Raw genomic sequence first — 98,197 nt, forward strand, 5'->3', positions numbered from 1 at the left:
CGCGCGGCCATCGGGTCCGATGACCGTCGTGTGGAGCGACTGGTACAGATTGAACTTCGGGGTGGCGATGTAGTCCTTGAAGCGACCCGGGATCGGCGTCCACCGCGCGTGCACCGCCCCGAGCACGGCATAGCAATCGCGTATGGAGTTCACCAGAACGCGGATTCCGACGAGGTCGTAGATGTCGTCGAACTCCCGACCGCGCACGATCATCTTCTGATAGATCGAGTAGAGCTCTTTGGGGCGCCCTGTGACCTCGCCGCGAATCTTCGACTCGCGAAGATCCCCCTCGATGGAGCCGATCACCCTGCCGACGAGCTCGTCGCGCTGCGGGTTCCGCTGCTCCACGAGGTTCTGAATCTCGGCGTAAAGCTTCGGCTTGAGCACCGCGAACGACAGATCCTCGAGCTCCGTCTTCATGGACTGGATACCGAGGCGGTGCGCGAGCGGCGCGTAGATCTCGATCGTCTCCTGCGCTTTGCGCTTCGCGGAGTCGCCCGATACGAAGCCCCACGTGCGCGCGTTGTGCAGACGGTCGGCGAGCTTGATCACCAGCACGCGAATATCCTTCGACATCGCGACGACCATCTTCCGCACGGTCTCGGCCTGCGCGGAATCGCCGTATTTCACCTTGTCGAGCTTGGTGACTCCGTCGACGAGCATGGCGATCTCATCGCCGAACTCCTGCGTCAGCTGTTCGAGGGTGTACTCCGTGTCTTCGACCGTGTCGTGCAGCAGGGCGGCCGCGATCACGTTCGGAGCGATTCCGAGATCGGCCAGGATCTGCGCCACCGCGATGGGGTGAGTGATGTAGGGCTCTCCACTGCGGCGCTTCTGCCCGCGGTGAGCCCGCTCCGCCACGGCATACGCACGCTCGATGACGGTCAGATCGGCACGCGGGTGATTGCCGCGCACGGTGCGGATCAGCTGATCGACTGCGCCCGGAGCGCTTCCGCGGGAGAAGATACGCGGCACCAGGCGCCGAAGCGCAGTCGTTCCGCCGGTCGTCGTCGTATCTTGACTTGCCACGGATCACCTCCTCGAATGATTGAACGCTACACCCGGCGCGAGGCCCGGAGCAAAGCGAGTGGCATCGGCCCGGGAGACGAAGCGGGCCGGGGCTCGTCGGAGCGAGCGCACTGCGCTTCTCCCGACGTCCCCGGCCCGTTCATCCGCTCCTTCGATTCCTATCGTGCCGAAGCGGGGTCCGTCTCGCCGATGATCTCGGCCTCATCCGCATCGGACGAGGCGCCGTCGCGTTCACGGGTTCGCAAGACCTTGGCATCGCGCTTCCGAATGCCGGGCTCCCCCTCACGCAGGTGCGCGTAGGCGGGCGACGCGATGAAGATCGTGGAGTACGCTCCGACGAAGATGCCGATGAACAGCGCCAGCGAGATGTCACGCAGGGTTCCCGCTCCGAGCACGAAGGCCCCGATGAAGAGAATCGATGCCACCGGCAGCAGTGCGACGACGGAGGTGTTGATCGATCGCACCAGAGTCTGATTCACGCCCAGGTTCACCGACTCGGCGAACGTGCGCCGGTCGTTCAGCTCGCCCGGCGCCGTGTTCTCGCGGATCTTGTCGAAGACCACCACCGTGTCGTAGAGGGAGTATCCGAGAATCGTGAGGAACCCGATCATCGCCGCGGGGGTGATCTCGAAGCCCGAGATGCCGTAGATGCCGGCGGTGATCACGAGGTCGTGCAGCAGTGCGATGATCGCCGCCAACGACATCTTCCAGGTTCTGAAGTAGATGGCCATGACCAGAGCGGCGAACAGGATGAACACGATCAGCGCGATGATCGCCTGGCGCGTGATGTCCTGCCCCCACGCCGGGCCGATGTACGAGGTCGTCACCTCCTCGACCGGAACCCCGTAGCTGTCGCCGATCGCCTGGGCGACCTCCCGGTTCTCCGAATCGGAGAGCGCCTCGGTCTGGACCCGGATATCGGTCGGACCGACCTGGGACACGCGCGGAACGCTCGCCGGAAGCACCTCTTGCACGGCGGCTTCGGCAATCGCAGGATCGCGATCCTGACCCTCGGAGAGGTGCACCTGGAACTGGCTGCCCCCCGTGAACTCGATGCCGAAGGTGAACCCTCCGCGCAGCAGCGGGCCGGCGATCGAGATCACGATCAGCACGATCGAGATGAGATACCACGTCTTGCGACGACCGATGAAGTCGATCGACTTCTCACCGGTGTAGAGCGCGTTGCCGAACTCGGCGAATGAGCGAGCCATGGTCAGCTCTCCTTTCCGGCTGAAGCATCGGCCATGAGAGCCTTGCGTTCGGCGATGGTCTGGCGGCGTGCGGCCTCTTTCTGACTCCGCGCGTTCTTCTTCCCGCCCCGGGAGGCGACGACCGGCTCACGGAACTGCATACGGCCGCGGTACACCGCGCCCAGCTTCTGCGGGTCCAGACCCGAGAACGGATGTCCGCCCTGGTAGAAGCGGGTGCGTGCGAGCAGCGTCATGATCGGGTGCGTGAAGAAGGCGATCACGAGGACGTCGACGAGGGTCGTGAGGCCGAGCGTGAACGCGAAGCCCTTCACGTTGCCGACGGCGAGGATGAACAGGATCACCGCCGCGAGGAAGTTCACGCCGTCCGACGCCAGGACGGTGCGGAACGCCCGCTTCCAGCCGTGCTCCACCGCGCTTTCGATGGAGAAGCCGTCGCGAAGCGCATCGCGGATGCGCTCGAAGTAGACGATGAAGGAGTCCGCGGTGAAGCCGACCGCGACGATGATGCCTGCGACGCCCGCCAGCGAGAGACGATATCCCTGGCGCCAGGAAAAGAACGTCAACAGCAGGTACGTCAGCACACCGGCGATCACGAGCGAGGCGATGGTGAGCGAACCGAGCGCGCGGTATTGGAAGGCGGAGTACACGACGACCAGGAGCAGGCCGATGAGTCCCGCGAGCAGGCCCGCCGAGAGCTGGCTGGTACCGAGTGTCGCCGAGATGTCCTCCTGGCTCTGCACCGAGAAATCGATCGGCAGCGCGCCGAACTTCAGCTGGTCGGCCAGAGCCGCCGCCGATTCCTGCGTGAACTGCCCGCTGATCGAGGGCCGTCCGTCGAGGATCTGCGCCTGCATCGTCGGCGCCGACAGCACCCGACCGTCGAGCACGAAGGCGAACTGGTTCTGCGGTTCGGCAGCGCCGAAGAGGCGCGTGCTGATCTTCCCGAAGGTGTCCGTTCCCTCCTGGTTCATGGTGATCTGCACGACCCACTCGCCGGTCGACGCGCCGGTGGACGTCGTGCCGACCTGCGCGACCGCGTCGGTGATCACGGATCCGTCGAGTTCGACCGGCCCCAGAATGTACTTGGCCGCACCCGTGTCGTCGCAGGTGATGAGCGGTCGATCCGCCCGGGCGTTGCCCGCGTCGAGCGCCGCGTCGGAGTCGCAGGTGAATGCGTCGAACTTCTCCTGCAGCGCGGGAGTGATCCACGCCAGATCACCGGCGCTCTCCGGGATCGTCTCCGGGTCGAGGCTCTCGTCGTACGCTTCGGCCTCCGCTCCTTCAGCGGCTTCGCCCTCTTCCCCTGCCGCTTGGTCGGCAGCGGCATCCTCCGTCGTCGCATCCTCGGGAGTCGCTCCTTCAGCGGCGGCGTCATCCGAGGCCGTACCCGCCTCCGCGCCGTCCTCCGCCGTCGCCTGATCGACGTTCGCACCGATGCCGTAGGTCAGTACGGGCCGGAAGTCGAGATTCGCAGAAGCCTCGATGCGCTGCATCGTCGCCTCATCGGCCTTGCCCGGAATCGACACGGAGATGTGCTGATTGCCCTGAGTCGTGATCTCGGCCTCGGAGACGCCTGCGGCGTCGACGCGCTGACGAATGATCGACACGGCCTGCTGCAGCTGATCACCGGCGACCGCTTCGCCGCCGGTCTGCTCGGCCGCGAGCAGTACCTGGGTGCCGCCCTGCAGGTCGAGGGCGAGTTTCGGGGTCCACGTCGCGTTGCTGTTGAACACGCCGTAGGTGATCAGACCTGCGAGGCCGACGATGAAGACCAGAAGGAGAACGAGGGACCGTCGGGCCCTCCGAACGGCGGGTGATGACGCCAAGACTGACTGCTTTCTCTAAACGTGGACAGGGGTGGCCGCGGCCGTGCCGCGGCCACCGGCTCAGGCCTTCGGCGCCGAACTGTTCCCCTGCTCATCGACGTCGGAATCGTTCTCGCCGGTGCGACGCGGGTCGGCCTCGGGCGCAGCCGGCGCATCGTCGGCCGCTGCTCCGGCGGGCGCCGCATCGGTGGCGCCGAAACGCTGCCCGAAGGCGGGATCGTCATCGGGAGCGAGCTCCGAGCTCTCCTCCTTTGGCGCGGCGTCGACCGGTGCGACGACCTGCGCGACCGCATTGCGGTGCACGACGAAGGAGGAGGTCCCGCTGCGCAGGGTCACCTTGTTCTCCTCGTCGTCGACGGCGTCGATGGTGCCGAAGATGCCCGACTGGAGCATGACCTCCGCGCCCGGACGAAGGTTGTTCTGCAGCTCGGCCTGCGCGGCCTGCCGCTTCTTCCCGTTCCGGAACATGAAGAAGATCAACAGCGCGATCAGCGCGAACATCACAAGAGTGATCGGATCCAGAGGCACAACGGTCCTTTCGGCAGACGAACACATGCCCCTCCTGAGGCACAGATTGCATCAGTTTAACGGGTTGCCGCTGGGAACGCTCCCCTACTCTTCGCCGGATGCACCCGGCGGAACCGCACCCACGTGCTCCCAACCCAATCGCGTCGCGACGCGACCGCGCGGAGTGCGGGAGAGCAGGCCGGTCCGCACGAGGAACGGTTCGACCACCGCTTCGATCGTCTCCGCTTCCTCGCCCACAGAGACCGCGAGCGTCGAGAGCCCGACGGGCCCACCGTTGAACCGCTCGACCACAGCGCGCAGCACCTCGCGGTCGAGCCGGTCCAGCCCATGATCGTCGACATCGTAGAGGGCGAGCGCGGCCTGCACGGTGGAGGCGTCGCCGGGCAGGTCGTGCACGAGGCCGTAATCGCGCACCCGCCGCAGTAGACGGTTCGCGATACGCGGGGTGCCGCGCGAGCGTCGCGCGATCTCGTCCACGCCGCTCTCCGAGAGCACGAACTCGATGAGCCGGGACGCGCGGCTCACCACCTTCGAGAGCTCGTCGTCCGAGTAGAACTCGAGGTGGGCGGTGAAGCCGAAGCGGTCGCGCAGCGGATTGGGCAGCAGACCGGCGCGCGTCGTCGCACCCACGAGCGTGAAGGGCGAGAGCTCGAGCGGCACCGAGGTGGCGCCGGCGCCCTTGCCCACCATGATGTCGACCTTGAAGTCCTCCATCGCGAGGTACAGCATCTCTTCGGCGCTGCGGGCCATGCGGTGGATCTCGTCGATGAAGAGCACCTCGCCCGGTGTGAGCGCCGAAAGAACGGCCGCGAGATCGCCGGCGTGCTGAATCGCCGGCCCCGAGGTCTGATGCAGCGGTTTGTCGAGCTCCGCGGCGACGATCATCGACAGCGTCGTCTTCCCGAGCCCCGGCGGCCCGGCGAGCAAGATGTGATCGGGCGTGTGGCGGCGCATCGTCGCCGCGTCCAGCAGCAGCCCGAGTTGCCGACGCACCTTCGACTGGCCGACGAACTCGGCGAGACTGCCAGGTCTGAGCGCACCCTCGTAGCCCCGTTCAGACGCGGTCGCCTGCGCCGAGAGCTCTCCGCTCATCGGGCGCCTCGCGATCCTCGTGCTCCGCGGCCCGCCTGCAACAGGGCGAGGGCAGCGCGCAGCAAGCCCGCGCTGTCATCGGGAGCACCGGCATCACGAGCGTCTTGCACGGCCTGGCCCGCCTCGGCGTCGGCCCAGCCCAGACCGACGAGTCCCTCGAGCACGCCCTCAGCGATCGCATCGGACGGGGCTTGAACAACCGCGGCCGTCGCATCCGACTCGAGCGCGAGGTGCGCGAGTTTGCCGGCGAGCGACAGCGTGATGAGCTTGGCCGTCTTCGGGCCGATCCCCGACACTTTGCGGAACGGCTTCTCGTCGTCGAGCGCCACCGCCGCCGCGATCTCGGAGGGCGTGAGCGCCGACAGCACGCCCAGGGCGCTGCGCGGCCCCACGCCGGAGACGGCGATCAGATGCCCGAAGACGTCCAACTCCGCCTCCGACGAGAACCCGAAGAGCGTCAGTGAGTCCTCGCGCACCACGAGGGACGTGTGCAGCCGCAGCTCATCCCCCGCATTCGCCGGTGAGACGCGCCCGCTCGGCACCTCGACGCGCATCCCGAGGCCGCCGACCTCGACGACGACCCATCCGGCACCCGCAGCGAGCACGGGCCCGCGAATCGAAGCAATCACAGGTTCACCCTAGAAGACCTCGCAGCGATTCGGCGTATCGCCACACCGCGTGCTCGAACATATCTACGAACGCGAACTCCTCCATGCGAGCGGGGTCACTCTCCGTGCGTGTCGCGAGTGGGACACGCACGAGAAGTGACCCCGCTCGGGTGAGAGACGAACGCGTCGCGGTCCGCGGCTTGCGACACGCGACGCCGCCTCAGGCGTTCGCAGGCTCCACGACGGCTTCGCGGTTGCGGTTGCGGACCGCGCGGTTGACGGAGCTCACGATCGCCTCGAGCGTGGCCCGGCTCGTGTCGGCGTCGATGCCCACGCCCCAGAGGCGCTGCCCGTCGACCTCGAGATCGACGTAGGCGGCCGCCACCGCGTCGCCACCGGAGCTCATCGCGTGCTCGACGTAGTCGAACAGCGTGACCGAGTGGCCGGTCGCGTTGAGCGCGTTGAGGAATGCATCGACGGGGCCGTTGCCGCGGCCCGTGAGCCGCTGATCCTCCGATCCGACGCGGTAGTCCACGACCAGTTCGGTGATGCCGTCCCCCGCGCTCGTCGCCGCGGTGCGGAGGAGCTTGTACCGCCCCCAGGTCTCGGCGTCGTCGGCCTGCGCGGGCAGGTACTCGTCCTGGAAGATGCGCCAGATCTCATCGCTGGACATCTCACCGCCCTCGGAGTCCGTCACGCCCTGCACCACGGAGCTGAACTCGATCTGCAAGCGGCGCGGCAGGTCGAGGTGGTGGTCAGTCTTGAGCAGGTAGGCGACGCCTCCCTTGCCCGACTGCGAGTTCACACGGATCACGGCCTCATAGGAGCGGCCCAGGTCCTTCGGGTCGACGGGCAGGTACGGTACGGCCCACTCGATCTCGTCGACGCTGGTGCCCGCCGCTTCGGCGTCCTGCGCCATCCGCTCGAAGCCCTTCTTGATCGCGTCCTGGTGCGACCCCGAGAACGCCGTGTAGACGAGGTCCCCGGCCCACGGGCTGCGCTCGGGCACCCGCAGCTGGTTGCAGTACTCGGCGGTGCGGCGCACCTCGTCGAGACGAGAGAAGTCGATCTGCGGGTCGATGCCCTGCGTGAACAGGTTGATGCCGAGTGCGACGAGATCGACGTTGCCGGTGCGCTCCCCGTTCCCGAAGAGGCAGCCCTCGATGCGGTCGGCGCCCGCCTGGTATCCGAGTTCGGCGGCAGCCACGGCCGTACCGCGGTCGTTGTGCGGGTGCAGTGAGAGGATCACGTTCTCGCGGTGGTCGAGATGGCGGCTCATCCACTCGATCGAATCGGCGTACACGTTGGGCGTCGCCATCTCGACCGTGGCGGGAAGATTGATGATCACCTTGCGGTCGGCGGTCGGCTCGAGCACCTCCAGCACGTCATTGCACACCTCGACGGCGTACTCGAGCTCGGTTCCCGTGTACGACTCGGGCGAGTACTCGTAGTAGATCTCGGTGTCGGGGCAGATGTGCTCGCTCGCCCTGCAGAGCTTGGCCCCCTCGATGGCGATCTGCTTGATGCCCGCACGATCCGACCGGAATACGACGTCTCGCTGCAGGATGCTCGTGGAGTTGTAGAGGTGCACGATGGCGCGCTTGGCGCCGATGAGCGACTCGTAGGTGCGGGTGATCAGGTGCTCGCGCGCCTGGGTCAGCACTTGGATGGTGACGTCGTCGGGGATGGCGCCGTCTTCGATGAGATGCCTCACGAAGTCGAAGTCGGTCTGGCTCGCCGATGGGAACCCGACCTCGATCTCCTTGTACCCCATCTTGACGAGCAGATCGAACATGATCCGCTTGCGTTCGGGGCTCATCGGATCGATGAGCGCCTGATTGCCGTCGCGCAGGTCGACCGCGCACCAGCGCGGCGCCTCGGTGATTCGCTTCGTCGGCCAGGTGCGATCGGGGAGATCGACATCGATGATCTCGTGGAACGGGCGGTACCGATGCGTCGGCATCCCGGAGGGCTGCTGCAGGTTCTGCATGAACTCGTCTTTCTCGTCGTGGTCTTGCTCAGCCAAACACGAACACCGCGACGAGGGAGGCCAGAGACTGATCAGTTCGAAGTCGAGGACTCGTCGCGGCAGCTAAGGAGAAGCGAGCCGAACAGCATGCCGATCACTCTAGCAGCTGACGCCGTGCCCGCGCGGATTCCGGGCGTGGTGCGCCCACGTGGCATAGCCTGATTGCCATGACCACAGGCATGCGCATACTTCGCGGCGGCGCCGTCGCTCTCGCGGTCGTCGCCGCGGCGGCGGCTTGGGCCCTCCCCCAGTCGCCCGCTCCCGCGGAAGCCGACGTCTCCGATTTCTCCTATCGGAGCTGGGATGTCGCGTACGAGATCGACACCGACGCGGAGGGGCGAGCCGTCGCTCAGGTGACGGAGACGCTCGTGGCGGAGTTTCCCGACTTCGATCAGAATCGCGGCATCGTCCGCGGTCTGCCGGAGGAGTACGAGGGCAGCTCGACCGATCCGGCGAACTTCTCGGTGACCGACGCCTCGGGCGCGGCCGTGCCGTTCGAGATCGAAGAGGAGGACGGCTTCGTGGCGGTGCTCACCGGCGACGATCGATTCGTCCGGGGCGTGCAGACGTACGTGATCTCCTACACGCTCCAGGACGTGGTGCTCGCTCGAGAAGACGGTGCGGCCGACGAGTTCTACTGGGACCTCGTGGACTTCGAGCACGAGCAGCCGATCGATCGCTTCGACGCGACGATCTCGTTCGGCCCGGGCCTGGCGGATCGCGTCACCGGCGACGCTCGATGCTACGCGGGCAGTGCGGGTTCGACCGACGCGTGCGATATGAGTGCGGCGGCGGGCGGAACCGGCTTCGCCATCAGCGGCGTCGCGCTCGGCCCGCAGGAGGGCGTTACCGCCGCCATCGGCCTCGAAGCGGACTCCGTCGTGCAGCCCGACAGCCGCCTCCCGAACTTCGCGCTCGACACGCTTCCCCTCATCATCGGGGGCGGCGCGCTGGGCACTGCGGGTGTCGCCGCCGGTTCGGCGTTCCGGCTCCGAAGCCGCAGGAAGGCGGGGCGCGGCACGATCGTCGCCCAGTACGACGTCCCCGATACGCTGCCCCCGCTGCTGGCGGGACCGGTCGCCGGCGCCGCCGGGAAGACGAGTGCGGCCCAGATCGTGCACCTCGCCGTGCGCGGGGCGATCCGCATCGAAGACGGCGAGCCGGAGCAGGGGATGTTCGGACCGAAGGTCGCGCAGCCGGTGCTGCGCCTCGTCGATCCGACCCGCACCGCAGACCCTCTCGACGACCAGGCCCTGCACGCGCTCTTCCCGAAGGCGACCCCGGGAGACGCGTTCGCTCTGCCCAAGAGCGACGAGGGCTTCGGACAGCGGATGCAGAAGCTCGAGGCGGCCGGAGTCGCAGCCGAGAAGGAGCGCGGCTACGTCGAGAAGGTGCACAGCAGGAACGCTCGTCTCTGGGGATGGATCTCCATCGGTCTCGTGGCGGTGCTCGGCGGCTTCACCGTCGCCTCGCTGGCGACGCGCGAGAACGCGCTCCCCGCGATCTTCATCATCATGGGCGTGGTGGCGTTGATCGCAGCGTTCGCCTCCGTCGTCAAGCAGCGCGTGTACACGCCCCTCGGAGCCGAGACGCGCGAGTACCTGCTCGGAGTGCGCGAGTTCATCACGGTCGCCGAAGCCGATCGGCTGCGCATGCTGCAGTCGCACAGCGGAGCGGAGCGTCGCTCGGAGGCCGGTGTCGACATCGTGCATCTGTACGAACGGCTGCTGCCCTACGCGATGATCTTCGGGCTCGAGAAGGAGTGGACCCGCGTGCTGCAGGTGACGTTCGAGCAGCACAACGGATACGTCCCGCTCTGGTACGCGGGGCTCGGAACGGCGGGCGCGTCGTCGTTCACGGACACGATCTCGCAGTTCACCGACTCCCTCAGCTCATCCGTGAGCTACACATCGAGCAGCTCGGGCGGGTCGACCGGCGGAGGCTTCGCCGGAGGCGGCGGAGGCGGCGGGTTCTCAGGCGGAAGGTGAGCTTACGCGGACGGAGGCGCGCACCGAGCTCAGTTGAAGCCGAGCTTGCCCAGCGCCTTCGGATCGCGCTGCCACTCCTTGAGCACCTTGACCCGCAGCGACAGGTAGACGCGTCGCCCGAGGAGCGCCTCGATCTCCCGTCGGGCCCGCTCCCCCACGTCGCGCAGGCGTGAGCCGCGGTGACCGATGATGATGCCCTTCTGGCTGTCTCGCTCGACGTACAGGTTCGCGTAGATCTCGAGCAGGCCGTCCTCCCGCTCCTCACGATCCTCGACCGTGGCCGCCAACGAATGCGGCAGCTCGTCGCGAACCCCGTCGAGCGCTGCTTCGCGAATGAGCTCGGCGATCCGGTCGTCCTCGCCCTCGTCGGTCGTCTGCTCGGATTCGTAGAGCGGTGGGGAGATCGGCATGAGCCCGAGCAGCACATCGGCGAGCACGTCGAGCTGCTCGCGGGTGACGGACGAGATGGGAACCACCGCGTCCCACTCCCGCAGCTCGCCGAGTCGCGTAAGCTGATCGATGATCTCGCTCTTCGACGCCTCGTCGACCTTCGTGAGCACCGCCACCTTCTTGGCGCGCGGGAAGTCGTTCAGCCGCTCGTTGATGAAGCGGTCGCCAGGCCCGAGCTTCTCGTTCGCAGGAATGCAGAAGCCGATTACGTCGACATCTCCGAGGGTCGCCTCCACGAGCGCATTGAGACGTTCTCCGAGCAGCGTGCGCGGACGGTGCAGCCCCGGAGTGTCGACGATGATCAGCTGGCCGTTCTCCCGGTGCGAGATTCCGCGGATCGCGCGACGCGTGGTCTGCGGCTTCGGGCTCGTGATGGCGATCTTCTCGCCGACGAGCGCGTTCGTCAGCGTCGACTTGCCCACGTTCGGTCGCCCGACGAACGAGACGAATCCCGCTCGATAGTCGCCCTTCGTCGATTCCTCAGCGCCCGTGCCGGGCTCGTGACGATCCTCCTGGCTCATGCGCCGTCCTCTCCTTCGTTCTCTCCGATCCAACGCGCCTCGACCGTGAGCAGACGCTGTCGGCGGCGCTCGGTGTCGATCGCGGTCAATTCGATGCCCGCGACGACGACCGTGTCGCCGGCCTCGGGAAGCCTGCCGAGCGTCTTCGCGACGAGGCCGGCCACGGTGTCGACATCCTCGTCCTCGAGCTCGAGGCCGAAGAGTTCGCCGAGCTCGGGCACCGACAGACGCGCCCCGACGATGAACGATCCGTCTTCCTGCATCGTCATCTCGGGCACGTCGCGGTCGTGCTCGTCGGAGATGTCGCCGAGCAGCTCCTCGATCAGATCTTCGAGCGTGACGAGGCCCGAGATGCCCCCGTATTCATCGACCGCCAGTGCGAGATGATTGGATTCCCGCTGCATCTGCCGGAGGAGATCGTCGGCGCGCTGCACTTCGGGTACGAAGATCGCGGGTTTCGTGATCCGGGTGACCGGGGCCTGTTCGGACTCCTCGGGACGTCGCAGGGCGAAACCGCTCGCGTCGCGCAGGTAGGCGATGCCGACCACGTCATCGACATCGCCGTCCACGACGGGTACGCGGGAGTGCCGAGAGGCTAGGAGCTGCTCGAGCGCCTCCCGCACGCTCTGATCGGCGTCCACAGTGATCATATCGATGCGCGGAACCATGATCTCGCGCACGAGCGTGTCGCCGAACTCGACGAGCGAGTGGATGTAATCGCGATCATCGCTCTCGAGCACGGCTTGCTCGGCGGCCTGGTCGACCATCGAGAGCAGCTGCTGCTCGTCCCGGATGCGGCGGCCGGCGCTGCGCCCCGGAGTCACGCGGTCTCCGAACCGCATGAGGCCCGAGGCCAGCGGCCCGAGCAGCAGCCGCAATCCCCGCAGCAGCGGGGCGGCGAAACGGATGACGGCGTCGGCGTGATGCGAACCCACCGTTCGCGGGCTCGAGCCGACCAGCACGAAGGTGACCGCCGTCATCACGAGCGTCGCGAGCACCAGCTCGAGCCAGAGCATCTCGAGCGAGTACGCGAGCACCAGGGTGATGAGCACCGCGGAGAGCGTCTCAGCGAAGACGCGTGCGAATGCCAGCGCGTTCGCGTGTCGCCCCTCGTCCTCGGCAATGGCTCGGATCGCCCGGCCCGAGCGCGGGGACTCGTCGGCCAGCGCCATCAGTTCGGCCCGCGACCGTACGCCGAGGGCTGCGTCGGCCGCTGCGAGCAGCCCGCCCAGAGCGAGCAGAACCGCAGCCGCGGCGAGGAACAGCAGTGCCAGGGGCAGGCTCATCGAGAGCGCTCGCGCATGGCGAAGGAGAGCAGCAGGTCGCGCTGGAGGCCGAACATCTCGGCCTCCTCCTCGGGGGTGGCGTGATCGTAGCCGAGCACGTGCAGCATCCCGTGCGTCAGCAGGACGGAGATCTCCTGCTGGAGGTCGTGGCCCGCAGCCTCCGCCTGCACCTCCGCGACCTGCGGGCAGATCACGATGTCGCCGAGCAACCCTGCAGGGGTCTGCGCGTCGACGCGGCCCGGGCGCAGCTCGTCCATCGGAAAGCTCAGCACATCGGTCGGGCCCGGCTCGTCCATCCACTGCACGTGGAGCCGCTCGATGGAGGTCTCGTCCACGAACATCACACCCACTTCGGTGTCGGGGTGGACGTAGAGGGACTCCAGCACGAACGCCGCGAGACGCTGCACGCGGCCCACCTCGATCTCGATGCCCGACTCGTTGTTGATCTCGACGCTCACGAGGCGTCTCCCTTCTGCCGCTCCGCGGACTGGTCGAAGGCGCTGTATGCGTCGACGATCCGGCTCACCAGATTGTGGCGCACGATATCGTCCGACCCGAGTTCCGCGAAGTGGATGTCCTCGACGTCGCGCAGGATGCGGTTGACGACGCGCAAGCCGCTGGTCGCGATCGGCAGATCGACCTGGGTGATGTCTCCCGTCACCACCATCCTGGAGCCGTAGCCCAGTCGCGTCAGAAACATCTTCATCTGCTCGGGCGTCGTGTTCTGCGCCTCGTCGAGCACCACGAACGACTCGTTCAGCGTGCGTCCGCGCATGTAGGCGAGCGGCGCGACCTCGATCGTGCCGCTCGCGAGCAGCTTCGGCACGACGTCGGCGTCCATCATCGATCCGATCGCATCGAAGAGCGGTCGAAGATACGGATCGATCTTGTCCTCGAGCGTCCCCGGCAGATATCCGAGCCGTTCGCCGGCTTCGACGGCCGGCCGGGTGAGGATGATCTTCGCCACTTCGCGTCGCTGCAGGGCCTGCACGGCCTTCGCCATCGCGAGGTAGGTCTTCCCGGTACCCGCCGGCCCGACGCCGAACACGATCGTGTGCGTGTCGATGGCATCCACGTACGCGCGCTGGCCACGGGTCTGGGCGCGGACCGCGTGACCGCGCACCGTCACGATCGGCTCGCTCAGCATCTGCGCCGCCGTGGGCCCCTGTCCGTCGTGCACCATTCGCGTCACCTCCTGGACGTCGCGTCGCGATACGGCGCCGCTGCGCCTCGCGAGTTCGAGGATCTCATTGACCACTTCTTCCGCGGCGCGCACGCTTCCCGCGGGTCCGCGCAGCGTGAGCACCTGATCGCGCGCATGGAACGAGACCTCGGGGTGCTGCGCTTCGAGATCGGCGAGCAGCTGATCGCGGTGCCCGAGGAACGACGCGAGATCGACTCCCGCCAGCAGGATCGTGCGCTGCAGCGGAGGATCATTCTCCGGGAGTTCAGGAGGCACCGAGCGATCGCTCCTCGAGGTTGCCGGCGAGCAGGTGCGCATGCACGTGGAAGACGGTCTGGCCTGCCGTCGCTCCGCTGTTGAAGATGAGGCGGAATTCGCCGTTGGCGTGCTCCTCGGCAAGGCTCTGCGCGACGGAGACCATCTCGGCGAGCGTGTCGGGCTCAGCGGCGGCGAGCTCGGCGACGTTCTCGTACGCCGTCGACTTCGGGATCACGAGGATGTGGACCGGCGCCTGAGGGCTGATATCGGGGAACGCGAGCACCCGCTCGGTCTCCGCGAGGATCTCGACGGGAATCTCACCGGACACGATCTTCGCGAACACGGTCTCTGCTGCCATGGTTCCAGTGTAGACGCTGGCGGGTGAGCCGTTCAGCGCGCACCGATGTCCGCGCACCAGGCGTACTCGGTCTGCGGCCGGCCCCGCGCACCGTATCGAGCGCGCCGCTCCACTCGACGGGCGTCGGCGAGATGCTCCAGATACCGTCGACCGACTTCGCGCGACAGTCCGAGGCGCAGGCCGATCTCGTGCGCGGTACTCGGCCCGCGCTCGCGGACGGCTGCGGAGACGTGCTCCAGGGTCGTCGCCGAGAGCCCTTTCGGCAGTGCGGCGATCGGAGCCGCGCGCAACGAGGCGAGCATCTGGTCGACCTCGTGCTGCGTAGCGGCTCCGGCTGCTGCGAGAGACCGGTAGTGGTACTCCATGAATGCTTGGATGCGGTCCCTGAAGGACGCGAACGTGTACGGCTTGATCACATACTGCACAGCGCCGAGCGCCACCATCTCGCGCACGACCTCGACATCTCGCACTCCGCTGACTGCGATGACCTCGGTGCGCACCCCTCGCGCGCGCACGTGCCGCAGCACGTCGATACCGGTTCCGTCCGGCATCGTGACGTCGAGCAGCACGAGGTCCGCGCTGTGCGACGAACGTGTGAGTGCGGCGACGGCGGCGCGCGCCCCGGTGCACTCGGCCACCACCTGGAACCCGCCCACACGGTCCAGGTGCGCGCGATGCAATTCGAGTGCGAGTGCATCGTCGTCGACGATCACGACTCGGATCGGGTCGCGCGTGCCCCGCGCAACCCCGCTCACGGGAGCTCCGAGGTGGCCGGCGCAACCGGCACTGCGCGCTCCACGACCGACGACGCGGATGGAAGGGCGCTCTCGGAACCGTGCAGCGGGAGCCGCACCGAGAAGGTCGTCGGCGCTTCGCGAACCGCGATCGATCCGCCGCACTCGCGCACGATGCGCTCGACGAGCGCCAGGCCGACGCCCCGCCCCTCCGCTTCGCGCCCCGGAGGTACCCGCTTCGTCGAGACGCCCCAGTCGAACATGCTGCTCCGGTCCTCGACGCCGAAACCGTCGCCCGAGTCCGACACGTCGATGAGCACCTCTCCCTGCGCCCCAGCTCTCATCCGGAGCTCGACCGTGCGGGACCGCGAGTTGCTCGCCGCCGCTGCGTCGATCGCGTTGTCCAGGAGATTGCCGACGACGGAGACCAGTTCCATCGTGCCCAGCGGCAGATCCGGGAGCTCCGGAGCGATGTCGGCTGCGAGGGTGACGCCGCGTTCGGCGGCCTGCGCCGTCTTGCCGACGATCACTGCGCTCACTGCGTGGTCGAGCGCATCGGGAGCAGCCACGAGGTCGGCGAGCTCCTGGCTTCGGTGAGCCGTTGCAGCGAGCATGTCGATCGCCTCATCCCGCCTTCCGAGTTCGAGGAGCGCGATCGCGGCGTGCAGACGGTTGCCGTGCTCGTGGGTCTGCGCCCGCAGAGACTCGCTGAGCGTTCGCAGCGAGTCGTGGGAGATCAGGGCCTCGCGCACGGCCTCCGCTGAGAGGTCGCCCGTGATCCGCCGGGTGATGCGTCGGCCGGCGAGCGCAGCGAGCCCTCCGACGGCCGCGAACGCACCGCTCACGGCGAATACGAGCGGCATCTCGCGCAGGATCTCCTGGGCGATCGAGCTGACGGTGATTCCGACGGACACCCATCCGATCGTGGCGCCTGAGCGGTCGACGACGGGAGCGATCGTGCGAATGGAGGGACCGAGCGTGCCCGTCCATCGCTCCGTGAAGGACGCCGCTTCGACGGGGATCGTGCCGCGGTAGCGCTTTCCGATCTCCGCGGGGTCCGGGTGGGTGAACCGCGTTCCCGACGCGTCCATCACGGTGATGTAACTCACGCCGATATCGCGCCTGAGGTGGGAGACGTGCTCTTGCAACGCATCGACGCGCGACGATCCGATCGGATCCGCGAGTGCTTCCGCGGTTTCCGGTGCCGCGGCGACGGCGACGGCGAGGGCTCGCGTCGTGCGCTCGGTGTGCCGGTACTCGGCGCGCCGGCTGTCCCACATCAGCAGTGCGGTGACGATCACGCTCACCGCCAGCACCCCGCACATGAGAACGACGAACACGCGCGAGGTCGCACTGCGTGATCGGCCGTGACTCATGGGTCACATTCTCGCATGCCGAACGCCATTGCGCTGGCCCTTCAGTTCGAGCTCCGAGTCCGATAAGTCCGAAAAGCGCCTGGAGCGCGCGTGCGCCCTAGCGTGATCAGCGCACCGCGGTTCCGCTTCGAGACGCCCGCGGATCGATTCACATGGACGACGACGTTCTCAGGAGGAGCATCATGGTCGCGACAACACCCGTTGGATCCGGATCGTCAGTGCGAGAACCGCGCCGGAGAGCCTGGGACAAGCACACGTGGCTCTACGTCGCGGTCATCGCCGCGGTCGTGCTCGGCGCGATCATGGGGCTCGTACTGCCGGACTTCGCCGTCGGGCTCGAGCCGCTCGGCAAGGCGTTCGTGGCGCTCATCAAGATGATGATCGCCCCCATCATCTTCTGCACCATCGTGATCGGGGTCGGCTCGATCGCGAAGGCCGCGACCGTCGGCAAGATCGGTGGACTCGCCCTGGCGTACTTCATGATCATGTCGACGTTCGCCCTCGCGATCGGCCTGGTGGTGGGCAATCTGCTCCACCCCGGAACCGGGCTCGACATGCAGGGAGCGGAGTACGCGGTCGAGGGTGCGAGCAGCAGCACGCAGGAGTTCGTGCTCGGGATCATCCCGACGACGTTCTTCTCCGCGTTCACCGGCGAGAGCGTGCTCCAAGTGCTCTTCATCGCGCTGCTCACCGGATTCGCGCTGCAGGGTCTCGGCGATCGCGCAGCTCCCGTCATGGATGCGGTCAGGCACCTGCAGACGCTCGTCTTCCGGGTGCTCAGCATGATCCTCTGGCTCGCCCCGATCGGAGCATTCGGAGCGATCGCTGCGGTCGTCGGCAAGACGGGGGTCTCCGCCATCTGGAGTCTCGGGGTGCTCATGATCGGGTTCTACATCACGTGCATCGTCTTCATCGTCGGAGTTCTGGGGACGCTGCTCTACGCGGTCACCCGTGTGAACATCTTCGCGCTGATGAAGTACCTCGGGCGCGAGTACCTGCTGATCGTCGGCACCTCGTCCTCCGAATCGGCTCTGCCGCGGCTGATCGCCAAGATGGAGCACATCGGCGTTTCCAAGCCCGTGGTCGGCATCACCGTGCCCACGGGGTACTCGTTCAACCTCGACGGCACTGCGATCTACCTCACCATGGCATCGCTCTTCATCGCCGCAGGCATGGGCGACCCGATGAGCATCGGCGAGCAGATCGGGCTGCTCGTCTTCATGATCATCGCATCGAAGGGCGCCGCCGGCGTGACCGGCGCCGGGCTGGCGACGCTCGCGGGCGGATTGCAGGCCTACCGCCCCGAGCTGGTCGACGGAGTGGGCGTGATCGTCGGCATCGATCGCTTCATGTCGGAGGGCCGGGCGCTCACGAACTTCACCGGCAACGCCGTCGCAACGCTCCTGCTCGGTTCATGGACGAAGCAGATCGATGCCGATCGCGTGCGTCGAGTACTCGGCGGCGACGAACCCTTCGATGAATCGGCACTCAGCGGCGACGGACACGGAGGCACCACGAGGGCGAGCTCACCAGCGGGCGAAGGCGGCGTTGAGCACGGCGATCGCCGCGGGGCCCGCGGATGACGTACGGAGCACGGTGTCGCCGAGCAGCAGCACCGATGCTCCGGCAGCCTCCAGCGAGTCGATCTCCGCGTCGGTGAACCCGCCCTCGGGGCCGACGACGAGCAGCAGCTCAGCCGGCCGAGGATCTGCCGCCGCAGCCGATCGAGCCCACGTCGACACTCGCGTCGTGCTCCGCGGGTGCAGCAGGATGACCGCGCGATCACTGCGCGACGCGGTCTCCCGCAGCTCGCTGAGCGCCACGGGTTCACGCACCTCGGGAATGCTCGCCCGCATCGATTGCTTCGACGCCTCCCGAGCGATGCGCCGCCACTTGGCGAGCCCCTTCGCAGCCTTCTCGTGCGCCCCGGGACCGTCCCAGCGGGAGACGGAGCGCTCGGCCTGCCAGGGCACGATCGCATCGACGCCGAACTCGGTGGCCTGCTCGACGGCGCGCTCGTCGCGGTCCCCCTTCGCGAGCGCCTGCACGAGCACCAGGCGGGGCCCCGAGGGCGCGGCTCGCGGAGGGACGCGGTCGATGCGCACGGCGAAGCGATCCTTCGCGACCGCCTCGACCTCGCCCTCGCCGAGCGCGCCTGCTCCGTTCCCGATCAGCGTGCGCTCGCCCGCCCGCATGCGGCTGACGCGCACCGCATGGCGCCCCTCGTCACCACCGATTTCGATGAGCGACCCCGGAACGAGGTCGCTCTCGTCGAGATCCTCCCGGTAGTAGAGGTTCGCCACGTTCAGCCCTGGCGGAAGAAGCGGTCGCGAATCTTGCCGAAGAAGCCCTGATGGAACTCGCCGAGATGCGGGGCGTCATCCTTTCGCAGAGACGCGAGCTGCCGCACGAGATCCTTTTCGCGGTTGGAGAGCTTCGTCGGCGTCGATACCTGCACGGCGATCTTCAGGTCGCCGCGGGTCGTGCTCCGCAGTCCCTGAATGCCGCGGCCACGGATCGTCAGCATGTCGCCGGACTGCACGCCCGCCTCGACCGCGACCTCGACCTCGCCGTCGAGCCCGGCGAGCTTCGCCTGCGCGCCGAGGATCGCATCGGTCATCGAGAGCTGCATGGTGCAGAGCAGGTCGTTGCCGTCGCGGCTGAAGATGTCGTGGTGCATGACGCGGAATTCGATGAACAGGTCGCCGTTCGGCCCGCCGCCCGGGCCGACCTCTCCGCCCCCGCGCATCTGCAGTCGCGTTCCGGTGTCGATGCCCGAGGGCACCTCGATCGGGAAGGTACGGCGCTCGCGCACGCGACCCTTGCCGGCGCACTCCACGCACGGGTGCTCGATGATGGTGCCGTATCCCTGGCAGCTGCCGCACGGGTGCATCGTGACGACGTTGCCGAAGAGCGACCGCACCTGGCGCTGCACCTGCCCCTGACCGCCGCAGACGTCGCACGTGACGGGGTGGGTTCCCGGCTGCGTGCAGCTGCCCTGGCAGACCTCGCAGAGCACGGCCGTGTTCACCGAGATGTCGCGCTGCGTGCCGAAGATCACGTCCTCCAGCGACACATCGACGCGGATCATCGCGTCGTCGCCGCGCTCGGAGCGCGATCGCGGACCGCGCTGGCCCGCCCCGCCGAACCCGCCTCCGCCGAAGAACGTCTCGAAGATGTCGCCGAAACCGGCGGCCCCGCCCTGCGAACCGCCCATGTCGTAGCGCTGGCGCTGCTCCGGATCGCTGAGCACGTCGTACGCATGCGTGACGTTCTTGAACTGCTCGGCCGCCTCCTCGCTGGGATTCACGTCCGGATGCAGCTGGCGGGCGAGACGCCGGTAGGCCTTCTTGATCTCTTCGGCGCTCGCTTCGCGGGTAACACCGAGAGTCTCGTAATGATCGGCCACGCTGTATTGCTCCTCAAGGTCGGGGTGAAGTTGGCTGGTCGGGAGGGGCGGTCGCTACCGCTCCTCCCCCAGGAACCGGTTCAGGTAGCGCGCGATCGCGCGCACGGTGGCGATGTTGCCGGCGTAGTCCATACGCAGCGGCCCCAGGACGCCGAGTTTGGAGATCGCGACGCCGTCCTCGTACTTCGACGCGATGATCGACGTCTCCGAGAGCCCGTACGCCTCGTTCTCCCGGCCGATCGAGGCGGAGACCTCCCGATCGTCGTGCACCAGCTCGCCGAACAGACGGAGCAGGGTGACCTGCTCCTCGATGGCTTCGAGCACGACGGGCAGCGAGCCCGCGAACTCCCCGCCGGGGCGCGAGAGATTCGCCGCGCCGGCGACCGCGATCCGGTCGTTGCGATTGGCCTGGAGCTGGCTCAGCACCACCGCGAGTACGCGCCTCACGAGGTCGGTCTCGTCGGGCTGCGACCACATCGGGAGGTCCTCCTCCAGCCGGGCCACCGCGCTCGCGGCCGTTTCGACGTCACTGCCGATGGCCGCGTCGGCGATGCGCTGACGCAGGCCGTGCACCCATGCCTCGGTGACGCGAGAGGCCGGCAGCAGAGCCACCTGCTGCTCGACCACGCCGCTTCCGAGAATCAGCACGCTGAGCACCCGATCCTCGCCGATGGCCACAAGATCGATGTGACGCACGACGGTGCGCCGCAATGACGGGTACTGCGCCACGGCGACCTGATTGGTGAGCTGGGAGAGCATGCGCACCGTGCGCGCCATGACGTCATCGAGGTCGGAGGACTCGCCCAGGAAGCGCTCGATGGCGGATCGCTGCGCCGAGCTCAGCGGTCGGATGCGCGCGAGCGTGTCGACGTAGAGGCGGTACCCCTTGTCGGTCGGCACCCGACCCGATGAGGTGTGCGGCTGGGCGATGAGCTCGTCTTCCTCGAGCAGGGCCATGTCGTTGCGGATCGTCGCCGCCGAGACGCCGAAGCTGTGCCGCTCGACGATCGCCTTCGAACCCACGGGTTCGTTCGACGAGACGTAGTCGCCGACGATCGCGTGCAGCACCGCGAGGCTGCGCTCGGAAACCATCGTCCCTCCTGACCCTGGCACTCACTTGCTCCGAGTGCCAAGTCTAGCGCAGGTCGAGCGCTCCGCGGCCGGTCCCGCTCGCAGCGAACAGGCGGGGTCGGGCGGCTCTCCGCACCTCACCGCGGTCGCACGCTCTCTCACGCACCGAGCAGGCGATGCACCACGGTATCGGCGAGCAGTCGGCCCCGCAGCGTCGGCACGACGCGACCGGCGATCGCAGCGCGCCCATCGAGCAGGCCGTCGGCGATCAGCTGCGGGATCGCGCGGCGCTCATCCGCGGTCAGCACATCCGCGGGCAACCCGTCGGCGATCCTCGTCTCCAGCAGAATGCGCTCTTCGCGACGCGACTCGTCGGTCAGCGTCTCGCGCGAGTGCGCGGGAGACGCACCCTGCGCCATGCGCTGCGCGTAGGCGCCCGGATGCTTCACGTTCCACCACCGCACCCCGCCCACGTGGCTGTGAGCTCCCGGCCCCGCAGCCCACCAGTCCTCGCCCGTCCAGTACGCCAGGTTGTGCCGCGAGCGGGTTTCGGGCGTGCGCGACCAGTTGCTGATCTCGTACCAGGAGAAGCCCGCCTCTGCGAAGCGCGCGTCCGCGAGTTCGTACATCTCCGCGTGCAGGTCCTCATCGGGTGCGCTGACCTCTCCGCGACGGATCTGCGCGGCGAGCTTCGTGCCCCGCTCGACGATCAGCGCGTACGCCGAGAGGTGATCGGGCTCGCACGCGAGCGCTGCGTCGATCGAGCGCCCCCAGTCGTCGAGGCTCTCCCCGGGCGTTCCGTAGATGAGATCGACACTGACCTGCAGACCCGCGTCGCGCGCCCATCGAGTGACGAGCGGCACGCGCTCGGGGGTGTGCGTGCGATCGAGCGTCGCCAGCACGTGCGGCACCGCGGACTGCATGCCGAAACTCACACGCGTGAAGCCCGCCTCCGCGAGTGCCTGCAGGTACGCGGCGTCGACGGAGTCGGGGTTCGCCTCGGTGGTCACTTCGGCGCCGTCTGCGAGGCCCCACTCCGCTCGAATGCGGCCGAGCATTGCGGCGAGATCCGAGGCGGGCAGCAGTGTCGGGGTGCCCCCTCCGAAGAAGACCGTCGAGACCTCGCGTTCGGGAAGCCCGGCGCTTCGGAGCACACGACCGCCGAGGGCCAGCTCCTGCGCGACCTGGTCCGCGTAATCGGCGCGCGTGGTGCCGCCCAACTCGCTGGCCGTGTAGGTGTTGAAATCGCAGTAGCCGCATCGCACCCGGCAGTACGGAACGTGCACGTACACGCCGAACTTGCGCTCGTCCGCATCGATCGCCGCCTCGGGCGGGAGGGCGCCGTCCTCGGGTGCCGGGTCGCCCTCAGGCAGCGCGCTCGGCACGATGCTTCCGTTCCACTCGAGTTCGGCCGAATCCCAGCCGCTGCAACGTCACGAGCGCTTGCTCGGCCTGCGCTGGTGCGTCGATGCGGCGGCCTCCGGCTCGGGCTGAGTGTCCTGCGCGGCACCCGGTTCCGGCTCGGGAACCGCTTCGGGCGCGGGAACGACCTCGGGCTCGGGCGCGGAAACGACCTCGGGCTCGGGCGCGGAAACGACCTCGGGCTCGGGCTGAGGCTCCTGCGCTGGATCGGGATCCGGCTCCGAAACCGGCGCCTGCTCGGCGACCGGCTCCTGCTCGGCGACCGGCGCCTGCTCAACGGGAAGCGCCTCGTCCGTATTCGCGGGCCCGAGATCGGGAGCGGGCTGCGCACCGGGTGCGAGAGCGGCGATCCCGCGCTTCACCGCATCGAGCGCGGCCCGCACGTCCGCGCGACCGCGCAGCCCGAGCAGCCCGTTCTTCGGCGCCGCGACGAAACCGCGCGCAACAGCCCAGACCGTGTCGTCGGGGCGGAACTCGATGACGAAGAGCTGCTCCCCGATAGCGCCCGCTTCATCGCCCGTGCCCCACGCGAAACCGACGCGACGCTCCTCGTCGACGGTGTACACCACGAGCACGCTGCGGGGATCCTGCCCCTCGGCGTGGAGCACCGCCGTGGTACCCGCGACGATGTACGGCTCGCCGTCGGGCCCGAACTGCTCCTCGACCTCGCCCGCGGCCTCCGGCATTCCATCACTGGTGAAGCTCGGACCGACGTACTCCGAGCCGGTGCCGCGCACGATGCCGGTGACGCGCACGCCGGAACCGCGCTGCGCGCCCCAGGTCATCAGCAGGCTCGAGGCGATCAGGAATCGCTCCTGCCCGCTGCCGAGGCGCAACTCCTCCTCGTACGGGGTCATCCCCTCCGGCGGGTACTTCACGATGTCGGGATCCTTTGAGGCGCCGACCGCGGCGTACGCGACCGGCATCTCGACGTGGCTGCTGCGACGGGGAGGCTGATCCTGGCTCACCGCTTGCCCCCCTCTTTGCCCTCCACGTCACCCGAGAGCGCAGCGATGAAGGCCTCCTGGGGCACTTCGACGCGCCCGACCATCTTCATGCGCTTCTTGCCCTCCTTCTGCTTCTCGAGCAGCTTGCGCTTTCGGCTGATGTCGCCGCCGTAGCACTTCGCGAGCACGTCCTTGCGGATCGCCCGAATGTTCTCACGGGCGATCACCCGCGCGCCGATGGCCGCCTGGATCGGCACCTCGAACTGCTGGCGCGGAATGAGCTTGCGCAGGCGCTCCGCCATCATCGTGCCGTACGAGTAGGCGTTGTCGCGATGCACGATCGCGCTGAATGCGTCGACCGTCTCGCCCTGCAGCAGGATGTCGACCTTGACGAGGTCCGCCTCCTGGTCGCCCATCGGCTCGTAATCGAGGCTCGCGTATCCCTGGGTGCGGCTCTTCAGATGGTCGAAGAAGTCGAAGACGATCTCGCCGAGGGGGATGCTGTAGCGCAGTTCCACTCGCTCGCCGAGGTACTCCATGCCGAGGAGCCGGCCGCGGCGGCTCTGGCAGAGCTCCATGATGGCCCCGACGTAGTCCTTCGGCGCCAGAATTGCCGTCTTGACGACCGGCTCGCGAACCGTCGAGATCTTCCCGTCGGGGTACTCCGACGGGTTGGTGACGGTGATCTCGCGCCCGTCGTCCGTGGTCACCTGGTAGATCACGCTCGGGGCGGTGGCGATGAGGTCGAGGTCGAACTCGCGGCGCAGGCGCTCGGAGATGATCTCGAGGTGCAGCAGGCCGAGGAACCCGCACCGGAACCCGAAGCCCAGTGCGACCGACGTCTCGGGCTCGTACTGGAGCGCAGCGTCTTCGAGCTTCAGCTTGTCGAGCGCCTCGCGCAGCACCGGGTAGTCGCTCCCGTCGAGCGGGTACAGGCCCGAGAAGACCATCGGCTTCGGGTCGGTGTACCCGGGCAGCGCCTCGGTCGCGGGGGTGCGCTTCGACGTGACCGTGTCGCCGACCTTGGAGAGACGCACGTCTTTCACGCCGGTGATGAGGTAGCCCACCTCGCCCACGGCGAGGCCCTGCGTCGGCTTCGGCTCCGGCGCCGAGACGCCGACCTCGAGGGCCTCGTGGTCGGAACCGGTCGACATCATCTGGATCTTCTCGCGCGGCGAGAGCTTCCCGTCGACCATGCGCACGTAGGTCACCACGCCGCGGTAGGGGTCGTAGACCGAGTCGAAGATCATGGCGCGCGGCGGAGCGTCGGCGATGCCGACGGGCGCGGGGATGCGCTCGACCACGCGATCCAGCAGCTCCTCGACGCCCGCTCCGGTCTTGCCCGACACCTTGAGGATGTCTTCGGGTGCGCCGCCGATGAGATCCGCGATCTCGCGGGAGACGCGCTCCGGGTCAGCCGCGGGAAGATCGATCTTGTTGAGTACGGGAATGATCTCGAGATCGTTCTCCATGGCGAGGTACAGATTCGCGAGCGTCTGCGCCTCGATGCCCTGCGCCGCGTCCACGAGCAGGATCGCTCCCTCGCACGCCGCGAGCGAGCGCGAGACCTCGTAGCTGAAATCCACGTGCCCCGGGGTGTCGATCATGTTGAGCGCGAAGTCGCCCGCATCGGTCGCCCAGTGCATGCGCACCGCCTGCGACTTGATGGTGATGCCCCGCTCGCGCTCGATGTCCATCCGATCGAGGTACTGCGCTCGCATCTCGCGATCGGGAACGGTGCCCGTCACCTGAAGCATGCGGTCGGCGAGCGTCGACTTGCCGTGGTCGATGTGCGCGATGATGCAGAAGTTTCGGATCTTCGCGGGGTCGGTCGACGCCGGTACAGGAGGGTTCAGGCTGCGTGGAGACATTGTCCGCAATTATCGCACGCGCGAGCCCCGGTTCGAGCAGCGCATCGGAACGGTTCTCCTCCGCGTCGCTGCCGCGCTGCTGAGAGAATGAGAAGATGCCACGCGTCGTCGCTCTGTATCGCTACCCGGTCAAAGGATTCACCCCTGAACGCTGCGATCGGGTCACCGTGCAGCGGGACGGCCGCATCGTCGGCGATCGCGTCCTCGCGTTCCGCTTCGCTCAGGCGGCGCTGCCCGAACAGCGCGACGGCTTGGACTACTGGCCGAAGGCGCAGGGCCTCGCACTGCAGGACTTCCCGGCGCTCGCCTCGCTCCGGCTGACGTACGATTCGACCGAGCAACGGGTCACGGTCCGCCGCGACGACACGATCATGGTCTCGGCCGGACTCGACGACGCCGGTCGACAGCGCCTCGTCGACGTCGTCACCGAATTCCTGCTCGGCACGCGCGAGGCGAAGCGGCTCCAGCGCACGGGCAGACTCCCCCTCGAACTCGTCGGCGATGGCGTGCACGCGCGATTCCAGGATCGCGAACAGGGGTACGTGTCGCTGCACGGCCGCGCGAGCGTACTCGCGCTCAGCTCGGTCATCGACCGGCCCGCAGATGGCACCGGATCCGCAGGAGCCGCAGAACCCCAAGTCGATTCCGGATCGGGCCCGGCCGCCGACGTGGCACTCGACGACCGCCGCTTCCGCTCGAACATCGTCATCGAGGGCATCGCAGCCTGGGAGGAACTCGGCTGGCACGGCCGCGTGCGCATCGGCGGGCTCGAGTTCCGCGTCGCCGAGCCGATCGTGCGCTGCCTGGCAACGCACGCGAACCCCGACACGGGCGACCGCGATGCTCGGGTGCTCATCACGCTCACCCAGCGCATCGGGCAGGAGGAGCCGACGCTCGGCACGCTCCTGCTCCCGGCCGCTCTTCCGGCTCCGGTTCGCGCCGGAACCGAGCACGGAAGTGCACCGTGGGGCGATATCGAAGTCGGCGACCCCGTCGAACTGCTCGGCTCGGCGACGTGAGCAGTTCCCCCGCATCATGCCGGGGCGCCAGCGCGCTCAGCGCACTGGGATCCGCGGGCCGACTCTGCTAGACTCGGTTCTTGGCTTGCGTGTGGTTTTCACCACACCACCCGTAAGGTGCCCTCTCTCACCGTGCGGAACACACCGTCAATCCGGATTTAAAGGACACATCTCAACGTGGCAAATATCAAGTCGCAGATCAAGCGCATCAAGACCAACCGCAAGGCGACCGAACGCAACAAGGCGTACAAGAGCGAGCTCCGCACCGTCGTGCGCGCAGCACGCGAGGCGATCGTCGCCGGCGACAAATCGGTCGCAGAGGCGAAGCTGAAGACCGCCGGCCGCAAGCTGGACAAGGCCGCTTCGAAGGGCGTCATCCACAAGAACCAGGCTGCAAACCGCAAGTCAAAGCTCGCCGCTCAGGTGGCGGCGCTCTAACTCGCGCTCGCGATCGATTCAGGCCCCGCTTCGGCGGGGCCTGTTTCGTTTCCGACTGTTATACGCGCCCGCGCTTCGCGACGAACAAGAGGTACTTCTCGAGCGCGTACTCGGGGTCCCGGCTGCCGCCCTTGAGCTTCCACTCGGTCTCCGCCGCGAGGTCGATCGCGTGCGCGAGATCCTCCTCGCGCCATCCCCGCACCTCGCGCAGCGCGCGGTCGACCTGCCACGGCGCCATGCCGAGCTCCTTCGCGAGCTGCCCTCCGGATCCCCCGGCGCCGTAGACGCGGGCCATCGCCCGCACCTTCATGTTGAGCGCCGCGAGCATCGGGATCGGATCCGTGCCGGTCGCGAACGCCTGCCGCAGCAGCACGAGCGCGTCGGCGGCGCGTCCGGCCGTCGCGGCGTCGGCGACGCGGAAGGCGTTCGTCTCCACCCGCCCCTCGGTCGCGCGCGTCACCTGATCCTCGGAGATGCGAGTACCGGCATCGGAGACGAGTTGACCGATCGCCCCCGCGAGCTCGCCGATGCCGCCCGAGTACGCCGCTGCGAGCTGGCGGGCGGCGCCGGGGGTCGCCTGCGCGCCCAGGCGACGGAACTCGGCCTGCACGAACGCGAGGCGATCCTGGTCCTTCTTCACCTCCGCGCAGACGATCTCAATTCCCTCTCCCGCGCCTCCGCGCACGAGATCGAGCAGCGCCTTGCCGCGCTGACCGCCCGCGTGCCGCAGCACCAGTGTCGTGCCGTCGGCAGGCTCGGCGACGTAGCGCTTCGTGTCCTCGAGGAACGCGTCGGAGCACTTCTCGACGCCCTCGACGCGGATCAACCGCGGTTCGGCGAACAGTGACGGGCTCGCGATCGTGAAGAGTTCGCCGGCGGTGTATGAGGCGGCGTCGACGTCGTGCACTTCGAGATCGGCGTGCGCGTCGACCAGCGCGGCGCGGATCGCCTGACCCGCCCGGTCCGCGAGGAAGCCCTCGGGGCCGGAGACCAGCACGACGGCAGCCGGGCGCGCCTCGCTCCAGTCGATCTGGGGAATCCGGATCTTCGCGGACGCCCCTCGGGGAGCTGCCTTACGTGCCTGTGCCACTGGACCAGACTACCGTCCACGCTGCGAGCGTTCGACGGGGTGCTCGACGCGCCTCGCTCAGCCCACATCTCGAGCGCGCCCGGCACCCCGCTGATCGCGACCGATCCCATCCGGTCAGTGCGCAGCACCGTCGTGCCCAGTTCCGCGAGCGTCTCGGTCACCGACCGCGCCGGGTGGCCGTACGAGTTGTCGGCCCCGACCGAGATGAGGGCCACGTCGGCCGCAGCCTCCTCGAAGAGTTTCGGGTCGTGATCGGAGGATCCGTGGTGCGCAACCTTGAGCACGTCGACGGCGAGGTTCGCGCCCGTGCGCCGGAGCGCGCGCTGCTCGTCCTCGCCCGTGTCGGCGAGCATGAGCACCGACGTCTCGCCGGCCTGCACGCGCAGAACCAGGCTCGCGCTGTTGGTGTCGGGAGGCGTCGCCCCCGGTTCCGGTGCGAGCACGTTCCAGGCCAGGCCGCCGAGGGCGCCGGTCATTCCCCGTGCGCCGATCTGCGTTCGGACACCTGCGGTCTCCAGTTGAGCGAGCACCGGGCGACGATCGCCGTCTTCACGATTGTCGGGCGCCACGAGCGCGCGATCCACCCGGTCGACGACGACGCTCAGGGCGCCCACGTGGTCGCGATCATCGTGAGTGAGCACGAGGATCGCGATGCGATGCACTCCGAATCGGTCCAGGCACGAGACGAGCCGCTCGGGGTCGTCGCCGGTATCCACCAGCATGACGGTTTCGGGGGCGCGCGCATCCCGCAGCAGGAGGGCGTCGCCCTGGCCGATGTCGCACGCGACGACGTTCCAGTCGCTCGGCGTCGTGAGACGCGTCGTCGCGGGCACGACGAGTGTCGGCCCCAGAAAGACACCGAGCGATCCGCAGAGCAGCGCCGCTACCCACGTCGAGACCCGGTGGCGACGCGGACGCGGACGCTCCCAGGGCACTCTTCCGCTCAGCACGGGGGATGCGTCGTCGCGCCCTGCCGCACCCGGATGAGGTTCGCCCGTTCCCCTCACCCGGCGCGGGCGCCGCCGCCCGCCTCCTCTCTCGCCGAAGCGCCGATCGAGCAGCCACCACGCGACGAGCGCGGAGGCTTCGACCGCTGCGAGCAGCACTGCGCCTCCCCAGCCTCCGGGCCAAGCCCAGCGAGCGCCGGGGAGTGCTGACGTCACCTCGGCGGTGGCGGCGATCCATCGCGCAGGCAGGCTCGCGAACCGCACCAGCATCGGGGCGGCGGCGGGCAGCATCTGAGCCGCGATCATCGCCAGCAGCCCGAGCCCCGTGCCCCACGGCGCGGCAGGAGCGGCGAGAACATTGGCGATGAGTCCGGCGGCCGGGAACCCGGACTGCACGAGCAGCAGCAGCGGCCCGCAGGCGAACTGCGCCGCGATGGCGACCGCGACCGGCAGCCTCACCCAGGTCGGGCTCGGGACGACGCGGCCCAGGAGGGTCATGACGTCAGGAACCCAGAGCAGGATGCCCGCCGTAGCGGCGACGGAGAGGGCGAAGCCGGGTTGCAGCGCCTGCCACGGGTCGCTGATGAGGAGCGCGAAGACCGCGACGCCGAGGCCGGGAAGTGCGACCGAGCGCTTTCCGCCGAACGACGACAGGAGCACGACCGCCGCCATGACGGCTGCGCGCTGGAGGCTCGGGTCGGGACCCACCACGACGACGAAGCTCGCGAGAGCGATGCCCGCGAGCCCCAACCTAGTGCGACGGGGCATGCGGAGCCAGGCCGCGATCGTCGTGATCGCAGCGACGACCAGGGCGCAGTTCGCTCCGGAGACGGCCACGAGATGTGTGAGCGAGCTCTCCCGCATCCGCTGCTCGAGCTGCTCGGGCACGAGCGACGTATCGCCCACCGCGAAGCCCGGAACGAGTTCCGCACCCGATACCTCCGCGGCTGCATCGCGCAGATTCGCGCGCATATCCGCCGCAAGCGCTGTCGCTGCGGCCGGGAGAGCAGTCGGCCACCCCTGCGCAGCACGACCTTCTCCGGCACCGAGGGACGAGACCCTGACCCCGTATCGCGCTGATGAACCATTCTCGAGGGCGACCAGCGCTCCATCGAGACGCACCGAGGTGCCTGGCCCCCATGACGCCGGCTGCGCTGCGCCTTCGCCACGCTCGCCGCTGCGATCGAGTGCGTCCTCCTCGTCGAACCAGAGCACGACCGGGATGCTTCCGCTCGCCGAGCTCGCTGCAGCGGGCACCCACGCCGACGTTCGGCCGCTGGGGTCGGTCGAGCTCTTGGGAAAGCCCCGCACCTCGATCTCGAGGGGTACCGTGCGCCCGCTCGCCGCGATGTTCGCGAACTCCGGATCCGCTCGAACGTGTTCGAGTGCATCGATCCTGGCGCCGAGCATGACGAGCATCGCGCATCCGATCGCGGCGAACTGCAGCAGGTGCACTCCCCGGCGCGTGCCACTGACCGCGATCGCCACGATCCCGATGACGAGAGTCGCAAGGCCGAGCCAGCGACCGGAGCCGGGGTTCACGATCGCGCCCGCGACCAGGGCCCACGCCACCAGCGCGGGGGCGAGCAGTCGCCAGGTTCCCGGAGGTGATCTCGAGATCGCCGTCATAGCGTGACGAGGTCTCGGAGGCCGTCGAGCGTCTTCGCGCCGATGCCGGGCACCTCGAGCAGCTGATCCACCGACGCGAACCCGCCGTTCGCGTCGCGCCAGTCGACGATCCGCTGCGCGAGAGCCGGCCCGATGCGCGGCAGCGTATCGAGGTCGTCGACCGTCGCCGAGTTCAACGCCACCGCTCCCGCCGCCGACGACCCGCCTCCACCGCTGCCGCCCAACCCGCCCGAACCGGCTGCGCTGCTTCCGCCGCCTGCGCCGCCGGCGTTCGCTGCGCCGCCGGTGTTCGCTGCGCCGCCTGCGAGCGATGGATCAGCCCTCCACGCTTCGGCAAGCGCAGCGTCGGGCACGATCACCTGCTCTCCATCCGTCACGGAGCGGGCGAGGTTCACGACGTCCAGAACCGCCGCATCCGTCGCCCCGCCCGCGGCTTCGATGGCGTCGGCGACCCGTGACCCGGGCGGCAGCTCCACGACCCCGGCGTCGTCGACCTCGCCGACCACATGGACCATCACCGACGACGACGGCGGCGCACCCTCACTGTCGGCTCGCGCGTTATCGTCGCGCTCGGTGGCACCGCCCGCGCCGTCTCCCGCCGGCGTCTCGGTCGCACTGCCCTTCGTCGTCTGCGCTGCGGCAGCGCTCGCGGCTGCTTCCATATCGACACCGTGGCCGCGCGCCATCGTGATGCCGATCGCAATCGCGACGGCCGCGACGAACACCAGAGCTCCGACGACTGCCGGCACCGCGACACCGCGACGCAGGCGCTCCCCGATTCGTCTGCTCGGCTCCCACCTCAGCGCCGGGATTTCGCTCGCACCGGACGCGTCTTCAACCTGCCAGTGCCCCTCCGAGAGCACGGCCTCACTGCTGAACAGCGGCCGCGTCTCCGCAGACGCTCCGTCGTCCGATGGAGGGGTCTTGGTGTGTTCGGCGGTGCCGCCCGGAGCTTCGTGCTGACGCATGCGCCCACGCTAGAGCGCTGGCGCGGACGTGCTTCCGATCTCCCGCACGCAGTGGAGAAGTGGGATCCCGAGGCACGCTGCAGCGCCGTGTGAGCGACGCTCCCACCTCACCGTTCTCACCTCACCGTGCGGTTCCACCCGCTCGCATAAGAGGCGCGCGGGGGCACGGCGCGCAGAGGCGCGGCGCGCGGAGGCGCGGCGGCGTGCGATGCAGGAGGGTGTTACGCGGCGGGCTTCGTGGCGATGCTGACGATCTTCGGCACGCGCACGATGACGTTGACGATCTGCCGGTCCCCGATCGACCGTTGCACCGCGGCCGAGGCCCGGGCAGCCGCCTCGGCGTCCGCCTCCGACACCGACGCCGGCAGCGTCAGGCGATCCCGCACCTTGCCGTCTACCTGCACGACCATGGTGACCTCGTCCTCGACGAGCAGCGACTCGTCGGCGGCGGGCCACTCGACGAGCGCGACACTCGGTTCGTAGCCGAGCTTCGCCCACATGTCTTCAGCGGCGTACGGTGCGAACAGCGAGAGGATCACGGTGATCGCCTCTGCCGACTCGCGCACTGCCGGGTCTGCGACACCGGCGCCCGAGTCGATCGCCTTGCGGGTGACGTTCACCTGCTCCATGAGGCGCGCGACGACCACGTTGAACTTGTACGCCTCGATGAGGCCGGGAGCATCCGCGAGCAGGCGGTGGGTCGCCCGTCGCAGGCCGGCGTCTCCCCCCGCGAACGATACGCCGCGGGCGGCGCCCGAGGCCTGCACGTCGTCGGCGATCCGCCACGCGCGCGCCAGGAACTTCGCCGATCCCTGCACCGACACGTCGGCCCAGTCGATGTCGTCCTCGGGCGGGCCTGCGAACGCCAGGGTCACGCGCAGCGCATCGGCGCCATGCGCCTTGAGCTCGCTCGCGAACTCGACGAGGTTGCCCTTCGACTTCGACATCTTCGCGCCGTCCTGCAGCACCATGCCCTGGTTGAGCAGCGCGGTGAAGGGCTCATCGAACTCGAGGTATCCGAGGTCGTGCAGCACCTTTGTGATGAAGCGCGAGTAGAGCAGGTGCAGAATCGCGTGCTCGACGCCGCCCGCGTACTGATCGATCGGGCCCCACGCGTTGACGGCGGCCGGGTCGAACGCCTGCGTCGGGTCGTTCGACGACAGGAAGCGAAGGTAGTACCACGAGCTGTCGACGAAGGTGTCCATCGTGTCGGGGTCGCGGGTCCAGGTCGTGCCGGCCTCGGGATCGACCACCGTCGACCACTCGGTCGCGGCGCCGAGCGGCGAGGCGCCCTTCGGCTTGAGGTCGAGGCCCTCGGAGGCCGGCAGTTCGACGGGCAGGGCGTCGATCTCGACGGGGCGCATCTCCCCGTCCTCGCCATGCAGGATCGGGATCGGCGTGCCCCAGTAGCGCTGTCGCGAGATCAGCCAGTCGCGCAGTCGGTACGTGGTCGAGGCGCGACCGGTTCCCCGCTGCTCGAGCACCTCGATCGCGCGGGCGATCGCCTCGGTCTTCGGCAGCCCGTCGAGCTCACCGGAGTTGACGAGCACACCCTCGCCCGCCGTCGCGACGCCGCTCTCGGCGGGGTCGGGCAGACGTGCACCCTCGGTGTCGCGCACATCGACGACGACGCGCACCGGCAGCTCGAACTTCAGCGCGAAGTCGAGGTCGCGCTGATCGTGCGCGGGCACCGCCATGATCGCGCCGTGCCCGTAGTCGGCCAGCACGTAGTCCGAGGCCCACACCGGGATGCGCTCGCCGTTGACCGGGTTCACCGCGAAGTGGTCGAGGAACACGCCGGTCTTCTCGCGATCGGCGCTCTGGCGCTCGATCTCGGTCTGCTTCTGCGTCGCGGCCAGGTACTCCTGGAAGTCGGTGCGCACCTCCTCGGATGCGCCGGCTGCGAGCTCCGCCGCCAGATCGGAGTCGGGCGCGACGACCATGAAGGTCGCGCCGTGCAGCGTGTCGGGGCGCGTCGTGAAGACCGGCACCTTCTCCTCGCGGCCCTCGATCTCGAATTCGACCTCGGCGCCGCGCGAGCGCCCGATCCAGTTGCGCTGCATGTTGAGCACCTTGGCGGGCCACTGCCCCTCGAGCGCATCGAGGTCGTCGAGCAGGCGATCCGCGTAATCGGTGATGCGGAAGTACCACTGCGTGAGCTTCTTCTTGACGACCATGGCGCCCGAGCGCTCGGAGGTGCCGTCGGCGAGCACCTGCTCGTTCGCGAGCACCGTCTGATCCACCGGATCCCAGTTCACCCAGCTCGCCTTGCGGTATGCGAGGCCCTTCTCGTACATCTTGAGGAAGAGCCACTGGTTCCACTTGTAGTACTCGGGGTCGCTCGTGTGGAGCACGCGGCTCCAATCGAAGGAGGGCGCGTAGATGCGGAACGACGCCTTCTGCTGCGCGATGTTCGCGTAGGTCCACTCGCGAGGATCGACTCCGCGCTTGATCGCCGCGTTCTCGGCGGGCAACCCGAAGGAGTCCCAGCCGATCGGGTGCAGCACGTCGTAGCCCCGTCCGCGCCAGTAGCGCGCGAGCACGTCGCCGAAGCAGAACGCCTCGGCGTGCCCCATGTGCAGGTCTCCCGAGGGGTAGGGGAACATGTCGAGCACGTACTTCTTGGGGCGGTCGGCCGGTTGGGCGGAGGCGCCTTCCGTATCGACCTCGAACGGCTTCAGCTCATCCCAGACGGGAAGCCAGCGGTCCTGGATCGCCTGGAAGTCGTAGCCCTCGGCGTCGCGCCCCTGCTGCTCGGTCACACATACCTCGTTCTCGGTTCGAATCGCCCGCGTTCGCGAGCGCACACTTCCGACCAGGATACCGCTTCGGGCGTCGCCTCAGCGCAGCGCGGCGAGCAGCGCCGCCGCCTTCACGTGCTTCTCCGCAACTTCTCTCGATGCCAGGGAATCGACGGTGACGCCCCCGCCCGCGCCCACGAGCGCCGTTGGCCGCTCGCCGCGCCGCAGCTCGATCGTGCGGATGGTCATCGCGAGCTCGGCGTCGCCGCCGTGATCCACCCAGCCGAAGCAGCCGGAGTAGAACCCACGCGGCCCTGCCTCCAACCGCTGCAGCAGCTGCACGGCGCGTCGCTTCGGCGCACCGGTCATCGACCCCCCGGGGAACGTCGCAGCGATGACATCCCAGACATCCGCCCCATTCGCCAGTTCGCCCGACACCGTGCTGACGAGCTGGTGCACGTGCGCGTGGGTCTCGACGTCGAGGAACCGGTCCACCCGCACCGAACCCGGCGCGCAGACGCGGCTGAGGTCGTTGCGCATCAGGTCGACGATCATGAGGTTCTCCGCCCGTTCCTTCGGATCGGCGACGAGTTGCGCGGCGAGCGCGCGATCTGCGGGTTCCGAGCCGCCGCGTCGCCGAGTGCCCTTGATCGGGTGCGTCTCGACCCGGGGCCCGCGGATCGAGAGGAAACGCTCCGGGCTCGCGCTCACGAGTGCGTGCGTACCCGCGTCGATGATGCCGCCCCGCATCGGAGCGCCGGCTTCGCGCAAGCGCCGATAGACCTCGATGGCGTCGAAGGAGCCACGCGTCTCGGCTGTGTCGGTGAGGCACAGCACGTATGCCTCGCCCTCTCGAATCGCGTCGCGGCACTGCTCGACCGCTTCGGCGTAGTCCGAGTCGTCGCGGCGCCAGCGGGGTGCGCGGCGAGTCGCGCGAGAGGGAGCATCCGCGTCGGTCGCACCCGCGTCGTCTTTACCGGCCGTCGTCGCATCGGAGCGAGAGAGGAGGTGTGCTCCGTGCTCGGCGAGCCACGCGTCGACGGCCGCACTGCTCGGCCCGCGCAGTTCCACGTCTCCCGTCTCGTGGTCGACCGCCACGATCACGTCGCAGCGCAGCGCGACACCGGCGGGTGCCGCACCAGCGTCATGCGGGTTGGTGGCCAGTCCGAGGAGGGAGGCTCCGAACTCGTACGTGAGCGCGACGACCCACCCGCCGCGGAACCCGAGTCGTCGCCCGGATGCCGCCTCAGCTGCCGATGACGCACCGGTCCCAGAGGCTCCGCGCTGCATGCGCTCCATGAACCCTTGCTCGCCGCCGGCGGCCGCGACACGCACCTCGCTCGCGATGCCGAGCGTCGACACCCGCTCCTCCCCCGCCGCTGCACCGGCGCCATCGAACCAGAACCACGGGCGCCCCGTGTCGGCGACTCGTCGCGCGATCTCCGCTGCATCCGCACGCACTGAGAGGGCGCGGGTCACCATCCGGGGCGTCGGGTCGGGCATCGTCTCAGAGTACCGCCGGTGATACGCTCGCGGCATGCACGAGGCAGGAGCGGGACCGGCGAGGCCCGGGCTCGGGAGCCGCCGCGCGACCCGCACGCTCCTTGCGGCCGACTCCTTCCGCGTGCGCGCGACGCGTGGAGGAGCTGCGGTGAGGGGCTTCGCTCGTCACCTCGAACGGTTCACCGGCGCCGCGCAGGCGGCCTGGATCGAGACGAGCAAGGCCGCCGAGGCGGACGTCGCGGGGCGCATTGCGGCCTTCGTGGAGTCCGCATGCGACCGGATCGCGGCAGCCGGCGAGGGGTTCCCGCGCCTCGAGCTCTGGTCCGCAGCGGCCGACGGCGACCCCGCAGCCCCGCAGCTCGCCCTGGCGCTGCGCCCCTTGCCACCGCTGCGCCAATCGCTCGCGCTTCGATCGGCCCCGCCCGGAGCTCGGCCACTGGCGCATCGCAAGGGGCCGAACATCGACGCCTACCGGGCGCTGAGCGGCCGACTCGACTCGGAACCGCTCCTGATCGACGCCAATGGTCACGTGCTCGAGGGCGCGACGACCAGCGTGATCTGGTGGGACGATGCGACACAGCGAGGCGCGATATCAGCGCTCACCGAGCGGGTTCCGTCGGTCACGGAGGCGCTCATAGCCGAAGCGGCGCGCCTGGAGCCGCAGACGATACGGCCCGAAGATCTCGCGACCCGCGAGGTCTGGGCCGTGAATGCGCTGCACGGCATCCGGCTCGTCACGCACATCGACGGCGCTCCATGCGCACCGCACGACGCACAACGGCTCGCGCGATTTCGACGGATGCTCGATCGTCGCTGGGAGCCGGTCACAGCTCCACGAGCGTCGCGCTGATCCCCGCGGGCAGGTCCGTGTGGGTGATGAGGATCACCGCCCGGTCTTCCGGCACGGCGCCGAGCAGGTCGACGACAAGCCGATCCGCGAGTTCCCGGTCGACTCCCGCGGTCGGCTCGTCGAGGACCACGACCGGGAAGTCGGCGAGGATGGCCCGGGCGAGCGCGATGCGCTGAGCCTGCCCGCCCGAGATCCAGGATCCGTCCGCTCCGAGTCGCGCGTCGAGCCCGCCGCGCTCGAGCGCCCAGTCGGCGAGGCCGACGCGATCCAGCACCGCCCAGAGATCGTCGTCGCTCGCGGTACCGCGCTGCTCGCTGTCGCGCGCGAACTTGAGGTTCTGGCGCAGGTCGGAGTCGAACAGATAGGGGCGCTGCTCGCAGAGCCCCACGATCTCGCGCACCTCGTCCGCACGCATTGAACGCGCGTCGACGCCGCGCAGCCGGTATTCGCCGCGCGATTCGAGGAAGCGCACGAGGGCGAGTGCGAGTGTGCTCTTGCCGGCTCCGCTCGCTCCCCGCACGACGAGCGTCTCACCGGCCCTGACCACGAGATCGACGCCGCTGATCGCGTCCTGCGACGCGCCGGGGTATCGAGCGGAGAGTCCATGCACTTCGAGCAACGGCGCACCCGGGATCGCCGCAGATTCTCGCTGCTCCTCGGCGAGCTCCGCGGCGCGACCGTCGACTCGGTCGTCGACGACGAGTTCAGGCGGCAGCGCCCCCTCCGTGAGCTCCGCGACGCGGTCGGCGCTCGCCTGCACCGACCGCCGCGCCGCAAGGGCCGCAGGCACCTGGGCGAAGACCTCGAACACCGCTGCGGGTACCACCGCTGCTGCGGCGAAGAGCGGAGCGGTCAGCCCATCGCCGAGACCGGGGAGCATCACGGCGATCGCGAGCACCGAGGCGAGCCCCGCCGCACCGCCCAGCACCGCCGCCGTGAGCCCGGCGGAGCGTGCGCGGCGCAGTTGCAGGGTCGCGAGCCGTCGCTCCGCGGCGGCGATCCTCTCGCGCTGCGCGTCGATCGCGCCGAACGCCGCGAGCACCTCGCCGGCCGCGAATCGCTCGAGCAGCGCGTCGACGACCGCGGCCCGCGCCGCGCTCATCTCGCGATCCTCAGCGCCCGAGAGACGGCCCGCCAGCGCGATCGCGATCCCTCCCCCGACCACGAGCGCGCCGAGCAGCACGAGCGCCGCCGGCACCGAGATGAGTGCGACCACCACCACGCTCAGGCCGGTGACGATCGCGCTGACGACGAGGGGCTGACGCACCCGGAGCGGCTCATCCTGCAGCTGGTCGACGTCGTCGACGAACGCCGCGAGCACCTCTCCGCGTCGGTGCGCCTCGAGCGCACCCGGCACTCGAGGCACGAGCGCTGCGAAGGTGCTCGATCGAAGCACGGCGAGTTGCGTCAGCGCCGCATCATGGCTCATCAGCCGTTCGGCGTAGCGGAACGCGGCACGGCCGATCGCGAGCGCGCGAACGCCCACGATCGCGAATGTGAGGTGCAGGATCGGCGGCTGCTCCCCGGCCCGCACGATGAGCCACATGCTCAACCCCAGCAACCCGACGATACTGGCATCGGCGAGCACTCCGAGCACGATGCCCGGGGCGCGACGTGCACGGCTCGGCAGCGCGCGCTCCAGCACTGCGCGCCGATGCCGCACACGGATGTCCGACTCCGGAGATCCCCGCATCATGCGTCCACCGCCGCCCTCATCGGCTCGGGCAGGGCGGCCGCGATGCGCACCACGCGATCGGCAGCGCGATGCACCGCTTCACGGTGGCTCACCACGAGTACCGCACGGCCCGCGTCCGCCTCCCGACGCAGTGCCGCGCACACCACCGCCTCGCTCTCCGCATCGAGGGCGGAGCTCGGCTCGTCGAGCACCAGCGCCGCGCACTCGAGATCCCACGCACGATAGAGCGCCCGCGCGACGGCGATGCGCTGCGCCTGGCCGCCTGACACCCCCGCACCGGCGACGCCCAGTTCGACGTCGACATCGAGACGCTCGAGACCGACGGCGTCGAGGGCGCGCCGCACGAGCGCCGCGTCGGGTGCATGCGCTCCGAGTGCGACGTTCTCGATGATGCTCCCGTGCAGCAGGCCCGGCCGCTGACCGGCCCACGCGATGCGGTCGGGAGCGAGCACTCGGCCCCGGATGGGCTCGACGAATCCGAGCAATGTCGCGATGAGCGTCGATTTTCCCGCACCCGAAGGGCCCGACATCGCGACCATCTCACCAGGAGACACCGCGAACGAAATCGGTCCGACCACACGTCTGCCTCCGCGAGCGACGCTCACATCGTCGAACGCGAGACCGGATCGCGGCTCGCTCGCGGCCGCATCCGCCGCTCGTTCCTCCGCAATCGGCGCGCTCGCGCGGCTGCGCGACGCATCTGCCGACTCGATGACCTCGAACACCCGCGCGGCCGCCGCGAGTCCTTCCGTCGATGCGTGGAAGGCCGAGCCCACCTGACGGATCGGCACGAAGGTCTCGGGAAGCAGCAGCAGCACGAACAGGCCGAGACCGAGGGGGAACTCGCCGTTCACCAGCCGGGTGCCGACGGTGACCGCGACGAGCGCGATCGAGAAGGTGCCCGCGAGGTCGAGTACGAAACCCGACAGGAAGGTCACGCGCAGCACGCCCATCGTGCGCGAGCGGTACTCGTCGGTCTCGCGCGCGATGCGATCGACCTGACGACGCTGACGGCCGAAGATGCGGAGCGTCGCGAGCCCCGCCACGACGTCGAGGAACGAGGAGGAGAGGCGCTGCAGCTGATCCCACTGGCGATCCTGCACCGCCTGAGTCGCGAGGCCGATGAGGATCATGAACACCGGGATGATCGGGAACACGACGACGACGATGAGACCGCTCAACGGGTCGGAGAGCAGCACTGCCAGGATCAGGATCGGCGTGGCGACGCCCGTGAGCAGCAATTGCGGGATGTAGCCCGAGAAGTACCCGTCGAGCGCGTCCAGGCCGCGACCGAGCGAGGTCGCGAGTTCCGCGTCGCTCGGGCCCGACTCGCGCTGCGGCGAACGGGCGTCGAGCGCATCGAGCGCGGCGGATCGCAGCTGCGCCTTCACGCGGACCGCGCCGCGTGCGGCCACGACGTCCATTCCCCACCCGGCGAGCGATCGCACGAGCACGGCGCCGAGCGCGCCGAGCATGAGCCAGGTGAGCTGCGACGATCCGTACGCACCCTCGTCGATGCGCCCGCGTACGCCGGGAATACCTGCCATGGCGGGCAGGGCGACCGTCGTGATCGCATTCGCGAGGCACCACGACCAGGCGAGCACCGCGCACGTGCGCAGCAGCCCGAGGCCGGCGCCGATCATCAGCACGCCCCGCGCGGCGCGCGCATAGCGGAGCAGTCTCGGGTCGAAGGGTTTCACGAGGTTCCTGAAGGTCGAAGTGCGCGGGGGTCACCGCCGCTCGAGGCAGTCTACGGGAGCCCGGGGTTCCACATCAGATGAAACCCCGGACCGCAGGGATCGGACTCAGTGGGCGCCCACCGGAATCGCGGCCCGGCTCAGCCGCTTGCGGAAGACCCAGTAGGTCCACGCCTGGTAGGCGAGCACGAGGGGCAGCGTGAACAGGGCGACCCACGTCATGAGCTCGAGAGTCTTCTCCGAGCTCGCGGCACCGACGACCGACATCGAGTAACTCGGGTCGATGCTCGAGGCCATGAGGTTCGGGAACATCGACATGAAGATCGCGAGCAGCGCGAACGCGATCGCGATCGCATTGCCCGTGAACGCCCAGCCTTCCCGGCCGGCGAAGTTCGCGACCCACGCCGCGATCAGCGCGACGGCCGCGACCGCCGAGCAGAGCACGACGACCCACACAGTCGGGCTATCGATGTGCTGCATGATGGTCCATCCGAGGAAGACGGCGCCCGCGACGATCGCCGCCGCACCGACCTTCGCGGCGAGACCGCGAGCGCGTTCGCGCATCTCGCCCTCGGTCTTCAACGAGATGAACACGAGCCCGTGCGCGAAGGTGATGAGCAGCATGGTGAGCCCGCCCAGCAGCCCGTACGGGTTCAGCAGAGTGAGCAGGGTGCCCTGGTAGATCCACCCGCCGTTCTCCATCGGCACGATCGGAAGGCCCTGCGCGAGGTTCGCGAATGCGACGCCCCAGAGGAGCGGCGGGACGACCGAGCCCCAGAAGATGAACTGGTCGAACCAGCGGGTCCACTCGCGCCCCTTCCCCTGATGCCGGTACTCGAAGGAGACGCCGCGAAGAATGAGCGCCACCAGGATCACGAGGAGCGCGAGGTAGAACCCGGAGAACATCGTCGCGTACCACTCGGGGAAGGCGGCGAACAGCGATGCGCCCGCGACGATCAGCCAGGTCTCGTTCAAGTCCCAGACCGGCCCGATGGTGTTGATGATGAGCCGCCGGTCGGTGTTGTCGCGACCGAGGAACGGCAGCGACATGCCGACGCCGAAGTCGAAGCCGTCGAGCACGAAATAGCCGATGAGCATCGCCCCGACGATGAAGAACCAGAGTGTGGTGAGTTCCATGTTCGTCTCCTAGTAGACCGTGGCGAGCTGCTGGTGGTCGGCTTCGCCCGGCTTGCCGTCGGCGTCCGCACCGAGGGCGATCTCCGGCGGACCCTCCTTCGCCGCTTTCGTGATGAGCTTGAACTCGACGACCGCGAGAGCCCCGTAGACGATCGTGAAGACGAGCAGCGACACCAGCACCGCCCATCCGGGCACGCCCGGTGAGACGCCCTGCTCCGTCGTCATCACTCCGAACACGATCCACGGCTGACGGCCCATCTCGGTGAAGACCCAGCCGACGAGCGATGCGAGCATCGGGAGCGGTGCGGTCCAGATCGCGACCCTCCACGCCCAATCCGGGAGATCCATGTTCTTGCGGGTGATCCAGAGCCCGACGACCGAGACGAGCGCGGCGAGCGCTCCGAGACCGATCATCCAGCGGAACGCCCAGTAGGTGACCCAGATGATGGGCGCGAACTGCCCGTCCGCCGGGCATGTCAGCAGCGAATCGGCGCCGCAGTACTGCGCCGTGTACTCGGCCTGCAGATCCCGGATGCCCTCGACCGAACCGTCGAAGGTTCCATTGGACAGGAACGACAGCAGGTACGGAATGCGGATCGAGAAGATCTCGTGGGCGCCGTCGGGCGTGCCGAGGCTGAACACGGAGAACGATGCGTCGGCACCGGAGGCGTTCTCGTACAGCGCCTCCGCGGCCGCCATCTTCATCGGCTGCGTCTCGGTCATCACCATGCCGAGGGAGTGCCCGGTGAGGCCGACGCCCATGAATGCGATGATGTTGGTCCACGCTCCGAAGCGGAGCGCCGTGCGCATCTCGTCCAGGTACTGCCCGCGACGCAGATGCCAGGCGGCCGTCGATACGATCACGACTCCCGCGAACATGACCGCTGCGAAGATGGTGTGCGGGAACTGGGTCACGGCGACCGGGTTGGTGAGCACCGCGCCGATGCTCTCGAGTTCGGCGCGGCCGCGCTCCTCGTTGATGGTGAACCCATCGGGATTCTGCATGAACGCGTTCGCCGCGAGGATGAAGTAGGCGGATGCCACGGTGCCGAGCCAAACGAACCAGATGGTCATGAGATGGATCTTCTTCGGCAGCTTGTCCCAGCCGAAGATCCACAGTCCGATGAACGTCGCCTCGAAGAAGAAGGCGATCAGGCCCTCCATCGCCAGCGGGGCGCCGAAGATGTCGCCGACGAATCGCGAGTAGTTCGACCAGTTCATGCCGAACTGGAACTCCTGCACGATGCCGGTCACCACGCCCATCGCGAAGTTGATGAGGAAGATCTTCCCGAAGAGGCGGGTGAGGCGGAGGTACTTCATCTTCCCCGTCTTGACCCACGCGGTCTGCAGGATCGCGACGAGCAGGCACATTCCGATCGTCAGCGGAACGAAGATGAAGTGGTACAGCGTCGTGAGCCCGAACTGCCACCGAGATAACGTCAGAGGATCAAGAAACTCGTTCATGTAACGCTCCAGAACGAAGGTCGCGCGCCCCACTGAGGGTGCACTCCCTTAGTGAGATCCGCTACGAGATGTAATTCTCGCCGGAGCCATCGGCTGGATGCCGACTGACTCGATTTTACCGAGTCTGTGAATCTCCTGCGAATTCTCTTCGGGCTCGAAGTATATTTCACTCGACGTCGAACGGTATATGTCTCGACGTCGAACGGGCCGGGCCGTCGATTCCGAGGGGATGCTCGCCGAGCGCTCGTTACACTCGGGGGCGTGACCGACTTCCTGAGCACCATTATCGAGTGGCTCCGCGACCTGGATCCGGTCCTGCGAACGCTGCTCGCCGGCGTCGGAATGATGCTCGAGACGTCGATCTTCGTCGGTCTGATCGTGCCGGGAGACACGATCGCTCTGGTCTCCGCGGTTGGCGTGACGTCACCGACGCAGTTCGTCTGGCTCGTCATCGCACTCGTGCTCGGCGCGATCGCCGGCGAGAGCATCGGGTTCTTCCTGGGGCGCTGGGCGGGCCCTCGGATCCGCGCCAGTCGCGCCGGTCGCAGGCTCGGCGAGCGGAACTGGCGCATTGCCGAGCACTACCTCGGCGAACGCGGCGGCATGGCGGTCTTCCTCTCTCGATTCCTGCCGGTGCTGCACTCGCTCGTTCCGCTGACCGCGGGCATGGCGGGGATGCGGTACCTGCGGTTCCTGGGGTGGACCGCGTCGGCCAGCGTCGTCTGGTCGATCATCGTCGTCGCCCTCGGCGTGAGCGCGGCGGCGGGCTACGACCAGCTCGCGGCCCGTGTGAAGGGGGCGGGGTTCGTCTTCGCGGGTCTCGCCGCTCTCGTCGCCCTCGTCATCTGGGGAATCAAGAAGTGGTTCCTGCGCCGCGAGCAGCGGCATCTCGACCGCGCTTCCGCAGCGGCATCGCCTGAGGACCCTCGCACGCCGACGCCCTAGACTGGCGTGGTGACTTCGCCACCCCAGCCAGACCCCCGACCCCGCTTCGCGGCTCGCCTGGAGGATTGGCTGCACGGCCGTCGTGCTCGCCGTGCGATCGCGCGCGGGAAGAAGCCCTCGGTGATCCCCTACATCGGGTACGGCACGACCGAGTGGGTGCGCGTGCTCGGCCGCGTGCTCTACCTGCGCCCCGAGAGCCGGGAGCACACGAGATTCCGACCGGACGTGGCGGAGGTGTCGAGAGTTCGCGGGTGGCGCACGTTCACGAGTCTGTCGGTGCCGCATCAGGCGGTGCGCGTGCTCATCGACGGTGAACCGGTCACCGAAGTGATCGCGGATCGCGGTGGCGTGATCGATGCGATGGTGCCCGTGCAGCTCGAGCCGGGCTGGCACACGGTGACACTGCAGGCCGGCGATAGCGAAGCTGCGGACGCTCCGGTGAACGTGGTGAACCCCGAGGCGGAGTTCGGCGTCATCTCCGACATCGACGACACGATCCTGCTGACCGCGCTCCCCCGGCCGTTCGTCGCGGCGTGGAACAGCTTCGTGCTCGATGAGCACGCGCGTTCGGCGACCCCGGGCATGGCGGTCATGCTCGATCACCTCATCGCGGAGCATCCCGGTTCACCGGTCATCTACCTCTCGACGGGCGCCTGGAACGCGGCCCCGGCTCTCAGCCGCTTCCTCGCGCGGAATCTGTACCCGATGGGTCCGCTGCTCCTCACCGACTGGGGCCCGACGCACGACCGCTGGTTCCGCAGCGGACGCGAGCACAAGCGCCGCGAACTGCGTCGGATCGTGCGGGAGTTCCCGGGCGTGCGCTGGATCCTCATCGGCGACGACGGTCAGCACGACGAGGCTCTCTACCACGAGTTCGCGACGGTCCACCCGGAGAACGTCGCCGCGGTGCTCATCCGCCAGCTCTCCGTCGGCGAGGCGGTGCTGGCCGGCGGCCGGTCGAAGGCGCGTCTGCATCGGAGCACGAGCGGTGTGCCCTGGGTGTACGGCCCCGACGGCGCGACACTGCGCGAGGAGCTGCGCAAGCTGGGACTCCTGTGACGAGTCCGGTCACCCGGCCGTGGCGCCGGTTCGAGCGCGATCTCACCGGCCGGTTCATGGTGCCCGTGCGACCCGCCTGGTGGCAGCTCGCCAAGGGTGCGGCCGCGGCGATCCTGACGTGGTTCATCTGCCTCGCGATCTTCCCCGAGCAGCTGCCGATCTTCGGTGCGATCGCGGCGCTGATCGTCATGCAGGACAACGTCGACCAGTCGCTGACGCGCGGCATCGAACGCGTCGTCGGCGTGCTCGTAGGCGTGGGGGTGGCAATCGGGGCGGGGGCGCTCTTCGGCCCGCAGTCGTGGCTCTTCATCGCCGCCATCATCGTCGCCATGGGCGTGGGCTGGCTGCTGCGCATGACGCCCTCTGCGGCGAACCAGGTCGCGATCAGCGCTCTGCTGATGATCGCGCTCGGCGGCCTCCAGCTGCACTACGGCGCGGAGCGGCTCATCGAGACGGCGATCGGAGCCGCCGTCGGCGTTCTGCTCAACGCGCTCATCGTGGCGCCGGTGCGGACGTCGTCAGTGCACCTCGCGATCGTCGATCTGACGCAGCACTCGGCGGAGGTGCTGCGTCGCATCGCGGACGCACTCGACGAGCCCCGGGACCGGCCCTGGCTCGCCGAGATGCTGGCCGACGCCCGCGGGCTGCAGGACGAGCGCACCCGCGTGCACGCCCTGCTGCGGGAGGCTCGGGAGAGTCTGCGGTTCAACCCTCGAAGCAGACGGTACCGGGAGGGGCTCGCCGACGACGACGCCCAGTTCGAGCGACTGCAGCGCATCGTGACGCAGATCGTCGGCATGGCGCGCGCGCTCGCCGACCTCTACGACCCCGACCTGTCGGAGGACGCCTTCGTGATCGGCATGGCGGAGGAGATGCGCCGAGCGGCTCACGACCTCGAACTCCTCGTCCAGCCCGGGCACGATGCGCAGTCGAGTGCCGAGCCATTCGCACTGACGACGCCGCTCACCATCCCCCGGCCGAACGAGCGGCACTGGGTGCTCATCGGGTCCCTCATGGAGGATCTGCGCCGCGTTCGCGGGCGCATCACGGGAGAACTCGACTGATACGCCGAACCGCCGCCTCCGCAAGAGCGGTGACGGCGGTCGGCGCATTCCGATCGTCGACTACTTGACGAGCGCCGCCTGCACGTCGAGCGTGATCGTCACGTCGGAACCGAGCAGCAGGCCGCCCTTCTCGAGCGGGGCGTTCCAGGTCAGCCCGAAGTCCTCGCGCTTCACCTGCGTGGTCGCGGTGAACCCGGCCTTGTAGTTTCCGTAGGCGTCCTCGCCGAAGCCGCCGAACTCGAAATCGAAGGTGACGGGCTTCGTGACACCGCGAAGGGTGAGGTCCCCGTCGACGAAGAACGATCCGTTTTCCTCGCGAACACCGGTCGACACGAAGGTGAGCTTCGGGAACTCATCCGCAGCGAAGAAGTCGCCGGTAGCGAGGTGCCCGTCGCGGTTCTTCTCGTTCGTGTTCACCGAAGCGACATCCGCGCTGGCGGTCACGCTCGACTCAAGCGGATTCTCGGCGGTCGTGAACGTCGCCTCGAAGCTCTCGAACTTGCCCTTCACCTTGCTGATGGCGAGGTGACGAACGGAGAAGCCGACCTCGGAGTGCGTAGGATCGATCTCCCACGTTCCGACGCGGTACCCGGGGATCTGATCTGCAGTGATGGACATGCGACGCCTTTCGTTTGAATGTGCACGGTCTGCTGAGCACAACTATTACATGCAAACGAATATTCCCGGGTCTCAAAAGAAAGTTTCTCGAGACCCGTTCTACCGCGGGCGCCTCTTCGCGCTCTCGCGCGCGCGAAGCACCGTCTCCGGCGTCGTCGCGATCGGCGAGAACGAGCCGTACCGTCGGCGGGCGGCCTCCCCGATGAGGAAATCGCTCATCGCCGGGTTCTTCGGCAGCAGCGATCCGTGCAGGTAACTGCCGATGACGTTCGCCGTACGGGCTCCTTCGACGCCCGCGTCCGGAGCGTTGCCGGCACCCTGCACCACCCGCCCGAGCGGGGCGGATCCCGGCCCGAGTTGCGTGCTGCCGCTGTGATTCTCGTACCCGATGACCTCGCCGAACGCCTCGGTATCGAGCACGACGTTGCCGATCATTCGTTCCGTACCGCCGAGCGTTTCCACGTCGAGCACACCGATGCCGGTGAGCTCGTCCCCCGCGTGCGTGATGAAACGGTGGCCGAACAGTTGATACAGGCCGCAGATCATCAGCATCGGGACGCCGTCATCGGCAAGGGCGCGAATGCCCTCCGCGCGCTGGGCGAGGTCGAGCGCGACACGACCCTGGCCCGAGTCCTGCCCTCCCCCGCCGATGACGATATCGACGGTCTCGGGAAGCGGATCGCCCGGGTTGACGTCGACGACACGCGGCGAGAAGCCGTGAGCGGCTGTGCGCCGCGCCAGCGAGAGCACATTGCCGCGGTCTCCATAGATGTTCATGTCTCGCGGGTAGAGCGAGACGATGACGAGTTCGCGCTCGATGTCGTTCACCAGACATCCTCCACATCGGTCAGGTCGGCGAGAGCTCGCCGCAGCTCGAGCATCGCCGTGTACGTGCAGTAGATGCGGCGGGGGCGGCCGGGTGTGCGGCTTCGGAAGGCTGAGAGCGCGGCGCGCAGATCCTCCTCGACGCGACCGACGGCGACATCATCGTGCTCGAGCCGCAACGCCATGTCCCAGGCACGGGTACCGGCGACCGTGTCGACGCCCGCTTCCGCGAGCGACGTGAAGTCGACGTCCCAGAGCCAGGACATGTCGCGGCCGTCCGCGTACTGGTCGTTGATCGCGATCATCGCAGCGACGCCCTCCGCCTCGAACGAGGCGAGGCCGAGCCGGAAGCCGGCCGGGTTCTTCACGAGCACGAGTTCGAGCGGCTCGCCGTCGAGCACCAGCTGCTCGCCTCGCCCGAAGGCCGGGCGAACCTCGGAGAGCGCTGCGATGAGTTCGGCGTTCGTCGCCGCGGCACGGCCCTCCGTCGTGCTCGGGACGAACGGGCCCGCATCCAGAACCTGCCGCACGAGCGCGAGCGCCGACGCCGCGTTGAACGTGTTGTACAGACCCTCGAGCTTCAACGACGTGCGATACTCCTCGTCATCGATGCCGAACACGGCTTCGTGATCTCCGATCTCGAGCAGCATCACGTCCGCGGCGGGTCGGTGCTGTCGCTGCACCTCCTCGGGCTTCGCCGAGAGGTGGAAGTCGTCGTCACTCGGGAACGTCGCGAGCAGGGCGTCCGACAAACCGAACTCACGGACATCGACCGCGGTTCCTGAACGGGCGCGCGTGAGCTCGCCGATCGCCGCGATCAGCCGATCCTCGCGGTTGACCACCAGGCCCTCGGTGGTCGCATCGGCGATGCGCTGCAGCAGCTTCGCCGTCGTATCGATCTCGCCGAATCGGTCGAGCTGATCCCGCAGCACGTTCAGCAGCAGGGTGAACCGCGGCTTCACGCGGTCGATGAAGTACATCGCGTGCGCTTCGTCGAGTTCGAGCACGGCGATATCGGCGTCGAGGCGGCCCCGGAGATCGCTCTCCTGAATCGCCGCGGCGACGACGCCGCGGGAGAAGTTCGAGCCGGTGCGGTTGGTGAACACCCGCAGGCCGCGTGCTTCGAGCAGCTCGACGACCATCTTGGTCGTCGTCGTCTTGCCGTTCGTTCCGCTGATCGCTACGACGCCGTACGGCAACCTCTGCAGCACTCGCGCGAGAAACCCCGGGTCGAGCTTCTCGATCACGAGGCCGGGCAGAGCGGAACCGCCGCCGCGCAGTCGGGCGACCTGGCGCACCGTCTTTCCGACGACGGCTGAAAGCACATCACGCATGATCCCAGCCTAGGGGCAGCGTCCGACCTCGGAGCGCACGCGCGCCGAACTCCTGCGTCCGCTTATTCCGCTGCGTGCCGCCCCGGGGGCCGCCCCAGAATCTCCCGTGAGAGCAATTCCGGTCGAACCCGGCCGGTTCGCTCGATGCGCTGGGTTCGCCGCCACGCGTCGATCGCAGCATGGTTGCCGCTCAGCAGCACCTCGGGTACGGGGCGGTCGCGCCATACGGCCGGCTTCGTGTAGCTCGGGTACTCCAGAAGCCCGTCCTCTTCGTGCGATTCCTCGACGAGACTCTCGGGGTTCCCCACGACGCCGGGAACCAATCGGCCGATGGCCTCGATCATCGCGATGGCGGCGACCTCGCCCCCGTTCAGCACGTAATCGCCGATGCTGACCAGGCGAACACGACCACGGCCGCCGTACTCGTCGAAGACGCGCTGATCGATTCCCTCGTACCGCCCGCACCCGAACACCACGTGCGACTCAGCAGCCAGTTCGCGGGCCATGCGCTGAGTGAAGACCTCGCCGGCGGGCGACGGGAAGATCATGAGAGGATCGGCGTCGGCTTCCGCCTCCGCCAGGATGCCGTCCAGCGCCTCGCCCCAGGGCTCCGGTTTCATCACCATCCCGGCGCCGCCGCCGGCCGGCGTGTCGTCGACGGTGCGGTGCCTGTCGTGCGCCGAATCTCTCAGGTCGTGCACGCGCAGGTCGATGAGGCCGCTCTTCCGCGCCTTGCCGAGCAGCGAGAGTTCGAGCGCGTCGAAATACCCGGGAAAGATCGAGACGACGTCGATCCTCATTCCGGCGACTCCTCAGCGCCACCGCGCTGCGAACCGTCGGTGCGACCCGACTGCGAACCATCGGTGCCGTCCGATTCCGCCTCGGACGCGTCGAAGAGACCGACCGGCGGCGTGACGTACACACGCCCGCCCGCGATGTCGACGCTCGGCACGATCGCGGTGACGAACGGCACGAGTACCGGCCCGTCGTCAGTCGTGACTACCAGCAGGTCCTGAGCCGGAAGATGCTGCACCTCCGCCACGACGCCGAGCTTCACCGGCTCAGCGTCGCCCTCGGCGTCCCGCACCACATCGAGCCCGACCAGCTGATGATGGTACCAGGCGTCCTCTTCTTCACCCGCGGCGACCGCCTGCTCGTCGATCCAGAGAATCGCACGAACGATGCTCTCCGCGGCAGTGCGATCCGGCACCTCGGCGAAGAAGGCGACGGGCGACTCGTTGAACCACCGGAGTTCGCGCATCGTGATGGTGCGGCCGAACCAGGGAGAGCCCTCGGGCACCTGCAGGTGGAAGACGGCTCCGGGCACGAACCGGAGCTCCGGGTTGTCGGTGAAGAGCTCGACCTTGAGTCCGCCCTTCAGTCCGTGCGGCTTCGTCAGGCGCCCGACGCGCAAACTCCCCGCCCCGCTCGCGGGACGGGGAGCGTGCACTCGCCCATTCAGGTCTGCCATCAGGCTTCGGTCTCCGCTTCCTCGGCCTCGTCGGTGTCGACGACGTCGACGCGCACACGATCTCCGTCGGCGAGCGACTGGACCAGCGTGCGCAGCGAAGAGGCGGTGCGTCCACCTCGCCCGATGACGCGGCCGAGGTCGCTCGGGTGCACACGCACCTCGAGCACGTCGCCGCGCCCCCCTTCACGAGCATCCACCCGCACGCGATCAGGGTGATCGACGATGCCGCGTACGAGGTGCGCGAGCGCCTCGGCGAGAGCCTGCTGAGCCAAAGGGGTCAGGCCTCGGTCGACTCGTCAGCGGTCTCCTCGGCCGGAGCCTCCTCAGCCGCCGCAGCCGGCTTCTCAGCCTTGGGGCGCAGCACGGGCTTCTTGGCGGCATCGGCCTCGAAGGGCACCTTCGCCTCGGGTGCGAGAATCTTCGACTCGGTCTCGCCCGTCCCGGTGAACTTGCCCCAGTCGCCCGAGAGCTTCAGGATGGCAGCGACCTGCTCGGTCGGCTGAGCGCCGACGCTGAGCCAGTACTGCGCACGGTCGGAGTCCACCTCGATGAACGAGGGGTTCTCGGTCGGGTGGTACTTGCCGATCTCCTCGATGACGCGGCCATCGCGCTTGGTGCGCGAGTCGGCGACGACGATGCGGTAGTAGGGCGCGCGGATCTTGCCGAGGCGCTTGAGACGGATCTTGACAGCCATGGTGACTCCTTGAATCGATGAACGATGCCGCACCTCGTGCCGAACGGCCGGGTCGCGGAAGCGTGGGCGCGCGAGTTGCGCGAACTCGTCAATCCTGCCACACTCCGGTCAAGATTGCAATTTTTGCTGCGATCAGGACTTTCTACCGCATGCCCTTTCCGAGCATCTGCTGGAGCTTCGCGAGGTCCTCCTCGCTCGGCGGCGTGGATCCGCGCGCGCCGAGGCCGAAGCCGGAGCCGCCCTGGGCTCCGCCCGCGGGCTTCGCGGCGACGCCGGCCGCTTCCTGCGCACGCTTGGCCGGGTTGCCCGAGCGCCGCTTGCCCTTTCCCTTCGCGGGCTGCTGCTTCTTCCGACTGCCGCCGCCCATGCCCGGCACCGGGCCCATGCCCGGGATCTGCGGCACGCCGCCGCGGGCGACGGTCTTCATCATCTTCGCCGCCTGCTCGAAGCGCTGCACGAGCTGATTCACGTCCGTCACCGTCATGCCCGAACCCTTGGCGATGCGCAGTCGCCGCGAGCCGTTGAGCAGCTTCGGGTTCTCGCGCTCGGCCTTCGTCATCGACTGGATGATGGCCTCGGTGCGAACGATCTCGCGCTCATCGAAGTTGTCGAGCTGCGACTGCATCTTGCCCATGCCGGGCAGCATGCCCATCATCTTCTTCAGCGAGCCGGCCTTGCGCAGCTGCTGCATCTGCCCCAGGAAGTCGTCGAGTGTGAACGCATCCTTGGCGATCTTCTCGGCGACCTTCCGCGCTTCCTGCTCATCGAATGCGGACTGCGCCTGCTCGATCAGAGTGAGAATGTCACCGAGGTCGAGAATCCGGCTCGCCATCCGGTCGGGGTGGAACGGCTCGAAGTCCTTCAGCCCTTCGCCCGTGGACGCGAAGAGAATGGGTCGGCCCGTGACACTGCGGATGGAGAGCGCCGCGCCGCCGCGCGCATCTCCGTCGAGCTTGGTGAGGACGACGCCGGTGAAGTCGACGCCCTCCTGGAAGGCCTGCGCCGTCGCGACCGCGTCCTGGCCGATCATCGCGTCGATGACGAACAGCACCTCATCGGGATCGGTCGCCTTGCGAATGTCGGAGGCCTGCCGCATCAGCTCCGCGTCGACGCCGAGTCGGCCAGCCGTGTCGATGATGACGAAGTCGTAGTGCTTCGAGCGAGCCTCGGCAACGCCGCGCTTCGCGACCTGCACGGGGTCGCCGACGCCATTGCCGGGCTCCGGCGCGAAGATCTCCGCCCCCGCCTGCTCGGCGACCACGCCGAGCTGCGTCACGGCGTTCGGGCGCTGCAGGTCGCAGGCGACGAGCAGCGGGGTGTGCCCCTGGTCGCGCAGCCACTTCGCGAGTTTGCCGGCGAGCGTCGTCTTACCCGCGCCCTGGAGCCCCGCCAGCATGATGACGGTGGGCGGGTTCTTCGCGAACTGAAGTCGCCGCTGCTCACCGCCGAGGATCGCGACGAGCTCCTCGTTGACGATCTGCACGACCTGCTGCGCGGGGTTGAGCGCCTGGTTCACCTCGTCGCCGAGCGCCCGTTCACGCACCTTGGCCGTGAACTCCTTGACGACGTCGAGCGCGACGTCGGCCTCGAGCAGAGCGCGGCGGATCTCGCGTACCGTGCTGTCGACGTCGGACGCGGAGAGCTTGCCCTTCGAACGAAGATTCTTGAGGGTGTCGGTCAGTCGCGCCGAGAGGTTTCCGAAAGTAGCCATAGCGGGTTCATTCTAGCCCGCCCGGTGGGGAACTCGGCTTCGGTGAGACGCTCCCCTGCGCGAGGAGCTCACCGAAGCCGAACGCCGCACCGATGCCGGCATCACTCGTAGGTGTAGAAGCCGCGGCCGCTCCCCTTACCGAGATATCCCTTGTCGATGTACTCGCGCTTCAGGTACTCGGCGAACGCGCGCGAGACGGGCTTCTCGCTGTCCTTGTTGAGCATGTAGGGCGTCATCATCCCGATGACGTCGAAGATCTGGAACGGACCGAGCGGCGCGCCCGTGCCGATGCGCCAGGTGCGGTCGATATCCTCCGGCGTCGCGACGCCTTCCATGAGCAGCCCGCTCGCGGCGTCGAGGAACGGCACGAGCAGGGAGTTCAGCACGTATCCCGGCTGCTCCTTCAGCACGCGGATCGGCACCATCCCGATCTCCTCGGCGAACTGCGCGACGGCTTCGAATGCGGCCGGGTCGGTGCCGGCGTGCCCCATCACCTCTCCGGTATTGTTCTTCCAGACCTCATTGGCGAAGTGCAGCGCGAGGAATCGCTCGGGATGACCCGACGCCGGTGCGATATCGCTCGGCAGCAGCGTCGACGAGTTGGTCGCGAAGATTGTCGTCGCCGGCGCGAGTTCGCCTACGCGTCGCCACGTGTCGCGCTTGATCTCGAGGTTCTCGGGCACGGCCTCGATGACGAGCTCCGCCTGAGCGAGCGCTTCCCCCAGGTCGGTGGTCGCCCGGATGCGGCCGACCGCCGCTTCGAGCTTCTCCGGGGTCGCGTCGGGAAGATCACGCGTGTAGAGCGGCTGCAAGTACTCCCAGCGCGCGGGCAGCTTGTCGAGCGCCTCCTCGCTGATGTCGTAGGCGACGACCTCCTTGCCGAAGTACGCCGCCTGGAAGATGATCTGGGAACCGAGCACTCCGGTGCCGAGTACGGTGAGACGCTGCATGATGACCCTTTCTCGATGAGCGGGCCCGGGCGGGGCCCGCCTCCATCACCGGTCTACTCCTCATCCGACGGCAGCGCCAGGAATTACGCGCACGGCGATCAGGGTGTACGCACCGATCGCGGCAGGCTCACCCGATCAGCTGCTGCGCGAACACGTGCGGCGTGAAGCCGGTGAGATCGCCGATGCCCTCGCCCTGGCCGATGAGTTTCACGGGGAGACCGGTCTTCTCCTGCACGGAGAGCACGAATCCGCCCTTCGCGGAACCGTCGAGTTTGGTGAGCACGAGGCCCGTGACCCCGGCGTGCTGAATGAACGCCTCCGCCTGCGCGAGGCCGTTCTGGCCGGTCGTCGCATCGAGCACGAGCAGCACCTCGGCGACCGGCGCCTGCTTCTCGATGACGCGCCGCACCTTTCCGAGCTCGTCCATGAGGCCGCCCTTCGTCTGCAGACGGCCGGCGGTGTCGATGATGGCGATCTCGTACTCGGCGTCGATGGCGCGCTGCACCGTCTGGAACGCCACGGATGCCGGATCCTGACCCGCCTGCTGCGGCTTGACGATGTCAACGCCCGCACGATCCGCCCACGTCGCGAGCTGCTCGACCGCGGCCGCACGGAACGTGTCGGCCGCGCCCACGATCACGCGCTTGTCGAACGCGGTGAGGTACTTGGCGAACTTGCCGATCGTCGTCGTCTTGCCGACGCCGTTGACCCCCACCACCAGGATGACCGCGGGGCGCTCGGAGAGCCGGAGCGTGGGATCGTACGCGGCGAGTCGCTCTTCGATCGCGTCGCGGAGCATGCGACGCATCTCGGCCACCTCGGTCACCCGATGCCGTTCGACATCGGCGCGCAGCGCATCGAGGATCGACTCGGTGACGTCGGGCCCGAAGTCCGCCGTGATCAACGCGGTCTCGAGGTCGTCCCAGGTCTCCTCGGTGATGAGCTCGGGCCCGCTGAAGAGATTGCGGAATGCTTTCGAGAAAGACCAGGATCGCTCTGCCATGCCCCCAGACTACCGCCGCCCGCGGCGCCGTCTCAGTGCGCGCGCGGCGCAGCGAATTCGCATCTCGGCCACGGAAAGCGCACCAGTGGGCGAGATGTCGGTATATATTTGGGCGACACTGTTGTCCGGGCGCACCCGACGTCTCGACCGTTCAACGACCAATGGAGGTCCGGTGAACCCGACTCTGCACCGCAGACGAGTGCCCATCAGGGGAATCCTGATGCTGGTGATCGTCTCCCTGCTCGCAATCCTCGGTTCGGCGCTGGCCGCAGCCCCGGCGCACGCCGCCGACCCCTGCGAGCCCGGCCCCGCGACCGCATGCGTGCAGGGCGTGATCAAGCTGAGCAGCGGGGAGCCCGCGCCCGGTATCGATGTGACGCTCAGCGGTGCCGGCGCAGAATCGACCACGGCGACAGATGAGACCGGGCGCTGGGTGTTCAGCGCGACGGAGCCCGGCGCCTACACCGTGACCGTCGACGAGGAGACGCTCCCCGAGGGGCAGTTCTTCAAGTCCGCCGGCGAGCGCGAGGTCGACGTCGAACTGCACAGCACGGCGAGCGCGCTGTTCCCGCTCACCGATGATCCTGAGGCTGCGTCGACCACCCCCGAGACGGGCGACGACACCTCGGAGGCGAAGCCGGCATCGTCGTCCTCGTCGGCAGACGCATTCTCGTGGCCGCGGTTCTGGCAGCAGTTCGTCTCGGGCATCCGGATGGGTCTGCTCATCGCGCTCGCCTCGCTCGGTCTCTCCCTCGTCTTCGGCACGACCGGTCTCAGCAACTTCGCCCAGGGCGAGATGGTCACGATGGGCGGCCTGCTGGCGGCCGCGTTCATGGGCTTCACCGGCAACCTCTGGCTCGCCGGCCTGTTCGCGGTCATCGCCTGCGCCGGCTTCGGGTGGGTGCAGGACAAGGTGCTGTGGAAACCGCTGCGAAAGCGCCGATTGAGTCTCATGCAGCTCATGATCGTCTCGATCGGCCTGTCGATCACGCTGCAGTACACCTTCCAGTTCTTCTTCGGGTCGGGCGTCGTGCGCATCGACACGAGCACCGCCGCGACCGTCACGATCGCGGGCGTCACACTCACGGTGCAGTCGTACATCGCCATGGGCGTCTCGCTGCTCGCGATCATCGCGGTGGGGCTCGGCCTGATGTACACGAGGTTCGGCCGGGCGACCAGAGCGATCTCGGACAACCCCGCCCTCGCTCGGGCCTCGGGAATCGACGTGGATCGCGTGATCAACATCGTCTGGGTGGTCGGCGGCGGACTCGCCGGTCTCGCCGGGGTGTTCTTCGGGCTCGTCTTCAACGGCCTCAACTGGTTCACGGGCGGCACGATGCTGCTCATGTTCTTCGCCGCGGTCACACTCGGCGGGCTCGGCACCGCGTTCGGCGCGTTCGTCGGATCGATGATCATCGGAATGATCGTCGAGCTCACCAACATCTGGCTGCCCGGCGATCTCAAGTATGCGAGCGCACTGCTCCTTCTCATCGTGATCCTGCTGGTGCGGCCGCAGGGCATTTTCGGACGCAAAGAGCGGATCGGCTAGGGACATCATGGAATTCTGGACTGGACTCCTGCAGAGCATCCTGCAGACCGCGCTCTCCCCTACGACCGCCGCGTTCGTGCTCGCCGCGATCGGCTTGAACGTGCACTTCGGGTTCACCGGCCTCATGAACATGGGGCAGGCCGGCTTCATGCTCGTCGGCGCGTACGGCTTCGGCGTGTCCGTGGTGCTCGGAGCGGGATTCTGGACGGCGATGCTGATCGCCATCCTCGCGGCGGTGGGATTCGCGCTCATCCTCGGCATCCCCACGCTGAAACTGCGCGGCGACTATCTCGCGATCGTCACCATCAGTGCGGCGGAGATCATTCGCATGGTCGTGAAGCTCGCGGCGCTGCAGGACGTCACCGGCGGCCCGACGGGAATCCCCGGGCAGAAGTACCGGCACGTCTTCACCGAGCTCTCCCCGCTCCCCGAGGGGAAGACGACGATCCTCGGGTTGACCTACGCGAACACCGGCGTCGACGACTGGTGGACGCGCATCGTGGCGTGGGGCCTCGTCGCCGTCTTCATCCTCATCACGTGGGCGCTGGTGCGCAGTCCGTGGGGCCGCGTACTCAAGGGCATCCGCGAAGACGAGGACGCAGTGCGAAGCCTCGGCAAGAGCTCGTTCTCGTACAAGCTCCAGGCCCTGATCCTCGGAGGCGTCATGGGCGCGTTCGGCGGCATCGTCATGGCGCTCCCCGCGGCGATGCAACCCGATTCGATGGGTCGTCCCACCACCTTCAACCTCTGGATGATCATGCTCCTCGGCGGAGCTGCGACCATCTTCGGCCCGCTCCTCGGAAGCATCCTGTTCTTCGTCATCAGGCTCGTGCTCACGAGCGTCGCCGGCGAGTTCGTGCCGGCATCCGTGCTCAGCACGCAGCAAACGGAGCAACTCGCGTGGATCCTGATCGGCATCTCGCTCATCCTGCTGGTGGTCTTCAGACCGCAAGGCATACTCGGCAATAAGAAGGAGCTGTCGTTCAATGTCTGACGCGCAGAACTACCCCCGCGATCGCGCCGCGCTCCGAGCGACGCTCTCCACGCTCGACCAGATCCCCGGCGTGCCGAAGCCGGACCCGATCCTGTCGGTCGACCGCATCGTACGGCAGTTCGGCGGCCTGCAGGCGGTGAACGTCGAGCACCTCGAGGTCCAGCGAGGCGCGATCACCGCGTTGATCGGGCCGAACGGCGCCGGCAAGACGACATTCTTCAATCTCATCACCGGCTTCGACCGACCGTCGAACGGCGCACGGCTCATCGGCGGCGGCGACGCGCGGTGGACGTTCGACGGCAAGGCGCTGAATCGCACCGGCGCATCCCAGGTCGCGCGATCCGGCATGGTGCGCACGTTCCAACTCACCAAGGCGCTCTCCCGCATGACCGTGCTCGAGAACATGCTGATCGGCGCCAACAACCAACCGGGAGAGAACCTGTTCGTCGGGCTCATCGGGCCGCTGTGGGCGAGGCGGGAGCGCGAGAACATCGCTCGGGCCGACGAGCTGCTCGCGCGCTTCAAGCTCGACGCGAAACGCGATGACATGGCCGGAGACCTGAGCGGCGGGCAGAAGAAGCTGCTCGAGATGGCACGCGCGCTGATGTCGAACCCCGCGATGATCATGCTCGACGAGCCGATGGCGGGCGTCAACCCGGCGCTCACGCAGAGCCTCCTCGATCACATCCAGGCCCTGCGCGACGAGGGCACGACTGTGCTCTTCGTCGAGCACGACATGCACATGGTGCGGCACATCTCCGACTGGGTCGTGGTGATGGCGCAGGGCACGATCATCGCCGAGGGCGAGCCCGAACAGGTGATGGCGAGCGAGGCGGTCGTCGACGCGTATCTGGGCGCCCACCACGACCGCGATCTCGGCGACGACGACGTGCTCACCACCGGCGTGATCCGCGCAATCGCCACCGAGGTCGAGGAGGAGACCCGATGAACGCCCAGCCGCCGCTCGTGATCAAGGCCGACACCCTCACCGCCGGGTACCTGCCCGGCGTCAACATCCTGAACGGGTGCACGCTCGAGGCGTACGCGGGCGAGCTCATCGGCATCATCGGCCCGAACGGCGCCGGCAAGTCGACGCTGCTCAAAGCCCTGTTCGGCCTCGTCAACATCCGCGAGGGCACCGTCACCCTCGAGGGCGAGGACATCACGACGACGTCGACGAACCACCTCGTGCGCAAGGGCATCGGCTTCGTACCGCAGACGAACAACGTGTTCCCCTCGCTGAGCATCGAGGAGAACCTGCAGATGGGCCTGTTCCTCAAGCCGAAGGCGTTCGCCGCGCGCGCCGAGGAGATGTGGGAGCTCTTCCCGATGCTGGCGGATCGCCGCAAGCAGCGCGCCGGATCCCTCTCGGGCGGTGAACGCCAGTCGGTGGCGATGGCCCGAGCTCTGATGATGAACCCCAAGGTGCTGCTGCTCGATGAGCCGAGCGCAGGCCTCTCACCCGTGCGGCAGGACGAGACGTTCATCCGCACGCGGCAGATCAACAAGACGGGCGTCACCATCATCATGGTGGAGCAGAACGCGCGCCGGTGTCTGCAGATCTGCGACCGCGCATACGTGCTCGATCAGGGACGCAACTCGTACGAGGGGCCGGGCCGCGAACTCGCGAACGACCCGAAGGTGATCGAGCTCTATCTCGGGACGCTCGCCGCCGACGTGGAGCAGAAGTCGGCCCGCGGCGAGTAGCCGGTGACGCGACGAGCCCCCGGCTCCGACTGCAATCGGCGCCGGGGGCTCGTCTCTGTGCAGTGAGGTCTGCGGCTGACTACTCCGTCTGTCCCTCCACGGCCTTCTGGAAGACGGGGTTGTTGGCGTCGTCGTACTGGTAAATGCCGATGAACGCCGACGACGGGTCATTGTTGTCGTTCAGCGGGCCGGTGCCCGCCTTGCCGACGTACTGGATGTCGGAGCCGTCCTCGATGAGCTTCGCGCAGTCCTCGAAGGTCGAGCACTCCTCGCCGCCGTCGCTGCCGGACACGGCGGGCAGGTTCTCCTGGATCGCGGCGGAATCGGTGGCTCCGGCCTTCTCGGCGGCGAGCGCGACCAGCGTGACGAGATCGTAGGCCTCGGGGGCGTAGGTGAAGCTCTCCAGCTCGCCGTCGTACTCGGAGGCGTAGATCTCCTTGAGCTGCGTCTGGAAGTCCTCATTCGCCTGCGCACCGGGGATCGATGCCTGCGCGCCCTCGAGCGTTCCGGCCTCGAAGTCGCTCTCGTAGCCGTTGGCGTTGCCGTCGACGAGGTAGAACGTGGAGAGGTCGAGCCCCTGGTTCACGGCCTCCGGCACGATCTGCTTGAACTGGTCATACGTCACGACGACGATCGCCTCGGCGCCAGAGTCCTTCGCGGCCGTGATCTCGGAGGCGAAGGACGTCTGCTCGACCGGGAACTCGTTGCCGTCTCCCTTGCCGCCGTACACGACCTCGGCGCCCGCTGCTTCGACCGTCTCCTGGATCACGTCTCGCAGGCCGAGACCGTAGGGGTCGTTGAACGTGAGGAACGCGACGCTCGTGACGCCGTCCGAGACGATCTGGTTGCCGAGCGCATCGCCCTGCACCGTGTCCGGCGGAGCGGTGCGGAAGTAGTTCGGGCTGATGCCGCTGAGGTCGGCCGACGTGTTCGACGGAGAACCCATCAGAATGCCGGCCTCTGCGATCCGGTCGACAACGTGCTGGCTGCGGCCCGAGCCCATCGCACCGAGCACGAACGAGGCACCGCTCGCAATCACATCATCGGCGCCCGACTCGACCACCGTGAGATCGCTCGCGTCCCCCTCGTTCGCTTCCGCGACGATCTCGACGTCCTGACCGAGCACCCCGCCGGCGCCGTTGATGTCCGCCAGCGCCTGCGCGATGCCCGCTTGCACCGGCGGCATGAGAAAGCCGAGCGACCCGGTCTGCGGCAGCAGGGTGGCGATCTGCAGCGCTTCGCTGCTCCCGCCCCCGCCGTCGCCCCCGGTCTCCGTCGGCTCGGTCTCGCCGCTCGACGAGCAGCCCGAGAGCACGAGCGCTGCGCTGGCGACCAGCGCGAGCACGCCCACTGATGTCTTGGAGTGAACCTTCATTGGTACACCTTTCTGGAGCAGAAATGACGCCCCGACGCTGGGGCGTTGTACCGAGCATAGTCTGCGATGAGCTGCGCGAGAACGACCCCGACGAGGCGTCATCAAGTCGTGACCGTCAGGCGACTTCTTTCCCGACGCGCTGCCCGACGACCGCGGAGATGCCGTCCTGCCGCATCGACACGCCGTAGAGTGCGTCGGCGATCTCCATCGTGCGCTTCTGGTGCGTGATGATGATGAGTTGCGAGTTCTCGCGCAGACGTTCGAACACCTGCAGGAGCCGACCCAGATTGGCGTCGTCGAGGGCGGCCTCCACCTCGTCGACGATGTAGAACGGGCTCGGGCGGGCTTGGAAGATCGCCATCAGCCACGCGACCGCCGCGAGTGAGCGCTCGCCGCCGGAGAGGAGCGACATGCGCTCCACCTTCTTCCCGGCGGGGCGCACCGCGATGTCGATGCCGGTGTTCAGCAGGTCCTCGGGATCGCTCAAGGCGATCTCGCCCGAGCCGCCCGGGAAGAGGATCGGGAACACCTCGGCGAACGCGGCTCGGGTGTCTTCGAACGCCGCGGCGAAGATGCCCTGCATCTTCTGGTCGAGCTCCTCGATGATCGACAGGAGGTCGGTGCGGGTTTTCGTCAGGTCCTGCAGCTGCTCGGTGAGAAAGCTGTGCCGTTGCTCGAGCGCGGCGAACTCCTCGAGCGCCAGCGGATTGATGCGCCCCAGTTCTGCGAGACGCTGTTCGGCTGCAGCGAGCCGACGTTCCTGCTCGGCTCGCACGAACGGACGCGTTCGCACCGCGGAGCGCTTCGCATCGTCGGAGTCGTCAGGTGCTCCAGAGGTGGACGTGTTGTCCGCGCCGCGATGCGCCGAATCATCCAGGCCGAGCTCTGCGGCCAACTGGGCTTCGAGGTCGTTCGCATATTCACGGGGCTCGGGCGCGTTCGCAGCACCGGCTTCGAGCCCCGGCTCAGCGGGCGCCTCCTCGCCGGCCGACTCCGGAATCGGCACCTCCGGCCCGTACTCGGCGACCAGCACGTCCTCGACGAGCCCGAGTTCATTGCCGGAGCGCTCGAGCAGGGCCGAGAGCTGCAGCTTGCGCTCGTAGCTCTTGAGCTCGGCGCCGTGCACCCGCTCCGCGAGCGACTGCAGCTTCTGGCGCAGTACCGATTCCTCTGAACGCAGCAGCGTCAGCTCCTGACTGTGCTTCGCGCGTTCGGCTTCGGCGTGCTGCTGCGCGAGGCGAGCTTCGGCGAGCGAGCGATCGGAGGCGTCGAGGATCGCGGGGAGCATTCCGGCCACGCGCTCTGCCTGCGCCACCTGGCGCGCGCGCAGCACCGCGCGTCGTGCCGCTTCTTCGGCAGCGCGGCGCTCGGCTTCGAGTTGTTCGCCGAGCGTCTCCCGATGCGCTGCGGCGGCCCGTGCCCGTTCACGAGCGGTCTCGAGGGCGAGGCGCGCCTCCAACTCAGCGGCACGAGCGAGCTCGACTTCGCGCGCGAGTCCGTCCCGTTGGCCCGCGTCCAGGATCGGTCGCGGTCGGGACGCCGCCTCTTCGAGTGCCTGGTTGGCGCGCTCGGCCTCGGCTGCGGCACCCTCCGCAGACTCTGCGACCGCCGAGAGCGACTGCTTCGCGCGTTCGGCCTCGGCGCCGGCAGCTTCGGCGCGCGTCGACAACCGGTTGCGCTCCTGCGAGACCGCCGCGAGACGTGCGTCGGCAGCTCTGAGCTCGGCGACCGCGTGCTCAGCATCGGTTTTCGCAGCGGCCGATGCCGCGCGAAGATCCGCGAGTTCCGCTTCGTGCTCGGCGACGGACGCAGCGACCTCGGACCGACGCTGCGTGGCCTGCTCGAGCTCTGCGGTCAGCTCGATGCGCGACGGCGCGAGGCTCGATCCCCCGCTCAGCGTATTCGCGGTTGCGACGTCCCCGGCGCTTGTGACGACGGTGAAGCTCTCACTCGTCCAGGTCTTCCGCAGCACGACGACCGCGGCCATCGCAGCCTCCAGGTCCGCAGCGATGAAACTCCGCTCGAGCAGCGCCCGCACACCGGAGGGCGCGTCGAGCAGCACGTCATTCGCCCGGGAGAGTCCCGGAATCTCGAGCACTGGATCATTCGCCCGAGCGGCCGATTCCTCCGATAGTCGCTGCTCCGCCGCGTCGGCGATCACCGCTCGGAGTCTGCCGAGATCCTGCACGCGCGCACGCTCGACGGCAGCCCCCGCGGCGCCGGAATGCTCAGCCAGCAGCGCATCCGCGAACGTTCCGAGCGCCGCGGCCACCCCGGCTTCGAAGCCCTCGGCCACCCGCACGTGATCGGCGACCCGGCCGCGAATGCCCTCCGGCGACTCGACGAGCAGGGCGGCCGAAGCATCGCGCTGATCGAGTGATCGGGTCAGCGCGCTCACCCGAGCTTCGAGTCCCGCGAGTTCCTGCGCGAGCTGATGCAGCCGATCCCGCACCTCGTCGCGGCGCTGCTCAGCGGCCGCGTGCCGCTCCTGGGCTACGCGATACGCCTGATCCTGATCCTCGCCCGCTGCTTCTCCCCCGGCATCGCCTTCGAGATCCTCACGCTCTTCGAACGCCGCGAGCTCGTGACGAGCGGTTGCGGCGCGCGATTCGGCCTGGGCGACCGCCTGCTCGCGTCGAGCCACCTCCTGCGCGACGGTGACCCGCTTCTGCTCGGCGGCCTCTGCTCGCCCCCGAAGCTGCGACAGCTGCAGATCGTGCTTCGAGACGAGCTCGCTCTGCGCAGCGATGTGCTCGTCGATGGCGTCGAGTCCCTGCTGCGCTGCGCGCGTCGCATCACCGGCGCGTTTCCAGGCGAGCTCAGCCTCGGGAATGAGCGCCTCGAGCCGTGCCGCCTCCTCCGCCGCATCGTCGACCGAAGACCGCGTCACCCGATGCATCTGCTCGGGCGCTTCGGCCTGCGTGGCCAGGAAGGTGAGCCGCTGCTGGGTTTGGGCGTAGAGCCCGCGCAGCTTCGACTGCACCGACTCGAGACCGATCGTGACCCGCCGAGCGGCGTCGAGCTCGTCGCTCTGCTGGCTCTGCTCCAACCGCTGCATGCGCAGCTGCTTCTGCTCGACCTGCTCCTGCAGCACGATGCGTTCGGAGTGCTGCTCCGACTCGTCGCGCGCGAGCGCTTCGAGCTCGGTGCGCAGGCGGTGCACGTCGTCGGCGAGCAGACGCGCCTTCGCGTCGCGCACTTCCGCCGCTATGCCCTGGGCGGCGCGGGCCACCTCGGCCTGCCTGCCCAGCGGTTTCAACTGCCGCCGAATCTCTCCCGCGAGATCACTGAGACGCGTGAGGTTGGTCTCCATCGCTTCGAGCTTGCGGAGCGTGCGCTCTTTGCGGCGGCGGTGCTTGAGGATTCCGGCGGCCTCCTCGATGAACCCCCGGCGATCCTCCGCGGTTGCGCGCAGCACCGCATCGAGTTGGCCCTGTCCGACGATCACGTGCATCTCGCGGCCGAGCCCCGAGTCGCTCAGCAGCTCCTGCACGTCGAGCAGGCGGCACGACTCGCCGTTGATCGCGTACTCGCTCGATCCGTTGCGGAACAGCGTCCGGCTGATCGTCACCTCGGTGTACTCGATCGGCAGCGCCCCGTCGGCGTTGTCGATGGTGAGCCGAACCTCGGCTCGACCCAGCGGGCCGCGCGTCGACGTGCCGGCGAAGATCACGTCCTCCATCTTGCCGCCGCGGAGCGTCTTGGCCCCCTGCTCCCCCATGACCCACGCGAGCGCATCGACTACGTTCGACTTGCCCGAGCCGTTCGGCCCGACGATGGCGGTGACGCCCGGCTCGAACTGGAAGGTGGTCGGCTGCGCGAACGATTTGAAGCCTTTGAGGGTGAGGCTTTTCAGATGCACGCCGTCTCCCTCCCGTTCACCCGCGCGAATACTGCTGCCTACTGTATGGCACGGTGGAAGCGCGGCGAGCGTGGCACTCCCCGTGCCCGAAGATTCGCCTCGGGCGCGCTAGACGACGTAGCCGACGGGGATGATCGTGCCGTCGGCATCGCGGAAGCCGAACCCGAAGGCGCGATCCGCTGCGATGTGCACGAACCATGCGGCCCCGGCGAGGGCGATGTAGACGAACCCGCCGTCGACGCCGCCCGTGATGAAGAAGGTGACGAGGCCGATCACGAGCAGCGCGATCGGCAGCGTCATCGTATGCGCGGTGTTGTAGAGGCGCACTCTCGAGGGCTTCAGGCGACCGCGCTCCGCGAATGCGCCGACGAGCGTGAGATCCGGTCCGAGCCCGAAGACGAGGGCGACGATTACGGCAGCGGGGCCGAGTGCGATGCACACCAGCACGATGACCGCGAACCAGACCGCAGCGCCCATTCCCCAGCTCAGACGCATGAAGTTCATGCTGACCAGTGTAAGGCTGCACGGCTGCACGGACTCGGCTCGGCCGCTCTCGCGACGCACGGGGCGCAGCGCAGTACCCTGGACGCATGACCGCGCCCGATGCCCTCGCCGAGGTTCGCAGCCGTATCGATTCGATCGACCGACGTATCGTCGCGCTGATCGCAGAGCGGCAGGAGTGTGTGATTCGCGCGGGATCGCTGAAGGCCGATGCGGCGGCTGTGCGAGCGCCCGCCCGCGTCGCGCAGGTCATCGAGAAGGTTCGCGCGTTCGCAGCGGAGCAGGGAGCATCGCCCGACGTCGTCGAAGCCGCGTATCGCGCGCTGATCGCGGCGTTCATCTCGCTCGAGCTCGACGTTCAGCGCGGAGCGCACGACGGCGCGGACAACCCCGAGCTCCTGCTGCAGCGCGCCCTCTCATCGGCGGATCAGGGCGAGGCCGCCGTAGCGACCAGCGAGCTGATCCGCCTGCTCGACACAACGCCTGATCTCTCACTTCGATTGCGCGCGACGGTCGCCCTGGGCGAGTTGTTGATCGCGAGCGAGCGAGCGGCCGAGGCCGAGATCGTGCTCGCAGCTGCGTCGTCCGCGGCGGAGGGCGCGGAGGATCTCAACGACGTGGATGCCGCAGAACTCGAGCGCGTACGCGACCTTCTGGATCTCATTCGCTGACGCGCGAATGCTCCTCATGCGGGCACTTCATGTAGGTCGGCTTGCCCGGCCCGCCCCGGTCGATCCGATGGTCTCTGACGAGCTGCCCGCAGATCGGGCATTTCGGGTCGGCCGGAGGGACGTATGCGGGCTCGTTCGGATCACCGAGCTGCGCCGTGCCTTCGAACTGGTAGAAGAAGCGTCGCCACGCCGCCCAGAACCCGGGCTGCCCATCCCACGGGGTCGCATGCCAGAGTCGCCGCTTTCGTTCACGCACGCTTTCAGGGTAGCAGAATACTTAGGGCCCTAAGTAAATGCGGCCCGTGGCCCGCGGTCGGAACTTCACTGTCGGTGCGCAGATCGATCGCGTATAAGATCGACCACCATCACGATCAGGGCCGCCATCACCCCCGCACCGAGCAGCACGAGGGTCGGCGAAAGCATGACCCACTCGGGCAGAGGCAGATCTTCGAGTCCGTTCGCGGTTTTGAACGGCGCGAATGTGAGAACGAAGAAAACGACCGCCGCGGCGAAGAACGCCCCGAAGACCTTCACGCCGCGTCTGCAAGCGAGACCGAAGCGAGAGGTTGCTCCGCCGCCGGGCGAACCATCCTCACTACGCGGCATGCACGCTCGCCTCACCATGTCGTCAGCCTAGAGCAGCACGAGGGCTCGCAGCCCAGGAGACCCGCCGGTCTTCCAGACACCAGAAGCACCAGTAGCGAGCTCAGCGTCGTCGCTGGCAGCGCGGGCAGAAGTGCGACGAACGTCCACCGAACGGCAGCCGACGGATCAGTGTGCCGCACCGGGCGCACGGCTCCCCGGTTCGTCCATATGCGTTCAACGAGTGCGCGAAGTACCCGGCCTGCCCGTTCACGTTCACGTACTGCGCGTCGAAACTGGTGCCGCCCTCGCTGAGCGCCTGCGCGAAGACCGCGCGCAGCACCGCGAGCAGTTCGACGGCTTTGCGCGGGCCGACGGCCACTCCAGGAGTCTCGGGGTGCACCCTCGCCCGCCAGAGCGCCTCGTCCGCGTAGATGTTGCCGACGCCGCTGATCAGGGTCTGATCGAGGAGCAGCTTCTTCACCCCGGTCACGCGATTGCGCAGCGCGGCGACGAAGCCCGTGTCATCGAATGCCGGGTCGAGTGGATCGCGGGCGATGTGCGCCGCCTGCGCCGGAACGAGGCCCGGGCCATCCCCGATCGGCTTCAGTGCGTCGAGGGCCAGCGAGCCGAACAGCCGCTGATCCGCGAAGTCGACGCGGAGTTCGCCGTGCTGCGGGTGTTCGATCCACATGCGGATCCGCACGTGCCGATCATCGGCTGCACCGTGCGCGCGCAGCAGGAGCTGCCCGCTCATGCCGAGATGCGCGAGCAGCGCCAGCGGCGCGCCGTCAGCAGTGATCCCAGACGTCGGAATCCACATGAACTTCCCGCGACGCTCGGGTGCCCCGAGTCGAACGCCGGTGACCCGTCGTTCGAAGTCGGCGCTGCGCGCCGCACCTGCCGCAGCGCTCAACGTCACGCCGTGGCCGCCAAGCCCATCGTCCCCGCTCGTCGGCAGATGACGCTTGAGCGCGCGAGGGTCTCGCACCTCGACCGCCGCGACGCGCGCCCCCGTGACTGCCGGAGCCAGTCCGGCGCGAACGACTTCGACCTCGGGGAGCTCAGGCACGTCGACGCTTGGCCGGCACTCGCAGGCGCGTGACGGCGTCGCGAGCGGCGGCCAGCTCGGCCGCCTTCTTGCTCGTGCCCTCGCCGTTCCCGGTGACCCCGTCCAGGATCACGCGAGACGTGTACCGGCGGTCGTGGTCGGGGCCCGTGCCGGTCGTCTCGTAGGGCGGGTGCGGCAGACCGCGACGAGAAGCCTCCTGCTGCAGCGAGGTCTTCGGGTCGAGCGACTCGAGCGCCTCAAGCAAGCGGTCTGCGTCGTCGAGCAGCGGCGCCACGAGTTCGAGCACGAAGGCTGTCGTGGTCGCCGGGTCGGTCGACAGGTACACCGCGCCGATGATCGCCTCGACGGCGTCGGCGAGCAGCGAGTCCTTGTCCCGCCCGCCCGTGAGCTCCTCGCCCTTGCCGAGGCGCAGCATGGCGCCGAGGCCGTGCCGGCGCGCGACGGAGGCGAGCGCGACAGTGGAGACGAGTGCCGCACGGCGTTTCGCGAGCTCGCCCTCGCTGAGTTCGGGGAACGTCGTGTACAGCTCGACCGTGACCGCCTGGCCGAGCACGGAATCCCCGAGGAATTCGAGGCGCTCGTTGTGGGGAGCTCCCCCGTGTTCGTACGCCCACGACCGGTGCGTCAGCGCGAGCTGCACCAGTTCGGCATCGGCTTGCACGCCGAAGGCATGGAGAAAGCCGCCGGGGTCCCCAACCGGGGAGCCCGACGGCTCTGCAACGCTCTGGGTCAACTCAGGCGTCGGCGACCTTGCGGCCCTTGTACTCGAGGAAGAGGGCGTTGCCCTGCGAATCCTCGACGACACGAGCGCGGTGCGGGAGGCTGTAGACGGTACGACCGTTCTCCTCGGTCTTCACCAGGGTGGGTGCCGAAGCCTTCCATGCCGAACGACGGTGACGGGTGTTCGATCGCGACATCTTCCGCTTGGGAACAGCCATGATGCTCTCTTTCCTACTTGCTTGCGGACTCGGGAGTCTCACCCGAGCCGTGGTCTACTTCAGCCTCGACTGCATTGGTCCGTGCACCTTCAGGAGCAAAACCCGCCAGTGCCGCCCACCGCGGATCGATATCCGCACTGTTCACCACTGCAGCCTCGGTGTCGCGAAGCTCACCGGACTCGGGATCGAGACCCGGGCAGTCCGGACGACACACAGGCTGGAACGGCAGTGCAAGCACTACCGCGTCTCGGAGCGGAGGTTCAAGATCCACGTGATCACCGTGAACCTCATACTCGTCGGCCTCCGTAGGAGTATACGCGAAAAGTTCCTGGAACTCGACTTCGAACGGCGTGGTGAATTCTTTCAGACACCGGCCGCACTGGGCGTGCATCGTCGAGGCGACCTCTGCAGACACGAGGATGCCCTCGTGCACGGATTCGAGACGCACGTCGAGGTCGAGTTCGGCGCCCTCCGGAATCGCCGCGAGGCCCTCGCCGAGTTTCTCCGGCACCGCCAGGGTGCGCGACCGCTCGCGCATCTCCCCCGGACGATTGATGATGTCGCGGACGTTCTCCTCGAAGACTCGACTGTTGCTCACCGATCCATTCTACCGCGGCGGTGATGGCGTGCTCCGGTCTTCGCGGCGGGCGAACCCGGTCGCACGCGCGTCACGCCGGGCGACGTCGATCGAGGAACCGCGCGACGGACGCCGGCACATACGGGCTGACGTCGCCGCCCATCTCCGAGACCTGCCGCACGAGCGTGCTGGAGACATGAGCGTGGGCGGGATCCGGAAGCATGAAGACCGTCTCGACCTCGGCGAGGCTCCGGTTCATGATCGCCATCGGAGTCTCGTACGACACGTCGATCTGCGAGCGGATGCCCTTCACGAGCACCGAGGCGCCGACCTCGGTGCAGTAGTCGACGAGCAGCCCGACCGACCAGGAGGCGACCGTGATGTTCTCCGGCGCACCCGCTTCCTCGAGCGATTTCTGGATCAGCGTCATGCGTTCGGAGATCGGCAGCATCGCGTGCTTGTTCGGGTTGTGCACCACCAGTACATGGACTTCGTCGAAGATGCCGGCGGCCCTGAGAATGACATCGAGGTGCCCCATCGTCACCGGGTCGAAGGAGCCGGGAACCACAGCGATTTTCGTCATGCCTTCAGCCTAGAGTTCGGCGCCGGATGATTTCTTGAGAATGCACCGAAACCGTGCAGCCGGGCATGGTCAGTTCTCGGCACGACCGCGGCGCCAGTACCCCATGAAGGCGACGGCTTGTCGATCGATGCCGCGTTCACCGACGAGCTCACGACGGATGAGCTTGATCGCACCGGCCTCACCCGCGAGCCACGCATAGCCCTCCGAGCGCCTCGCGTCTTCCGGAAGCGGTGCCCCCGTCGCCGCGTCCATCCCCGGAACCTCCCACAGGATGTCGCGGTCCACGTCGATCTCCCGCAGGTCGGCGGGCGAGGATCCGCGAGACGCCCGCGCCGGTTCAACGGCTCGCGTCGGCGCCCCCGGGAAGACGTGGTCGAGCGCACGCACGGCTGCCACGAGCGCAGCACCGCGATCCGACTCGTCTCGCTCGAGCACCGTCACCTCGAGGCGCCCCTCGGCCTGCAGTTCGCTTGCGTCGAGGAGAGCGGCATCGGCGGCGTCGCCCACTTCGAGGATCACGTGCGCGCACGCGCCCCGATCGAGCGCGGCGAGGATGCCCGCGATCGCCGGGAGCGCCGTGTCGTCGCCGACGATGAGGAAGCGGCGCGCATCGCGCGGCGGAATCCACCCGACGGCGGTGTTCGGCCCGCCGTGCCCCGCATCCGGTCCGAGGATCGCGATCGCGTCGCCGACCGCGGCACGTTCGGCCCACGCCGAGGCGGGGCCGGGGTTGGCGGCGTGCCGGGCGAAGTCCACCGTGAGCCGCGGTCCGTCGACCTCCCGGGTGAAGGCCCGCGGGGTGTACGTGCGCATGGGTGGGCGCTCGTCGTCATCGAGCGCGCACCAGGACTGGTACCAGCCGTCACCGTCATCGAGCTCGGGAATGCGCCCCCGGCTATTCGGGAGCAGCAGTTTCACACGCTGGTCGATACCGACGAAGCCGAATCGGTCGAGCTCGGGACCCGTCAGCACGACTCTCACGAAACCCGGCGACGGTCGGCTCACCTCCGTGACGACGACGTCGAAGAGGCGGTAGGCGGACGTACTCACAACTGACTCCCTGGGGTGTGCGGCGGTTCAGAGGCCGTGCTGCTTGGCGAAGATCACCGCGTGCACGCGGTCGCGCAGCTCGAGCTTGGCGAGCACGCGCCCGACATGCGTCTTCACGGTCGACTCCGAGAGATACAGCTCGGCGCTGATCTCCGCATTGTTCTTGCCCTCGGCGATGAGCCGCAGCACGTCGCGCTCTCGCTCGGTGAGGGCCTCCAGCGCTGCATCGGTCTCGGGAGCGGCTTCCGCCTGCGTCGCACCGAGTTCCATTCCGACGCCGGTGCGCAGCTGTTCGAGCAGCCGGCGAGTCACGCTGGGCGCCATCGCGGCGTCACCGGCGGCGACTCTCCGGATCGCATCGATCAGCTCGGTGGGTCGCGCGTCTTTCAGGAGAAAGCCGCTCGCACCAGCCTGGATGGCCCCGGTGGCGTACTCATCGAGGTCGAACGTGGTGAGCACGACGACCCTGACATCCGGGAAGCGTCGCACGATCTCGGCGGTTGCGTCGATGCCGTTCATTCCCGGCATGCGCACGTCCATGAGCACGAGATCGCAGCCTCCGGGCCCGAGGTCGTCGAGCCGCTGCAGCGCCGCTGCGCCATCTGCGGCTTCGGCGATCACGTCGATGCCGGGCTCGCCCAGCAGTACGAGCTTGAACCCGGTGCGGATCAGCTCCTGATCGTCGACCAGCATGACGCGGATCTCATCGGCGCTCATCGGCGCTCCTCTCGATGAAGTGGCGGTTCGGTTCGGTTGACGCTTCGCTGCCGCTCGCAGCCGCACTCACGGGAAGCACCGCCCACAAGCGCCACCCGCCGCCGGCCGAGGGCGGAACCGGGCCCGACTCGATCTTGCCCCCGAACACGCGGGCGCGCTCGGCGAGCCCGGTCAAGCCGCGGCCGGATCCGAGCCCGGCGACCGGTTGCGGGGCGCCGGGCGCCGGGCCGTAATCGCGCACCAACACCGTCGTGCGGTCGGTCTCCCGCTCGAGCTCCACACGGACCCGCGCTCCGGTTCCCGCGTAGCGCAGCACGTTGGTCAAGCCCTCCTGCACCACCCGGTAGACGGCGAGATCCTGCCCGCGATCGCCCGCCGCCTCTCCCGCGACGTCGAGCGTCACCAGGAGGCCGGCCTTCGAGAAGCCGTCGACGAGCTGCGGGAGATCCTCGACGCCCGGCTGCGGCAGCAGATCCGCCTCGTCGCCGCTCGAGTGGAGCGCGCCGAGCAGTCGTCGCATCTCCGCGAGCGCGGTGCGGCCCGTCTCGGCACTCCGGCGCATCGCGTCGGCCGCGGCCTCGGGCGCCCGCTCCGACGCGCGAGCCGCGCCTTCTGACAGCGCGATCATCACCGAGACGGAGTGCGCCACGATGTCGTGCATCTCGCGTGCAATGCGCGACCGCTCCTCCGCTACGGCGAGCTGCGCGAGCTGGTCGCGCTCCCGCGCCAGTTGATGCGCGCGGTCGATCACTGCCGCGATGTACCGTCGGCGATTGCCGAGGTTGATGCCCAGCAACAGGATCGCGAGCAGCCACATCGCGCTGATGATCGAGATCGTGATCAGTTCACCGATGCTCTGCACTGCGCTCGATTCGGCGGCGAGCAGATTCGCCGGGCTCGTCGACTCGAAGTCCGTCGTGCCGCGCCAGAACGACAGCGCGGACTGCAGCAGCCCTGCGGCCACCGCGATCCCGTACGCCACCCAGCCCGCCGCGACGCTGCGGAACACCGGCACGGCGTAGAGCAGGAACATGAGTGCCACACCATTGGCGAGCGCCTGGATACCCTGCTCGCCGAATGTGACCACCACGATGGTGATGAGGCCGGTGAGTGGAAAGCGACGGCGGAACAGCAGCGCAGCCGCGATGATGAGCATGCGCGCGATCGCGATGAGCACCCACGGCCAGGTGAGGTGTTCCGGCACCCCCGTCCACGAGCTCGCGCCCGTGGCTTCGTCCCAGGTCGTCGACGTCGCGATGTCCAGGGTGAAGCCCAGGGCGCTCCCGATGAAGTACCAGACGACGATCGTGATGTCGACGGCGCGGGGGTGCGCGGCGAACGCCCGCCGGATCACTCCGGGCGGGCGAGGGAGGCGCACCTCGGCATCCGGCGTCATACCGTTCACTGTATCGGTACGCCTCCCCTCGAAACCTGGCGTCAGCGCGCGTCCCGGCGCTTGAAGACGACTGCCGCCGGCAGCATGACGACCGCCGCCCAGACGACCATCGCGAGAGCCGCGACCGTGAAGTTCGGCCCGCTCGCAACTTCAATGGTGCCCTGGGCGAGAATCGTGCCCAGCTGCGCGGGAAGGTACTCGCTCACGGTCGTCACCCACTCCCAGCCCGTCATGGACAGCATCTGGAAGGCGATCGGCAGCACGAACGTCACGCCGGCCACGACCGCGATTCCGCCTGCGGTCGAGCGCAGGAGCACCGAGACGCCGAACGCGAAGAAGGAGATGAGCACCAGGTACGCCACCGTTCCGAGCGCCCCCGAGATCACCATCGACGTGCCGAGCTGCGCAGCGCTCTCGGGATAGCAGAGCACGGCGACGACGAGCCCGCCGGCGACGAGCACCAGCGCGGTCAGCGCTGAGACGATGCCGAGTACGACCGCTTTCCCCGCGAAGACCGGCGTGCGCTTCGGCACAGCGGCGAGCGTGGAGAGGATCATGCCGCTCGAGTACTCGCTCGAGATCGCGAACACCCCGAGCACGCCGAAGATGAGCGCGAGGAAGGGCGCCGCGAACGTCGACACGGTGAGCAGGTAGTACTGCAGCCCTTCGTCGCCACCGCCGAAGATCTGCCCACCCGATCCCTCTGCCGCCGCGCGCATGTCGTTGCTGAACAGCAGACCGATGGCGGCGCTCAGTCCGATGCCGACGATCACGGTGATCAGCAGCGTCAGCTTGATGCTCCTGAGCGACGTGAGCTTGATGCGCTCCGAGCGGAGGATGCCGCCGAAGGTGACTCCGCGTCGGGCGACACCTCCTGCTGCGCGCGACTGGGTCGGGGGCTGCGCCGGCGCGGAGCCGGCGTCGATCACGATGGTGGAAGTCATGAGAGTCTCTTTTCTACGTCGAAGTTCACGTCGATGGATGGCCGCTGCGGGAGGAATCGCGCGATCATGAGGTCGCGTACTCCACCTCGCCGCGCGTGAGCTCGAGGTACGCATCCTCGAGACTCGCCTGCTGCGGGCTCAGCTCGTGCAGCACGATGTCGTACGCCGCGGCGACCGCGCCGATGTCCGAGGCCGCAAGCCCACGCGCCGTGAACCCCTCGTCGCCGAGAGGCTCGAGCGTGACGCCGTCTCGCTCGGCGCTCATCAGAAGCGACGCGAGCTTCGTCGCCTGCGGGCTGCGCACGACCACGCTCGAAGTGCGCGCGCCGCCGATGAACTCGCCGATGGGCGCATCAGCGACGACGCGCCCTCTCCCGAGCACGATCACGTGGTCAGCGGTCTGCGCCATCTCGCTCATGAGGTGGCTCGAGAGCAGCACCGTGCGCCCCTCGGAGGCGAGATGGCGCAGCAGCTGCCGCACCCAGAGCACGCCATCGGGGTCGAGACCGTTGACGGGCTCATCGAGGATCAGGATCCGCGGGTCCCCGAGCAGCGCCGCCGCGATGCCGAGTCGCTGCCCCATGCCGAGGGAGAAGCCGCCGACGCGCCGGTTCGCGACCGCTGACAGCCCGGTCTGCTCGAGCACCTCCGACACCCGGCGATCCGGAATGCCGTGCGTCGCCGCGAGCGCCCTCAAGTGACTGCGGGCGCTGCGGCCCGGATGCACGCCCTTCGCGTCGAGCAGGGCTCCCACCTCTCCCAGCGGGGCCGCCGTATCGGCGTACCGCGCGCCGTTGACGGTGACGGTGCCGGAGGTCGGGCGATCCAGACCGAGCATCAATCGCATGCTCGTCGACTTGCCCGCGCCGTTCGGCCCCAGGAACCCGGTGACCTGACCGGGCTTGATGCTGAAGCTGACGTCGTCGACCGCCGTTTTACTGCCGTACTGCTTGGTGAGCCCGCGCGCCTCGATCATGTTGTCTCCGTTTCTGCCGCCGCTGTGTTTCCGGCGATGCTTCAACGGTAAGTTCGGGGGCCGCTCCGCACATCGGCCGCGAGTGCCGCACCGTGTAGTACCCGGGTACCGCGTCGATCACCCTGTGGGCGGATCATCGCAGGAGGGCCGAGAGCATCACGACTTCGCGAGATTGTCGAGCAGGCCCGCCTCGTGATCTCTCGCGACCATCTCGGCGAGACCCGGCGCGCTCGTGAGCTCGGGATCGCGGTCGAGGAGTTCACGCGCCACCTCCCTCGCGTGCGCGATGAGCGGACCGTGCTCGGCGACGCGCAGGAGCCTGAGCGTCGAACGGCCGCCGGATTGGGCCGTACCCAGAATGTCGCCCTCGCGCCGCAGCTCGAGGTCGATCTCCGCGAGCGCGAACCCGTCGGCAGTCGCCGCCACGGCTTCGATGCGTTCGCGCGCCACGGTTCCCGCGGCCGCGGTCGTCATCAGGAGGCAGAGGCCGGCGTGCTCGCCGCGACCGACTCGGCCCCGCAACTGGTGCAGCTGCGAGATGCCGAACCGGTCGGCATCGCGCACGATCATGATCGACGCGTTCGGCACGTTCACGCCGACCTCGATGACCGTGGTCGCCACGAGCATCCCGATAGCGCCCGATGCGAACCCCCGCATCACCCGGTCCTTCTCGTCGGACGGCATGCCTCCGTGCAGGCCCTCGATCACCACGCCGGAGAAAGCCGGGTGCCGGCGCAGTTCATCGACCGTCTCCGCGACGTTTGCGAGTCGCCGCGTCTCCGATGACGCGGCCGTACCGACCTGCGCACTCGAGGGCTCCGGCTCTTCCGGGCTCTCGAGGCCGTCTTCGACCTCGCCCGGTGCGATTGCCGGGCACACGACGTACACCTGCCTGCCGGCCGCGAGATCCTCCCCCGACCGCGCCCAGACGCGAGCGGCACGATTCGGCATCTCGATCTCGGGCACCGCGAACGTCGAGATGCCCTGCCGCCCGGGCGGCAGCTCCCTGATCGTCGACACTTCGAGGTCGCCGAACGCGGTGAGTGCGACGGTCCTCGGAATCGGCGTGGCCGTCATCGCCAGCACGTGGGGCTGGGCGCCCTTCTGCCGAAGCGCCTCGCGCTGTTCGACGCCGAAGCGGTGCTGCTCATCGACGACGATCAGCCCGAGATCGAGGAACGCAACACCTTCGCCGAGCAGTGCATGCGTGCCCACGGCGATGCGGGAAGCGCCCGATACGAGAGCGAGCAGCACGCGCTTGCGTTCAGCGACGGGCATGCGCCCGGTGAGGAGCACCGGGCGCAGCTCCTCGGTGAGCTTCGGCCCGAGCGCCTCGACGATCGAGCGGTAGTGCTGCGCAGCGAGCACCTCCGTCGGCGCGAGGAGCGCGCTCTGCCCCTCGCCATCGGCCACCTGCAGCATCGCGCGCAGCGCCACGAGCGTCTTGCCCGAGCCGACCTCGCCCTGCAGGAGCCGGTGCATCGGGTGCGGCTCGGAGAGCTCGGCCGAGATCGTCGCACCGGCGCGCCGCTGATCGCCGGTCAGCTCGAACGGCAGCGCGGCGTCGAATCGAGCGAGCGGCCCGTCGCTCGCCCCTCCGGGCCGCGGGGTGCTCGACTCGAGGCCGGCACGCCGGCGCCGATCGAGCAGTGCGAGCTGCAGTTCGAACGCCTCTCGGAAGCGGAAGCTGTCGCGCGCCGCTCGCCAGTCGGCGTCGTGCTGAGGCCGATGGATGTGCTCGAAGGCGCGCCCGAGCCGTTCGATCCCCTCCGCCGTTCTGATCTCGTCGGGCAGCGGATCCGGCACATCTCCCAGTGCGTCGAGGGCGAGCTCGACCGCGCGGTGCAGCGTCCAGGTCGGCACCTGCGCCGTGGCCGGGTAGATGGGCACCGGCGTCTCCGACCACGCCTTCGCCGCCGCCTCATCGAGGCGCTCCCCGCCTGGTGCATCATCTCGGTTCTCGAAGAGCTCGTACTCGGGATGCTGCAGCTGCAGCTGATTGCGGTACTCGCTGACCTTGCCGGCGAACAGACCCCGCTTTCCGGGCAGGAGTTCTCGGCCCCGCCACGGCTGATTGAAGAACGTGAGCGTGAGCGACCCCGCTCCGTCGGTGATGCGCACCTCGAGCAGCCTGCCCTTGCGCCGCTGCATCTGCCGCTCGCGAACATCCAGCACCTGCGCGACCACCGCGATCTGCTCCCCCACGGGCAGGTCGTTCAGCGGAGTCAGTTCGCCCCTTCGCGAATACCGGCGCGGAAAGTGGAAGAGCAGGTCGCCGACCGTGCGCATCTCGAAGGCGCGCTCGAGCGGTTTCGCGGTGCGGTCGCCCACCACTCCGGCGAGCGGGGTGTCGAGGGTCGCCCGGGTCATGACTCCAGCGTATCGCCGGCCTCCGACGCGCTACGCTCGAACGGTGACGAGAATCATCTCCGGAGCCGCCGGTTCCCTCCGACTCGAGGTTCCCAAGTCGGGCACGCGACCCACGAGCGATCGGGTGCGCGAGGCGATCTTCTCCACCCTCACCTCGTGGGACTTGATCGAGGGCGTGCGGGTGCTCGATCTGTACGCGGGATCTGGAGCCCTCGGGCTCGAAGCGGCGAGCCGGGGCGCCGCAACCGTGACACTCGTCGAGAAGCATCCGCAGGCCGCTGACACCGCGGGGCGCAATGCGCGTACCGTGCTCGGCGCCTTCTCCCGCACGGCCGCAGACGCACCCCGCGTGGACGTCGTGCGGAAGTCGGTGCTGACGTTCCTCACCGCGGAGGCGGAACGAACGGTGACGCCGAAGTGGGACGTGGTGGTGATCGATCCGCCGTACGATCACTCGGAGACCGAGATCGCCGACGTGCTCGCGGCGGTGGGGCCGATGCTCGCCGCAGGCGGCGCGGTGCTCGTCGAGCGCAGCACGCGCTCCCCCGAGCCCGCATGGCCCGCGAGCCTGCAGCCGGTCCGTGAGAAGCGCTACGGTGAAACCGCGCTGTGGTGGGCGGAGCCCGCGCAGTAACCCGATTCAGGGATCCATCACCGGACTCCGCGTGATGCTCGCGCAGGAGATCCGGCATCAGACGGATGACATCGCGCATCCGTCACTGTACAACGCCGAATCCACCGCATGATGCCGGGGCGTGAGAAATGCAAACGGGCCCGGGATCTTGCGATCCCGAGCCCGTTCAGCTCGCCGCGACGCTCAGGAGCGCGGCAGCAGGGTGTACTTCGACGAGAGGAACTCGTGGATGCCCTCGAAGCCGCCCTCGCGGCCGATGCCCGACTGCTTCACACCGCCGAACGGCGCCGCAGCATTCGAGACGAGACCGGTGTTCAGGCCCATCATGCCGGTTTCGAGCTTCTCGATCATGCGGTGACCGCGCCCGATGTTCTCGGTGAACACGTAGCTCACGAGACCGTACTCGGTGTTGTTCGCGATCTCCACCGCCTCCTCCTCGGTGGAGAAGCGGACGATGCCGAGCACGGGCCCGAAGATCTCCTCGCGCATGATCGCCGCCTGCGGGCTGATGTGATCGATGACGGTGGGCTGGAAGAAGTGCCCCGGGCCGTCGACGGCCTCGCCGCCCGTGACGATCTTCGCGCCGGTCTCCACCGCGTCGGCGACGAGACGAGCCGTGTTGGTCACGGCCTTCTCCTCGACGAGCGCTCCGATGTCGTTGCCCTCGTCGGCGCCACGGCCGATGGTCATGGCGCCGACCTTCTCGCCGACACGACGCGCGAACTCGTCGGCGACCGACTCGTGCACGATGATACGGTTCGCCGCCGTGCAGGCCTGGCCGATGTTGCGGAACTTCGCGAGCATCGCGCCCTCGACGGCCTTATCGAGATCCGCATCCTCGAAGACGATGAACGGGGCGTTGCCGCCGAGCTCCATCGAGGTGCGGAGCACGTTCTGCGCCGCAGCCTGCAGCAGCTTCACGCCCACGGGCGTCGAGCCGGTGAAGGAGAGCTTGCGCAGACGCGGATCGGAGAGCAGCGCGCTCGACTGAGCGCTCGACTTCGAGGTCGCGACGACGTTCACGACGCCCGCCGGCAGACCGGCCTCTTCGAGGAGCTGCGCGAAGAAGATCGTGGTCAGCGGAGTGAGCGCAGCCGGCTTGATGACCACGGTGCAGCCCGCAGCGAGAGCGGGAGCGATCTTGCGGGTCGCCATCGCGAGGGGGAAGTTCCACGGTGTGATGAAGTAGCAGGGCCCGACGGGCATCTGCGAGACGATCATCGTGCCGGTGCCCTCGGGGTTCTGGCGGTAATCGCCGGGGACCCGCACGGCCTCCTCCGAGAACCAGCGGAGGAACTCGCCGCCGTACACGACCTCGCCGCGAGCCTCGGCGATGGGCTTGCCCATCTCCATGCTCATGAGGAGCGCGAACTCCTCCTTGCGCTCCATCAGCAGGTCGAACGCACGGCGCAGGATGTTCGAGCGCTCGCGACTCGAGGTCGCAGCCCACTTCTCCTGCGCTTCGACGGCGGCATCGAGCGCGCGCACGGCGTCCTCGACGGTCGCGTCGGCGATCGACTTAATGACCTCACCGGTGGCGGGGTCGTGCACGTCGAGCGTCGCACCGGAGGTCGACGGCTCCCAGCTGCCGCCGATGCCGAGACCGGAGGCGACGCGGTCGAGCAGTTCCTGCTCGTTGGGCTTCAGTGCCATGTTTCGTGTCCTTTCAGAAGATTCTGGATCGGGAGACGCGGATCAGTTCGCCGTGAGAGCGTCGGCGACGACCTGCAGGCCCTCGCGCAGCAGCTCGTCGGAGATCGAGAGCGGCGGCAGGAAGCGGATGACGTTGCCGTACGTCCCGCAGGTGAGCACGACGACCGCCTGCTCACCGGCCGCCTTGGCGATCGCACCGGTGAGAGCGGCGGCGGGCTTCTTCGATCCCGACTCGACGAGCTCGATCGCCTTCATCGCGCCGCGTCCGCGGATGTCGCCGATGCGATCGTCGGTCTTCTGCAGTTCGCCGAAGAACTCGTCGATGATCGCACCGATCTCTCGAGCGCGCTCCGTGAGGTTCTCCCGCTCGTACGTATCGATGGTCGCAAGCGCCGCGGCACAGGCGATCGGGCTGCCCGCGTAGGTGCCGCCCAGTCCGCCGGCGTGAGCGGAATCCATGATCTCGGCGCGGCCGGTCACTGCGGACAACGGCAGGCCGCCGGCGATGCCCTTGGCGGTCGTGACGAGGTCGGGCACGACACCCTCGTGGTTCGCTGCGAAGAGGTCACCGGTGCGGGCGAAACCGGTCTGCACCTCGTCGAGGATGAAGACGACGTTGTTGGCGGTCGCCCACTCCTGCAGCGCGGGCAGGAAGCCCTCGGCCGGAGCGATGAAGCCGCCCTCGCCTTGGATCGGCTCGATGATGATCGCGGCGAGGTTGCCCGCGCCGACCTGCTTCTCGATCTGGCTCAGCGCGACTGCCGCCGCATCGGCACCGGAGAGTCCGTCGCGGAACGGGTACGACGTCGGCACGCGGTACACCTCGGGGGCGAACGGGCCGAAACCGTCCTTGTAGGGGATGTTCTTCGCCGTCATGCCCATCGTGAGGTTGGTGCGCCCGTGGTAGGCGTGGTCGAAGACGACGACGGCGTTCTTCTTCGTGTAGTGACGTGCGATCTTGATCGCGTTCTCCACTGCCTCGGCACCCGAGTTGAAGAGAGCCGAGCGCTTCTCGTGGTCGCCGGGGGTGACCTCGTTGAGCTTCTCGGCGACGGCGACGTATCCCTCGTACGGGGTGACGGTGAAGCAGGTGTGCGTGAACTGCTGCACCTGATTGGTCACGGCCTCGACGACTGCGGGGGCCGCATTGCCGACGCCCGTGACGGCGATGCCCGAGCCGAGGTCGATCAGCGAGTTGCCGTCGACGTCGACCATGACGCCGCCGCCCGCCGCGACGATGGAAACGGGAAGTGCGACTCCCACGCCGGATGCGACTGCGGCGTTCTTGCGCGCGAGCATCTCCTGCGACTTCGGGCCGGGGATGCTGGTGACGAGCTTGCGCTCCTGCGGAAGCGAGGGACCGCCGGTGACTGCTGTCATGACTGATTCTCCTTGTGGGTCTCGGGCACCCCGCGATCGCGGGGTGCGTGAAGGTGCGGGATCAGCCTACGGCCTGCCGGGCGGTTTGCAATCTGCCAGAATGGAGTTTGATCACCATCACTTTCGCCATGTTGGCAGAAGCGCATCCGGAGGGAATATGGACACCGCGTCGGGCCCGACGATCGAACTCGGAGAGCTCCTGCATCAGTACCAGCTCGAGCTCGCGCTGATCGCCGGAGCGAGCCGTGCGGCGTCGACGCGCCCCGTGCAGTGGGTGCACGTCAGCGAGCTCGAGGACCCCGCTCCGTTCCTCACTCCGCGCACGGTCCTCCTCACGACCGGTGCTCGGTTCGGGTCCATGCATTCGGGCGACGATGCCGACGACTACGTGCGGCGCCTCATCGACGCCGGGGTGACCGCACTCGGCGTCGCCGTCGGCCTCCATTGGGACCGTGTGCCGTCGCTCGTCGTCTCGGCCTGCGACCGGCTCGACCTGCCGCTCTTCCGGGTGCCGTACGACACCGCGTTCATCGAGATCGTGCAGACCGCCGCTCGGCTGCTCGAGGCGAAGACTCGGGATCGCGATATCTGGTCCTTGGAATCGCAACGGGCGGTGGCGAACGCGTCGCTGCACCGCGACGGGCTCAGGGCGGCGGTGCAGGAAGCCGCCGCACGACTGGGCCACTGGGTGTGCATCACCGATCGCTTCGGCCGCATCGTCGAATTCGCACCGGAGCGCGCTCGGCCCGATCTTGCCGTCGACTGGGTCCGGCGCGAAGCACGACGCCTCATCGAGCGCGACGTCAGTGCGGGACGCATTGAAACGGAGGCGGGCACTGGAATGCAGCTGCGAGCGCTCGGCCGGCGGGGTCATGCACTCGGCGTGCTCGCCGTCGAGGAGCGCGGAGTGCCCGACACCGCCGAGCGAGCGCTGCATGGTCTCGTGGCCGCCCTGGCCACCGTGCAGTTGGAGCATCGCAGCGGTATCCGTTCCGCTCAGGCAGCCCTTCGCGACGCCATCGTCGAATTGCTCCTCTCAGAGCAGCTCGCCCTCGCCGAACGCTTATCGGCGGGCGTCCTCGCGCGGTTTCCGCAGGGCCCCGTCGTGCTGGTGCGCTATGAGATTCCGGATCACCTCGACCCGACCTTCGCCGAAGACCTGCAGTCGCTCGACGCCGGCAGCCCCGGCCTGTTCACCGCGACCTTCGACTCGGATCCGCTCATCGTCGCCGAGGCCCGACACCTCCCTGCCCTCCGGCGCCTCTTCTCAGCTCACGGGCTCGCTGCGGGGATCTCAGATCGCGCCGCGCTCGAGCACCTTCGCGAGGCGCTGCTGCAGGCCGAACTCGCGCTCGACCGGGCGACCTCGAGCGGCGCGCGCGCGCCCGTCGACTACTCGCCCGCCACGCACGAAGGCGTCATTCACCTGCTCGACAGGAACCCGGAGGCGAGACGTCGCGCCGAGCTCCTGCTCGCGCCCGTGCGGCACCATGATGATCGTCACGGCGATCGCATCGAGCAAGCGCTGACCGCTTGGCTCGCGCACCACGGACAGACGAGCGCGGCCTCGATCGAGCTCGGCCTGCATCGCCACACGCTCACATCGCGCGTGCGGACGGCCGCGCAACTGCTGCAGGTCGACCTCGAATCCCCCGACGTACGTGCCGATCTGTGGGCGGCGCTCCGTATCACTTCTGAGGCGCCCGCGCCGGCCCTCAGCTCCGCAACCCGTGCTGAGCGCGCTTAGGGCGCGCGGTCTCCGACTGCCGGGACGACGGAGGGCTCGGTTCGCCCCGGTTTCACGAAGGAGAGCAGCACCAGCCCGACCAGAAACACGGCGATCCCTGCGAGCCCCAGGGGGCTGCGTACGACCTGGACGAACACGCCGACGTGCGGAAGGGTGAACTGCAGGAGGCCCGCCTCTGCGACCCGGTAGGGCTGCGGATCCTTCGACGCATTCGCATCGCCCTGCAACTCGAGCGCGAAGCTGCCATCCCCTTCGGCTTCGATCGCAACGATACGGTGCGTCACCGGTCCTCTCCCGTCTGGTCGGGGAACGGTCACGACGTCGCCGACCGCGAGGTCCGCCGCGGGCACGGTGCGGGAGAGGATCAGTGAGCCCGTCGGTATTCCCGGTTCCATGGATCCCGATATGACGACGAGCGGCCGGAGCCCAGACGCCAGGGTGACGATCACGAGCAGGATCGAGAGCGCACCCACGATCGCGCTGCAGGTGAACAGCAGCGAGCGGACGATCTGAAAGGCTTTCACGTCGACGTTTCTCCTCCACTCCGGTTCGGGTCACTGCTCTCGTCACCGGAGGAGGCCGTCAGCGCGATTGTCGCCGTCATCTCACCGCTGTCGCGCGCCTGCAGTTCGGGGACGTCGAGCACATGCAGGAAGATCCGCAGCGTCGCGGCACTGCTCTGCGGGCCCGACCACAGCGCACCGTTCGGCAGAGGCTCCGCGCCCCGAGCGTCGAGGGTGAAACTCGGAATCGCTGCATCTGCGAGCGGCACTCCCGCTTCCGGCGCCTCCGGATTCCCGAGCAGCGTCTCGGTGCTGCCATCACCCCGAGACAGTTCGGCCGACACCCGGATGACCGGGCTCAGGTTCCCTGCTCCGCTGAGCGTCGCAGCGAGTGTCATCGGCACCTGGGAGCTGTTGTTTCCGATACGCAGCGTGGCGACCGCCGTCGCCCCGGGAACATACGATTCCGCCGCAGTCAGCTCGGCCTCGATGCCCTCCGGACCGAACCCGGTCACCGTATCGTCGGCATCGATGAAGACTGCGTCGAACTGCGTGTGCGCGGCGATGCCGAGTTCGGCGTGATCGGTGTAGGCCGCCATCGTCGGACCGATCGCGGCGCCGCCGACCGCCAGCGCACCTGCGGCGATCAGGAGGAGCGCCAAGGTTCGGGGCCCCGATGCACCAGGCGACTTGAGACTGCGCGGCCCCGTCCGGTGCGAGACGCGTTCATGAGTCGTCTCCGTTTCCGTCGGTCCGTCGGATGCCGCGCGAGAGTATCAGGATGAACGCGCCACCGATGATCACCCATGCGGCGAGCGCGGTGAGGTCCGGAGCTCCGGTGATGGGAAGACCGGGCCGCGGCGGCTTCTCGGGTGCCGAGGGCGGGGTCGGCGCCGGCGCGTCGGGAGCGAAGGCGACGAATTCCCAGTTCACGATCCCTGCCGCAGTCCGATACTCGTCGCCGGCGGCGGCCGGCAGGTGCACCGATGCGGAAAGCGACGCGAGTGCACCGGGCGTGAGTTCACCGACGTCGAAGGCTTCTCCGACGAGATCCGAAGCCGAGCCGTTGAATATGACGTCGCCTCCGTCGGAGAGCTCGATCATGGCGGGGTGCGGCCCGGAGAACAGATCGCCAGTGATCTCGGTCACGCGAAAGGTGGGCGCCACCGATCCGCTGCTGATGTTTCGCGCGGCCATCTCCCAGTGCACGTCGTGCCCCGGCCCGATCACACGGACTTCCACGCTGGTCGGCCCCTCGGGAGCGAGGACCTCGGCTGCCAGCGCCGGGGCGGTGCCGGTGCCGAGCAGCGCGAGAACGAGGATCGCGGTGCCGATAACGCCACGTCTTCTCATTGCAGCGTCACCTCTACTTCGAACGTCGACCCGGGAGTTGTCTCAGCGATGATGGTCACGTCTACCGGAACGTCCCGGCTGTAGGCCTCCCGAGGTGTATCGGTGGCGAGCCAGACCGTGATCCCGATCTGAGCAGCGGCGTCGCCTGCCTGCCGTGCACCGATGCGTATCCCGCCTGCGTCGTTGATCTGCTCGATGCTTCTCGGGATGCCTCCGGGATCCTGATTCTCCCCATCGACTTCGATGCCGAACCTGAGATGGGGCGCGATGTCCGCCGAGCTTGCATCCGTCGTGCTCAGCACCGCTCGCAGGTCCGCCGGAGCAGAGCCCTCGAGCAGCGCGGCTCTCACGTCGAAGCTCGCCGACGGGCGTGTCGGATACGGGCGCTGATCATCGTAGAGCGTGGCGATCCCGCGGGACTCCGGGGTCACTTCTGCGACGACGTTGGGTTGCTCGGGATCGCCGTACCGGTCCGCCGGGTCCGTCCCCTGGGCGACGACGACTGCTCCAGCGAGCGTTCCGCCAGCCGTGAACGATTGAGTGAATGCAGCGCTGGTGCTGCCGATCAGAAGCACGGAACCGATGCCGCACAGCATCGCACCGACGATCAGCGAACGTCTCATTGCGATGCACCCCGCATTGCGACCTGCACCCGTGCGGCTTCGCGCTGCAGATCGTTCCCCGCATCCTCGGGCATCGTGACCGTCATGGTGAGCGTCTTCGCCTCGCCGGCGGCGAAGTATCCGAGTTCGAGCGGGGGCAGCGACGCCAGTTCGCTCCCGGGGACGCGATCGATCAGCACGTCTCCGCGCAGTTCGACGGTGTACAGGAGACGGTCGAACAATGCCGGCTTGGCAGGATCGCGATTCACGATCTCCATGCCGATCGTGCCCGGCAGCTGCGGGCTCGCGTTGCGCACGCCGAGTGTGAAGGTACGCGATGCTCCCGGCCCGAACCCCCCACCCGGTTCCACAGGAACATCGAATCCGTCCGTTCTCGCGAACTCCCAGTCCGCATCGCCTGGTTCCCAACCTTCGCCGAAGTGCCCCGTCACCTGCACGGCGAACGCATCCGCCCCCGCTGCTCCGATCACTGCGTGTCCGCCGACGCTTCCAGTTCCGCGCGCATCGGCCGTCAGCGTGTTGACAGCAATCATGATGAGCCCGGCAACGAGCAGCGCGACCGCGCCGATTGCAGCAGCGCGGTCGCGACGACCGGCGCTTCCTAGCCGCGTATGCACCGTGGATCACCTGCCTCGGAGTGGGTTCGGATGAGCTCGGCCGCTCGGTCAGTTCACCGACGTGCCGTCGAAGCGCGCTTGCAGGTTCACCATGCCGCCGTTTGCCGCGTTGGTCTCTTCCTGAGTGGCCCCTTCGGCGAGTCCGACTCTGACGACGGTGACGATTCCGGCCTCGGCGTCAAGATCGTTCAGCGCCGTGTTCGCCTCGGAGATGGTGGCGTCTTCGATGACCCAGGTCGTCGGCGCGGTCGACGCGTCGGCGACCTGGGCGATGCTGATCCTGACGAGACTCGCGTAGCTGGTGTTCCTCGCCTCCTGGGTGGTGTCGGCGTCAGCCGGAGTGGTGTCTTCGATCGCGACCTCCAGCGTCGATCCGAACGTCGGCGACGCGTTCAGCACGGGAATGTTCACGTCGACGGGCGCACCTCCCGGAACGAGCGCATCTGCGCCCTCGATCGGCACGACGTCCACCGCTTCAGGGTTTGCTTCGATCCAGTTGGCGACGCCGGCGACGGTATCCTCCTGACCCGCTGAGACCTGAATGTTGTACGCGTTGTCGGGCCCGCCGAACCCGCCATCACCCCCGAGGTTCAGCAGTCCGAAATCGGTGAAGGCGGCGACTGTGGCGAGTGCGCCGACGCCGATCAGGGCGCCGCCGGCGATGATCAGCCGCTTCTTCCCGGTTGAGCGGGTCGTGCGGAGTTCTGCGAGCTGCTGCGGTTCGTTCATGAGTGTCGCCTTTCGAGTGATGATGCGAGTGCGTTGCCGAAGTGTCATCGGCGGGGAGCTGTGATGGTCATTCGAGCACGGGCGTGGTCGCCGTCGATGTCGCCGTGATGGGGGTCCCGAAAGGAGCGGAGATGGTCGCGGCGCGTTGGTCGTGGATCTTGTACGTGGACCCGGCCGTGCCGCAGGTGACCCACCCGGTTGCCACGATCGTGCCTCCGCCCCACCCCCAGACCGCACCGTCTGCAGAGGTCGCCCACGCGGCGCACTGCGTCGAACTGAGTCTCGCGATGGGAACTCCCTCGGGCAGACCGCCCACGAGACGAGGCAGCGTGACGATGTCAGCTGCGACATTGCTGGTGCACGCGTTCGTACCCGAGGTGCGCTCGCCGACGGCCTGGCAGTAGTTGTTGCGCCCCCACCCGTAGACGAGGCCGTCACGGGTGAGCGCTTGCATCGAACCAACACCTGAGACCGTGGAATCGACGTTCGAGAGCGCAAGCGCGGGCCTATTGCGGAAACTGGGGTCTGACGCATTCGTGCTGCTGGGGCGCCCGAGGAAGTGGAGACCGTAGGTGGTGTCCGTCGACACCATCCAGGTGTAGAGGTCGCCGTTCTGCAGCAGCAATCGTGGTGCGCGAGTCGAGAAACCCAATTGCCTCACCGGGCACTCGCTGACGTCGACGCCGTTCACTTTGCCGGTCGGCTGCCCGCACCGTGCCGAAGTGGTGGTGGCGGTGTGAGCCACGATCGCCTCGTATCGTGCCGTGCGCTCCGCTTCCGTTGCGAGTTCCGCGGGGTTGTACGTGAGCCCATCGGCGGTCTGATACAGCTCGGGATAGTTCTCGAACAGCACGCGGTTCGCCCCTTGATTGAGGATTGGGCACCCCTGATTGGTCTGAGTCGTGTTCACTCCGTTGGAGTTGTCCCATCCCCAGGTGTAGATCAAGCCGTTCGTCGCGACGCCGCCGGCGGAGACGTATCCGCCCCAGATCGTATGCCAGACGACGTCGCCGGTGTTGTTGGACGTGCAGGCACCCAGTCCCGGATTAGCGGTCGTGGTGTTCGCTCGGGATGGGAGCGGCTTGTTCCCGGTCGTCGGGGTCGGCATGTTCTCGCCGCCGTACCCCCACGCCCAGAGCGTGCCGTTCACGTCGAGCGCGTACACCTGATTCTCGATTTGCTGAAGATCGATGATCTGCGGCAGCGCCTGCCCGGTGTCTGTTGTGGTGACCTGTCCAGGCGTCCGCGACTCCGCCGCTGAGATCGATCCGCGTCCGATCAGGGTGGGACCGCCCCAAGCTTGACCCCACGTCCACACTCGTCCCTGGTCGTCGAGGGCTGAGAACAAGGTCTGCTGCCCCCAGTTGAAGTCGTTGCCCGACGACCCGGCATCGACGATTCGAACACCGTCGGGAAACACCACCCGATTCGGTGGCGCGAGATTGAGCCCGGTGCTGGCATTGCCTGCTCCGTCTCCGCTCCTGCGGTCACCCGACACGTACAGCTCACCGGAACTGTTGAGGAACAGGGCCGAGCCCGGAGACATGTCCTGTCGAACCGGGTAGGCCGGCACCATCGCTTCCGTGGCCAGTTCAGCCCGTGCGTAGCTCTCCGACTGGAAACCGGCCGTTGTCGTCGTTGCCGTGAGTGCCAGGATCGCGACCGCAGCGACGCCCATCAGCGACGCTCCGAAGATCCTCCGTCTACCCACGCGTCGACCTCCAACCAAACCCCGAAAATTGCTGCTACTGTACGCTTCGCGATTGCGATGCGCCACGAATTTCCCGCGTTGATCAGCGTTTTCAGTAGTGGTGGGTCGCCGTTTAAGTAGTCACGGCTCCCGCGGTACGTAATGAGAGTGCGTCATGTGCGACAACGGAGTGCCGATTCGTCAACGTCGCCACGGAGGAGGGCTGATTCTCGATCCGCTCACGCACTGCCCGGATACTGCACGGTGTACGGATCCCAACCGCGAGCGGTGAGCGCCGCTCCGTCGAGCGAGAGGCGGCCGGCTTCGCCCTCCGCAGAAGCCGGCGGCGGGCCCGCCGGAAGCACGTCGCCGATCCGAGTGAACCCGACGGGCAGCGGAGCGGAGGCCGGGAACGTCGCGAGTAGACCGTGATCCTCACCGCCGTGCAGCATGGCATCCACCGGCACCCCGGCCGCGCTCTGATCGCCGAAGCCCTGCTCGAGCAGCGCGGTGGAGAAGTCGACGCGAACGCCGCTCGCTCTGGCGAGACGCTCGCTGTCGATGGAGAGGGAGTCGGAGACATCCATCATCGCCGTGGCGCCGCCCTGTGCAGCGATCACTCCGAGCGGAATCGGCGGAGCGGGCGCGAGTTGCGCGGCTATCGCTTCGGGATGAGCCGCCCACAGCTCCGCAACGCCCTCGGCGCTCGCGGTCCCGTCCGGCGCAACGGCATTGCTGAAGAGCAACGAGAGCCCGAGCCCCGCCAGCCCCAACTCCCCCGCATACGCCACGATGTCTCCCGCGCGCGCTCCGGAGCGCGTGATCGGGCGTCGGCCCTCGAGATCGCCGATCGCGGTCACCGCCGCGGTGATCACGGGGGCACGGCCGAGATCGCCGCCGACCACTCCCGACCCGGGAGACAGGGTTCGGCACGCCGAGTCGAGCCCCTCGGCGATGCGCTCCAGCAAAGCCACCGGAGTATCGCGCGGCACGGCGAGCGCGACCGTCAGAGCGGTCGGTCGCGCGCCCATCGCGGCGACATCCGAGAGGTTCGTCGCCGCGAGCTTCCATCCCAGCTCGAAACCGTCGTGCCAGGCGAGGCGGAAGTCGGGGCCCTCGATCATGGTGTCCGTGGTGACGACGATGTCTCCGTCGTGCCCGAGAACCGCGCAGTCGTCGCCGGGCCCGAGAGTGGCAGAACTCGATTCGGACAACCGCGCGAGCACTCGAGCGAGCACCCCCGACTCCCCCAGCTCACCCACGGTCATCGTCGATTCCTCGTGTGATTCCACGGGTTCCACGCTACCGCCGCGCAGGCACGACGCCGCGCGCAGCACTCGGCCAGTCGACGGCGAGTAGGCTGGAGCGGTGAAGTCTCGCGCACTGAAGATCGTCGCACTCTCAGCAGCACTCGCAAGCACGGCGACGCTCATGTCGGCCTGTGCGCCGATCGTGCCGATGGAGGCCGCAGACGACGCGAACAACCCTGCGTGCGCCGACGTGATCGTGCGCCTCCCCGATATCGTCGCGGGCGAGGATCGCCGCTACACCAACGCGCAGTCGACGGGCGCCTGGGGCGATGGGGCCGTGCAGCTCGTCTGCGGCGTCGAGCCGAGCGGGCCGACCACCGACACCTGCGTCAACGTAAACGGCGTCGACTGGGTGATCGACGACTCGGCTGCGCCGATCTACCGGTTCGAACCGTACGGGCGCGCTCCCGGTCTCGCCGTGTACGTCGATTCCGATCAGGTGAGCGGCACCGAGACCACCGTCGACCTCAATGCCGTCGTGCAGCAGCTGCCGCAGGAGCGCCAGTGCACGACGCTCTCCGACACGTTCGACGTGCCGGGCGCGAAGCAGTAGCGACCCACCCGCTCAGTACGCGGGGCGGCGTTCGACGGCGAGTTCGATCAGCTCGGTGATGAGATCGGTGTAGCTCAGTCCCGACGCCTCCCACAGCCGCGGATACATCGAGATCGGCGTGAACCCGGGCAGCGTGTTGATCTCGTTCAGCACGGGGCCGTTCTCCGTCAAGAAGAAGTCGACGCGCGCCAGTCCCGCGCACTGCGCGATCTCGAATGCGAGCACCGCATCGCGCTGCAGCGCCTCGAACTCGTAATCCTTCACGGCAGCGGGCAGGTCCAGGCGCACCCCGGAACCGTCGAGATACTTCGACGCGAAGTCGTAGAATCCGCCGTCGGAGATCACGATCTCCCCGATCACGGTGCTGGTGCGGGGGCGCTGATCTCCACGCCCCTCGAGCACCGCGATCTCGACCTCGCGGCCGACGACGCCGGATTCGATGAGCACTGTGCGATCCTCTGCGAACGCGACGTCGAGCGCTTCGGGCAGCTGCGCGGGCGCAGTCACCTTGGTGACGCCCATACTGGAGCCCGCGCGCGCCGGCTTCACGAACAGCGGATAGTGCAGACCGGAGTCGAGTCGCGACACCAGAGACGGGTCCGCGTCCAACTGAGAGCGCGTCACGGTGTTCCACGGCGCAACCGCGATCCCCGCATCGGCGAGCACCGTCTTGACCGCGTGCTTGTCCATGCAGAGCGCCGAGCCGAGCACGCCACTGCCGACGTAGGGAAGGTCGACGAGGTCGAGCATGCCCTGCACTGTGCCGTCTTCACCGTAGGGTCCGTGCAGCATCGGGAGCACCGCGTCCGCATGACCGAGGCTGCGGAGCGCGCCCGACTCCTCGATCACGGTGAGCGATCGGGTTGCGGTGGACGCCGGCCACAGCACGCGCGTTCCATTGTCGACCACCTCGGGAAGCGCGACCGCGTCGAGTCGGTACTCGGCGAGGTCCTCCTCCTGCATCAGCACGGTCGCGCCGTGCTTGGTGATTCCCACCGGGATCACATCGAACCTCGCACGGTCGATGGCGCGGAGCACCCCGGCCGCCGTCACGCAGCTGATCCCGTGCTCGCTCGACCGACCGCCGAAGAGCAGCACGACCGTGCGCTTCGCGAGAGTCTGCTGCTGAGTCGCCATCCCGGTCACGCGCGTGTTCCCTTCATACGGTCGAACAGTCGTTTCAGCCGACCGATCTGAGGTGCGCCCAGGCTGAGCTCCGCCTGCGGCACGTCGTCCTCGGTCGCGAGGTGCGGGCCCAGATGCTTCGGCTGCATCTTCCCGGTCAGCACCATCTGCACCTGCTCGACGATCGGCATGAGCACGCCGCGTTCTCGCGCGAGCTCGAGCACGGGCGGTACGGAGGTGATGCCCTCGGCGACCTGCTGCATCTGCTCGCGGGTCTCCTCCTGCGTGTACCCCTGACCGATCAGACGCCCCGCGGTGTTGTTGCGGGAGAGAGGCGACTGGCACGTGGCGATCAGGTCGCCGAGGCCGGCGAGGCCAGAGAGCGTGGCCGGATCGGCGCCGGAGGCCACGGAGAACTCCGTCATCTCGGCGAGCCCACGTGTGATGATCGCGGCCTTGGTGTTCTCGCCGTATCCGACCCCGTCGACGATGCCGATCGCGAGCGCGATGAGGTTCTTCAGCACCCCGCCGAGTTCGGTTCCGATCACGTCGGTGTTGACGTACGTTCTGAAGTACGGCGCACTGGCGGCCATCGCGACCTCCTGAGCGACGCCGAGGTCCGCGCACGATGCGACGGCTCCGGTCGGCTGCTCCTTCGCGATCTCGAGAGCGATGTTCGGGCCGGAGACGACCGCGATGCGCTCGGGCTCGAGGTCGAGGGTGTCGGCGATCACCTCGGACATGCGCATCGTGGTGGTCTTCTCGACGCCCTTCACGAGGCTGACGAGCACTGAGCGCCGCTCGAGATACGGCTCCAGATCGATGAGGTTCTGGCGCAGCGTCTGGCTCGGCACAGCGAGGAACACGAGCCGGGCGCCGCGCAGCGCGGTCGCGAGATCGTCGGTCGCCTTGAGCGTCTTCGGCAGGTTGATGCCGGGAAGATACTGGCTGTTGCGGCGCGCCACGCGAATCTCGTTCGCGATCTCGGGTCGCCGTCCCCATATCGTGACGTCGCACCCGGCATCCGCGAGCACCTTCGCGAAGGTCGTGCCCCAGCTTCCCGCCCCGATGACGGCGACGGTGCGCCCGCTGTTGCGATCGGCGTGAGTCGATCCCGCTGCTCCGGATCGAGTACTCAAAAGCGCCCCGTTTCACTCTGCTGATGCTTGCTCGGATCCCAGCGCTCAGGCGGCGCCTGCTCCCCGCGGAGGCCCGCCAGGAGCGCGGTGATGGCATCCATGAGCTCGCGCGTCGCCTCGTTGATCACCCGTTGGTCGACCGGCTTGCCGGCGAACCGACTCAGATCGAGCGGCTCGCCGATCGACACCTCGATCGTCTTCCGAGGGAACGGATGCAGTCGCTTCGCGTACCGCGGCATCAAACGGTGCGTGCCCCAGTGCGCGACCGGGATCAGCGGAATGCCCGACTCGATGGCGAGTCGCACCGCACCGCTCTTGCCCCGCATCGGCCACAGATCCGGATCGCGCGTCAACGTCCCCTCCGGGTACACGATCACCCCGTCCTGCCGCTCGATGATCTGCGACGCGGCGCTCATCGGGTTGCCGTCCGGGCTCGCCGAACGCGCCACCCCGTCGCGCTGCACGGGAACCTGACCGGATGCTCGCATCAGCCCGCCGAGCACGGGAACCTTGAAGAGGCTCGCCTTCGCCATGAACCGGGGCAGCCGACCGAGGTGCCACACCGCGGCCCCCATCGCGATCGGGTCGACTTCGCTGTAGTGGTTCGGAGCGAGGATGAACGGGCCCCGCTCCGGAAGCTTCGACTGCGGCGTGAAACGATAGCGCACCATGAGCGACCAGACCGGCAGGATCAGCGCGGCCAGCACCCAGAACACCGAGGGCCGACGCTTCTCCGGCGACAGTCGGCTGCGGAACTTCACGGTGTCAGTCATGCATCCATTATCCCGAATGCGGCGGTTGCTCGACGGCATACGCCCCGGGCAACCGCCGCAATCGCAGGCGAGTCGCGGCTCAGCTCTCGTAGACGAAATCCGCGCCGAGCAGACGCAGCTTCTCGATGAAGTTCTCGTAGCCGCGGGAGATGATCCCGAGGTTGGTGACCTTCGACTGGCCCTCCGCCGTCAGAGCGGCGATGAGGTGGCTGAAGCCGCCGCGCAGGTCCGGCACCTCGATATCGGCGCCGTGCAGCGGAGTCGGTCCGGTGATGACGGCCGCCTGTTCGAACTCGCGGCGCTTCACCCGACGAGCCTCGTCATGCAGGCCCTCCTTGTACACCACGATGTCGGCACCCATCTTGACGAGGGCATCCGTGAAACCGAAACGATTCTCGTAGACCGTCTCGTGAATGGTCGACTGCCCTTCGGCCTGCGTGAGTGCCACCACGAGCGGCTGCTGCCAGTCGGTCATGAAGCCGGGGTGCACATCGGTCTCAATCGTGACCGGCTTGAGCGCGCCGCCCGGGTGCCAGAAGCGGATGCCGTCGTCGTGCACGTCGAAATCGCCGCCCACCTTGCGGAAGACGTTGAGGAAGGTCATCATCTCCTCCTGCTCGACACCGCCGACGAACACGTCGCCCTTCGTCGCGAGCGCGGCCGCGGCCCAGCTGGCTGCTTCATTGCGGTCGAAGATCGCGCGGTGGTCGTAGCCTCGGAGTTCGGGCACGCCCTCGATGAAGATCACCCGGTTCGGCTCCATCGAGATGATGGCGCCCATCTTCTGCAGAATGCAGATGAGGTCGACGATCTCGGGCTCGATGGCGGCGTTGCGCAGCTCCGTCTGCCCCTCGGCGAGCACGGCCGTGAGCAGCACCTGCTCGGTCGCGCCGACCGACGGGTAGGGCAGCTCGATGTTCGCGCCCTTGAGCCCGTTCGGGGCGGTGAGGCTGATGCCGCTCGGCAGCTTCTCGATGACGGCGCCGAAGTTGCGGAGCGCATCGAGGTGGAAGTCGATCGGGCGATCGCCGATCCGGCACCCCCCGAGGTCGGGGATGAATGCTTCTCCGAGGCGATGCAGCAGCGGGCCGCAGAAGAGGATCGGAATGCGCGACGATCCTGCATGAGCGTCGATGTCGGCCTGGTGCGCCACCTCGACATTGGACGGATCGAGGCGCCACTCCCCTGCCTGCTCGCCTCGCGTGATGAGCACGCCGTGCAGCGCGAGAAGCCCCGCCACAACCCGCACATCCGAGATGTTGGGAACGTTGCGCAGCACGCTCGGGGTCTTGCCGAGCAGCGCCGCGACCATCGCCTTCGTCGCGAGGTTCTTCGCGCCGCGCACCTCGATGCGGCCCTTCAAGGGGCGTCCGCCGTTGATGATGATCTCATCGGAGGTCAACCCGACCCGAGCGCCCGCCTTCTGAGCGTCGAGCTTGCGGCCCGCGGCCTCGGACTCCTCCGCCGCCGCGGCTTCCGCAGAAACCTGCTCCACTGCCTCCAGCTCGGCCTCGTTCACGGTTTGCTTGGTCATTCGGCCTCCACGGGGGTCGTTGTCGGCATCCAGCTCGGGCGGTTCGCCTCGAACCTGGTAATGGCGTCCGCATCGCGGAGCGTCAAAGAAATATCGTCGTGGCCCTCCATCAGGCGCCAACGCGTGTAGTCATCGACCTCGAAGGGGATCGTGAGCTCGCCGGCCGCGATGGTGCGATCCTCCAGGCTGACGGTGACGGCCATGCCCGGGTCGGCGTCGATCGCGGCCCAGATGCGCTTCACGTCGTCCTCGGTCACCTGCGCTGCGAGCAGCCCCTGCTTGCCCGAGTTGCCGCGGAAGATATCGGCGAAGCGCGGAGAGATGACGACGCGGAAGCCGTAGTCGCGGAGCGCCCACACGGCGTGCTCGCGCGATGAGCCCGTGCCGAAGTCCGCCCCGGCGACGAGGATCTCAGCACCCTGGAACGCAGGCTGGTTCAAGACGAAGTTCTCGTCCTGCCGCCAGTGGGAGAACAGCGCGTCGTCGAAGCCCGTCTTCGTGACGCGCTTCAGGAACACTGCCGGGATGATCTGATCGGTGTCGACGTTCGACCGCTTCAGCGGAGCCGCGACGCCGGTGAAGGTCGTGAACTTCTGCATGGTTCAGGCTCCCGCCTTCTCGGATACGGGCATGATGGGGATGCGCCGGCGCACCGGCAGCTCGGAGCCCTCCGGGGCGTCGTGCGTGATGCCCTTCTCGAGGTCCTCCTGCAGATCCCAGGGGCTCGACAGCGTACCTCGGATCGCGGTCGCCGCAGCGACCAGGGGCGACACGAGATGCGTACGGCCGCCCTTGCCCTGGCGCCCCTCGAAGTTCCGGTTCGACGTCGACGCGCAGCGCTCACCGGGAGCCAGCTGGTCCGGGTTCATGCCGAGGCACATCGAGCACCCCGCGAAGCGCCACTCGCCGCCGAACGCTTCGACGATGCGGTCGATCCCCTCGGCCTCCGCCTCCGCGCGCACGCGCGCCGAGCCCGGCACCACCATGAGTCGAACGCCCTCGGCCTTCCGCTTGCCCTTGATGAGCTCGGCGAACGTGCGGAGATCGTCGAGTCGGCTGTTCGTGCACGAGCCCATGAACACGGCGTCGACCGGAATCTCCTTCATCGGAGTACCCGCGGTCAGATCCATGTACTCGAGCGCGCGCTCGGCGGCGGCGCGCTCATCGGCATCGGCGATGGTCTCGGGATCGGGAACGGTCTCGCTGAGCAGAACGCCCTGGCCCGGGTTCGTGCCCCAGGTGACGAACGGTTCGAGCGCGCTCGCGTCGATGAATACTTCCTTGTCGAAGACCGCGCCTTCGTCGGTCGGCAGCGTCTTCCAATAGGCAACCGCTTCGTCCCAGTCGGCGCCCTTGGGCGCGTGCGGGCGGCCCTTCACGTACTCGAACGTCGTCTCATCGGGTGCGACCATGCCGGCACGGGCACCGGCCTCGATCGACATGTTGCACATGGTCATGCGCCCGTCCATAGAGAGCCCGCGAATCGCGGACCCGCGGTACTCGAGCACGTAGCCCTGGCCTCCGCCGGTGCCGATCTTCGCGATGACGGCGAGAATGATGTCCTTCGCCGTGACCCCGGGGCGGAGCTCGCCCTCCACATTGATCGCCATGGTCTTGAACGGCTTCAGCGGCAGGGTCTGCGTCGCCATGACGTGCTCGACCTCGCTCGTTCCGATGCCGAACGCCAGGGCGCCGAACGCGCCGTGCGTCGAGGTGTGGCTGTCGCCGCAGACCACCGTGATGCCGGGCATGGACAGCCCGAGCTGCGGGCCGACCACGTGGACGATGCCCTGCTCGCGATCGCCCAGTGGATGAGCGCGGACGCCGAACTCGGCGACGTTCTGCCGGAGGGTCTCGATCTGCAGACGGCTCGTCGGATCCTCGATCTGGCGAGTGATGTTGACCGTGGGCGTATTGTGATCCTCGGTCGCGATCATCAGGTCGACCCGGCGCAGCGGGCGATCGGCGACGCGCAGCCCGTCGAACGCCTGCGGACTCGTCACCTCGTGAATGAGGTGGAGATCGATGTAGATGAGGTCGGGCTGGCCGTTCTCACCCTTCACGACGACGTGATCGTCCCAGAGTTTCTCCGCCAGGGTGCGGGGCCGTACGGCCGCCTCCGACGCAAACTGCTCGCTCATGTGTGCTTCTCTTCCCGGTTCCGTGCACTCAGCACTGTGCTGTTCAACACCGCGCGGCGCGAAAGTATTTCGCGAGCATCGACGCGGTGGATCGACCATGCGAGAACTCCGCGACGGGCGGCCGATGGACTAGACCCCGTCGCGGCTATGAAGAAGCAGAGCCCGCGAACGCATGGCGCGAGTCTACCACCACCGCCTCGCACTCCCCGGAAACGCTAGTGCCGGTTGGCGCGATGGTGATCCTGCCCCATCTGATCCGGGCCCTCTGCGACGCCGAGGTGGAGATGCTCGCCGCGCGCGCGGGCCTCGCGATTCGCCTTCACCAGGCTCGCGACGGTCGCGATCAGCATCGACACGACGATGAAGCCGAGCGACACCCAGGTGTTGATCTCGGGGACGGGCACGTGCTCGCCGCCGTTGATGAACGACAGCTCGTTCTCATGGAGCGCATGCAGAATCAACTTGACGCCGATGAAGGCGAGGATCGCGGCGATGCCGTACTTCAGATACTCGAGCCGCTCGAGCAGGCCGCCGAGCAGGAAGTAGAGCTGCCGAAGGCCCATGAGCGCGAACACGTTCGCCGTGAACACGATGAAGGCGCTCTGCGTGATGCCGAAGATCGCGGGAATCGAGTCGAGGGCGAACAGCAGGTCCGTGACTCCGAGCGAGATGAGCACCAGGAGGAACGGGGTGAACATGCGCTTGCCGTCGACCGTCGTGCGGAGCTTGCCGCCGTCGTAGTGATCGCTGAACGGCATCACCTTCTTGACCTGGCGAATGACCCAGTTCTCGCCGTGCTCGCCCTCACCGCCCGGCTTCACCTGCTGCCACGCCGTCCAGATCAGCCATGCGCCGAACACGAAGAAGATCGCGATGAAGCGCTCGATGATCGCCGCTCCCACCAGGATGAAGGCGCCCCGGAAGACCAGGGCGAGCACGATCCCGATCATGAGCGCCCGCTGCTGATAGGCGCTCGGCACTTTGAAGCTTGCGAGGATCAGCACGAACACGAAGAGGTTGTCGATCGAGAGGCTGTACTCCGTCAACCACCCCGCCAGGAACTCCGTGCCGTGCTGCACATCGCCGAGCAGGAAGATCGCACCGGCGAAGATCAGCGCCAGCAGCACGTAGAAGCCGACCCACAGACTCGCCTCGCGCATGGACGGAACGTGCGGGCGTCGAACGATCAGGGCGAGATCGATCACGAGGATCACCACGAGGGCGATCATCGATCCGATCTCGAACCAGAGCGGGAGCACTGAAGTCAACGGCACGACCTTCCTTTTCGCTCCCGCCATACTAGCCGCGCCGCGAGAGCCGCTCGCGCACCGTTCACGATCCCACAACGGCGCTGCGCTAGCATATGGTGCACTTCACCAGCACGAGAGGGCCCACTACGTGAGCAATCGACCCAGTATCACCGAACGCAGCGCGCAGGCCGGCCCGGGGCCGGCGTCCCGCACGCTCGCGGCCTTCATCTTCGCCAGTCGCTGGCTCCAGGCCCCGCTCTACCTCGGTCTCATCATCGCGCAGGCCGTCTACGTCGTCCTCTTCTTCGTCGAACTCTGGCACCTCGTGGAGAACGTCGTCGCGACCGGACACATCAGCGAGACCGACGTGATGCTCAGCGTGCTCGCGCTCATCGACATCGTCATGATCGCGAACCTGCTGATCATGGTGATCATCGGCGGGTACGAGACCTTCGTCTCCAAGATTCGCGTGCAGGGGCACCACGACGAGCCCGAGTGGCTGTCGCACGTCAACACCAACCTGCTCAAGGTCAAGCTGGCCGTGTCGATCATCTCGATCTCGTCGATCCACCTGCTCAAGACCTTCATCGAGGTCGGTCGCATGGATGACGGCGTGGTGCGCAACGCCGACGGCAGCGTGCTCTACTCATGGGACGGCGTGCTGTGGGAGGTCGTCATCCACCTCGCGTTCATCGTCTCCGCCATCGCGCTCGCGTGGATCGATCGCATGAGCCAGCATCACGCCACCGGCCGATCGGGTGGGCTGAGCGTCGGCAAGATCGAGGCCGGGCTGCGCGAGGACCCGGTGCGTTCGTCGGCTCCTGACGACTTCGTCACGGTCCGTCTCCCCGCAGGAGCACCGCTTCCCGCTGGCGCGGAGATCGTCTCGAACGACCGCTAAGGTGGTTCTCGGTCGGCTTCGCCGGCGCACGCGCGAGTGGCGGAATTGGCAGACGCGCTGGATTTAGGTTCCAGTGTCCTCGGACGTGGGGGTTCAAGTCCCCCCTCGCGCACGAACAGAAAATGGCCTCTGACCTGGGGTTTAGATCACCGGGTTGGGGGTCATTTTCGTTCCATGTGCTGAGATATGTGCTAAGCCCCACCGAGATGGGCCGCGAAGCGGTCTGCTGCGGCTTTCTGCATCGTCGGGGTGACATGGCTGTAGATGTTCATCGTGGTTGTGATGGTGGAGTGCCCCAGGCGCTCCTGTACTACCTTGGGATGCTCGCCAAGCTCCAGCAGGAGTGTGGCGTGCGTGTGGCGCAGCCCCTTGATCGTCACGCGGGGCAGCGTCGGGTGTGCCTTGGCGAGCCAGTTCATGCGGCGATCCCAGCGGCTCGTCATGGCGTCGGGTGAGCGCAGCTTGCCCTCGTCGTCACCGAACACATACGCATCGGCTTTCGCCAAATCGAACGACACTTCGGCGCGGGCGACCTTGTAGGAGGCGAGCACTTGGGTCTGCTGCACGTTTAGGTGACAGATTAGTCAGGCAGCGAGTGCGACCTGCTCGTTCATGATGGCCTCGTACT

The 98,197-nt window shown here is 68.1% G+C and carries 89 protein-coding genes, 1 tRNA gene and 1 pseudogene (1 of these 91 running past the window's edge); 18 read left to right on the forward strand and 73 right to left on the reverse strand.

The genetic code is table 11. From position 1 onward, the window contains the following. The 7 genes from PQI23_RS09450 to leuA form a co-directional block, all read right to left on the reverse strand. On the reverse strand, nucleotides 1-1,029 hold the 5' portion of the coding sequence (locus tag PQI23_RS09450; protein WP_339973893.1) for a RelA/SpoT family protein. The gene continues 1,221 nt to the left of window position 1, outside the view; the window shows 1,029 of its 2,250 coding nt (coding positions 1-1,029); its start codon is at nucleotides 1,027-1,029; its stop codon lies off the left edge, out of view. 158 nt (nucleotides 1,030-1,187) lie between these two features. Beyond that, nucleotides 1,188-2,240: a protein translocase subunit SecF gene (gene secF, locus PQI23_RS09455; protein WP_339973895.1), complete on the reverse strand. Its 1,053-nt coding sequence runs from the start codon at nucleotides 2,238-2,240 to the stop codon at nucleotides 1,188-1,190. Nucleotides 2,241-2,242: 2 nt separating this feature from the next. Continuing rightward, a complete protein-coding gene (secD, locus tag PQI23_RS09460) occupies nucleotides 2,243-4,066 on the reverse strand; it encodes a protein translocase subunit SecD (protein ID WP_339973897.1) in 1,824 nt (607 codons plus the stop codon). Between the two features lie 60 nt (nucleotides 4,067-4,126). Beyond that, nucleotides 4,127-4,567 (reverse strand): preprotein translocase subunit YajC, encoded by a 441-nt coding sequence (yajC, locus tag PQI23_RS09465; RefSeq protein WP_339973899.1) that lies wholly within the window; start codon nucleotides 4,565-4,567, stop codon nucleotides 4,127-4,129. 111 nt (nucleotides 4,568-4,678) lie between these two features. Continuing rightward, a complete protein-coding gene (gene ruvB / locus PQI23_RS09470) occupies nucleotides 4,679-5,686 on the reverse strand; it encodes a Holliday junction branch migration DNA helicase RuvB (RefSeq protein WP_339973901.1) in 1,008 nt (335 codons plus the stop codon). Beyond that, nucleotides 5,683-6,315, reverse strand: a complete 633-nt coding sequence (ruvA, locus tag PQI23_RS09475; RefSeq protein WP_339973903.1) for a Holliday junction branch migration protein RuvA — start codon at nucleotides 6,313-6,315, stop codon at nucleotides 5,683-5,685. Before ruvA ends, ruvB begins: the two co-directional genes overlap by 4 nt. Before the next feature lie 199 nt (nucleotides 6,316-6,514). Further along, the gene (gene leuA, locus PQI23_RS09480; protein WP_339974065.1) at nucleotides 6,515-8,284 is read right to left on the reverse strand and encodes a 2-isopropylmalate synthase; all 1,770 of its coding nucleotides are present in this window, start codon (nucleotides 8,282-8,284) and stop codon (nucleotides 6,515-6,517) included. A gap of 206 nt (nucleotides 8,285-8,490) precedes the next feature. Here leuA and PQI23_RS09485 point away from each other — a divergent pair, with 206 nt between their 5' ends. Continuing rightward, nucleotides 8,491-10,311, forward strand: a complete 1,821-nt coding sequence (locus PQI23_RS09485) for a DUF2207 domain-containing protein (protein ID WP_339973904.1) — start codon at nucleotides 8,491-8,493, stop codon at nucleotides 10,309-10,311. Nucleotides 10,312-10,340: 29 nt separating this feature from the next. On the opposite strand, the gene era is transcribed toward PQI23_RS09485, so the two are convergent. From era to PQI23_RS09520, 7 genes are read right to left on the reverse strand one after another with little or no spacing between them, the layout of a single operon-like run. Beyond that, a complete protein-coding gene (gene era / locus PQI23_RS09490; RefSeq protein ID WP_339973906.1) occupies nucleotides 10,341-11,282 on the reverse strand; it encodes a GTPase Era in 942 nt (313 codons plus the stop codon). After that, on the reverse strand, nucleotides 11,279-12,568 hold the full coding sequence (locus PQI23_RS09495) for a hemolysin family protein (RefSeq protein ID WP_339973908.1): 1,290 nt from the start codon (nucleotides 12,566-12,568) through the stop codon (nucleotides 11,279-11,281). The genes era and PQI23_RS09495 overlap by 4 nt, the downstream gene beginning before the upstream one ends. After that, the gene (gene ybeY / locus PQI23_RS09500) at nucleotides 12,565-13,026 is read right to left on the reverse strand and encodes an rRNA maturation RNase YbeY (protein ID WP_339973910.1); all 462 of its coding nucleotides are present in this window, start codon (nucleotides 13,024-13,026) and stop codon (nucleotides 12,565-12,567) included. The genes PQI23_RS09495 and ybeY overlap by 4 nt, the downstream gene beginning before the upstream one ends. Continuing rightward, nucleotides 13,023-14,027, reverse strand: a complete 1,005-nt coding sequence (locus tag PQI23_RS09505; RefSeq protein ID WP_339973912.1) for a PhoH family protein — start codon at nucleotides 14,025-14,027, stop codon at nucleotides 13,023-13,025. Before PQI23_RS09505 ends, ybeY begins: the two co-directional genes overlap by 4 nt. After that, the gene (locus PQI23_RS09510) at nucleotides 14,017-14,367 is read right to left on the reverse strand and encodes an HIT domain-containing protein (protein WP_339973914.1); all 351 of its coding nucleotides are present in this window, start codon (nucleotides 14,365-14,367) and stop codon (nucleotides 14,017-14,019) included. Before PQI23_RS09510 ends, PQI23_RS09505 begins: the two co-directional genes overlap by 11 nt. 32 nt (nucleotides 14,368-14,399) lie before the next feature. Beyond that, nucleotides 14,400-15,122 (reverse strand): response regulator, encoded by a 723-nt coding sequence (locus PQI23_RS09515; protein ID WP_339973916.1) that lies wholly within the window; start codon nucleotides 15,120-15,122, stop codon nucleotides 14,400-14,402. Further along, complete coding sequence (locus PQI23_RS09520; protein WP_339973918.1) at nucleotides 15,119-16,477, reverse strand: sensor histidine kinase; 1,359 nt, start codon at nucleotides 16,475-16,477, stop codon at nucleotides 15,119-15,121. The genes PQI23_RS09515 and PQI23_RS09520 overlap by 4 nt, the downstream gene beginning before the upstream one ends. 182 nt (nucleotides 16,478-16,659) lie before the next feature. Here PQI23_RS09520 and PQI23_RS09525 point away from each other — a divergent pair, with 182 nt between their 5' ends. Further along, a complete protein-coding gene (locus PQI23_RS09525; RefSeq protein WP_339973920.1) occupies nucleotides 16,660-18,060 on the forward strand; it encodes a cation:dicarboxylate symporter family transporter in 1,401 nt (466 codons plus the stop codon). On the opposite strand, the gene PQI23_RS09530 is transcribed toward PQI23_RS09525, so the two are convergent. The 6 genes from PQI23_RS09530 to lepA all read right to left on the reverse strand — a co-directional run bounded on the left by PQI23_RS09530 (nucleotide 18,004) and on the right by lepA (nucleotide 25,197). Continuing rightward, nucleotides 18,004-18,780 carry a 16S rRNA (uracil(1498)-N(3))-methyltransferase gene (locus PQI23_RS09530; RefSeq protein WP_339973921.1) on the reverse strand — a complete coding sequence of 259 codons (777 nt, stop codon included), beginning with the start codon at nucleotides 18,778-18,780 and terminating at the stop codon, nucleotides 18,004-18,006. The genes PQI23_RS09525 and PQI23_RS09530 overlap by 57 nt on opposite strands. Before the next feature lie 2 nt (nucleotides 18,781-18,782). Next, nucleotides 18,783-19,886 (reverse strand): molecular chaperone DnaJ, encoded by a 1,104-nt coding sequence (dnaJ, locus tag PQI23_RS09535; RefSeq protein ID WP_339973923.1) that lies wholly within the window; start codon nucleotides 19,884-19,886, stop codon nucleotides 18,783-18,785. A gap of 54 nt (nucleotides 19,887-19,940) precedes the next feature. After that, nucleotides 19,941-20,978 (reverse strand): heat-inducible transcriptional repressor HrcA, encoded by a 1,038-nt coding sequence (gene hrcA / locus PQI23_RS09540; RefSeq protein WP_339973925.1) that lies wholly within the window; start codon nucleotides 20,976-20,978, stop codon nucleotides 19,941-19,943. Nucleotides 20,979-21,115: 137 nt separating this feature from the next. After that, nucleotides 21,116-22,342: a radical SAM family heme chaperone HemW gene (hemW, locus tag PQI23_RS09545; protein WP_339973927.1), complete on the reverse strand. Its 1,227-nt coding sequence runs from the start codon at nucleotides 22,340-22,342 to the stop codon at nucleotides 21,116-21,118. 48 nt (nucleotides 22,343-22,390) lie between these two features. Beyond that, entirely contained in the window at nucleotides 22,391-23,347 is a 957-nt protein-coding gene (locus tag PQI23_RS09550) for a DUF1990 family protein (RefSeq protein ID WP_339973928.1), read from the reverse strand. Further along, complete coding sequence (gene lepA / locus PQI23_RS09555) at nucleotides 23,344-25,197, reverse strand: translation elongation factor 4 (RefSeq protein ID WP_339973930.1); 1,854 nt, start codon at nucleotides 25,195-25,197, stop codon at nucleotides 23,344-23,346. The genes PQI23_RS09550 and lepA overlap by 4 nt, the downstream gene beginning before the upstream one ends. Nucleotides 25,198-25,292: 95 nt before the next feature. Here lepA and PQI23_RS09560 point away from each other — a divergent pair, with 95 nt between their 5' ends. Both PQI23_RS09560 and rpsT read left to right on the forward strand, forming a co-directional pair. Next, nucleotides 25,293-26,216 (forward strand): MOSC domain-containing protein, encoded by a 924-nt coding sequence (locus PQI23_RS09560; RefSeq protein WP_339973932.1) that lies wholly within the window; start codon nucleotides 25,293-25,295, stop codon nucleotides 26,214-26,216. Between the two features lie 177 nt (nucleotides 26,217-26,393). After that, on the forward strand, nucleotides 26,394-26,654 hold the full coding sequence (gene rpsT, locus PQI23_RS09565; protein WP_339973934.1) for a 30S ribosomal protein S20: 261 nt from the start codon (nucleotides 26,394-26,396) through the stop codon (nucleotides 26,652-26,654). A gap of 58 nt (nucleotides 26,655-26,712) precedes the next feature. Here the strand turns inward: rpsT and holA are convergent, their stop codons facing one another. From holA to PQI23_RS09590, 5 genes and pseudogenes are all read right to left on the reverse strand, one after another. Further along, on the reverse strand, nucleotides 26,713-27,744 hold the full coding sequence (holA, locus tag PQI23_RS09570; protein WP_339973936.1) for a DNA polymerase III subunit delta: 1,032 nt from the start codon (nucleotides 27,742-27,744) through the stop codon (nucleotides 26,713-26,715). 1,073 nt (nucleotides 27,745-28,817) lie between these two features. After that, nucleotides 28,818-30,320, reverse strand: a pseudogene (locus tag PQI23_RS09575) (ComEC/Rec2 family competence protein); the annotation flags it as partial. Next, complete coding sequence (locus tag PQI23_RS09580) at nucleotides 30,317-31,288, reverse strand: ComEA family DNA-binding protein (RefSeq protein WP_339973937.1); 972 nt, start codon at nucleotides 31,286-31,288, stop codon at nucleotides 30,317-30,319. The gene PQI23_RS09580 and the pseudogene PQI23_RS09575, both read right to left, overlap by 4 nt. A gap of 221 nt (nucleotides 31,289-31,509) precedes the next feature. Continuing rightward, nucleotides 31,510-34,050: a leucine--tRNA ligase gene (leuS, locus tag PQI23_RS09585; protein ID WP_339973939.1), complete on the reverse strand. Its 2,541-nt coding sequence runs from the start codon at nucleotides 34,048-34,050 to the stop codon at nucleotides 31,510-31,512. Nucleotides 34,051-34,128: 78 nt separating this feature from the next. Continuing rightward, nucleotides 34,129-35,532: an anthranilate synthase component I family protein gene (locus PQI23_RS09590; protein ID WP_339973941.1), complete on the reverse strand. Its 1,404-nt coding sequence runs from the start codon at nucleotides 35,530-35,532 to the stop codon at nucleotides 34,129-34,131. A 34-nt stretch (nucleotides 35,533-35,566) separates the two neighbouring features. On the opposite strand from PQI23_RS09590, the gene PQI23_RS09595 reads away from it, so the two are divergent. Then, entirely contained in the window at nucleotides 35,567-36,382 is an 816-nt protein-coding gene (locus PQI23_RS09595; RefSeq protein ID WP_339973943.1) for an aminotransferase class IV, read from the forward strand. On the opposite strand, the gene cydC is transcribed toward PQI23_RS09595, so the two are convergent. The 4 genes from cydC to PQI23_RS09615 all read right to left on the reverse strand — a co-directional run bounded on the left by cydC (nucleotide 36,357) and on the right by PQI23_RS09615 (nucleotide 42,376). Then, nucleotides 36,357-38,078, reverse strand: a complete 1,722-nt coding sequence (gene cydC, locus PQI23_RS09600; RefSeq protein ID WP_339973945.1) for a thiol reductant ABC exporter subunit CydC — start codon at nucleotides 38,076-38,078, stop codon at nucleotides 36,357-36,359. The two genes, PQI23_RS09595 and cydC, sit on opposite strands and share 26 nt — an antisense overlap. Then, a complete protein-coding gene (cydD, locus tag PQI23_RS09605) occupies nucleotides 38,075-39,778 on the reverse strand; it encodes a thiol reductant ABC exporter subunit CydD (RefSeq protein WP_339973947.1) in 1,704 nt (567 codons plus the stop codon). Before cydD ends, cydC begins: the two co-directional genes overlap by 4 nt. Before the next feature lie 105 nt (nucleotides 39,779-39,883). Further along, entirely contained in the window at nucleotides 39,884-40,912 is a 1,029-nt protein-coding gene (gene cydB / locus PQI23_RS09610) for a cytochrome d ubiquinol oxidase subunit II (protein WP_339973949.1), read from the reverse strand. A gap of 9 nt (nucleotides 40,913-40,921) precedes the next feature. Further along, on the reverse strand, nucleotides 40,922-42,376 hold the full coding sequence (locus PQI23_RS09615) for a cytochrome ubiquinol oxidase subunit I (protein WP_339973951.1): 1,455 nt from the start codon (nucleotides 42,374-42,376) through the stop codon (nucleotides 40,922-40,924). 261 nt (nucleotides 42,377-42,637) lie between these two features. Here PQI23_RS09615 and PQI23_RS09620 point away from each other — a divergent pair, with 261 nt between their 5' ends. Genes PQI23_RS09620 through PQI23_RS09630 form a run of 3 tightly spaced genes read left to right on the forward strand, consistent with a single transcriptional unit; the run spans nucleotide 42,638 to nucleotide 45,444 of the window. After that, nucleotides 42,638-43,321, forward strand: a complete 684-nt coding sequence (locus PQI23_RS09620) for a DedA family protein (protein WP_339973953.1) — start codon at nucleotides 42,638-42,640, stop codon at nucleotides 43,319-43,321. 9 nt (nucleotides 43,322-43,330) lie between these two features. Then, on the forward strand, nucleotides 43,331-44,380 hold the full coding sequence (locus PQI23_RS09625; protein WP_339973955.1) for an App1 family protein: 1,050 nt from the start codon (nucleotides 43,331-43,333) through the stop codon (nucleotides 44,378-44,380). Then, nucleotides 44,377-45,444, forward strand: a complete 1,068-nt coding sequence (locus PQI23_RS09630; RefSeq protein ID WP_339973957.1) for an FUSC family protein — start codon at nucleotides 44,377-44,379, stop codon at nucleotides 45,442-45,444. Before PQI23_RS09625 ends, PQI23_RS09630 begins: the two co-directional genes overlap by 4 nt. Nucleotides 45,445-45,504: 60 nt before the next feature. Here the strand turns inward: PQI23_RS09630 and PQI23_RS09635 are convergent, their stop codons facing one another. The 10 genes from PQI23_RS09635 to ftsY form a co-directional block, all read right to left on the reverse strand. Continuing rightward, nucleotides 45,505-46,062 (reverse strand): YceI family protein, encoded by a 558-nt coding sequence (locus PQI23_RS09635; RefSeq protein ID WP_339973959.1) that lies wholly within the window; start codon nucleotides 46,060-46,062, stop codon nucleotides 45,505-45,507. A gap of 99 nt (nucleotides 46,063-46,161) precedes the next feature. Continuing rightward, the gene (locus PQI23_RS09640) at nucleotides 46,162-46,890 is read right to left on the reverse strand and encodes a type 1 glutamine amidotransferase (RefSeq protein WP_339973961.1); all 729 of its coding nucleotides are present in this window, start codon (nucleotides 46,888-46,890) and stop codon (nucleotides 46,162-46,164) included. After that, nucleotides 46,887-48,221: a MurT ligase domain-containing protein gene (locus PQI23_RS09645; RefSeq protein ID WP_339973963.1), complete on the reverse strand. Its 1,335-nt coding sequence runs from the start codon at nucleotides 48,219-48,221 to the stop codon at nucleotides 46,887-46,889. The genes PQI23_RS09640 and PQI23_RS09645 overlap by 4 nt, the downstream gene beginning before the upstream one ends. Nucleotides 48,222-48,283: 62 nt before the next feature. Continuing rightward, nucleotides 48,284-49,021, reverse strand: coding sequence for a tRNA (guanosine(37)-N1)-methyltransferase TrmD (gene trmD / locus PQI23_RS09650; RefSeq protein WP_339973965.1), 738 nt, complete (start codon nucleotides 49,019-49,021; stop codon nucleotides 48,284-48,286). Next, nucleotides 49,018-49,692: a ribosome maturation factor RimM gene (rimM, locus tag PQI23_RS09655; RefSeq protein ID WP_339973967.1), complete on the reverse strand. Its 675-nt coding sequence runs from the start codon at nucleotides 49,690-49,692 to the stop codon at nucleotides 49,018-49,020. Before rimM ends, trmD begins: the two co-directional genes overlap by 4 nt. Beyond that, the gene (locus PQI23_RS09660) at nucleotides 49,692-49,964 is read right to left on the reverse strand and encodes an RNA-binding protein (protein ID WP_339973969.1); all 273 of its coding nucleotides are present in this window, start codon (nucleotides 49,962-49,964) and stop codon (nucleotides 49,692-49,694) included. Before PQI23_RS09660 ends, rimM begins: the two co-directional genes overlap by 1 nt. 5 nt (nucleotides 49,965-49,969) lie before the next feature. Further along, nucleotides 49,970-50,386, reverse strand: a complete 417-nt coding sequence (rpsP, locus tag PQI23_RS09665; RefSeq protein WP_339973971.1) for a 30S ribosomal protein S16 — start codon at nucleotides 50,384-50,386, stop codon at nucleotides 49,970-49,972. A gap of 142 nt (nucleotides 50,387-50,528) precedes the next feature. Next, a complete protein-coding gene (gene ffh / locus PQI23_RS09670; RefSeq protein ID WP_339973973.1) occupies nucleotides 50,529-52,097 on the reverse strand; it encodes a signal recognition particle protein in 1,569 nt (522 codons plus the stop codon). Between the two features lie 101 nt (nucleotides 52,098-52,198). Continuing rightward, nucleotides 52,199-53,047 carry a 3-hydroxyacyl-CoA dehydrogenase gene (locus PQI23_RS09675; RefSeq protein ID WP_339973975.1) on the reverse strand — a complete coding sequence of 283 codons (849 nt, stop codon included), beginning with the start codon at nucleotides 53,045-53,047 and terminating at the stop codon, nucleotides 52,199-52,201. Between the two features lie 127 nt (nucleotides 53,048-53,174). Next, complete coding sequence (ftsY, locus tag PQI23_RS09680) at nucleotides 53,175-54,050, reverse strand: signal recognition particle-docking protein FtsY (protein ID WP_339973977.1); 876 nt, start codon at nucleotides 54,048-54,050, stop codon at nucleotides 53,175-53,177. Between the two features lie 172 nt (nucleotides 54,051-54,222). On the opposite strand from ftsY, the gene PQI23_RS09685 reads away from it, so the two are divergent. Genes PQI23_RS09685 through PQI23_RS09700 form a run of 4 tightly spaced genes read left to right on the forward strand, consistent with a single transcriptional unit; the run spans nucleotide 54,223 to nucleotide 58,300 of the window. Beyond that, on the forward strand, nucleotides 54,223-55,599 hold the full coding sequence (locus PQI23_RS09685) for a branched-chain amino acid ABC transporter permease (RefSeq protein ID WP_339973979.1): 1,377 nt from the start codon (nucleotides 54,223-54,225) through the stop codon (nucleotides 55,597-55,599). A gap of 7 nt (nucleotides 55,600-55,606) precedes the next feature. After that, a complete protein-coding gene (locus PQI23_RS09690) occupies nucleotides 55,607-56,593 on the forward strand; it encodes a branched-chain amino acid ABC transporter permease (protein WP_339973981.1) in 987 nt (328 codons plus the stop codon). Beyond that, on the forward strand, nucleotides 56,586-57,542 hold the full coding sequence (locus tag PQI23_RS09695; RefSeq protein WP_339973982.1) for an ABC transporter ATP-binding protein: 957 nt from the start codon (nucleotides 56,586-56,588) through the stop codon (nucleotides 57,540-57,542). Before PQI23_RS09690 ends, PQI23_RS09695 begins: the two co-directional genes overlap by 8 nt. After that, nucleotides 57,539-58,300: an ABC transporter ATP-binding protein gene (locus PQI23_RS09700; protein WP_339973983.1), complete on the forward strand. Its 762-nt coding sequence runs from the start codon at nucleotides 57,539-57,541 to the stop codon at nucleotides 58,298-58,300. Before PQI23_RS09695 ends, PQI23_RS09700 begins: the two co-directional genes overlap by 4 nt. Nucleotides 58,301-58,379: 79 nt before the next feature. Here PQI23_RS09700 and PQI23_RS09705 read toward each other — a convergent pair whose 3' ends face one another. The 3 genes from PQI23_RS09705 to PQI23_RS09715 all read right to left on the reverse strand — a co-directional run bounded on the left by PQI23_RS09705 (nucleotide 58,380) and on the right by PQI23_RS09715 (nucleotide 64,041). Then, nucleotides 58,380-59,675, reverse strand: coding sequence for an ABC transporter substrate-binding protein (locus PQI23_RS09705; protein ID WP_339973985.1), 1,296 nt, complete (start codon nucleotides 59,673-59,675; stop codon nucleotides 58,380-58,382). Between the two features lie 115 nt (nucleotides 59,676-59,790). Further along, nucleotides 59,791-63,537 carry a chromosome segregation SMC family protein gene (locus PQI23_RS09710; protein ID WP_339973987.1) on the reverse strand — a complete coding sequence of 1,249 codons (3,747 nt, stop codon included), beginning with the start codon at nucleotides 63,535-63,537 and terminating at the stop codon, nucleotides 59,791-59,793. A gap of 108 nt (nucleotides 63,538-63,645) precedes the next feature. Then, a complete protein-coding gene (locus tag PQI23_RS09715; RefSeq protein ID WP_339973989.1) occupies nucleotides 63,646-64,041 on the reverse strand; it encodes a DUF4260 family protein in 396 nt (131 codons plus the stop codon). 86 nt (nucleotides 64,042-64,127) lie between these two features. On the opposite strand from PQI23_RS09715, the gene PQI23_RS09720 reads away from it, so the two are divergent. Beyond that, the gene (locus PQI23_RS09720) at nucleotides 64,128-64,709 is read left to right on the forward strand and encodes a chorismate mutase (RefSeq protein WP_339973991.1); all 582 of its coding nucleotides are present in this window, start codon (nucleotides 64,128-64,130) and stop codon (nucleotides 64,707-64,709) included. Here PQI23_RS09720 and PQI23_RS09725 read toward each other — a convergent pair. The 13 genes from PQI23_RS09725 to PQI23_RS09785 form a co-directional block, all read right to left on the reverse strand. Next, on the reverse strand, nucleotides 64,699-64,965 hold the full coding sequence (locus PQI23_RS09725; protein WP_339973993.1) for a hypothetical protein: 267 nt from the start codon (nucleotides 64,963-64,965) through the stop codon (nucleotides 64,699-64,701). The genes PQI23_RS09720 and PQI23_RS09725 overlap by 11 nt on opposite strands. 65 nt (nucleotides 64,966-65,030) lie before the next feature. Beyond that, nucleotides 65,031-65,243 (reverse strand): hypothetical protein, encoded by a 213-nt coding sequence (locus PQI23_RS09730; protein WP_339973995.1) that lies wholly within the window; start codon nucleotides 65,241-65,243, stop codon nucleotides 65,031-65,033. A gap of 172 nt (nucleotides 65,244-65,415) precedes the next feature. Beyond that, entirely contained in the window at nucleotides 65,416-66,363 is a 948-nt protein-coding gene (gene mutM / locus PQI23_RS09735) for a bifunctional DNA-formamidopyrimidine glycosylase/DNA-(apurinic or apyrimidinic site) lyase (protein WP_339973997.1), read from the reverse strand. Beyond that, nucleotides 66,356-67,024: a ribonuclease III gene (gene rnc, locus PQI23_RS09740; protein WP_339974067.1), complete on the reverse strand. Its 669-nt coding sequence runs from the start codon at nucleotides 67,022-67,024 to the stop codon at nucleotides 66,356-66,358. Before rnc ends, mutM begins: the two co-directional genes overlap by 8 nt. Nucleotides 67,025-67,097: 73 nt before the next feature. Next, the gene (rpmF, locus tag PQI23_RS09745) at nucleotides 67,098-67,301 is read right to left on the reverse strand and encodes a 50S ribosomal protein L32 (RefSeq protein WP_010157795.1); all 204 of its coding nucleotides are present in this window, start codon (nucleotides 67,299-67,301) and stop codon (nucleotides 67,098-67,100) included. A gap of 13 nt (nucleotides 67,302-67,314) precedes the next feature. Further along, nucleotides 67,315-67,839 carry a YceD family protein gene (locus tag PQI23_RS09750; RefSeq protein WP_339974000.1) on the reverse strand — a complete coding sequence of 175 codons (525 nt, stop codon included), beginning with the start codon at nucleotides 67,837-67,839 and terminating at the stop codon, nucleotides 67,315-67,317. A gap of 130 nt (nucleotides 67,840-67,969) precedes the next feature. Next, complete coding sequence (gene coaD / locus PQI23_RS09755; protein ID WP_339974002.1) at nucleotides 67,970-68,461, reverse strand: pantetheine-phosphate adenylyltransferase; 492 nt, start codon at nucleotides 68,459-68,461, stop codon at nucleotides 67,970-67,972. Nucleotides 68,462-68,530: 69 nt separating this feature from the next. After that, nucleotides 68,531-69,511 carry a siderophore-interacting protein gene (locus tag PQI23_RS09760; RefSeq protein ID WP_339974004.1) on the reverse strand — a complete coding sequence of 327 codons (981 nt, stop codon included), beginning with the start codon at nucleotides 69,509-69,511 and terminating at the stop codon, nucleotides 68,531-68,533. A 27-nt stretch (nucleotides 69,512-69,538) separates the two neighbouring features. Next, a complete protein-coding gene (locus PQI23_RS09765) occupies nucleotides 69,539-70,228 on the reverse strand; it encodes a response regulator transcription factor (protein ID WP_339974006.1) in 690 nt (229 codons plus the stop codon). Further along, nucleotides 70,215-71,624 carry a sensor histidine kinase gene (locus tag PQI23_RS09770; protein WP_339974008.1) on the reverse strand — a complete coding sequence of 470 codons (1,410 nt, stop codon included), beginning with the start codon at nucleotides 71,622-71,624 and terminating at the stop codon, nucleotides 70,215-70,217. The genes PQI23_RS09765 and PQI23_RS09770 overlap by 14 nt, the downstream gene beginning before the upstream one ends. A 41-nt stretch (nucleotides 71,625-71,665) precedes the next feature. Then, nucleotides 71,666-72,568, reverse strand: coding sequence for an ABC transporter permease subunit (locus PQI23_RS09775; RefSeq protein WP_339974010.1), 903 nt, complete (start codon nucleotides 72,566-72,568; stop codon nucleotides 71,666-71,668). Nucleotides 72,569-72,632: 64 nt separating this feature from the next. Continuing rightward, nucleotides 72,633-73,544 carry an ABC transporter ATP-binding protein gene (locus PQI23_RS09780; protein ID WP_339974012.1) on the reverse strand — a complete coding sequence of 304 codons (912 nt, stop codon included), beginning with the start codon at nucleotides 73,542-73,544 and terminating at the stop codon, nucleotides 72,633-72,635. A 156-nt stretch (nucleotides 73,545-73,700) separates the two neighbouring features. Beyond that, nucleotides 73,701-75,914 carry an ATP-dependent DNA helicase RecG gene (locus tag PQI23_RS09785; protein WP_339974014.1) on the reverse strand — a complete coding sequence of 738 codons (2,214 nt, stop codon included), beginning with the start codon at nucleotides 75,912-75,914 and terminating at the stop codon, nucleotides 73,701-73,703. A gap of 43 nt (nucleotides 75,915-75,957) precedes the next feature. Here PQI23_RS09785 and PQI23_RS09790 point away from each other — a divergent pair, with 43 nt between their 5' ends. Beyond that, nucleotides 75,958-76,548 (forward strand): RsmD family RNA methyltransferase, encoded by a 591-nt coding sequence (locus PQI23_RS09790; RefSeq protein WP_339974016.1) that lies wholly within the window; start codon nucleotides 75,958-75,960, stop codon nucleotides 76,546-76,548. A gap of 183 nt (nucleotides 76,549-76,731) precedes the next feature. On the opposite strand, the gene PQI23_RS09795 is transcribed toward PQI23_RS09790, so the two are convergent. Both PQI23_RS09795 and gabT read right to left on the reverse strand, forming a co-directional pair. Then, nucleotides 76,732-78,201: an NAD-dependent succinate-semialdehyde dehydrogenase gene (locus PQI23_RS09795; RefSeq protein ID WP_339974018.1), complete on the reverse strand. Its 1,470-nt coding sequence runs from the start codon at nucleotides 78,199-78,201 to the stop codon at nucleotides 76,732-76,734. Between the two features lie 42 nt (nucleotides 78,202-78,243). Further along, a complete protein-coding gene (gene gabT, locus PQI23_RS09800; protein ID WP_339974020.1) occupies nucleotides 78,244-79,581 on the reverse strand; it encodes a 4-aminobutyrate--2-oxoglutarate transaminase in 1,338 nt (445 codons plus the stop codon). A 157-nt stretch (nucleotides 79,582-79,738) separates the two neighbouring features. Between gabT and PQI23_RS09805 the strand changes: the two genes are divergently transcribed. Then, complete coding sequence (locus PQI23_RS09805; protein ID WP_339974022.1) at nucleotides 79,739-81,328, forward strand: PucR family transcriptional regulator; 1,590 nt, start codon at nucleotides 79,739-79,741, stop codon at nucleotides 81,326-81,328. Here PQI23_RS09805 and PQI23_RS09810 read toward each other — a convergent pair. The 8 genes from PQI23_RS09810 to thiL all read right to left on the reverse strand — a co-directional run bounded on the left by PQI23_RS09810 (nucleotide 81,325) and on the right by thiL (nucleotide 88,111). Continuing rightward, nucleotides 81,325-81,852, reverse strand: coding sequence for a signal peptidase I (locus PQI23_RS09810; RefSeq protein ID WP_339974024.1), 528 nt, complete (start codon nucleotides 81,850-81,852; stop codon nucleotides 81,325-81,327). The genes PQI23_RS09805 and PQI23_RS09810 overlap by 4 nt on opposite strands. Beyond that, nucleotides 81,849-82,493, reverse strand: a complete 645-nt coding sequence (locus PQI23_RS09815; protein WP_339974026.1) for a hypothetical protein — start codon at nucleotides 82,491-82,493, stop codon at nucleotides 81,849-81,851. The genes PQI23_RS09810 and PQI23_RS09815 overlap by 4 nt, the downstream gene beginning before the upstream one ends. A gap of 64 nt (nucleotides 82,494-82,557) precedes the next feature. Continuing rightward, the gene (locus PQI23_RS09820) at nucleotides 82,558-83,184 is read right to left on the reverse strand and encodes a hypothetical protein (protein ID WP_339974028.1); all 627 of its coding nucleotides are present in this window, start codon (nucleotides 83,182-83,184) and stop codon (nucleotides 82,558-82,560) included. Further along, the gene (locus tag PQI23_RS09825; RefSeq protein WP_339974030.1) at nucleotides 83,181-83,807 is read right to left on the reverse strand and encodes a hypothetical protein; all 627 of its coding nucleotides are present in this window, start codon (nucleotides 83,805-83,807) and stop codon (nucleotides 83,181-83,183) included. The genes PQI23_RS09820 and PQI23_RS09825 overlap by 4 nt, the downstream gene beginning before the upstream one ends. Next, nucleotides 83,804-84,424, reverse strand: coding sequence for a hypothetical protein (locus PQI23_RS09830; protein ID WP_339974034.1), 621 nt, complete (start codon nucleotides 84,422-84,424; stop codon nucleotides 83,804-83,806). The genes PQI23_RS09825 and PQI23_RS09830 overlap by 4 nt, the downstream gene beginning before the upstream one ends. Nucleotides 84,425-84,472: 48 nt before the next feature. Then, on the reverse strand, nucleotides 84,473-85,153 hold the full coding sequence (locus tag PQI23_RS09835; protein WP_339974036.1) for a hypothetical protein: 681 nt from the start codon (nucleotides 85,151-85,153) through the stop codon (nucleotides 84,473-84,475). A 67-nt stretch (nucleotides 85,154-85,220) separates the two neighbouring features. Then, nucleotides 85,221-86,864: a hypothetical protein gene (locus tag PQI23_RS09840; RefSeq protein WP_339974038.1), complete on the reverse strand. Its 1,644-nt coding sequence runs from the start codon at nucleotides 86,862-86,864 to the stop codon at nucleotides 85,221-85,223. Between the two features lie 218 nt (nucleotides 86,865-87,082). Continuing rightward, complete coding sequence (gene thiL, locus PQI23_RS09845) at nucleotides 87,083-88,111, reverse strand: thiamine-phosphate kinase (protein ID WP_445238420.1); 1,029 nt, start codon at nucleotides 88,109-88,111, stop codon at nucleotides 87,083-87,085. 100 nt (nucleotides 88,112-88,211) lie between these two features. Between thiL and PQI23_RS09850 the strand changes: the two genes are divergently transcribed. After that, nucleotides 88,212-88,706, forward strand: coding sequence for a DUF3515 family protein (locus PQI23_RS09850; RefSeq protein ID WP_339974042.1), 495 nt, complete (start codon nucleotides 88,212-88,214; stop codon nucleotides 88,704-88,706). Between the two features lie 12 nt (nucleotides 88,707-88,718). Here PQI23_RS09850 and PQI23_RS09855 read toward each other — a convergent pair whose 3' ends face one another. The 7 genes from PQI23_RS09855 to PQI23_RS09885 all read right to left on the reverse strand — a co-directional run bounded on the left by PQI23_RS09855 (nucleotide 88,719) and on the right by PQI23_RS09885 (nucleotide 96,716). Continuing rightward, on the reverse strand, nucleotides 88,719-89,843 hold the full coding sequence (locus PQI23_RS09855) for a D-alanine--D-alanine ligase family protein (protein ID WP_339974069.1): 1,125 nt from the start codon (nucleotides 89,841-89,843) through the stop codon (nucleotides 88,719-88,721). 5 nt (nucleotides 89,844-89,848) lie between these two features. Beyond that, complete coding sequence (locus PQI23_RS09860; protein ID WP_339974044.1) at nucleotides 89,849-90,970, reverse strand: NAD(P)H-dependent glycerol-3-phosphate dehydrogenase; 1,122 nt, start codon at nucleotides 90,968-90,970, stop codon at nucleotides 89,849-89,851. Then, complete coding sequence (locus PQI23_RS09865; protein ID WP_339974046.1) at nucleotides 90,967-91,743, reverse strand: lysophospholipid acyltransferase family protein; 777 nt, start codon at nucleotides 91,741-91,743, stop codon at nucleotides 90,967-90,969. The genes PQI23_RS09860 and PQI23_RS09865 overlap by 4 nt, the downstream gene beginning before the upstream one ends. Nucleotides 91,744-91,822: 79 nt before the next feature. Then, nucleotides 91,823-93,277 (reverse strand): UDP-N-acetylglucosamine 1-carboxyvinyltransferase, encoded by a 1,455-nt coding sequence (gene murA, locus PQI23_RS09870; protein WP_339974048.1) that lies wholly within the window; start codon nucleotides 93,275-93,277, stop codon nucleotides 91,823-91,825. Continuing rightward, entirely contained in the window at nucleotides 93,274-93,876 is a 603-nt protein-coding gene (leuD, locus tag PQI23_RS09875; RefSeq protein WP_339974050.1) for a 3-isopropylmalate dehydratase small subunit, read from the reverse strand. Before leuD ends, murA begins: the two co-directional genes overlap by 4 nt. A 3-nt stretch (nucleotides 93,877-93,879) precedes the next feature. Beyond that, nucleotides 93,880-95,418, reverse strand: a complete 1,539-nt coding sequence (leuC, locus tag PQI23_RS09880; RefSeq protein ID WP_339974052.1) for a 3-isopropylmalate dehydratase large subunit — start codon at nucleotides 95,416-95,418, stop codon at nucleotides 93,880-93,882. Nucleotides 95,419-95,633: 215 nt separating this feature from the next. Further along, nucleotides 95,634-96,716: a TerC family protein gene (locus PQI23_RS09885; RefSeq protein ID WP_339974054.1), complete on the reverse strand. Its 1,083-nt coding sequence runs from the start codon at nucleotides 96,714-96,716 to the stop codon at nucleotides 95,634-95,636. A gap of 100 nt (nucleotides 96,717-96,816) precedes the next feature. On the opposite strand from PQI23_RS09885, the gene PQI23_RS09890 reads away from it, so the two are divergent. Together PQI23_RS09890 and PQI23_RS09895 are read left to right on the forward strand one after the other, a co-directional pair. Further along, nucleotides 96,817-97,569, forward strand: coding sequence for a TIGR00645 family protein (locus PQI23_RS09890; RefSeq protein ID WP_339974055.1), 753 nt, complete (start codon nucleotides 96,817-96,819; stop codon nucleotides 97,567-97,569). A 30-nt stretch (nucleotides 97,570-97,599) separates the two neighbouring features. Next, nucleotides 97,600-97,681: transfer RNA gene (locus PQI23_RS09895), tRNA-Leu, on the forward strand. Nucleotides 97,682-97,760: 79 nt separating this feature from the next. Here PQI23_RS09895 and PQI23_RS09900 read toward each other — a convergent pair. Beyond that, the gene (locus PQI23_RS09900; protein ID WP_339974057.1) at nucleotides 97,761-98,135 is read right to left on the reverse strand and encodes a tyrosine-type recombinase/integrase; all 375 of its coding nucleotides are present in this window, start codon (nucleotides 98,133-98,135) and stop codon (nucleotides 97,761-97,763) included. Nucleotides 98,136-98,197: the final 62 nt, after the last annotated feature.

The sequence above is a fragment of the Leucobacter sp. USCH14 genome (assembly GCF_037619215.1).
Lineage (GTDB): Bacteria > Actinomycetota > Actinomycetes > Actinomycetales > Microbacteriaceae > Leucobacter.

Bases quoted from the DNA above. Each gene is read 5' to 3' on its own strand.
- secF (WP_339973895.1), bottom strand. From the start codon at position 2,240: ATGGCTCGCTCATTCGCCGAGTTCGGCAACGCGCTCTACACCGGTGAG.
- yajC (WP_339973899.1), bottom strand. From the start codon at position 4,567: ATGTTCGCGCTGATCGCGCTGTTGATCTTCTTCATGTTCCGGAACGGG.
- ruvB (WP_339973901.1), bottom strand. From the start codon at position 5,686: ATGAGCGGAGAGCTCTCGGCGCAGGCGACCGCGTCTGAACGGGGCTAC.
- leuA (WP_339974065.1), bottom strand. From the start codon at position 8,284: ATGCAGAACCTGCAGCAGCCCTCCGGGATGCCGACGCATCGGTACCGC.
- PQI23_RS09485 (WP_339973904.1), top strand. From the start codon at position 8,491: ATGACCACAGGCATGCGCATACTTCGCGGCGGCGCCGTCGCTCTCGCG.
- era (WP_339973906.1), bottom strand. From the start codon at position 11,282: ATGAGCCAGGAGGATCGTCACGAGCCCGGCACGGGCGCTGAGGAATCG.
- PQI23_RS09495 (WP_339973908.1), bottom strand. From the start codon at position 12,568: ATGAGCCTGCCCCTGGCACTGCTGTTCCTCGCCGCGGCTGCGGTTCTG.
- PQI23_RS09510 (WP_339973914.1), bottom strand. From the start codon at position 14,367: ATGGCAGCAGAGACCGTGTTCGCGAAGATCGTGTCCGGTGAGATTCCC.
- PQI23_RS09520 (WP_339973918.1), bottom strand. From the start codon at position 16,477: ATGAGTCACGGCCGATCACGCAGTGCGACCTCGCGCGTGTTCGTCGTT.
- PQI23_RS09525 (WP_339973920.1), top strand. From the start codon at position 16,660: ATGGTCGCGACAACACCCGTTGGATCCGGATCGTCAGTGCGAGAACCG.
- hrcA (WP_339973925.1), bottom strand. From the start codon at position 20,978: ATGGTTTCCGAGCGCAGCCTCGCGGTGCTGCACGCGATCGTCGGCGAC.
- lepA (WP_339973930.1), bottom strand. From the start codon at position 25,197: ATGTCTCCACGCAGCCTGAACCCTCCTGTACCGGCGTCGACCGACCCC.
- PQI23_RS09560 (WP_339973932.1), top strand. From the start codon at position 25,293: ATGCCACGCGTCGTCGCTCTGTATCGCTACCCGGTCAAAGGATTCACC.
- PQI23_RS09580 (WP_339973937.1), bottom strand. From the start codon at position 31,288: ATGCGTCAGCACGAAGCTCCGGGCGGCACCGCCGAACACACCAAGACC.
- PQI23_RS09590 (WP_339973941.1), bottom strand. From the start codon at position 35,532: ATGCCCGACCCGACGCCCCGGATGGTGACCCGCGCCCTCTCAGTGCGT.
- PQI23_RS09595 (WP_339973943.1), top strand. From the start codon at position 35,567: ATGCACGAGGCAGGAGCGGGACCGGCGAGGCCCGGGCTCGGGAGCCGC.
- cydC (WP_339973945.1), bottom strand. From the start codon at position 38,078: ATGATGCGGGGATCTCCGGAGTCGGACATCCGTGTGCGGCATCGGCGC.
- cydB (WP_339973949.1), bottom strand. From the start codon at position 40,912: ATGGAACTCACCACACTCTGGTTCTTCATCGTCGGGGCGATGCTCATC.
- PQI23_RS09615 (WP_339973951.1), bottom strand. From the start codon at position 42,376: ATGAACGAGTTTCTTGATCCTCTGACGTTATCTCGGTGGCAGTTCGGG.
- PQI23_RS09635 (WP_339973959.1), bottom strand. From the start codon at position 46,062: ATGTCCATCACTGCAGATCAGATCCCCGGGTACCGCGTCGGAACGTGG.
- PQI23_RS09645 (WP_339973963.1), bottom strand. From the start codon at position 48,221: ATGCGTGATGTGCTTTCAGCCGTCGTCGGAAAGACGGTGCGCCAGGTC.
- trmD (WP_339973965.1), bottom strand. From the start codon at position 49,021: ATGAGGATCGACGTCGTCTCGATCTTTCCCGGGTATTTCGACGCGCTC.
- rimM (WP_339973967.1), bottom strand. From the start codon at position 49,692: ATGGCAGACCTGAATGGGCGAGTGCACGCTCCCCGTCCCGCGAGCGGG.
- rpsP (WP_339973971.1), bottom strand. From the start codon at position 50,386: ATGGCTGTCAAGATCCGTCTCAAGCGCCTCGGCAAGATCCGCGCGCCC.
- ffh (WP_339973973.1), bottom strand. From the start codon at position 52,097: ATGGCTACTTTCGGAAACCTCTCGGCGCGACTGACCGACACCCTCAAG.
- PQI23_RS09675 (WP_339973975.1), bottom strand. From the start codon at position 53,047: ATGCAGCGTCTCACCGTACTCGGCACCGGAGTGCTCGGTTCCCAGATC.
- ftsY (WP_339973977.1), bottom strand. From the start codon at position 54,050: ATGGCAGAGCGATCCTGGTCTTTCTCGAAAGCATTCCGCAATCTCTTC.
- PQI23_RS09690 (WP_339973981.1), top strand. From the start codon at position 55,607: ATGGAATTCTGGACTGGACTCCTGCAGAGCATCCTGCAGACCGCGCTC.
- PQI23_RS09695 (WP_339973982.1), top strand. From the start codon at position 56,586: ATGTCTGACGCGCAGAACTACCCCCGCGATCGCGCCGCGCTCCGAGCG.
- PQI23_RS09700 (WP_339973983.1), top strand. From the start codon at position 57,539: ATGAACGCCCAGCCGCCGCTCGTGATCAAGGCCGACACCCTCACCGCC.
- PQI23_RS09705 (WP_339973985.1), bottom strand. From the start codon at position 59,675: ATGAAGGTTCACTCCAAGACATCAGTGGGCGTGCTCGCGCTGGTCGCC.
- PQI23_RS09715 (WP_339973989.1), bottom strand. From the start codon at position 64,041: ATGAACTTCATGCGTCTGAGCTGGGGAATGGGCGCTGCGGTCTGGTTC.
- PQI23_RS09720 (WP_339973991.1), top strand. From the start codon at position 64,128: ATGACCGCGCCCGATGCCCTCGCCGAGGTTCGCAGCCGTATCGATTCG.
- rpmF (WP_010157795.1), bottom strand. From the start codon at position 67,301: ATGGCTGTTCCCAAGCGGAAGATGTCGCGATCGAACACCCGTCACCGT.
- PQI23_RS09750 (WP_339974000.1), bottom strand. From the start codon at position 67,839: ATGCGCGAGCGGTCGCGCACCCTGGCGGTGCCGGAGAAACTCGGCGAG.
- coaD (WP_339974002.1), bottom strand. From the start codon at position 68,461: ATGACGAAAATCGCTGTGGTTCCCGGCTCCTTCGACCCGGTGACGATG.
- PQI23_RS09765 (WP_339974006.1), bottom strand. From the start codon at position 70,228: ATGAGCGCCGATGAGATCCGCGTCATGCTGGTCGACGATCAGGAGCTG.
- PQI23_RS09770 (WP_339974008.1), bottom strand. From the start codon at position 71,624: ATGACGCCGGATGCCGAGGTGCGCCTCCCTCGCCCGCCCGGAGTGATC.
- PQI23_RS09775 (WP_339974010.1), bottom strand. From the start codon at position 72,568: ATGACTTCCACCATCGTGATCGACGCCGGCTCCGCGCCGGCGCAGCCC.
- PQI23_RS09780 (WP_339974012.1), bottom strand. From the start codon at position 73,544: ATGATCGAGGCGCGCGGGCTCACCAAGCAGTACGGCAGTAAAACGGCG.
- PQI23_RS09785 (WP_339974014.1), bottom strand. From the start codon at position 75,914: ATGACCCGGGCGACCCTCGACACCCCGCTCGCCGGAGTGGTGGGCGAC.
- PQI23_RS09795 (WP_339974018.1), bottom strand. From the start codon at position 78,201: ATGGCACTGAAGCCCAACGAGCAGGAACTGCTCGACCGCGTCGCCTCC.
- gabT (WP_339974020.1), bottom strand. From the start codon at position 79,581: ATGACAGCAGTCACCGGCGGTCCCTCGCTTCCGCAGGAGCGCAAGCTC.
- PQI23_RS09805 (WP_339974022.1), top strand. From the start codon at position 79,739: ATGGACACCGCGTCGGGCCCGACGATCGAACTCGGAGAGCTCCTGCAT.
- PQI23_RS09820 (WP_339974028.1), bottom strand. From the start codon at position 83,184: ATGAGAAGACGTGGCGTTATCGGCACCGCGATCCTCGTTCTCGCGCTG.
- PQI23_RS09825 (WP_339974030.1), bottom strand. From the start codon at position 83,807: ATGAGACGTTCGCTGATCGTCGGTGCGATGCTGTGCGGCATCGGTTCC.
- PQI23_RS09835 (WP_339974036.1), bottom strand. From the start codon at position 85,153: ATGAACGAACCGCAGCAGCTCGCAGAACTCCGCACGACCCGCTCAACC.
- thiL (WP_445238420.1), bottom strand. From the start codon at position 88,111: ATGACCGTGGGTGAGCTGGGGGAGTCGGGGGTGCTCGCTCGAGTGCTC.
- PQI23_RS09855 (WP_339974069.1), bottom strand. From the start codon at position 89,843: ATGGCGACTCAGCAGCAGACTCTCGCGAAGCGCACGGTCGTGCTGCTC.
- PQI23_RS09865 (WP_339974046.1), bottom strand. From the start codon at position 91,743: ATGACTGACACCGTGAAGTTCCGCAGCCGACTGTCGCCGGAGAAGCGT.
- murA (WP_339974048.1), bottom strand. From the start codon at position 93,277: ATGACCAAGCAAACCGTGAACGAGGCCGAGCTGGAGGCAGTGGAGCAG.
- leuD (WP_339974050.1), bottom strand. From the start codon at position 93,876: ATGCAGAAGTTCACGACCTTCACCGGCGTCGCGGCTCCGCTGAAGCGG.
- leuC (WP_339974052.1), bottom strand. From the start codon at position 95,418: ATGAGCGAGCAGTTTGCGTCGGAGGCGGCCGTACGGCCCCGCACCCTG.
- PQI23_RS09885 (WP_339974054.1), bottom strand. From the start codon at position 96,716: ATGGCGGGAGCGAAAAGGAAGGTCGTGCCGTTGACTTCAGTGCTCCCG.